The 113196-nt window shown below is 59.4% G+C and carries 110 protein-coding genes and 1 pseudogene (2 of these 111 running past the window's edge); 61 read left to right on the top strand and 50 right to left on the bottom strand.

The annotated features are described in order from the left end of the window. The 3 genes from urtA to QLG03_RS22245 form a co-directional block, all read right to left on the bottom strand. Positions 1–817, bottom strand: the 5' portion of a protein-coding gene (gene urtA / locus QLG03_RS22255) for an urea ABC transporter substrate-binding protein (RefSeq protein ID WP_004205981.1). The gene continues 455 nt to the left of window position 1, outside the view; only the first 817 of its 1272 coding nucleotides appear in the window; the start codon lies at positions 815–817; the stop codon falls past the left edge of the window. A gap of 170 nt (positions 818–987) precedes the next feature. Continuing rightward, on the bottom strand, positions 988–2091 hold the full coding sequence (locus tag QLG03_RS22250; protein ID WP_048334860.1) for a cobalamin-independent methionine synthase II family protein: 1104 nt from the start codon (positions 2089–2091) through the stop codon (positions 988–990). Positions 2092–2239: 148 nt separating this feature from the next. Next, the gene (locus QLG03_RS22245; RefSeq protein ID WP_023289613.1) at positions 2240–2638 is read right to left on the bottom strand and encodes a rhodanese-like domain-containing protein; all 399 of its coding nucleotides are present in this window, start codon (positions 2636–2638) and stop codon (positions 2240–2242) included. Positions 2639–2705: 67 nt separating this feature from the next. Between QLG03_RS22245 and ftrA the strand changes: the two genes are divergently transcribed. Together ftrA and QLG03_RS22235 are read left to right on the top strand one after the other, a co-directional pair. After that, positions 2706–3803, top strand: a complete 1098-nt coding sequence (ftrA, locus tag QLG03_RS22240) for a transcriptional regulator FtrA (RefSeq protein WP_255987497.1) — start codon at positions 2706–2708, stop codon at positions 3801–3803. Continuing rightward, the gene (locus QLG03_RS22235; RefSeq protein ID WP_004205985.1) at positions 3772–3987 is read left to right on the top strand and encodes a DUF4177 domain-containing protein; all 216 of its coding nucleotides are present in this window, start codon (positions 3772–3774) and stop codon (positions 3985–3987) included. The genes ftrA and QLG03_RS22235 overlap by 32 nt, the downstream gene beginning before the upstream one ends. A gap of 53 nt (positions 3988–4040) precedes the next feature. On the opposite strand, the gene QLG03_RS22230 is transcribed toward QLG03_RS22235, so the two are convergent. Together QLG03_RS22230 and QLG03_RS22225 are read right to left on the bottom strand one after the other, a co-directional pair. Then, the gene (locus tag QLG03_RS22230; protein ID WP_023289611.1) at positions 4041–4481 is read right to left on the bottom strand and encodes a GNAT family N-acetyltransferase; all 441 of its coding nucleotides are present in this window, start codon (positions 4479–4481) and stop codon (positions 4041–4043) included. Positions 4482–4746: 265 nt separating this feature from the next. Continuing rightward, positions 4747–5811, bottom strand: a complete 1065-nt coding sequence (locus QLG03_RS22225) for a LacI family DNA-binding transcriptional regulator (RefSeq protein ID WP_065806123.1) — start codon at positions 5809–5811, stop codon at positions 4747–4749. A 195-nt stretch (positions 5812–6006) separates the two neighbouring features. Here QLG03_RS22225 and QLG03_RS22220 point away from each other — a divergent pair, with 195 nt between their 5' ends. Next, complete coding sequence (locus QLG03_RS22220) at positions 6007–9114, top strand: beta-galactosidase (RefSeq protein ID WP_255987495.1); 3108 nt, start codon at positions 6007–6009, stop codon at positions 9112–9114. Between the two features lie 54 nt (positions 9115–9168). Then, on the top strand, positions 9169–10434 hold the full coding sequence (locus tag QLG03_RS22215; protein WP_023289608.1) for an MFS transporter: 1266 nt from the start codon (positions 9169–9171) through the stop codon (positions 10432–10434). Positions 10435–10463: 29 nt separating this feature from the next. Here the strand turns inward: QLG03_RS22215 and QLG03_RS22210 are convergent, their stop codons facing one another. The 3 genes from QLG03_RS22210 to QLG03_RS22200 form a co-directional block, all read right to left on the bottom strand. Beyond that, positions 10464–11552: an AAA family ATPase gene (locus QLG03_RS22210; RefSeq protein ID WP_023289607.1), complete on the bottom strand. Its 1089-nt coding sequence runs from the start codon at positions 11550–11552 to the stop codon at positions 10464–10466. 84 nt (positions 11553–11636) lie between these two features. Continuing rightward, positions 11637–11897 (bottom strand): hypothetical protein, encoded by a 261-nt coding sequence (locus QLG03_RS22205; protein ID WP_004205993.1) that lies wholly within the window; start codon positions 11895–11897, stop codon positions 11637–11639. Continuing rightward, positions 11881–12012 carry a hypothetical protein gene (locus tag QLG03_RS22200; RefSeq protein ID WP_023289606.1) on the bottom strand — a complete coding sequence of 44 codons (132 nt, stop codon included), beginning with the start codon at positions 12010–12012 and terminating at the stop codon, positions 11881–11883. The genes QLG03_RS22205 and QLG03_RS22200 overlap by 17 nt, the downstream gene beginning before the upstream one ends. A 181-nt stretch (positions 12013–12193) precedes the next feature. Between QLG03_RS22200 and blaOKP the strand changes: the two genes are divergently transcribed. After that, positions 12194–13054 carry an OKP family broad-spectrum class A beta-lactamase gene (gene blaOKP / locus QLG03_RS22195; protein ID WP_147733420.1) on the top strand — a complete coding sequence of 287 codons (861 nt, stop codon included), beginning with the start codon at positions 12194–12196 and terminating at the stop codon, positions 13052–13054. Between the two features lie 20 nt (positions 13055–13074). Here the strand turns inward: blaOKP and QLG03_RS22190 are convergent, their stop codons facing one another. Beyond that, entirely contained in the window at positions 13075–13836 is a 762-nt protein-coding gene (locus QLG03_RS22190; RefSeq protein ID WP_023289604.1) for a DeoR/GlpR family DNA-binding transcription regulator, read from the bottom strand. 261 nt (positions 13837–14097) lie between these two features. On the opposite strand from QLG03_RS22190, the gene ltnD reads away from it, so the two are divergent. From ltnD to QLG03_RS22165, 5 genes and pseudogenes are all read left to right on the top strand, one after another. Further along, positions 14098–15000, top strand: coding sequence for an L-threonate dehydrogenase (gene ltnD, locus QLG03_RS22185; protein WP_032452756.1), 903 nt, complete (start codon positions 14098–14100; stop codon positions 14998–15000). Between the two features lie 11 nt (positions 15001–15011). Then, positions 15012–16263: pseudogene (gene otnK / locus QLG03_RS22180) on the top strand (3-oxo-tetronate kinase). Further along, a complete protein-coding gene (locus QLG03_RS22175; RefSeq protein ID WP_023289601.1) occupies positions 16256–16876 on the top strand; it encodes an aldolase in 621 nt (206 codons plus the stop codon). The pseudogene otnK and the gene QLG03_RS22175 overlap by 8 nt, the downstream one beginning before the upstream one ends. A 4-nt stretch (positions 16877–16880) precedes the next feature. After that, the gene (locus tag QLG03_RS22170; RefSeq protein ID WP_032452753.1) at positions 16881–17663 is read left to right on the top strand and encodes an HPr family phosphocarrier protein; all 783 of its coding nucleotides are present in this window, start codon (positions 16881–16883) and stop codon (positions 17661–17663) included. Between the two features lie 56 nt (positions 17664–17719). Beyond that, positions 17720–19084: a GntP family transporter gene (locus QLG03_RS22165; protein WP_023289599.1), complete on the top strand. Its 1365-nt coding sequence runs from the start codon at positions 17720–17722 to the stop codon at positions 19082–19084. A gap of 26 nt (positions 19085–19110) precedes the next feature. On the opposite strand, the gene QLG03_RS22160 is transcribed toward QLG03_RS22165, so the two are convergent. Beyond that, positions 19111–20019, bottom strand: a complete 909-nt coding sequence (locus tag QLG03_RS22160; RefSeq protein ID WP_050534374.1) for a helix-turn-helix domain-containing protein — start codon at positions 20017–20019, stop codon at positions 19111–19113. Positions 20020–20329: 310 nt separating this feature from the next. Between QLG03_RS22160 and kbvR the strand changes: the two genes are divergently transcribed. Then, a complete protein-coding gene (kbvR, locus tag QLG03_RS22155; protein ID WP_023289597.1) occupies positions 20330–20941 on the top strand; it encodes a LuxR family transcriptional regulator KbvR in 612 nt (203 codons plus the stop codon). Positions 20942–20970: 29 nt separating this feature from the next. Here the strand turns inward: kbvR and QLG03_RS22150 are convergent, their stop codons facing one another. Next, positions 20971–21090: a small membrane protein gene (locus QLG03_RS22150; RefSeq protein WP_137910593.1), complete on the bottom strand. Its 120-nt coding sequence runs from the start codon at positions 21088–21090 to the stop codon at positions 20971–20973. 397 nt (positions 21091–21487) lie between these two features. Between QLG03_RS22150 and QLG03_RS22145 the strand changes: the two genes are divergently transcribed. Next, positions 21488–22705 carry a diguanylate phosphodiesterase gene (locus tag QLG03_RS22145; RefSeq protein ID WP_255987493.1) on the top strand — a complete coding sequence of 406 codons (1218 nt, stop codon included), beginning with the start codon at positions 21488–21490 and terminating at the stop codon, positions 22703–22705. Between the two features lie 20 nt (positions 22706–22725). On the opposite strand, the gene QLG03_RS22140 is transcribed toward QLG03_RS22145, so the two are convergent. The 3 genes from QLG03_RS22140 to QLG03_RS22130 all read right to left on the bottom strand — a co-directional run bounded on the left by QLG03_RS22140 (position 22726) and on the right by QLG03_RS22130 (position 24417). Beyond that, entirely contained in the window at positions 22726–23238 is a 513-nt protein-coding gene (locus QLG03_RS22140) for a 2-oxo-tetronate isomerase (RefSeq protein ID WP_023289595.1), read from the bottom strand. A 167-nt stretch (positions 23239–23405) separates the two neighbouring features. Beyond that, on the bottom strand, positions 23406–23879 hold the full coding sequence (locus tag QLG03_RS22135) for an Hsp20 family protein (protein ID WP_023289594.1): 474 nt from the start codon (positions 23877–23879) through the stop codon (positions 23406–23408). A gap of 412 nt (positions 23880–24291) precedes the next feature. Next, positions 24292–24417 carry a hypothetical protein gene (locus QLG03_RS22130; RefSeq protein ID WP_227506967.1) on the bottom strand — a complete coding sequence of 42 codons (126 nt, stop codon included), beginning with the start codon at positions 24415–24417 and terminating at the stop codon, positions 24292–24294. Here QLG03_RS22130 and QLG03_RS22125 point away from each other — a divergent pair. The 3 genes from QLG03_RS22125 to QLG03_RS22115 all read left to right on the top strand — a co-directional run bounded on the left by QLG03_RS22125 (position 24368) and on the right by QLG03_RS22115 (position 26658). Continuing rightward, positions 24368–24472 (top strand): YnaM/YnfT family protein, encoded by a 105-nt coding sequence (locus QLG03_RS22125; RefSeq protein ID WP_022065603.1) that lies wholly within the window; start codon positions 24368–24370, stop codon positions 24470–24472. The two genes, QLG03_RS22130 and QLG03_RS22125, sit on opposite strands and share 50 nt — an antisense overlap. 411 nt (positions 24473–24883) lie before the next feature. After that, positions 24884–25519 (top strand): LuxR C-terminal-related transcriptional regulator, encoded by a 636-nt coding sequence (locus tag QLG03_RS22120; protein WP_180263567.1) that lies wholly within the window; start codon positions 24884–24886, stop codon positions 25517–25519. A gap of 467 nt (positions 25520–25986) precedes the next feature. Then, positions 25987–26658 carry an SOS response-associated peptidase gene (locus tag QLG03_RS22115; protein WP_050534377.1) on the top strand — a complete coding sequence of 224 codons (672 nt, stop codon included), beginning with the start codon at positions 25987–25989 and terminating at the stop codon, positions 26656–26658. Between the two features lie 79 nt (positions 26659–26737). On the opposite strand, the gene QLG03_RS22110 is transcribed toward QLG03_RS22115, so the two are convergent. Next, a complete protein-coding gene (locus QLG03_RS22110) occupies positions 26738–27274 on the bottom strand; it encodes a GNAT family N-acetyltransferase (RefSeq protein WP_117136716.1) in 537 nt (178 codons plus the stop codon). Between the two features lie 206 nt (positions 27275–27480). On the opposite strand from QLG03_RS22110, the gene QLG03_RS22105 reads away from it, so the two are divergent. Continuing rightward, complete coding sequence (locus tag QLG03_RS22105) at positions 27481–28374, top strand: LysR family transcriptional regulator (protein WP_180265964.1); 894 nt, start codon at positions 27481–27483, stop codon at positions 28372–28374. On the opposite strand, the gene QLG03_RS22100 is transcribed toward QLG03_RS22105, so the two are convergent. Continuing rightward, complete coding sequence (locus tag QLG03_RS22100) at positions 28369–28971, bottom strand: LysE family translocator (RefSeq protein WP_178944492.1); 603 nt, start codon at positions 28969–28971, stop codon at positions 28369–28371. The genes QLG03_RS22105 and QLG03_RS22100 overlap by 6 nt on opposite strands. A gap of 30 nt (positions 28972–29001) precedes the next feature. Here QLG03_RS22100 and QLG03_RS22095 point away from each other — a divergent pair, with 30 nt between their 5' ends. After that, positions 29002–29166: a hypothetical protein gene (locus tag QLG03_RS22095; RefSeq protein ID WP_178944491.1), complete on the top strand. Its 165-nt coding sequence runs from the start codon at positions 29002–29004 to the stop codon at positions 29164–29166. 53 nt (positions 29167–29219) lie between these two features. Here QLG03_RS22095 and dcp read toward each other — a convergent pair whose 3' ends face one another. After that, positions 29220–31265 carry a peptidyl-dipeptidase Dcp gene (gene dcp, locus QLG03_RS22090; RefSeq protein WP_255987482.1) on the bottom strand — a complete coding sequence of 682 codons (2046 nt, stop codon included), beginning with the start codon at positions 31263–31265 and terminating at the stop codon, positions 29220–29222. Positions 31266–31395: 130 nt separating this feature from the next. Between dcp and ydfG the strand changes: the two genes are divergently transcribed. Both ydfG and QLG03_RS22080 read left to right on the top strand, forming a co-directional pair. After that, complete coding sequence (ydfG, locus tag QLG03_RS22085) at positions 31396–32145, top strand: bifunctional NADP-dependent 3-hydroxy acid dehydrogenase/3-hydroxypropionate dehydrogenase YdfG (protein ID WP_023289559.1); 750 nt, start codon at positions 31396–31398, stop codon at positions 32143–32145. Between the two features lie 91 nt (positions 32146–32236). After that, a complete protein-coding gene (locus tag QLG03_RS22080) occupies positions 32237–32923 on the top strand; it encodes a GntR family transcriptional regulator (protein WP_004206025.1) in 687 nt (228 codons plus the stop codon). A gap of 51 nt (positions 32924–32974) precedes the next feature. Here the strand turns inward: QLG03_RS22080 and QLG03_RS22075 are convergent, their stop codons facing one another. From QLG03_RS22075 to QLG03_RS22060, 4 genes are all read right to left on the bottom strand, one after another. After that, the gene (locus QLG03_RS22075) at positions 32975–33406 is read right to left on the bottom strand and encodes a universal stress protein (protein WP_048334875.1); all 432 of its coding nucleotides are present in this window, start codon (positions 33404–33406) and stop codon (positions 32975–32977) included. A 268-nt stretch (positions 33407–33674) separates the two neighbouring features. Further along, on the bottom strand, positions 33675–35138 hold the full coding sequence (locus tag QLG03_RS22070) for a fructuronate reductase (protein ID WP_104467046.1): 1464 nt from the start codon (positions 35136–35138) through the stop codon (positions 33675–33677). Positions 35139–35407: 269 nt separating this feature from the next. After that, on the bottom strand, positions 35408–36691 hold the full coding sequence (locus QLG03_RS22065) for an MFS transporter (protein WP_023289556.1): 1284 nt from the start codon (positions 36689–36691) through the stop codon (positions 35408–35410). 114 nt (positions 36692–36805) lie between these two features. Further along, positions 36806–37168 (bottom strand): YnfA family protein, encoded by a 363-nt coding sequence (locus QLG03_RS22060; protein WP_072140454.1) that lies wholly within the window; start codon positions 37166–37168, stop codon positions 36806–36808. Between the two features lie 108 nt (positions 37169–37276). Between QLG03_RS22060 and QLG03_RS22055 the strand changes: the two genes are divergently transcribed. Together QLG03_RS22055 and speG are read left to right on the top strand one after the other, a co-directional pair. Continuing rightward, entirely contained in the window at positions 37277–37618 is a 342-nt protein-coding gene (locus QLG03_RS22055; protein WP_004206035.1) for a DUF1283 family protein, read from the top strand. A 66-nt stretch (positions 37619–37684) separates the two neighbouring features. Beyond that, positions 37685–38245: a spermidine N1-acetyltransferase gene (gene speG, locus QLG03_RS22050; RefSeq protein ID WP_004206037.1), complete on the top strand. Its 561-nt coding sequence runs from the start codon at positions 37685–37687 to the stop codon at positions 38243–38245. Here the strand turns inward: speG and QLG03_RS22045 are convergent. Further along, on the bottom strand, positions 38239–38949 hold the full coding sequence (locus QLG03_RS22045) for a YnfC family lipoprotein (RefSeq protein WP_023289554.1): 711 nt from the start codon (positions 38947–38949) through the stop codon (positions 38239–38241). The genes speG and QLG03_RS22045 overlap by 7 nt on opposite strands. A 101-nt stretch (positions 38950–39050) precedes the next feature. Between QLG03_RS22045 and QLG03_RS22040 the strand changes: the two genes are divergently transcribed. The 6 genes from QLG03_RS22040 (at position 39051) to clcB (ending at position 45470) form a co-directional block, all read left to right on the top strand. After that, the gene (locus tag QLG03_RS22040) at positions 39051–39320 is read left to right on the top strand and encodes a DUF1161 domain-containing protein (RefSeq protein ID WP_255987480.1); all 270 of its coding nucleotides are present in this window, start codon (positions 39051–39053) and stop codon (positions 39318–39320) included. A 150-nt stretch (positions 39321–39470) separates the two neighbouring features. Then, the gene (ynfE, locus tag QLG03_RS22035; RefSeq protein WP_255987478.1) at positions 39471–41906 is read left to right on the top strand and encodes a selenate/tellurate reductase subunit YnfE; all 2436 of its coding nucleotides are present in this window, start codon (positions 39471–39473) and stop codon (positions 41904–41906) included. A 10-nt stretch (positions 41907–41916) separates the two neighbouring features. Next, positions 41917–42534, top strand: a complete 618-nt coding sequence (locus tag QLG03_RS22030) for a DMSO/selenate family reductase complex B subunit (RefSeq protein WP_032452738.1) — start codon at positions 41917–41919, stop codon at positions 42532–42534. 1 nt (position 42535) lies between these two features. Then, on the top strand, positions 42536–43393 hold the full coding sequence (locus QLG03_RS22025) for a DmsC/YnfH family molybdoenzyme membrane anchor subunit (protein ID WP_023289551.1): 858 nt from the start codon (positions 42536–42538) through the stop codon (positions 43391–43393). A gap of 39 nt (positions 43394–43432) precedes the next feature. Continuing rightward, positions 43433–44041, top strand: coding sequence for a Tat proofreading chaperone DmsD (gene dmsD / locus QLG03_RS22020; RefSeq protein ID WP_023289550.1), 609 nt, complete (start codon positions 43433–43435; stop codon positions 44039–44041). Between the two features lie 133 nt (positions 44042–44174). Then, a complete protein-coding gene (clcB, locus tag QLG03_RS22015) occupies positions 44175–45470 on the top strand; it encodes a voltage-gated ClC-type chloride channel ClcB (RefSeq protein ID WP_023289549.1) in 1296 nt (431 codons plus the stop codon). On the opposite strand, the gene bioD is transcribed toward clcB, so the two are convergent. The 3 genes from bioD to QLG03_RS22000 all read right to left on the bottom strand — a co-directional run bounded on the left by bioD (position 45423) and on the right by QLG03_RS22000 (position 48493). Next, complete coding sequence (bioD, locus tag QLG03_RS22010) at positions 45423–46118, bottom strand: dethiobiotin synthase (protein ID WP_023289548.1); 696 nt, start codon at positions 46116–46118, stop codon at positions 45423–45425. The genes clcB and bioD overlap by 48 nt on opposite strands. A gap of 127 nt (positions 46119–46245) precedes the next feature. Further along, positions 46246–47466 (bottom strand): sugar metabolism global transcriptional regulator Mlc, encoded by a 1221-nt coding sequence (gene mlc / locus QLG03_RS22005; RefSeq protein WP_048298665.1) that lies wholly within the window; start codon positions 47464–47466, stop codon positions 46246–46248. A gap of 124 nt (positions 47467–47590) precedes the next feature. Beyond that, entirely contained in the window at positions 47591–48493 is a 903-nt protein-coding gene (locus tag QLG03_RS22000) for a LysR family transcriptional regulator (protein WP_023289546.1), read from the bottom strand. Between the two features lie 130 nt (positions 48494–48623). On the opposite strand from QLG03_RS22000, the gene QLG03_RS21995 reads away from it, so the two are divergent. Beyond that, positions 48624–49874, top strand: a complete 1251-nt coding sequence (locus tag QLG03_RS21995) for an MFS transporter (RefSeq protein ID WP_023289545.1) — start codon at positions 48624–48626, stop codon at positions 49872–49874. Positions 49875–49904: 30 nt separating this feature from the next. Here the strand turns inward: QLG03_RS21995 and QLG03_RS21990 are convergent, their stop codons facing one another. Then, a complete protein-coding gene (locus QLG03_RS21990) occupies positions 49905–49997 on the bottom strand; it encodes a hypothetical protein (protein WP_004206050.1) in 93 nt (30 codons plus the stop codon). Positions 49998–50224: 227 nt separating this feature from the next. Here QLG03_RS21990 and QLG03_RS21985 point away from each other — a divergent pair, with 227 nt between their 5' ends. From QLG03_RS21985 to QLG03_RS21975, 3 genes are all read left to right on the top strand, one after another. Beyond that, positions 50225–51712 carry a carboxypeptidase M32 gene (locus QLG03_RS21985; RefSeq protein ID WP_023289544.1) on the top strand — a complete coding sequence of 496 codons (1488 nt, stop codon included), beginning with the start codon at positions 50225–50227 and terminating at the stop codon, positions 51710–51712. 165 nt (positions 51713–51877) lie between these two features. Further along, entirely contained in the window at positions 51878–52297 is a 420-nt protein-coding gene (gene asr, locus QLG03_RS21980) for an acid resistance repetitive basic protein Asr (protein WP_255987473.1), read from the top strand. 941 nt (positions 52298–53238) lie between these two features. Further along, positions 53239–54051: a serine protease gene (locus QLG03_RS21975; RefSeq protein WP_044522790.1), complete on the top strand. Its 813-nt coding sequence runs from the start codon at positions 53239–53241 to the stop codon at positions 54049–54051. On the opposite strand, the gene QLG03_RS21970 is transcribed toward QLG03_RS21975, so the two are convergent. After that, positions 54052–56208: a bifunctional diguanylate cyclase/phosphodiesterase gene (locus tag QLG03_RS21970; RefSeq protein ID WP_048298664.1), complete on the bottom strand. Its 2157-nt coding sequence runs from the start codon at positions 56206–56208 to the stop codon at positions 54052–54054. On the opposite strand from QLG03_RS21970, the gene QLG03_RS25325 reads away from it, so the two are divergent. Further along, complete coding sequence (locus QLG03_RS25325; protein WP_258315333.1) at positions 56168–56257, top strand: ArsR family transcriptional regulator; 90 nt, start codon at positions 56168–56170, stop codon at positions 56255–56257. The genes QLG03_RS21970 and QLG03_RS25325 overlap by 41 nt on opposite strands. Before the next feature lie 55 nt (positions 56258–56312). On the opposite strand, the gene kpnF is transcribed toward QLG03_RS25325, so the two are convergent. After that, positions 56313–56642 carry a multidrug efflux SMR transporter subunit KpnF gene (gene kpnF, locus QLG03_RS21965; RefSeq protein ID WP_023289540.1) on the bottom strand — a complete coding sequence of 110 codons (330 nt, stop codon included), beginning with the start codon at positions 56640–56642 and terminating at the stop codon, positions 56313–56315. Then, positions 56629–56991 (bottom strand): multidrug efflux SMR transporter subunit KpnE, encoded by a 363-nt coding sequence (gene kpnE / locus QLG03_RS21960; protein ID WP_032452729.1) that lies wholly within the window; start codon positions 56989–56991, stop codon positions 56629–56631. The genes kpnF and kpnE overlap by 14 nt, the downstream gene beginning before the upstream one ends. 442 nt (positions 56992–57433) lie before the next feature. Here kpnE and QLG03_RS21955 point away from each other — a divergent pair, with 442 nt between their 5' ends. From QLG03_RS21955 to mdcH, 9 genes are all read left to right on the top strand, one after another. Next, a complete protein-coding gene (locus QLG03_RS21955; RefSeq protein WP_023289538.1) occupies positions 57434–58468 on the top strand; it encodes an AI-2E family transporter in 1035 nt (344 codons plus the stop codon). Between the two features lie 222 nt (positions 58469–58690). Continuing rightward, positions 58691–60346, top strand: a complete 1656-nt coding sequence (gene mdcA, locus QLG03_RS21950) for a malonate decarboxylase subunit alpha (protein WP_023289537.1) — start codon at positions 58691–58693, stop codon at positions 60344–60346. Beyond that, complete coding sequence (locus QLG03_RS21945; RefSeq protein WP_282473668.1) at positions 60346–61188, top strand: triphosphoribosyl-dephospho-CoA synthase; 843 nt, start codon at positions 60346–60348, stop codon at positions 61186–61188. Before mdcA ends, QLG03_RS21945 begins: the two co-directional genes overlap by 1 nt. Before the next feature lie 17 nt (positions 61189–61205). Next, entirely contained in the window at positions 61206–61505 is a 300-nt protein-coding gene (gene mdcC / locus QLG03_RS21940; protein WP_023289535.1) for a malonate decarboxylase acyl carrier protein, read from the top strand. Next, the gene (locus QLG03_RS21935; protein ID WP_255987467.1) at positions 61498–62331 is read left to right on the top strand and encodes a biotin-independent malonate decarboxylase subunit beta; all 834 of its coding nucleotides are present in this window, start codon (positions 61498–61500) and stop codon (positions 62329–62331) included. The genes mdcC and QLG03_RS21935 overlap by 8 nt, the downstream gene beginning before the upstream one ends. Beyond that, a complete protein-coding gene (mdcE, locus tag QLG03_RS21930; protein ID WP_255987465.1) occupies positions 62331–63131 on the top strand; it encodes a biotin-independent malonate decarboxylase subunit gamma in 801 nt (266 codons plus the stop codon). Before QLG03_RS21935 ends, mdcE begins: the two co-directional genes overlap by 1 nt. 136 nt (positions 63132–63267) lie before the next feature. Continuing rightward, positions 63268–64227 carry an AEC family transporter gene (locus QLG03_RS21925; RefSeq protein ID WP_044522774.1) on the top strand — a complete coding sequence of 320 codons (960 nt, stop codon included), beginning with the start codon at positions 63268–63270 and terminating at the stop codon, positions 64225–64227. 3 nt (positions 64228–64230) lie between these two features. After that, on the top strand, positions 64231–64848 hold the full coding sequence (locus QLG03_RS21920) for a malonate decarboxylase holo-ACP synthase (RefSeq protein WP_060590808.1): 618 nt from the start codon (positions 64231–64233) through the stop codon (positions 64846–64848). Beyond that, positions 64848–65750, top strand: coding sequence for a malonate decarboxylase subunit epsilon (mdcH, locus tag QLG03_RS21915; RefSeq protein WP_255987995.1), 903 nt, complete (start codon positions 64848–64850; stop codon positions 65748–65750). Before QLG03_RS21920 ends, mdcH begins: the two co-directional genes overlap by 1 nt. Here the strand turns inward: mdcH and QLG03_RS21910 are convergent. From QLG03_RS21910 to QLG03_RS21895, 4 genes are all read right to left on the bottom strand, one after another. Beyond that, positions 65740–66666 (bottom strand): LysR substrate-binding domain-containing protein, encoded by a 927-nt coding sequence (locus tag QLG03_RS21910; RefSeq protein ID WP_023289529.1) that lies wholly within the window; start codon positions 66664–66666, stop codon positions 65740–65742. The two genes, mdcH and QLG03_RS21910, sit on opposite strands and share 11 nt — an antisense overlap. A 157-nt stretch (positions 66667–66823) precedes the next feature. Further along, positions 66824–68434 (bottom strand): malate dehydrogenase (quinone), encoded by a 1611-nt coding sequence (mqo, locus tag QLG03_RS21905; RefSeq protein ID WP_255987993.1) that lies wholly within the window; start codon positions 68432–68434, stop codon positions 66824–66826. 307 nt (positions 68435–68741) lie between these two features. Next, complete coding sequence (locus tag QLG03_RS21900) at positions 68742–69662, bottom strand: N-acetylmuramic acid 6-phosphate etherase (RefSeq protein WP_023289527.1); 921 nt, start codon at positions 69660–69662, stop codon at positions 68742–68744. A 199-nt stretch (positions 69663–69861) separates the two neighbouring features. Next, complete coding sequence (locus tag QLG03_RS21895) at positions 69862–70182, bottom strand: hypothetical protein (protein ID WP_255987461.1); 321 nt, start codon at positions 70180–70182, stop codon at positions 69862–69864. Positions 70183–70337: 155 nt separating this feature from the next. Here QLG03_RS21895 and QLG03_RS21890 point away from each other — a divergent pair, with 155 nt between their 5' ends. Continuing rightward, positions 70338–71954, top strand: coding sequence for a sensor histidine kinase (locus QLG03_RS21890; protein ID WP_023289525.1), 1617 nt, complete (start codon positions 70338–70340; stop codon positions 71952–71954). After that, on the top strand, positions 71951–72670 hold the full coding sequence (gene dcuR / locus QLG03_RS21885; RefSeq protein ID WP_023289524.1) for a two-component system response regulator DcuR: 720 nt from the start codon (positions 71951–71953) through the stop codon (positions 72668–72670). Before QLG03_RS21890 ends, dcuR begins: the two co-directional genes overlap by 4 nt. Here dcuR and QLG03_RS21880 read toward each other — a convergent pair. Both QLG03_RS21880 and QLG03_RS21875 read right to left on the bottom strand, forming a co-directional pair. Then, entirely contained in the window at positions 72651–73601 is a 951-nt protein-coding gene (locus tag QLG03_RS21880; RefSeq protein WP_023289523.1) for an FAD:protein FMN transferase, read from the bottom strand. The two genes, dcuR and QLG03_RS21880, sit on opposite strands and share 20 nt — an antisense overlap. 65 nt (positions 73602–73666) lie before the next feature. Further along, positions 73667–76444: a flavocytochrome c gene (locus QLG03_RS21875; RefSeq protein WP_101991920.1), complete on the bottom strand. Its 2778-nt coding sequence runs from the start codon at positions 76442–76444 to the stop codon at positions 73667–73669. Between the two features lie 641 nt (positions 76445–77085). Here QLG03_RS21875 and QLG03_RS21870 point away from each other — a divergent pair. Together QLG03_RS21870 and fumA (QLG03_RS21865) are read left to right on the top strand one after the other, a co-directional pair. After that, positions 77086–78597 (top strand): anion permease, encoded by a 1512-nt coding sequence (locus tag QLG03_RS21870; RefSeq protein ID WP_049092623.1) that lies wholly within the window; start codon positions 77086–77088, stop codon positions 78595–78597. A gap of 53 nt (positions 78598–78650) precedes the next feature. Further along, positions 78651–80303, top strand: a complete 1653-nt coding sequence (gene fumA, locus QLG03_RS21865) for a class I fumarate hydratase FumA (RefSeq protein ID WP_255987457.1) — start codon at positions 78651–78653, stop codon at positions 80301–80303. A 314-nt stretch (positions 80304–80617) separates the two neighbouring features. Here fumA (QLG03_RS21865) and pcaC read toward each other — a convergent pair whose 3' ends face one another. Genes pcaC through QLG03_RS21835 form a run of 6 tightly spaced genes read right to left on the bottom strand, consistent with a single transcriptional unit; the run spans position 80618 to position 85682 of the window. Continuing rightward, a complete protein-coding gene (gene pcaC / locus QLG03_RS21860; RefSeq protein ID WP_023289519.1) occupies positions 80618–81007 on the bottom strand; it encodes a 4-carboxymuconolactone decarboxylase in 390 nt (129 codons plus the stop codon). Continuing rightward, the gene (pcaD, locus tag QLG03_RS21855) at positions 80997–81764 is read right to left on the bottom strand and encodes a 3-oxoadipate enol-lactonase (RefSeq protein WP_032452712.1); all 768 of its coding nucleotides are present in this window, start codon (positions 81762–81764) and stop codon (positions 80997–80999) included. The genes pcaC and pcaD overlap by 11 nt, the downstream gene beginning before the upstream one ends. Then, positions 81754–83106 carry a 3-carboxy-cis,cis-muconate cycloisomerase gene (locus tag QLG03_RS21850; protein ID WP_048334900.1) on the bottom strand — a complete coding sequence of 451 codons (1353 nt, stop codon included), beginning with the start codon at positions 83104–83106 and terminating at the stop codon, positions 81754–81756. Before QLG03_RS21850 ends, pcaD begins: the two co-directional genes overlap by 11 nt. A gap of 9 nt (positions 83107–83115) precedes the next feature. Further along, a complete protein-coding gene (gene pcaF / locus QLG03_RS21845) occupies positions 83116–84318 on the bottom strand; it encodes a 3-oxoadipyl-CoA thiolase (RefSeq protein WP_048297434.1) in 1203 nt (400 codons plus the stop codon). A gap of 10 nt (positions 84319–84328) precedes the next feature. Next, the gene (locus tag QLG03_RS21840) at positions 84329–84985 is read right to left on the bottom strand and encodes a 3-oxoacid CoA-transferase subunit B (RefSeq protein WP_048334901.1); all 657 of its coding nucleotides are present in this window, start codon (positions 84983–84985) and stop codon (positions 84329–84331) included. Between the two features lie 10 nt (positions 84986–84995). After that, a complete protein-coding gene (locus QLG03_RS21835; RefSeq protein ID WP_023289514.1) occupies positions 84996–85682 on the bottom strand; it encodes a 3-oxoacid CoA-transferase subunit A in 687 nt (228 codons plus the stop codon). Positions 85683–85851: 169 nt separating this feature from the next. Between QLG03_RS21835 and QLG03_RS21830 the strand changes: the two genes are divergently transcribed. After that, on the top strand, positions 85852–86658 hold the full coding sequence (locus tag QLG03_RS21830) for an IclR family transcriptional regulator C-terminal domain-containing protein (protein WP_023289513.1): 807 nt from the start codon (positions 85852–85854) through the stop codon (positions 86656–86658). Here the strand turns inward: QLG03_RS21830 and smrA are convergent. Continuing rightward, positions 86655–87218 (bottom strand): DNA endonuclease SmrA, encoded by a 564-nt coding sequence (gene smrA / locus QLG03_RS21825; RefSeq protein WP_072421727.1) that lies wholly within the window; start codon positions 87216–87218, stop codon positions 86655–86657. The genes QLG03_RS21830 and smrA overlap by 4 nt on opposite strands. Before the next feature lie 101 nt (positions 87219–87319). After that, positions 87320–88228 (bottom strand): LysR family transcriptional regulator, encoded by a 909-nt coding sequence (locus QLG03_RS21820; protein ID WP_044522727.1) that lies wholly within the window; start codon positions 88226–88228, stop codon positions 87320–87322. A gap of 166 nt (positions 88229–88394) precedes the next feature. Between QLG03_RS21820 and QLG03_RS21815 the strand changes: the two genes are divergently transcribed. From QLG03_RS21815 to abgT, 3 genes are all read left to right on the top strand, one after another. Next, entirely contained in the window at positions 88395–89705 is a 1311-nt protein-coding gene (locus tag QLG03_RS21815; RefSeq protein WP_255987452.1) for a M20 family metallo-hydrolase, read from the top strand. Beyond that, positions 89705–91150, top strand: coding sequence for a M20 family metallopeptidase (locus QLG03_RS21810; RefSeq protein ID WP_255987451.1), 1446 nt, complete (start codon positions 89705–89707; stop codon positions 91148–91150). Before QLG03_RS21815 ends, QLG03_RS21810 begins: the two co-directional genes overlap by 1 nt. A gap of 123 nt (positions 91151–91273) precedes the next feature. Next, positions 91274–92800 carry a p-aminobenzoyl-glutamate transporter gene (abgT, locus tag QLG03_RS21805; RefSeq protein ID WP_044522707.1) on the top strand — a complete coding sequence of 509 codons (1527 nt, stop codon included), beginning with the start codon at positions 91274–91276 and terminating at the stop codon, positions 92798–92800. A gap of 32 nt (positions 92801–92832) precedes the next feature. Here abgT and QLG03_RS21800 read toward each other — a convergent pair whose 3' ends face one another. After that, positions 92833–92991, bottom strand: a complete 159-nt coding sequence (locus QLG03_RS21800; RefSeq protein WP_023289507.1) for a hypothetical protein — start codon at positions 92989–92991, stop codon at positions 92833–92835. Between the two features lie 267 nt (positions 92992–93258). On the opposite strand from QLG03_RS21800, the gene ogt reads away from it, so the two are divergent. The 3 genes from ogt (at position 93259) to uspE (ending at position 95809) form a co-directional block, all read left to right on the top strand. Further along, positions 93259–93774, top strand: a complete 516-nt coding sequence (ogt, locus tag QLG03_RS21795; RefSeq protein WP_023289506.1) for a methylated-DNA--[protein]-cysteine S-methyltransferase — start codon at positions 93259–93261, stop codon at positions 93772–93774. Between the two features lie 193 nt (positions 93775–93967). Beyond that, positions 93968–94720 carry a fumarate/nitrate reduction transcriptional regulator Fnr gene (gene fnr, locus QLG03_RS21790; RefSeq protein WP_004887031.1) on the top strand — a complete coding sequence of 251 codons (753 nt, stop codon included), beginning with the start codon at positions 93968–93970 and terminating at the stop codon, positions 94718–94720. A gap of 138 nt (positions 94721–94858) precedes the next feature. Next, positions 94859–95809: a universal stress protein UspE gene (uspE, locus tag QLG03_RS21785; RefSeq protein ID WP_004887033.1), complete on the top strand. Its 951-nt coding sequence runs from the start codon at positions 94859–94861 to the stop codon at positions 95807–95809. A 119-nt stretch (positions 95810–95928) separates the two neighbouring features. On the opposite strand, the gene QLG03_RS21780 is transcribed toward uspE, so the two are convergent. From QLG03_RS21780 to pntA, 3 genes are all read right to left on the bottom strand, one after another. Further along, positions 95929–96117: a YdiH family protein gene (locus QLG03_RS21780; protein ID WP_004887037.1), complete on the bottom strand. Its 189-nt coding sequence runs from the start codon at positions 96115–96117 to the stop codon at positions 95929–95931. Between the two features lie 148 nt (positions 96118–96265). After that, positions 96266–97654: a Re/Si-specific NAD(P)(+) transhydrogenase subunit beta gene (gene pntB / locus QLG03_RS21775; protein ID WP_023289505.1), complete on the bottom strand. Its 1389-nt coding sequence runs from the start codon at positions 97652–97654 to the stop codon at positions 96266–96268. Positions 97655–97664: 10 nt separating this feature from the next. Further along, positions 97665–99194: a Re/Si-specific NAD(P)(+) transhydrogenase subunit alpha gene (gene pntA, locus QLG03_RS21770; RefSeq protein WP_048297428.1), complete on the bottom strand. Its 1530-nt coding sequence runs from the start codon at positions 99192–99194 to the stop codon at positions 97665–97667. 521 nt (positions 99195–99715) lie between these two features. Between pntA and ydgH the strand changes: the two genes are divergently transcribed. The 3 genes from ydgH to folM all read left to right on the top strand — a co-directional run bounded on the left by ydgH (position 99716) and on the right by folM (position 102985). Further along, positions 99716–100666, top strand: coding sequence for a DUF1471 family protein YdgH (gene ydgH, locus QLG03_RS21760; protein WP_004887044.1), 951 nt, complete (start codon positions 99716–99718; stop codon positions 100664–100666). A gap of 177 nt (positions 100667–100843) precedes the next feature. Continuing rightward, positions 100844–102226: an amino acid permease gene (locus QLG03_RS21755; protein ID WP_255987450.1), complete on the top strand. Its 1383-nt coding sequence runs from the start codon at positions 100844–100846 to the stop codon at positions 102224–102226. Positions 102227–102262: 36 nt separating this feature from the next. Next, entirely contained in the window at positions 102263–102985 is a 723-nt protein-coding gene (gene folM, locus QLG03_RS21750; RefSeq protein ID WP_048334905.1) for a dihydromonapterin reductase, read from the top strand. Here folM and QLG03_RS21745 read toward each other — a convergent pair. Then, positions 102982–103317, bottom strand: coding sequence for a GlpM family protein (locus tag QLG03_RS21745; protein WP_023289501.1), 336 nt, complete (start codon positions 103315–103317; stop codon positions 102982–102984). The genes folM and QLG03_RS21745 overlap by 4 nt on opposite strands. Before the next feature lie 128 nt (positions 103318–103445). Between QLG03_RS21745 and rstA the strand changes: the two genes are divergently transcribed. The 4 genes from rstA to tus all read left to right on the top strand — a co-directional run bounded on the left by rstA (position 103446) and on the right by tus (position 107329). Continuing rightward, positions 103446–104162, top strand: a complete 717-nt coding sequence (gene rstA, locus QLG03_RS21740) for a two-component system response regulator RstA (RefSeq protein WP_023289500.1) — start codon at positions 103446–103448, stop codon at positions 104160–104162. A gap of 230 nt (positions 104163–104392) precedes the next feature. Then, positions 104393–104755, top strand: coding sequence for a hypothetical protein (locus QLG03_RS21735; protein ID WP_023289499.1), 363 nt, complete (start codon positions 104393–104395; stop codon positions 104753–104755). A 264-nt stretch (positions 104756–105019) separates the two neighbouring features. Then, positions 105020–106321 carry a two-component system sensor histidine kinase RstB gene (gene rstB / locus QLG03_RS21730; RefSeq protein WP_117128759.1) on the top strand — a complete coding sequence of 434 codons (1302 nt, stop codon included), beginning with the start codon at positions 105020–105022 and terminating at the stop codon, positions 106319–106321. Positions 106322–106396: 75 nt separating this feature from the next. Beyond that, positions 106397–107329, top strand: a complete 933-nt coding sequence (gene tus, locus QLG03_RS21725; protein WP_255987449.1) for a DNA replication terminus site-binding protein — start codon at positions 106397–106399, stop codon at positions 107327–107329. Here tus and fumC read toward each other — a convergent pair. Continuing rightward, on the bottom strand, positions 107319–108719 hold the full coding sequence (gene fumC, locus QLG03_RS21720; protein ID WP_023289496.1) for a class II fumarate hydratase: 1401 nt from the start codon (positions 108717–108719) through the stop codon (positions 107319–107321). The genes tus and fumC overlap by 11 nt on opposite strands. A 337-nt stretch (positions 108720–109056) precedes the next feature. Then, a complete protein-coding gene (gene fumA / locus QLG03_RS21715) occupies positions 109057–110703 on the bottom strand; it encodes a class I fumarate hydratase FumA (protein ID WP_255987448.1) in 1647 nt (548 codons plus the stop codon). 201 nt (positions 110704–110904) lie between these two features. Here fumA (QLG03_RS21715) and manA point away from each other — a divergent pair, with 201 nt between their 5' ends. Further along, the gene (manA, locus tag QLG03_RS21710; protein ID WP_023289494.1) at positions 110905–112083 is read left to right on the top strand and encodes a mannose-6-phosphate isomerase; all 1179 of its coding nucleotides are present in this window, start codon (positions 110905–110907) and stop codon (positions 112081–112083) included. Positions 112084–112169: 86 nt separating this feature from the next. Further along, positions 112170–113196 carry the 5' portion of a YdgA family protein gene (locus tag QLG03_RS21705; protein ID WP_023289493.1) on the top strand. It continues 533 nt past the right edge of the window, so 1027 of the gene's 1560 nt are visible here — the first part of the coding sequence; its start codon is at positions 112170–112172; its stop codon lies beyond the right edge, outside the window.

The following is a 113196-nucleotide window of genomic DNA, read 5'->3' as shown; positions in this document are numbered from 1 at the left end:
TATCGATGCCGCGCAGCTCCTCTTCCCCCACCGAGAAGGCCACCACCGGCACGTCGGTCGCTTTCAGACCCTGGTTAGCCAGCTCTTTGTAGAAAGGCACGTTGGAATCGCCGTTGATGGTGGAGACCACCGCCGTTTTGCCGCCGGCGGAGAATTTTTTGATATTGGCGACGATGGTCTGGTAATCGCTATAGCCGAACGGGGTGTAGACTTCTTCGATATCTTTGTCCTGGATCCCTTTGGCATGCAGGAAGGCGCGAAGGATCTTGTTGGTGGTGCGCGGATAGACGTAGTCGGTTCCCAGCAGGAAAAAGCGTTTGGCGCCGCCGCCGTCCTCGCTCAGCAGGTATTCCACCGCCGGGATGGCCTGCTGGTTAGGCGCCGCGCCGGTATAGAAGACGTTGGGGGACATCTCTTCCCCTTCGTACTGTACCGGGTAGAACAGCAGGCCGTTCAGCTCCTCAAACACCGGTAGCACCGATTTACGCGAGACCGAGGTCCAGCAGCCGAACACCACCGCCACCTTGTCCTGGGCCAGCAGCTGGCGCGCCTTCTCGGCGAACAGCGGCCAGTTGGAGGCCGGGTCGACCACTACCGGCTCCAGCTTCTTGCCCAGCACCCCGCCTTTGGCGTTGATGTCGTCGATAGCCATCAGGGCGACGTCCTTCAGCGGCGTTTCGGAAATCGCCATCGTCCCGGAGAGCGAATGCATAATCCCGACTTTAATGGTGTCGGCGGCATAGGCCTGGAATGAGAGACCCATAGCCATTACAGAGGCGGAGAGTGCAAAAGCTTTTAATAACGTTCTTCGTTGCATGATTCACTCCTGAGTAGCGCAAAAATAAAGAATTAACAGCTAACCAGAGGTGATAAGGCAAAAACGGTGCCAGGTTGTGAGAACAGCGGGATGCGGCGCAGGCGGAGGGCGGAGGCGAAGGAGATGGCAGCGTTGCCTCATCACGGTGCAACGCTGCGCTAAGAAAGGCATTACCAGACGTCGGCGGCGATGGCGGTCACCAGACGAACTTTTTGCCACTGCTGGTCTTCGCTGAGGGCGTTACCCTCTTCCGTGGAGGCGAAACCGCACTGCGGACTCAGGCAGATCTGCTCAAGCGGAACATACTGCGCCGCCTCGGCAAGACGCGCTTTGACCCCCTGAGGGTTCTCCAGCTCGCCGTTTTTGGTGGTGATCAACCCGAGGACCACCTGCTGATGGCTGGGACGAATAAAGCGCAGCGGCGCGAAATCCCCGGAGCGGTCGTTGTCATATTCGAGGAAGAAGGCATCGACATTGACGCCGCCAAACAGCACCTCGGCCACCGGCTCGTAACCGCCCTCCGAGATCCAGGTTGAGCGGAAATTACCCCGGCAGACGTGGAGGCCCACCGTCAGATCGGCCGGTTTGCCCTCCAGCGCCTGGTTCAGCACCCGGGCATAAATGCGCGCCAGCGCATCCGGATCGTCGCCGCGCTCGCGTACCTGCTGACGCTGGGCATCGGAGCACAGATAGGCCCAGACGGTATCGTCCAGCTGCAGATAGCGACAGCCGGCGTCATAAAAGGCGCGGATCGCGTCGCGCCAGGTGGTGGCCAGGTCGTCGAAGTAGTCGCTGAGATCCGGGTAAACGGTGGCATCAATATCTTTCCGACCGCCGCGGAAGTGCAGCACGCTCGGGCTGGGAATGGTCATCTTCGGCTGCGCGTCGCCGCTGATGCTTTTCAGATAGCGGAAATCCTCCAGCATCGGGTGGTCGCCGAACGCCAGCTTGCCGGTAACGCGCACGCCGTGGGCTTTGGTCTGCACGCCGTTGAACTGGATCCCCTGCTCGGCATCGTAACGCTCAACGCCCTGCAGACCGTCGAAGAAATCGAAATGCCACCATGCGCGACGAAACTCGCCGTCGGTGACCACGTGCAGGCCGCAGTCGCACTGCTGCTGGACCAGATGACGGATAGCGTTATTCTCAATTTCGCGCAGCTGACCGGCGTCGATCAGCCCCTCCGCCAGCTGCTGACGCGCCTGTTTGATACTGTCCGGACGCAAAAAACTGCCGACGATGTCTGCGCGGAACGGGGCCTGTTGACGTTGCATGCTGTCTCCTTAGCGGTGGGCGCGTTAGTTGCCCACCGTGATAGTTCATTATTTGAATTTTTAGACTTCTGGATGGCTATATGTCCAGATACTGGCATGCAGGCCGACGGGCCGCAAACGAGAATATTTCATGGTACATGAAAAATATTCACTTACCGGCGACAAACGCATAACCTTCATCTTCCCAGCCGGTGATCCCGCCGAGCATCATTTTCACCGGCCGTCCCAGTTCGGCCAGCTTCAGCGCGGCAACGTCGGCACCGTTGCAGTGCGGCCCGGCGCAATAGACCACAAACAGGGTCTCCGCCGGCCAGGCCGCCATTCTCTCGGCGCTGATCTGGCTGTGCGGAAGATGCAGCGCGCCGGGCAGGTGACGCCTGGCGAAGGCCTCCTCGCTGCCGACCACGTGCAGCAGGACAAAGTCGACCTCGCCGGCACGCTGGGCGCTGTGCACATCGGCGCAGTCGGTCTCGAGATGCAGCTTATGGCGGAACCAGCGGATAGCCTCGGCGGAGGTGGCGGGGGTAAATTGGCTTACTACACTCATGGCGTCTTCTCCTTGTCTGTGATAACACTACTTTACTGACGCCCATCACCCTTATCTGCCGGCAACCATGACAGAAAACGCTAACATCCTGACAACCCCTTCGGTGACACTGTCACCTCACCGCGTGGTGGCCCTCGCCTACGATGGCCTGTGCACGTTTGAGTTTGGCGTGACCGTGGAGATCTTCGGCCTGCCGCGCCCGGAAATGGGCGAGCGCTGGTACCAGTTCGCCGTCGCCGCCGTCGATGAAGGGCCTCTGAGAGCCACCGGCGGGTTCCGCCTGATGACCGACGGCGGCCCTGAGCTTCTCGCCCAGGCGCAGACCATCGTGGTCCCGGGCTGGCGCGGCATCGACGCCCCGGTCCCCGAAGCGCTGTGCGCCGCCCTGGCCGCCGCTCACGCCCGCGGATGCCGAATAATCTCCATCTGTTCCGGAGTGTTCGTTCTCGCCGCCGCCGGGCTGCTCAATGGCCGCCAGGCGACAACCCACTGGCGCTACACCGCGGCGCTGCAGTCCCGTTTTCCGCAGATCCAGGTGGTGGAGGATGTCCTTTACGTGGGCGATGATTTGCTGATGACGTCCGCCGGCAGCGCGGCGGGGATCGACCTCTGTCTGCATCTGGTGCGCGAGGATTTCGGCAGCGAGGCAGCGAATGTGGTCGCTCGCCGCCTGGTGGTCTCTCCCCATCGCGATGGCGGTCAGGCGCAGCAGGTCCTGCGTCCGGTAGCCCGCAGCCGGGAGAGTCTGCGCCTTGGCCAGCTGTTTGATTATCTGCACCAGCATCTCGCCGCCAGCCACACCGTCGCCTCCCTCGCGCAGCGCGCCGGCATGGGGACGCGCACCTTTTTGCGCCGCTTTGAAGAGGCCACTGGTAAAACCCCCGCCCGCTGGCTGCTGGAGGAGCGTCTGCTGCGCGCCCGTCAGCACCTGACGGAGAGCACGATGAGCATCGACCAGATCGCTGAGCGCTGCGGATTTGCCAGCGCTGGCACCCTCCGCCACCATTTTCGCCTGCGCTTCGCGCTAAGCCCGCTGCAGTACCGTAAACAGTTTGCTACTTCTCCGATTGCAAAATCCTCGCAGCCACGGACAATAGACAACCACAGTAAACCGGTCGCCAGGATGGTCGATGATGAAGAAAGAGTGTCGGGTAGTGATCTATAAAGAGGGCCTGCTGGGCAGCCTGTTTTTTGGCGAAGCCAAAGCCGACCCTGACAAAATGAGCCAGTTTCTCAGCAGCTATACCCGCGAGGGCTGGGAGGTAAAAACCATGTCGGTGGAGCGCCGCCGTACCGCCCTGTTCTGGTCGCGGGAAGCGTATCTGTTTGTGCTTGAAAGGCCCCTCTGACGGAGCCTGCGCCTGGTTTGCAGCTTAAGCCAGGCGTTGCCCGGCATCCGCGCTCAGGGCTGGCGGATATAGCCCTGCTCGTGCATTTTGCGCATGCCCTCCTCGCCAGCGCAGACCATCCCGGTGGTCAGCATGGCAAAACCAAAACGCTGATAGAACGCGATTTTATCGGCCACCGCATAGATAAAAATTTTGCCAAAGGGCAGCAGCTGCTCCCGGACCGCCAGCATCAGCTGTTGTCCGTAACCCTGCCCCTGTCGGTCGGGGACGATCGCCACATCCGACAAGTAGCTGCTCCAGGTGCAGTCGCTGATGGCGCGCGCCACGGCAATCAGCTGACCGTTCTCATAGCCAAACCAGCAGAAGGTGCTCTGGCGAAACGCCTGCTCCAGCTGCTGAACATCACGTTCATTCAGCCCGGCCTCGGCGACGATGGTCCGCACCCGCCGCCAGTCTACCCGCGCAATTGCCTCTTTGCCCTCAATCACCATCATGACCTTGTCTCCCGCCGTGTTTGGCATCTATCCCGGAAGAAAGATGTAGCATGCCGCCGCCGGGGATGCCAGGCGAAAAAACCAACGGAAGAACGGGGGAAACGGGGGGGAGGCAAAAAAAATACCGCCATGTGACTGGCGGTAAATCAATGCTTGCATGGATAGATTGTTTTTTGCATTTTTCGCAGGCAGAGGATCCTGACCTCTCTACGTTTGATCCCGAGGTTAGCATGGTCAACCTCAATAAATCCTCAACGGCCTGCGGCTAAAGCTTCTCCACCAACGCTTTCAGCTGCGCCAGGGTCTGCTGCCGGTCCTCCGCGGCGGCGAGCGGCCACGCCGACTGGCGCACGATGAGCCGGGTCGGCAGCAGCTCGCGGATCCGCATCTGCGGGGCTGCCATCAGAGCAATCAGCCGCTCCACGGCCCGTTTGCCCAGCAGATCGAAGTCCTGCGCCACCGTGGTGAGCGGCGGCTGAAAGTAGAGACTGTCAGCGGTGTCGTCATAGCCGGTCACCGATACCGCCTGGCTGCCGCTGCGATTGAGCTGGGCCAGCGCGCTGAGTACCCCGAGCGCCATCTGATCGTTGGCCACCACAATGGCGCTGATCCGCGGCTGGAGGTGCAGCAGTTCGAAGGTTTTCTGCCAGCCGCTGGCGGCGCTCCAGTCACCGAACACCGTGGTTGAACGGGCAATGTTCAGGCTGTGCAGCGCCTCGCGCCAGCTGGCGAGACGCAGACGGGCGGAAACCGAACTTTCCGGCCCCGCCAGCAGGCCAAATTCGCGATGCCCGAGCTCCCAAAGATGGCGCACGCAGGCTCCGCAGCCGTCGCGATGGTCGAAGCGCACGCAGCAGACATCGGCCTCCGGGGAGACGTCAAGAAACAGGCAGGCCATATCCGGGTTCTCTTTAACCAGCCGCTCGGCGGTGGCGCTCTCCAGCGGCAGGCTGACGATCACCCCGCGAATATGCTGGGCGCGCAGTTCGTCCAGCCGGGCCTGCAGCGCGGCGAAGTCGGCCTGCGCTGGCATCGCTATCGCCACCTCCAGTTGGTGCAGGCTGGCATGGCTCTTTACCGCGGCGGCGATCTGCGAGGGGGCATGCAGGGTCAGCGAGGCGGTAATCAGCCCAATGGAGGGCGCCGCTTTGCCGGCGAGCAGCTGCGCCGAGCGGTTAGGCACGTAGTGCAGCGTCTGCATCGCGCGGATCACCTGCTCGCGGGTGCGGGCTGACACCACTTCCGGACGGTTCAGAACCCGGGAGACCGTCTGTTGGGAGACGCCCGCCGCGCGGGCGACATCCTCCAGGGTTGCGGTACGACGCGGCATAGTTTCTCCTCATCGACAAAATGTCGTGCGCTAACATTTTATGTTTAACGCACGACAAAAAACAGCGTATTACCCCCGCTTTCGTGATCGTCTGTTAATTTCATTTCCGCCGTCGTTGCTGGAAAAAACAAATTACCCGATAACGTTCTTCATCCTGTTTAGCGATCGACATTTTCTGACTTACCGGGGATTACTATGCCAATAAGCGATACCAGTCGCCGCCACGCGCCTGACTTCCACGCCGTCCTCGCCCGCGAAGACTGGCAGAACCAGACCATTACCCATCTCAACCGCCTGCCGGCCCATCCCGCGTTCGCCAGCTGGCGCGATGAGCTTGCCGCCCGCGATAATCATCCTTCGCCCCATCGTCGTCAGCTGGACGGCGAGTGGCAATTTGCTTACGCCCGCAGCCCGTTTGCCGTCGATGCGCAGTGGCTGACGCAGGACCTGCCGGGCAGCCGCGGCACGCCGGTGCCCTCCAACTGGCAGATGGAGGGCTATGACGCGCCGATCTACACTAACGTCCGCTACCCCATCGACACCACCCCGCCGCGGGTGCCGGAGGATAACCCAACCGGCTGTTACTCCCTGCACGTTGCGATCGATGACGCCTGGCGCGCGGACGGGCAGACGCAGATTATTTTCGACGGCGTTAACTCGGCCTTTCATCTCTGGTGCAACGGCGCCTGGGTCGGTTATTCCCAGGACAGCCGCCTGCCGGCGGCGTTCGATCTCAGCCCTTTTCTGCGTCCGGGCGACAACCGCCTGTGCGTGATGGTCATGCGCTGGAGCGCCGGCAGTTGGCTGGAAGACCAGGATATGTGGCGGATGAGCGGTATTTTCCGCTCGGTGTGGCTGCTGAATAAGCCGCACCAGCGGCTGAGCGACGTCCAGCTGACGCCGACCCTTGACGCCCTCTGCCGCGACGGCACTCTGCAGGTCCAGGCGACCGTAGAGGCGACAGAAGCGGCGCTTGCCGGGCTCAGCGTCGGGGTTAGCCTGTGGCGCGGCGAGCAGCCTGTCGTTGCCCACCGTCAGCCGTTAGGCACCCCGACGGTGGATGAGCGCGGCCGTTACGCCGAACGGGTCGATTTCTCCCTGGCGGTGGCGGCGCCGGCGCACTGGAGCGCGGAAACCCCGGATTGCTACCGGGCGGTGGTCACCCTGTGGCGCGGCGAGGCATTGCTGGAGGCAGAGGCGTGGGATATCGGTTTTCGCCGCATTGAGATCGCCGACGGCCTGCTGCGCCTTAACGGCAAACCGCTGCTGATCCGCGGCGTTAACCGCCATGAACACCACCATTTACGCGGTCAGGTGGTCAGCGAGGCGGATATGGTGCAGGACATTCTGTTGATGAAGCAGAACAACTTTAACGCCGTCCGCTGCTCGCACTACCCCAACGCCCCGCGCTGGTATGAGCTGTGCAACCGCTACGGTCTGTACGTGGTCGATGAAGCCAATATTGAAACCCACGGCATGGTGCCGATGAATCGGCTGTCCGACGATCCGGCGTGGCTGCCAGCCTTCAGCGCCCGCGTCACCCGGATGGTACAGAGCAACCGCAACCATCCGTGCATTATCATCTGGTCGCTGGGCAACGAATCCGGCGGCGGCGGCAACCACGAAGCGCTGTACCACTGGCTGAAGCGTAACGACCCGACCCGTCCGGTGCAGTACGAGGGCGGCGGCGCGGATACCACCGCCACCGATATTATCTGTCCGATGTACGCCCGCGTCGAACGCGACCAGCCGATCCCGGCGGTACCGAAGTGGGGGATCAAAAAATGGATCAGCCTGCCCGGCGAGCAGCGGCCGCTGATCCTCTGCGAGTACGCCCACGCGATGGGCAACAGCCTCGGCAACTTCGCCGATTACTGGCAGGCCTTCCGCGAGTATCCGCGGCTGCAGGGCGGGTTTATCTGGGACTGGGCCGACCAGGCGATCCGCAAAATCTTTGACGACGGCAGCGTCGGCTGGGCCTACGGCGGCGACTTTGGCGATAAGCCGAACGATCGCCAGTTCTGTATGAACGGTCTGGTGTTCCCCGATCGCACGCCGCATCCGTCGCTGGTCGAGGCGAAGCACGCCCAGCAGTATTTCCAGTTCGCCCTGCTGTCAACCTCGCCGCTGCGGGTGCGCATCGCCAGCGAATACCTGTTCCGCCAGACCGATAACGAAGCGCTGCGCTGGCAGGTGCAGGCGGCCGGTGAAACCCTGTACCACGGCAACCTGACGCTGGCGCTCCCGCCTGAGGGCAGCGACGAGATAACGCTGCTCGACAGTCTGATCCTGCCGCCAGGCGCCCGCGCCGTGTGGCTGACGCTGGAGGTGGTCCAGCCCCAGGCGACAGCCTGGTCCCCGGCGGATCATCGCGTCGCCTGGCAGCAATATCCCCTGCCGGCGCCGCTGGCGCTGCCTGCGCCCACGGTGCCAGCCGGCGCCCCGGATCTTATCGTCAGTGATGAGGCCTGGCAGATCCGCGCCGGCACGCAGTGCTGGACCGTCGATCGCCGGACCGGTTTGCTGAGTGGCTGGTCGGTTGGCGGTCAGGAGCAGCTGCTGACCCCCCTGCGGGATCAGTTTGTCCGTGCGCCGCTCGACAACGACATCGGGGTCAGCGAAGTGGAGCGCATCGACCACAACGCCTGGGTGGAGCGCTGGAAAAGCGCCGGCCTGTTCGACCTTGAGGCGCGCTGCGTGCAGTGCGACGCCCAGCGTCTGGCGAATGAGACCCTTGTCGACAGCCGCTGGCACTACCTGCGCGGCGACGAGGTGGTGATTGTCAGCCACTGGCGCCTGCGCTTTACCGCGGACGGAACGGTGCGGCTGGCGGTGGACGGCGAGCGCGCGGAAACGCTGCCGCCGCTGCCGCGGGTCGGGCTGCACTTCCAGGTGGCGGATCAGCAGGCGCCGGTGAGCTGGCTGGGGCTGGGGCCGCATGAGAACTACCCCGACCGGCGGAGCAGCGCCTGCTTCGCCCGCTGGGAGCAGCCGCTGGCGGCGATGACCACCCCCTACATCTTCCCGACGGAAAACGGCCTGCGCTGTGATACTCAGGCGCTGGACTGGGGACGCTGGCACGTCAGCGGTCATTTCCACTTCTCCGTTCAGCCGTGGAGCACCCGTCAGCTGATGGAGACCGACCACTGGCACAAGATGGAGGCCGAAGACGGCGTGTGGATCACCCTTGACGGTCTGCATATGGGGGTGGGAGGCGATGACTCCTGGACCCCAAGCGTGCTGCCGCAGTGGCTCCTGACCCAAACGCGCTGGCAGTACGAGGTCTCATTGCGTTGCCTTTAATCCGTGGGGGCGGCAGCCCCCACCCTACAAACAGAATAACAAGGGATCATGGTGATGAAATTCTCTGAACTGGCGCCGCGAGAACGGCATAATTTTGTCTATTTCCTGCTGTTCTTTTTCTTTTACTATTTCATTATGTCGGCCTATTTCCCGTTTTTCCCGGTGTGGCTGGCGGACGTTAACCATTTAACCAAAACGGAAACCGGGATCGTCTTCTCCTCCATCTCGTTGTTCGCGATTATTTTTCAGCCGGTATTTGGTTTAATGTCGGATAAGCTCGGCCTGCGCAAACATCTGCTGTGGACTATTACGGTGCTGTTAATTCTGTTCGCGCCGTTCTTTATTTTCGTTTTCTCCCCGCTGCTGCAGATGAATATTATCGCCGGTTCGCTGGTGGGCGGGATCTACCTGGGGATTGTTTTCTCCAGCGGCTCCGGGGCGGTGGAAGCCTATATCGAGCGCGTCAGCCGGGCAAACCGCTTTGAATATGGCAAAGTGCGGGTCGCTGGCTGCGTCGGCTGGGCGCTGTGCGCCTCGATAACCGGCGTGCTGTTCGGCATCGACCCCAATATTACCTTCTGGATCGCCTCCGGCTTTGCGCTGGTGCTGGGTCTTCTGCTCTGGCTGTCGCGCCCGGAAAGCAGCAACAGCGCCCAGGTTATCGAGGCGCTCGGGGCCAATCGCCAGGCCTTTTCGCTGCGCACGGCGGCAGAGCTGCTGCGTATGCCGCGCTTCTGGGGCTTTATCGTCTATGTGGTGGGGGTCGCCAGCGTCTACGACGTGTTTGACCAGCAATTTGCTAACTTTTTCAAAAGCTTCTTCGCCAGTCCGCAGCGCGGTACCGAAGTGTTTGGCTTCGTCACCACCGGTGGCGAGCTGCTCAATGCCGTGATCATGTTCTGCGCCCCGGCCATCGTTAACCGTATCGGGGCCAAAAACGCCCTGCTGACCGCGGGGATGATCATGTCGGTGCGTATTCTCGGGTCGTCTTTTGCCTCATCGGCGGTGGAAGTGGTGATCCTCAAGATGCTGCATATGTTTGAGATCCCCTTCCTGCTGGTCGGGACCTTTAAATATATCTCCTCCGCCTTTAACCCGCGGCTCTCAGCCACCCTGTTTCTGATCGGCTTTAACCTGTCGAAACAGCTGTCCGGGGTGGTACTTTCCGCCTGGGTGGGCCGGATGTACGACACCGTCGGCTTCCATCAGGCCTATCTGATCCTCGGCTGCATCACCCTGAGCTTTACCCTGCTCTCGTTCATCACCTTGCGCGGCGGCAAAAGCCTGCTGCCGGCAGCGGAGACGCAGACCCCCGCCTGACCGGGCGCGCCCGTCAGGGATGACGGGGTTCACTCTACAATGCGCGTCTCTCCGCCGCTATTCTCCAGCGCATAGCGCTGGCAGGCAGCCCCGGCGGCGATAAGATCCGCCAGCTCTGCCGAGTGGCTGGTCAGCCAGATCTGGCTGTAGCGGGAGGCCTCGACGATCAGCCTGGCCAGCGCCGGGAGCATGTCGCGATGCAGGCTGTTTTCCGGTTCATTGATCGCCAGAAAGGCCGGCGGGCGCGGGCTGAGCAGCGCGACGGCGAGGCAGAGAAAACGCAGCGTGCCGTCGGACATCTCCGCCGCCAGCAGCGGGCGGCGGATCCCCTCCCGGCGCATTTTCAGCGCGAAACGCGAGTGCTCGTTTTCACAGTAAAACTGGCAGCCGGGAAAGGCGTCGGCGAGGATCTCGTGCAAAATCTCCTCCGCGCCGATCTCGACAATGGTCTGAAAGGCGGCCGCCAGATTATGGCCGTCGCTGTCGAGCACCGGCGAACGGTAGCCGACGGCCGGCTGGCGCAGCGGTGAGTGGCGGCCGATAGCGAATTCATGGTAAAACCGCCAGCGGCGCAGGGTCTCGCGCACCCGCGACACCTCAGGAAAACGGTGCGGCTCGCCAAGCTGACCGAACACCGACTCGTTTTCATAAATACTCTCGGTGAAGGTGCTTTTCTCACCGGCGACATCGACGAGGAACGCCGCCTGATTCTTACGCTGCAGTACGCGGGAGGAAGGCCGACGGGAATAGCCCGCCAGCCAGATGTTCTCTTCTTTGACGATGGGATCGAGCATGAACTGCGTCGGATAGGGCAATTTTTCCGGGAAACCAACCTGCAGTTCATAATCAAAGCTCTCCGTCCGACAGGCGATTTGCAACCGGCGGGGATGGCGATCGAGGGGAGAACGATCTCCGGACCACATCATATTTTCAAGGCCCCCCTCTTCGCTGATAAATCCCGACAGCCTGCCGTCGGCAGCCGCGGTCAACAGATGGATAGCGTTGTAAATATTGGATTTGCCGCAGCCGTTAGGGCCGAAGACAATGTTCAGCGGCCCCAGCTCCAGCGCGATATCCCTGACTGAGCGAAAGTTTTGAATACGGATGTACTGAATCATGATGCGTCCTGGCCCGGAGAGAGAAGGCTGCCACAGTAACAAAGCCGCGGCAGGGATACTATCGCCCCCTCTCTCCGACCGGGTTTAACAGAACATTTTTTTCATTCCGCGGGTCAGCGCCACCCGCGTCAGCTTGTCGCTATCCTGATGGGCGTCACTGAAAACGCCAAAGAAATAGCGTTCATCGTCAATGGTTTGACTCACGATACGATAGCTGAGCGGCTGGCCGGACGGCGCACCGTATTGCGCAGGGGTCACTGAGACCTCGGTCGCATCGTCGGCGACGCTGACCAGCAGTCCATCCGCCTTACCGCCCACCAGCATGACCTTAATTATCGGGTGCACCAGTTCCTCCCGGGATGGCATAGATCATTGGCAAACCGCGCAGCGCGGCGGGCGTATCGTCAGCAAACAGCGGCGCCAGCCAGAGTGCGGTCTTAAGTACTTTCTTATAGTTCATTGCGGCCTTGAGTCAAAAAATAGCGTGCTTAGGCTGAGCTAAATATTGATTATTCGAAATAAAAGATGACAAATGATGAAGGAAAAAAGAGGAATTGTGAATCAGCAAAACGCCAGGTTATTCTATTTTATCACTCCTCTACTCGCCTTTAATGGCCCTGATTCAAGGAAGTATTGCGGTTATGCGTTATGTTCGCCTGTGCCTTATCTCCCTGATTGCCGCCCTGCCACTGGCGGCATTCGCCAGCCCTCCGCCGCTCGAGCAAGTTACACGCAGCGAAAGTCAGCTGGCGGGCCGCGTGGGCTATGTTGAAATGGATCTGGCCAGCGGCCGCACGCTGGCCGCCTGGCGCGCCAGTGAGCGCTTTCCGCTGATGAGCACCTTTAAAGTGCTGCTCTGCGGCGCGGTGCTGGCCCGGGTGGATGCCGGAGACGAACAGCTGGATCGGCGGATCCGCTACCGCCAGCAGGATCTGGTGGACTACTCCCCGGTCAGCGAAAAACACCTTGCCGACGGGATGACCGTTGGCGAACTCTGCGCCGCCGCCATCACCATGAGCGACAACAGCGCCGGCAATCTGCTGTTGAAGAGCGTTGGCGGCCCCGCGGGATTGACCGCTTTTCTGCGCCAGATCGGTGACAACGTCACCCGCCTCGACCGCTGGGAAACGGAGCTCAATGAGGCGCTTCCCGGCGACGTGCGCGACACCACCACCCCAGCCAGCATGGCCGCCACCCTGCGCAAGCTGCTAACCAGCCACGCGCTGAGCGCCCGTTCGCAGCAGCAGCTGCTGCAGTGGATGGTGGACGACCAGGTGGCCGGTCCGCTGATCCGCGCCGTGCTGCCGGCGGGCTGGTTTATCGCCGATAAAACCGGGGCCGGCGAGCGGGGCTCACGTGGCATTGTCGCCCTGCTCGGCCCGAACGGCAAAGCGGAGCGCATCGTGGTGATCTATCTGCGGGATACGCCGGCGACCATGGCCGAGCGTAACCAGCATATCGCCAGAATAGGCGCGGCGCTGATCGAGCACTGGCAGCGCTAGTCCGGCGAAGGTCACGCGCCTTACCCGGCGCGCAGCACCTCGCAAGCGTGCCGGGCGATATGTGTGGCGGCAGCATCGGAGAGATGCCGGTCGGTAATGATGGTGGTAAAGCGGGTCAAGGGTAACGCCATAAACGTGGCCACCTGATTGTATTTCGAACTGTCGCACAGCAGGATGCTTCTGGCGCTGACCTGGCTGACGGTCTCCTTGACGGTGACCTTGTTCTCATCAGGGGTGAAAATCCCGCGGCTGTCCCAGCCGCTGGCGGAGATAAAGGCCGTATCGATAGCCAGGTGGCGCAAGGTCCGCGCCGCCGACTCGCCGACGCAGGAGCGGTTCTCCCGGCACAGGGTGCCGCCGGTGTGGATCACGCCGCACTGGCTGGCATCGATCAGCAGCTGGGTTATCTCAAAATCGTTGGTGACCACCTGCAGGTCGTCCCGGTCGAGGATCGCCCGCGCCAGCGCCAGGGTGGTGGTGCCGGCATCGAGATAGATGCAGCTGTTTTTGGCGATGTGACTGGCCGCCAGCGCGCCGATGGCCTGTTTCTCTTCACTCTGTAGAGTGCTTTTCACCAGATGACTGGGCTCTGCGGCCAGGCGGCTGACGGCGCGCACGCCGCCCGAGACGCTGACCAGCAGCCCCTGTTCTTCCAGCTTACTGACGTCGCGACGGATAGTCATATGGGACACGCCGAGGATCTCCGTCAGCTCATTAATGCTCACCGCCCCACGCTGCTCCACCAGGGCTAAAATACGCTGATGACGTTCTATTGGAATCACCGCTCTCCCCTTACCATTTTTTCACACCAGAGCTTACCACTCACGCCGGGAACCTGAAGATCCCCTGTGCTGTCATCGCTGCTTGACCGCTGTTTTTACGCTATTTTAGGGCAAGAATCGCCGTCGCGCAGCCACTTTCCGTCTGTGAATTTTTTATATTCATGTGGGTTATTCGTGATAACTCTCACATAATTTCACATAGCAACGCTTTATTCTATCATTAAATCACATTAATTAACGAATATTCACAAGGAGACCGTCATGACTGCACACACTAACGTCTGCGTGATTGGACTGGGTTCGATGGGCATGGGCGCCGCCCGCGCCTGCCTGCAGGCGGGCCTGAACACCTGGGGGGTGGACATCAACCCCGACAACTGCCGCGCGCTGCTGGAGGCGGGCGCCAAAGGCGCAGGCCCCAGCGCGGTGCCTTTCGCCGCTGAACTGGATGCGGTCGTGCTGCTGGTGGTCAATGCCGCCCAGGTTCGGGGGATCCTGTTCGGCGAGAGCGGCCTCGCCGGCCATCTGAAGCCGGGTACCGCGGTGATGGTGTCATCAACCATCGCCTCCGCCGATGCCCAGGCGATTGCCGCGGCGCTGGCGGAATATCAGCTATTGATGCTCGACGCGCCGGTATCGGGCGGCGCGGTGAAAGCGGCCGCCGGCGACATGACGGTGATGGCCTCCGGGAGCGATGCCGTCTTCGCCCGCCTCGCGCCAGTGCTGGACGCGGTGGCCGGCAAAGTCTATCGCATCGGGAGCGACATTGGCCTCGGTTCGACGGTAAAAATCATCCATCAGCTGCTGGCCGGGGTGCATATCGCCGTCGCCGCCGAAGCGATGGCCCTCGCCGCCCGCGCCGGCATCCCGCTGGAGACGATGTACGACGTGGTGACCCACGCGGCGGGTAATTCGTGGATGTTTGAGAATCGTATGCAGCACGTTCTGGATGGCGATTACTCGCCAAAATCCGCCGTCGATATTTTTGTCAAAGATCTCGGCCTGGTGAATGACACCGCCCGGGCGCTGACCTTCCCGCTGCCGCTCGCCACCACCGCGCTGAATATGTTCACCTCCGCCAGCAACGCCGGATTCGGCCGGGAAGATGACAGCGCGGTGATCAAGATCTTCAACGGCATTACGCTGCCGGGCCATAAACAGTGAGGAGAGACAAGATGCAGCTTGGTGTCATTGCCGATGACTTTACCGGCGCCACGGATATTGCCAGCTTCCTCGTACGCAATGGCATGCCGACGGTGCAGCTAAACGGCGTACCGCCCCACGAACTGCCGCTAACCAGCGAAGCGGTGGTGATCAGCCTGAAAACGCGCTCCTGCCCGGTGGAAACCGCCGTCAGCCAGTCGCTGGCTGCAGGCCCGGGGCTGTCAGCAATTTTATTTTAAGTATTGTTCCACGTTCGACAGCACCGCGCAGGGCAACATTGGCCCGGTACTGGATGCTCTGCTGGCAGAGCTGGGCGAGACCCGGACGGTGATTTCCCCGGCGCTGCCGGTAAACGGCCGCACGGTCTATCAGGGGTATCTTTTTGTCGGCCAGCAGTTACTCAATGAGTCAGGGATGCGCCACCATCCGGTGACGCCGATGGAGGATGCCCACCTGGGCCGCTTAATCGAGCGCCAGGGCGGCGGAAAAGCGGCGCTGATCGCCTGGCCGATTATCGATCAGGGGCCGGAGGCGGTCGCTGCAGCGCTGGCGGCAATCAGCGACCCGGCGGTGCGCTATGTGGTGCTCGACGCCCTCAGTGAACAGCACTTGCTGACCCAGGGGGCGGCGCTGCGGGAGATGAAGCTGGTCTCCGGCGGCTCTGGTCTCGCCATCGGCCTCGCCCGCGACTGGGCGCAGCGCCACGGAACCCAGGGTGAAGGATCCCAGGCGGGCATGCCGCTGCCCGGCCCGGCGGTAGTGCTCTCGGGCTCCTGTTCGCTGATGACCAACAGCCAGGTGGCGGCCTATCGTGAACAGGCTCCCGCCCGCGCCGTCGACTTAAGCGCCTGCTTTACCGATCTGGAGGGCTATGCCGGGACGCTGGCGGCCTGGGTGGACGCAAACCGCGATTCGCCGCTGGCGCCGATGGTCTATGCCACGACTGAGCCGCAAACGCTGCAGCGGATCCAGGCGCAGTATGGCGACAAGGCCAGCAGCGAACGGATCGAACAGCTGTTCGCCGCCCTCGCCGCCGCGCTGAAGGAGAAAGGATTCACCCGGTTTATTGTGGCCGGAGGGGAAACGTCGAGCATCGTGGCGCAGACGCTGGGGGTCGAGGCGTTCCATATCGGGCCGACGATCTCCCCTGGGGTTCCCTGGGTGCGTGACACCCGCCAGCCGCTCTCCCTGGCGCTGAAGTCAGGTAATTTCGGCGATATCCAGTTCTTTGCCCGTGCCCAGCAGGAGTTTTGTCATGACTGAGCAACAGCTGCGAGATGAGATGGTGCAGATTGGCGCCTCGTTGTTTAACCGCGGTTATGCCACCGGCTCCGCCGGCAATCTGTCGCTCCTGCTGCCGGACGGCAACCTGCTGGCGACGCCGACCGGCTCCTGCCTGGGCGAGCTGCAGGCCCAGCGGTTGTCGGTGGTCACCCTGCAAGGCGAATGGATCGCCGGCGACAAACCGTCGAAAGAGATCGCTTTTCACCGGGCGGTCTATTTGCATAACCCGGCCTGCAAGGCGATCGTCCACTTGCATAGCCACTATCTGACCGCGCTCTCCTGCCTGCAGGGGCTCGATCCGCAGAATTGCATTCGCCCCTTTACTCCCTACGTGGTGATGCGGGTCGGCGACGTCCCAGTGGTTCCCTACTACCGACCGGGCGACGACCGCATTGCCGAGGCGCTGGCCGGCCTGGCGCCGCGCTATAACGCCTTTTTACTGGCCAACCATGGTCCGGTGGTCACTGGCTCATCGCTGCGCGAAGCCACCAATAATACCGAAGAGCTGGAAGAGACCGCGCGGCTGATGTTTACCCTCGGCAATCGCGAGATCCGTTACCTGACCGCTGACGAAGTGGATGAACTGAGATAAAACCATGCCAAAATTCGCTGCAAATTTATCCATGCTGTTTACCGAACTGCCGTTCCTGGACCGCTTTGCCGCCGCCGCCCGCGCCGGTTTCGAAGCCGTGGAGTTTCTGTTCCCCTATGAGTATGCCGCCGGGGAAATTAAACAGCGCCTGCAGGAAAACCAGCTGCAGCTGGTGCTGTTCAATACCCCGCCCGGCGACGTTAACGCCGGGGAATGGGGACTCGCCGCCCTACCGGGCAGGAGCGCCGAGGCCCGGCGTGATATCGAGCTGGCGCTGGAGTACGCCTGCCAACTGGATTGTCCGCAGGTGCATATTATGGCCGGCGTGGTGCAGCCGGGGATGGATCGCGCGGCCTGCGAGGCGGAGCTTTTCGATAACCTGCGCTACGCCGCCGAGCGCTTTGCCCGCCACGGCAAGCGGGCGCTTATTGAAGCCCTGAATCCGCAGACCAAACCGGGCTATTTCTACCACAGTCAATATCAGACGCTTGAGATTGCGCAGCGGGTCGACCGGCCAAACATCGCCGTGCAGTTAGATCTGTTTCATGCGCAGAAAGTGGACGGCAATTTAAGCCATCTTATTACCGAGTATGCCGGTCAGTACCGCCATATTCAGATAGCCTCCCTGCCCGACCGCCATGAACCGGACGAGGGCGAGATTAATTATTCATGGATCTATGCGTTGCTGGATAACGTCGGCTATGACGGTTGGATCGGCTGCGAATATATCCCCAGGGCGGATACCCTTTCCGGACTGGAATGGTTCTCGCCCTACCGGAAAAAATAAAGCGCGGTTCTAAAAATATAACTCTCTGTACACCTGTTAATACCCGAGGCAAAACTATGTCGACATCGGCGCTGTTACTTATTGCGTTAGCCAGCGTAGTGCTGTTGCTCCTGCTGGTGATCAAAGCGAAAGCGCATCCTTTTGTGGCGCTCCTGATCGTCAGCCTGCTGGTGGCGTTCGCCACCGGCATTCCGGCGGATAAAATCATTACCACCATTGAAAAAGGCATGGGCGGCCTGCTCGGCCACATCGCCAGCATAATTATTTTGGGATCAATGCTGGGGGTGCTTATTGAAATATCCGGCGGCGCCGAATCGCTGGCGAAAACGCTGACCGGCGTGCTGGGTTCTAAACGGACTATTGCCGCCTTAACCATCGTGGCTTTTATTCTCGGCACGCCAGTCTTCTTTGAAGTCGGCTTTATTATCATCATTCCATTAATTTACGGCTTCAGTAAAGTCGCCCATCTGTCGCCGCTGAAATTTGGCCTGCCGATGGCCGGAGTGATGTTAACCGTCCATGTGGCGTTGCCAACCCACCCTGGCGCGGCGGCGGCGGCAGGTATTCTGCATAGCGATGTCGGCTGGTTGATGCTGGCGGGAATTGGAGTGTCGATCGTCGTGGGTATCGTGGGCTATTTTGTCGCCCGGTCTATCAATCAGCGCCATTATCATCTGTCGATTAACGTGCTGGAACAGCAGCAAACGGCCGAGGTGCCCGACCTCTCCGTCAACGCCCAGCAGACCCGACTGGCGCCGCCGAATGCGCTGGTTATCGGCGGGCTGATCGTGGTGCCCATCGTGCTGATTGTTTCCGGAACGCTTTGTCAGGCCCTGCTGCTGCCGGATAACGCGATTCGCCAGCTGATGACCGTCATTGGCACCCCGCCCGTCGCCCTGCTGATCTCCCTGGGGCTGGCCAGCTGGACGCTGGGCATCCGGCGGGGGATGAACCTGAAAAAGTTGGGAGAAGTCACCGGCAGCGCGATCCCCTCCTCGGCGGACGTGATCCTCGTCGCCGGCGCCGGCGGCGCCTTTGGCGGGGTGCTGGTCGCCTCCGGCATCGGCAATGCCTTAGCCGAGGCGCTGGAGACGATTCATCTGCCGCTGATGCCCGCCGCTTTCCTGCTGTCGCTGGTGCTTCGGGCCTCGCAGGGCTCGGCCACCGTGGCGATCCTTACCACCTCCGGCCTGTTGTCACAGGCGGTCGTCGGGTTGGAGCCGCTGCAGCTGGTGCTGGTGACGCTGGCGACCTGTTTCGGCTCGCTCGGGTTATCGCACGTTAACGACGCCGGGTTCTGGGTGGTCACGCGCTATCTCGGGCTCTCGGTGCCGGACGGACTCAAAACCTGGACCGTACTGACCACCATCATGGGGGTGACGGGCTTCCTGATCACCTGGCTGCTGTGGTTTGTACTGTAATATTCACCCGGGTGGCTCCGGCCACCTTATCGTGTCCCCTTCGCGGGGACTAACTCATTATCGCTGCCCGGCAGCTGGCCTCCCGCTGACAGCGTCACCGGTATAAAATAGCGTACGTGATAGCGCTTCTCCTCTGCCTCTCCTCCTTCCGCATGACGGGTCATAAAGCATTCAATGTCATGCCCATCCCGACGGCTTACCCCCAGCGTTGGCAACTGTTCCAGATAGAGATCGCTTGACAAACGGGCATAGCGTGACCAGCTGCCGTAGAATTCAACCCCCACATACAGCCCCGACCGGGTGGTCAACGCGGACGACGGCTTTCGCGCCTCGTGACAACCGACAAAGGCGTTAACCTCGACGTTAAGCTCATTTTGACTCGCTGCGGCGTAATCGGAAAGTATGGAAAGCGAACCGCCTCCAGCGGCGAAAAAGCGGTCAACCTTTTGTCTGATAGCCGTCTTGCCGGTACTTTGCAACACCATATCCGACAGGCGCAGTTCATACTTCATCGGGTAGCCATAATAGACCCGCTCCGGCAGGGAACAGATCCGAGCCAAAGGCAGGCTCTCATCATCCGTGGGGAATTTTTTTAACAGTTTTGCCGTGTCCCAGTGCGCCGCGCAGCGGTACTCCCGTGGCGAAAGCGAGAAACGTTTCTTAAACTCCCGGGAGAAGGTCTGCGGCGAATCGTAACTTAACTGCCAGGCTATGGCGGCGATCGGTTGCCGCGTTAAACGCAGACTGACCGCTGCGATGGTCAGCCGCCGCAGGCGAATATACTGCCCGATGGGTATCCGGCCATATTGATAAAACACCTCGTACACAAACCGACGCGAATAGCCCATATACTGCGCCAGGTCATCGATCGCCGGGTTACAGTAGATATTATCCTCCAGCCACGCCAGCATTTTTAAATAGAGCATTTGCTTCATAAGCACCGCATACTTCCTGTAATCTTGTCCTCCGCTAATTTTAACAACAGATACTGGCTACCACTAAGCTTTTTATGCATCGCAAAAATAAAAAATTATTAAAGTGCTTAAAACGGCATCTAATATAGGCTTATCATTTTGTTTATTAGGAACTTTCGCATACCAACACACCGTTATCTCACTTTTCCTGGCAGATATTGCATTAATGAAAAACATCCCTTAGATTACCCCAGCTAAAAAAGACCTGCGCATCACCATTATATTCTTTAATTTATTCTGACACCTTTTTCATACCCCACAGGGAAGTTATATGACGAATTTTTTGATCAATATAAAAAATCACTATTTGCGAGTCGCTATTGCGGAGCTGGTGGATGAGGCGATGAAGACCTACGGGGGATCAGCCTATCAGTTTTCTGAACAATGGGACCTGGAGTCGATAGCGCAATCTCAGGTGTTCTTCACGGAAATGGTGGCGGGAGAATGGTACCTGTGTCATGACCTGTTTCAGCATGCCCCAGAGCAATACACGCTTTTTATTTTCCAGGATAATGAACAAGCTACCGTCGAAGAGGGCTTACCCAACTGTCTGCGGCAGGCGGTGTTTATACCACCCCATGCTCCCGTTCAGCGTCTTAAAGATGAGATAGCCAGCGCGATTCAGCGCCCCTTGCCTCCTCAGCATGACCCGTCCTTCAATCGACTGCGGCGTTGCATCAATTGCGCCTGCAAGTCGGTCAGCGATGCGCAAACCAAAGTCATTTACGCGTTCAGTATTGGTCTGAGTCCGCATGAAGTCGCGGCGGCGCTAAAAATTAGCCACAAAACCATTCACTCGCATAAAAAGAATATTATGAGCAAGTTCAATTTGCACAGCCGCCAGCAATTTAACAACCTCGTAAAACTACTCGCCAGACGTTAATACAATCGTCATTATATTACCTCTGCAGATTATCTTCTGGAACGGAAGACGTAGCGTCTTTTGCGTCTTTCCTGAATATAAGAAAGACCACTCCACAAAGAAATGACGGGACAAAAAATCAAACACAAAATAATAAATAAGTCGCTCATATCAGACCTGAAAAAAGGAATTTAACTTACGTTGATAATATGGATTTGCTTTTAATCAGGCAAGACCAGCATCTCTTTTTGAGAGCGGGCAATATAATGGCAGGATAATTCCTGGTGGCGAATGTTAACCGATAATTTAAGGCGGTGGACCAATACCGCAGGAGGAATGAGCGGCCTGTTTCCCCCTTTTGCATCGTAAATGAGAAAAAGATAGCTAAACCTCAGATTCCCTGTAGAGTGAAGGTAATCACAAAGTGAAGCTCCCGTTCCGCGTAGCGGACATCACGGTTGGTTAAATGTCATAAAAAACAGCCTCCCTTCTCCGAGGGTCTGGCCATACCTCCCTAAATACGCGCTGTGCGGACCATCACGCGCTGCCGCAGCGACCGGAATGATTATGCTAACCACCCTGATATACCGCAGCCAGGTTAATCCTGCCCGCCCGCCCACCGATCTCGACGCTTTAATTCATCGCGCCAGCGGGAAAAACATGCCTCTTGGCATCACCGGTATTCTGCTGTTTAACGGCCTGCAGTTCTTCCAGGTGCTGGAGGGAAGCGAGGAAGATCTTGAGTCGTTATTCCACGAGATACAGAGCGATCCGCGCCATCGCGACGTGGTGGAACTGATGCGCGACTATTCGGCCTACCGTCGTTTTCACGACACCGGGATGCGCCTGCTGGATCTTCGTCTTTTCGAAGCCGACAGCGCGCTGGAGGAGCTCCTGTGCTTTAGCTCGTTTGGGGTCACCGAGCCGGTCAACGACCGGATGTTCCGCCTGATTAGCGCCTTTATCGCCGACGGTGGGCGCTATTGTCTACCCGAGCCGCTGCAGCCTTCTCGCTGGACGATGATGCCTGCCCCGGCCACTGCCACGGCGCGCCACCTGCCCGATCAACCTTGCCAGTTTGCCCTGCAGGCCATCGTCGAGCCGGCCAAAAAGCGGGTCTCTTCTTTTGAAGCGCTGATCCGTAGCCCCACCGGCGGATCTCCTGTAGAGATGTTTGCCGCCATCCCGGCGGAGGATCGCTACCGTTTCGACCTCGAGAGCAAAGCGTATGCCTTCTCTCTCGCCGGTCAGTTACCGCTTGGTAAACACCAGCTGGCCATTAACCTGCTGCCCGGTTCGCTGTATAACCACCCTGACGCCGTAGGCTGGCTGATGAACAGCCTGCTGGCGGCCGGCCTACGGCCGGACCAGGTGCTGATAGAGGTTACCGAAACGGAGGTGATCACCTGCTTTGACCAGTTCCGCAAGGTGCTCAAAGCGCTGCGCGTCGCGGGCATGAAGCTGGCCATCGACGACTTTGGCGCGGGTTACTCCGGCCTGTCGTTACTGACCCGCTTTCAGCCCGATAAAATCAAAGTGGATGCAGAGCTGGTGCGCAATATTCATATCAGCGGCGCCAAGCAGGCGATTGTCGCCTCGGTCGTGCGCTGCTGCGAGGATTTGGGCATCACGGTGGTGGCGGAAGGCGTCGAAACCCTGGAAGAGTGGTGCTGGCTGCAGTCGGTGGGCATTCGCCTGTTTCAGGGGTTCCTTTTCTCCCGACCGTGCCTGAACGGCATCGGGGAAATTTGCTGGCCGATAGCGCGTCAGGCCACGGATCTGTAAGGCCGCGGTAGTCGGCAGCGTCACTGCCAGTGGGGGAGCTTTTCGCCCAGCGCCGCCAGGGCGAAGCGCACCGCTTTCGCCACCACTGTCTCGCAGTCACCGGTAAAGCGCAGCCGTTGAGTTTCGATCTGGCCGCGAAAGTTCCAGGCAAACCATACCGTGCCGGCGGGGGTACCATCCTCTCCCCCCTCCGGTCCCGCATAGCCGCTGATGGCAATGGCGATGTCGGCCCCGGCTATCGCCAGCATACCGCTGGACATCTCCTTCACGCACGCTTCGCTGACAGCGCTGTGTTCCGCCAGGGTTTCCGCGCGCACCTGCAGCACATTGCGCTTGGCTTCATCGCTGAAGGTAACCACGCCGGTATCATAAAAGGCCGCGGTATCAGCCTGAGCGCAGAGCGCTGCCGCCAGATTGCCGCCGGTGCAGGATTCCGCAGTGGTGAGCCGCCAGCCGCGCGCGATAAGCGCGCGGGCCACCTCGGCGGTCAGTTGATGAGTATGTTGTGCGTCTTTATCGATCTCGTCAGCCATTCTGACTCCTCGCCGAATTTGAAAAGTATCACCGCCTCACTGCCCTGTTAACAGGATAGCATAGTGATTTCTCTCGTCGCCTGAAGGCCGCTACGCCACCCTGAGTGAATAAAATAAAGGCCCGCAGCGCGGGCCTTGAAAGGAACTACCTTGGCACAGAAGCGGAATCACACTTTGTGTTCGATCACCCGCCCCTGGTTCTCAATGGCAATTTTGCGCGGTTTTTCGCTCTCGGGGATCTCCTGATGGATAGCGATTTTTAAGATCCCGCTCTCCAGCTGCGCCTGATTAATCTGGGCGTGTTCGGGAAGCGAAAAACTAAGCTGGAAATCAGCCCGGCGAATGCCTTTATAAATCCAGCCCTGGCTGTTTCCGGAATGATTTTCGGTTTGCGCGCGTTTACCGGTAATATGCAGATTACCGCCTACGGTCTCTATTTCCAGTTCATCATCTTTCCAGCCAGGCACGCTGACGCTGAGCAGGAAATTACTGTCATCCACTTTCTGTAAATCGTAGGCTGGTAAGGTCCCCACCGGCGTATCGCCCGTTAACTGGCTGAAAAGACGGTCGATACGGTTAAAACGATCGGCAAAAAGGGAATCAGCAAATACCGGGAGTGCTGACAAGGTTTTGAGTGCCATAATTAACCTCCTGAATATCCATTCAAAAGCTCAACATGAAGGCAAGCATTGCTTGTCCGCTTTATAAAATAATAGCTAAAGCGCGTTTTTCAAGACCTGAAATAAAAAATTTTCTTCGTCAGTCACAGAAAGAAATAACCAGGTCAGGTGGCAAAGTGACCCCCGCCAGACGGCGGGGGCTGGGGTGCTTCTGAGTCCCATAACTGATGCTGTTTAACATTCAATAAACAGAAGCGTCATGTATATATTACTTGTTCAAGGGGATGTCAACGCCCGAATCGCGCCCCCTCACCCGTCGCCCTGCAATAGCGCCACGAGAAACGCGGTTCCCCTGACGATCGTTTCGCCAACAGCGGCGGCCTCGACATCACTTTGGCCTCGCTGGCGCCAGCCGGAAGACCCTGGCGAAAATTTACGCCGTCAGGGAAGGAACCTTTCTCCTCCCTCCGTGCCTAATAATCTGCATACGCACTTTCTGAGGCATCACTATGACCGGCATTTTTATCTCTACCACCCTGTTCGCCCTCTTCGCGTCGATGTTGATCGGTCTGGGGATGGTATGGAAAGGCATCTCCAACAACCCGGATAACTAATCCTTTTTGACGCCGTTGCTCTTCGACTGATGCAGCGGCGTGATAGCGCCCTCTACCGACATCCGGTCAGGACCACTTCTGCTTCCGCTCAGGCATTATTGACAAGAGTATGCTCTAACCGAACCGTTTTTGAATAAATGATTCATGCACTAAATACATCACTTGAATTAATACATTCCAATCCAGAATTAATGTTTGTTATATGTACAATTTAAGCAGTTTGTGCCAAATCACCGGCTACATCAGGGCAAAAGCAAAAATCAAGACCTTGATTTATATGATTTTTCAAGTCTTTCCCAGATAAAGTCTCAAAAATGGATTTATTGATTTTATTAGCTATTAGAAATATCCTAATCCCATATACTGTAAATGCTCTCCCCCTTAAAAAATATTAATATTTTGACGATCGGCATTACTATGACTAATATTTTCATTAATACTGAAAACATATTTCTTAATCGAGGTGTTTGTGAACTTCTTATCGAGGTCGCAAAGGAAGAAAACATCTGTACACCTTTTTCCATTTTGCAATACTCACCAGATACTCTCGGTCAGATAGATATGCTGTTTACGGAAATGACGACCGGTGAACATTATCTATGCCACCCGGTTTTCAAAAAAATCCCCGAACACACATCTATTTTTATTTTCGTTCCCACCGATAGTGCTATGCAAGTTGATCGGATACCGTATTGTCTACGTGATGCTACTTTTATTAGTATCAACACCGGATTGCACCGTATAAAAAATCAGATTGCGAAACATCTGATGGAGTCAACAGCGTCGATTGCTAGTAACCAGGTAAAAGACAGCAGACGCTGTGTAAAATGCCCTCGATTAACATTGACCAAATCACAACTTTATATTATCGATGCGATCAGAACGGGAATGAATAATCAGCAGATAGCGCAAGAACTAGGTATCAGCCATAAAACGGTCTTTTCCCATAAAATCAATATCATGAAAAAATTCCAAATAGCCACCAAACAAGAGTTGACGAAATTCTCATCCGTTGCTCTTGCGCTTTCCTCAGGAAGGATCGGTTAACGTCGAGTTTTGTTAAATCGCATCTTCATTTTTCTTCGATCTTTAACATAGGAGAGACCAAAAAATAATGATGTCAATAATAATACTACCGCCAGGGATAATAATAGCCAGTTACTCATAAACAACCTTTTCAAAGTAAAAGATGATTTTTAAATAATAAGGGGTAAAAGTTTTCAAACACAACCAAACGCCAACCATTTCAGACAAAGGTAAAGCCACATACGATAATTCTGAAAAGCAATAAAAAGAGAAGAAGCCTTCTCTCTAGCCCCGGTTATTAGGGTAATAAAGATTACTCGTAAAGAGAAAAAGCCAGGTACCACACCGAACGGTTATTGCAGAGACGTCTGGCAATATGATGGCCTGAAATTATAGCCTCTCCCTGTGGAATGATTGTGGTTTTTGGTAAGGCGTCCCTTTTTTCTGCTGTTCTATACTTTTAGTCAGACATCTGGCTGGAGGTGGCGATGTGCGGACGTTTTGCGCAAGCACAGACGCGGGAAGCATACCTGGCGTTTCTCGCAGAAGAGGCCGAAAGCGATATCCCCTGGGACCCGGTGCCCATTGGGCGATATAACGTCGCGCCCGGGACAAAAGTGTTACTCCTGAGTGAAAGGAATGAGCAACTCCACCTCGATCCCGTTCACTGGGGCTATGCGCCGGGATGGTGGGATAAATCACCGCTGATTAATGCCCGGGTTGAAACCGCTGCCACCAGCAGGATGTTCAAACCGCTGTGGCAGCACGGGCGGGCGATCTGCTTCGCCGATGGCTGGTTTGAATGGAAAAAGGTCGGAGACAAAAAGCAGCCCTACTTCATTCAGCGAAAGGATGGCCAGCCGATATTTATGGCCGCTATTGGCAGCCCCCCCTTCGAACGCGGGGACAGCGCCGAAGGATTTTTGCTGGTGACCGCTGCCGCCGATCGCGGTCTTGTCGATATACATGACCGCCGGCCGCTGGTCCTGACGCCGGAAGCCGCCCGGGAATGGATGAGGCAGAATCTCACCGGGGCGGATGCGGCGGAGATTGCCAGGGACGGAAGCGTCTCCGCCGACGATTTCACCTGGCACGCGGTATCGCGGGCGATCGGCAATGTGAACAATCAGGGGCCTGCGTTAATTGAGCCAGTAGAGTGAGCGCCTAACTCTGTGGCCGATCCCCCGCCTGATGCGTCGGCTGCGGTGCGATCCAGCCTTGCGAATAAGCCCCCGCGAGTTACCCCGACTGGCTTAACCACTCGCTTAAGGTCAACGAATAAAGCAGACTCGGCGGCGCATTTTCTATATCGGCAATCTCGTTGATGAACCTCAAGCCTGCTTTCTCGAGCACTTTTCGTGAGGCCAGGTGATTCGCCCTCACCACCGCTGAAATCTCCGTGAGTTTGATCGCCTCGAAGCCATATCTTACCGCCGAGGTCGCGAGGTCGGTGGCCAGCCCTTTTCCCCATGCCTCTGTTGCGAATCGATAGCCAAGATTGTTGAGGGTGACATCGTTATAGCGACGAATAGTTAAGCCGCCAAAGCCAATGATTTTTTCCGGAGCATCACGCGCCGATATGGCCCAGTTGCCAAACCCGCGATCGTGCCAGTGGGCAAGCCAGCGCTGGATAACCGTACTGGCATAGTCAATATCCGGGTAGGGTCCTGCGGGGTTAAAGGTATTGGTCGCCGGATCGCCATAAATTCGGTAAAGATCGGCGACATCTTCAGCCATGACAGGGCGAAGCCGCAGGCGATGAGTCTCAATATGCAAACGTATCTCCTTGACGAGTGAGGTGGCCCGCGACGCTTCGCGAACCCTCCCTGCCGTTGTGGATGCCTGGGACTCGTTCAAGCGGACCTGAGAAGCGCGATTAAACAGATACTTCCGGCAATAAAAATAGGATATGGTAATCCGGAAACGGGATCCCCTTTTGTCGGCGCCACGCATATCGTTACCGAGTGAACACAGGACTGTAAATGATCGATGACATCCGCTACCTGATAGTCTTTGCCAAAATTGTCGAGAGCGGTTCTGTTTCAGGCGGCGCCGCGGCGTTAGGGTTGTCGACCGCAACAGCAAGCGCACATTTATCCAGGCTTGAGAAAAACCTTAACAGCGCTTTGCTCTACAGAAATACCCGAAAGCTTTCTCTAACACAAGATGGCGAAAGTGTGCTGGAGACCGCCAGGTCGATGCTCGAGCTTTATGAAAAAGGCGTCATTGAGTTTAAGCAACGTTCTGTATCCACAGCCGGTAAGCTGCGTATTTCCATACCTGCCGTTTTTTTAAACAGCCCATTCACTCACCATCTTGCAAATTTCATTAAAGAGAACCCGGATATTGCTCTGAGCATTTCTTATAGTGACCTGCGCGAGGACATTATTGCCGACAGTATTGATGTCGCCTTTCGCATTGGCGAGCTCCCCGATAGCGCTCTCAAGGCCCGGCACCTGTTTGTTCTGCCGCGAAAGCTGGTGGCAGCAAAGGGCTTTCTCCTGCGCTATCCTCCCGTTGATCATCCCGCTATGCTTGAATTAATGCCGTGGATTGGGCTGACGATGAGGGAGAATGTGCGCGAGTTCAGACATCGCAACGGCGAACGGGCGATAATAAAGTATACACCCGGCGTGTATGTCGATAGTGTTGAGGCCGCCTATGCCCTTGCCAGACAACAAATTGGCCTGGCCGCTCCGCCGCGTTTTCTCTGCGAAGAGGATATCCGCCTCGGCGACATGCAGGAACTACTTCCTGACTGGTCATTAGCCCCGCTAAAAGTGTATGCCCTATGGCCTGGCAATATTTCAGTTAGCGGCGCGGCCTATAAGCTGATTAATTATATCTATAATGCCGTTGAACATCAGCCGCTATGAATAGGTAATATACTGCGAATACAGTATGTAACCCGCAGTCATGCACAATAATCCGCCCATCACCAGATTAAACAGGCGGATCTGTGCTCTGCTTTTGAGAATCGCTGACATTTTATCACCGAATATCGCCCAGGCCGCCAGGGACAGATAGCAGACAAAAAAGTAGATGATAATAAATAGCGATATACTCAGGCGCGACGAGGGTTCAGAAAACAAGGCGACGCCAGAGGCACAGGCAGCCCAGGCTTTAGGATTGAGCCATTGCATTAAAAAACCCTGCGCAAACCCCGGCGCCTGTGCTTTTTTCAGTGACCATTCCGGATGTGAAGTAGCAATTTTATAGCCCTGAAACAAGATAAATAACGAACCAACGATATTCAGATAGCTAAAAAACCAGGGGTGCGTTGCGATGGCCGCGTAGAGTCCAAAACTAATAAAAACCAGTAACAATGTAAAACCAATAGTGGCGCCCGAGACGAAAGCAAATGTTTTTCTGAATCCATGCGCAGCGCCGGAAGAGATAATAACCATATTAACCGGACCAGGCGAAAATGACAGGGCCAGCGCAAACATAAGCATAGTAACGATCAAAACCATTTATTTATCCGTTTTCCAGGGAGAGATATCGTGGCAGGTGGTTTTATTACCACCTGCATGACGTTATTGAAAGACTACCTCGATATCGCAACGGGATTAAGTGGCTTTTCTCTAAATGTGTATTTGATTATTTTCGCGCTATTTCTCCTGACCGGCCCCTGGCGCAATCCCCTGCAATCAAAGCATGGCCAGTGAAAAGCGCCTGATAATGAAAACACCCAATCGATCGCTTCGCACCGCCCGATGGCCTATGCGCTCAACCCGCGATTTTTCAGCATCGGCTCAATCTTTGGATCGTGTCCGCGCCACTGGCGATACAGTTCAGCTAAATCAGCGCTATTGCCGCGAGATAAAATCGCTTCCCGGAAGCGCTGACCGTTCTCACGGGTCAAACCGCCCTGCTCCACGAACCACTGATAGCCATCGTCGGCCAGCATCTGGGTCCACAGATAGGCGTAATAGCCTGCCGCATAGCCGCCGCCGAAGATATGGGAGAAGTAGCTGCTGCGATAGCGCGGGGGAACGGCCGCCAGATCGAGGTGTTCTTCCCGGAGTACCCTCTGCTCAAATGCATCCACCTCGTCCGGAAACGCGGTGGTCGACAGCGTATGCCAGCGCATATCGAGCAGCGCGGCGGCTAGCAGCTCGCTCATGTCGTACCCTTTATTGAAGGTTGCCGCACGCAACATATTGTCGCGCAGCGCCTCCGGCATCGGCTCTCCGGAGCGATAGTGCTTCGCATAGTGGGCGAATACCTGCGGATGGCTGGCCCAGTGTTCGAAGATTTGCGACGGAAACTCGACAAAATCCCGCGGGGTATTGGTCCCGGAGAGGCTGGCATAGCGCTGGCTGGCGAACAGCCCGTGCAGGGCGTGGCCAAACTCATGGAACAGGGTGATCACCTCATCCCATGACAACAGCGCGCTCTGTCCGCTCTGCGGCCGGGCATAATTGCAGACGTTGTAGATAACCGGGCGCTGCTCCCGCAGAGTCGACTGTTCGACAAACACGTCCATCCAGGCGCCGCCGCTCTTTGAATCGCGCGCGAAATAATCACCGTAAAACAGCGCCATCCCTTCGCCATTGTGGTCGAAGATCTCCCAAACCCGCACATCCGGGTGGTACACCGGGATGTCAAAGCGTTCCACGAAGCGGAGCCCAAAGAGCTGCGATGCCGTCCAGAAGACGCCGTCCTGCAGCACGCGCTCGAGGGCAAAATAGGGTTTGAGCTGCGCGTCATCAATGGCATAGGCAGCCCGACGCACCTGCTCGCTGTAGTAAAGCCAGTCCCATGCCTGCGCGCGAAACTCCCCGCCTTCGTTGTCGATCACCTGCTGGATGTCCGCCAGCTCACGTTCCGCCCTCGCCCGCCCCGCCGGCGCAATCTGACGCATAAAGCCCAATGCCTCCGCCGGAGAAGCCGCCATTTGATCGGTCAGCGCCCAGCTGGCGTAATTTGCCGCCCCCAGCAGTTCCGCCTGCTGCGCGCGGATCGCCGCCAGCCGCAGCACCAGACTACGGGTATCATGCTCATCGCCCTGTTGATTGCGCGTCCAGCCGGCGGCGAAGAGATTCTCCCGCGTTTGCCGGTCGCGCAGCGCAAGCAGCTGCGGCTGCTGGGTGGTGTTGGTCAGCGTCAGCAGCCAGCGATCGCCGAGCCCTTTTTCGCGCGCCGCGTCGGCCGCAGCCGCTATCTCCTCATCGGTCAGGCCATCCAGTTGATGCCGGTCATCGACCACCAGGCCACCGCTTTTCGCCGCCCCCAGCAGCCGCTGCTGGAACTGACTTTGCAAAGTGGCCGCTTCGGTGTTCAGGGCGCGCAGCACCGCCTTCTGCGCCGGGGCCAGCGTTGCCCCGGCGTGAACAAAGCGTTGCCATGTCAGGGTCAGAAGACGCCGGGATTCGCCGTCAAGCGAGAGCGTCTCGCGCTGCTCGTAGACGCTGTTCACACGCTGGAATAAAGCCTCGTTGAGCCAGATGTCATTCCCCAGCCCGGCGAGCTCGGCGGAAAATTGTTCATCCAGTGATTGCAGATAAGGGTTGGTATGGGCGCTGGCCATGGCGAAAAAGACCCGCGTCACCCGCGCCAGCAGCTGTCCGCTCTGCTCCAGCGCCTCGAGCGTATTGGCGAAACTGGCCGGCTGCGGATTGTCGATAATGGCGCGGATCTCCTCGCGCTGCTGCCGGACGCCCTCATCAAACGCCGGCCGATAGTGACTGTCTTCAATCAGATCAAACCGCGGCGCCTGGTAAGGCAACAGACTGACGCTAAAAAAGGGGTTTTGTTCGGACATCTTTCTCTCCTGTACAGGCTTATCCTGTAAGATTAGGCTTCTCCTTAAGGGGTCGCAATGATTTCCGTTACCGGTCGCCGCCTGTGCGTGCTATGGTATGAAAACACAAAAAGCGTTGAGGAACAGTAAGATGATTATCATGGTCACCGGCGCCACTGCCGGTTTTGGTGAAAGTATTACTCGCCGTTTTGTCGCCAACGGTCATAAAGTGATTGCGACCGGACGTCGCGAAGAGCGCCTGAAGACGCTGAAAGACGAGCTGGGCGATAATCTTTATATCGCGCAACTGGACGTTCGCAACCGCGCCGCTATTGAGACGCTGATTGCCGACCTGCCCGCCGAGTGGCAGGCAATCGATGTGCTGGTGAACAACGCGGGTCTGGCGCTCGGTCTGGAGCCGGCGCACCGCGCCAGCGTGGAAGACTGGGAAGATATGATCGACACCAATAATAAAGGGCTGGTGTACATGACCCGCGCCGTCCTGCCGGGCATGGTGGCGCGCAATCGCGGCCACATCATCAACATCGGCTCCACGGCAGGCTGCTGGCCTTACGCCGGCGGTAACGTCTATGGGGCGACCAAAGCCTTCGTCCGTCAGTTCAGCCTCAATCTTCGCACCGACCTGCACGGCACCGCGGTGCGCGTCACCGACATCGAGCCGGGCCTGGTGGGCGGCACCGAGTTCTCGAACGTCCGCTTTAAAGGCGATGACGCCAAAGCCGGTAAAACCTACGAGAACACCGAAGCCCTGACGCCGGAAGATGTGACCGAGGCGGTCTGGTGGGTGGCCACCCTGCCGAAACACGTCAACATCAACACCCTGGAGATGATGCCGGTGAGCCAGAGCTTTGCCGGACTCAGCGTTCACCGCCAGGGCTAACCGTCAGCCACCCGGCCTGCTGGCCGGGTATGGGCGGAACCGCAAAAAACGCGTAAAATAGTGCGCATAACCCCATAAAAAGTAACCATCAATGGCCGCAGAATCGCAACTGAATCCGACGCAACCCGTCAATCAGCAAATTTACCGCATCCTCCGCCGGGATATCGTTCACTGCCTGATCCCGCCTGGCACGCCGCTGTCGGAGAAAGAAGTCTCCGTGCGTTTTGCGGTATCTCGTCAGCCGGTGCGCGAGGCCTTTATTAAGCTGGCGGAGAATGGACTTATCCAGATCCGTCCCCAGCGCGGCAGCTACGTCAACAAAATTTCCCTATCTCAGGTGCGCAATGGTTGCTTTGTCCGCCAGGCGATTGAATGCGCGGTGGTCCGCCGTGCCGCTGGTATGATTAACGATGAGCAAGTCTATCAGCTGGAGCAGAATCTTCATCAGCAGCGTATTGCCGTCGACCGTCAGCAGTTAAACGACTTTTTCCTGCTTGATGATGAATTTCACCAGAAGTTGTCAGTTATTGCCGATTGTCAGCTGGCCTGGGATACGGTGGAAAACATCAAAGCCGCTATTGACCGCGTGCGCTACATGAGCCTCGACCATGTCTCCTCCCCGGAGATGCTGCTGCGCCAGCATCATGAAATTTTCACCGCGCTGGAAAAACGCGACGCCGAGGCGGTCGAGAAAGCCATGAGTATTCATTTGCATGAAATCAGCGAATCCGTGCTGTTGATCCGCCAGGAGAATCGCGACTGGTTTAGCGAAGAGTAAGGATCAGACGGCTGCGAAATAAGGCAGACGCAGCCGTCGTAATGGAAAGGATTATCTGACCACCAGCACCGGCGTTTTGGCGTAGCGCAAAATGGATTCGGCGTTGGAGCCCAGCAGATGGGTGGAGATCCCCGGTTTGCGGGAGCCAATCACTATCACATCGAACGCTTCGTTGTTACTGATAGCCAGAATTTCATCGCGCACGTTACCAAAGACGACCCGGGTATGGATCCGCGACATCGGTATGTCGAACAGTCGCGCCACCTCGCGCATCTTTTTCTCCGACTCTTCCTGCATATAGGCTTCGAATTTACGAATATCCGCCGTAAACCCGCGTAATAACGAACGGCTGCTGTTCGGCAGAACGTTGAGCAAGGTGATTTCGCCATTTTCCGCCGACGCGAGAAATTCCGCGTGACGCACTGCCTTATCGCTTAAATCCATTTCAAAAACATCAACAGGCAATAAAATCTTTTTATACATGGCCCGCACTCCTTTTCCAGAGAAAGTGATTTTTCAATAACTTAACTATGCCATTTTTGCGGTGAATGACCAGCCTTTATTCGGAAAAATAACAGCTAATTATCTTTAGTAAATCAGGGAAATATAGAGTTATGTAAGGACATTGCGTTCGATCATATTTTTAGTCTGCTAAAAGCGATCGACAGCAAAAAAAGAAATATCAGCGGAACCGTGCGGAAACAGCAGAAGAGCCGGTGTCGACCTCATGACCGACACCGGGAATAAACGATTATTGCGCCTCAGCCCATGCGGCAACGGTGGCTTTGGCCCCCTGACGCTGCAGCGCAACATAGGCGCGGGTCACCGCCGAAACGAACCGCGCTTCCTGCGGCAGCTCACGGCCGAAGATGGCCTCAATGCCCAACAGCGCTTTGACGCGCGCTTCGCCATCGGCGCTGGCGGCTACCGCCTCCTTGATCACCGGCAGCAGCGGATCGCAAATTTCGATCGCCTGACCGGCGTCGTCAACACCGCCGACATAGCGCATCCAGCCCGCCACGCCCAGCGCCAGCAGCGTGAAGTCATGCTGGTGCGCCAGGTGCCAGCGTACCGAGTCCAGCATGCGCTGCGGCAGCTTCTGGCTACCGTCCATGGCAATCTGCCAGGTACGGTGTTTGAGCGCCGGATTGCAGTAGCGGTCAATCAGCAGACTGGCATAGTGTGACAGATCCACCCCCTGCACTTTTAAGGTCGGAGCCTGCTCGTCCAGCATCAGCGCCAGCGCCGCGCGGCGGTAGTTGTCATCCTGCATACAGTCGTTGATATGCTGATAACCGGCCAGATAGCCGAGATAGGCGAGGAACGAATGGCTGCCGTTGAGCATCCTCAGCTTCATCTCTTCGAAAGGCACCACATCGGCGACCAGCTCCGCCCCCGCTTTCTCCCACTGTGGACGTCCGGCGACAAAGTTATCCTCAATCACCCACTGGCGGAAAGGCTCGCAGGCCACGCCAGCCGGGTCGCGCACGCCGGTCAGCTGTTCAATTTTATCGAGGGTTTCCGCCGTCACCGCCGGGACAATACGGTCCACCATGGTCGACGGAAAGGTGACATTCTGTTCTATCCATGCGGCGAGGTCCGCGTCCAGCGCCCGGGCGTAGGCGCAGACGACGTTGCGCATCACATGACCGTTTTCCGGCATGTTATCGCAGGACATCACGGTAAAGGCCGACAGCCCTGCCTCCCGGCGACGCGCTAAGGCCGCCACCACCACGCCCACTGCCGATTTCGGCTGGCGCGGGTTAGCGAGATCGGCGGCGATCAGCGGGTGATCGAGCTGCAGCTCGCCGCTGGCTGGCGAATGGCAATAGCCTTTCTCGGTAATGGTCAGGGAGACAATGGCCACCTGTGGCTCACACATCGCCGAAAGCACGGCCTCGAGACCATCGACCTGGGCGTGCAGCGCCTGCTTCACCACCCCGACCACGCGCGCGGTCCACGCGTCGGCGGACATTTCTGCCACGGTGTACAGCAGATCCTGCTGCCGGAGATCGGCGATCTGCTGCTCGCCGCCAATCAGGTTGACTTCAGTGTAGCCCCAGTCGCTGCCGTGCTCGCTGGCCAGTATATCGGCGTAGACCGCCTGATGGGCGCGGTGGAACGCGCCAAAACCCAGATGGACGATACGGGGGATCAGCGCACGGCGATCGTAGTCCGGCTGTATGGCGTTAGCGGTTAAGAGGGTGTTTTCCATGATGACTCTCGTTGTTATGTGGCTCATCAACCATTCTCTGGGAGAACTCTCGAGGAGAATGCCTTTGTGCCTCAACCATCTCACGCAATTGGTATAACATCTTTGATTTCTGTCAACTACCATACAAGAAGCTTTTGCCGGGTTGTGGCCGCTGGCGAGCGATCACAAAATCTCTGGGATGGCAGGAGAAAATCCGCCGCGAAGCGGTAAGAGAAGATGGAGCATGGCGCAGGCCGCGCCTCCCTGCGGGCCTGTTGCTTCCTGGTCGGTTAATCGATGCGGGTTTTGACGATAAAGAAGTAGCACAGCGCCCCGGCGAAGGTCACCCCGGCGGCGATCACCAGCGCCAGATTGAAAGAATGGGTGGTATCCACGACCCAGCCGGTGACTATCGGCGCGAAGGAGGCAAACACAAAGCTGCCAAAGTTCTGGATCGCCGCCACCGACGCCACTTTATGCTCCGCCACCAGCACCTGTACCAATCCCCAGGCCGAGGTGCCAGCGAAATGGACGCAGAACAGCGCCATGGAGATAAACGCCACCGCCTGGGTCGGCGTGGACGATTGCACCACCAGCAGCGTTCCCAGCGCCGACAGCACCAGACCGGCAACGATCGCCGTTTTGCGGGTTTTCGCCAGGTCGTAGCCTCTGCGCGCCAGGGCGTCGACCACCAGACCATTGACCCACATCCCCACCGCCGCGGCGAGGAACGGGATCGCCGCCACCCAGCCGGTGCGCGCCAGGCTTAACCCCTGCTGAGCCTGCAAATAGCCGGGCAGCCAGGCGATATACAGCCAGCCGGTATAGTTCACCCCGGAGAAGCCGAGGATCATCCCCCAGGTGGTACGCCGTTTAAACAGCGCCAGCCATTCGCTCAGTTTCAGCGCCGGCCGGGCCGCCTCCTCGCTGGCCAGATAGCGTTGCTCCTCCTCCTGGAGGGTAAATTGCCGCCGGTTACGGTATCCCACATACCAGCACAGGCCGACCAGAATACCGGCCAAACCAATCACCACAAACATTGTCCGCCAGCCCCAGGCCAGCTGCATGATGACCAGGGCCGGCGGGGCAATGGCTTGCCCCAGCACCGTCGAGGAGTTAAATATCCCCACCGCCGTGCCGCGCTCTCTTTGCGCATACCAGTCGTTGATCGATTTCACGCCGGCGGGCATAAACGGCGCTTCACCGATCCCGAGGCCAATGCGCAGCAGAATAAAATGCGAGAATGAATTGACCATCCCGGTCAGGGCCTGCATCGCAGACCAGAATATCAGCCCGGCGCCCAGCACAACCCGCGGTCCGAGGCGATCCAGCAAAATGCCCGAGGGCAGTTGCGCGAAGCCATAGGAGAGCGAAAAAGCGGAGAGCAGCACCCCGAACTCGGTGGCGCTCAGACCCAGATCGGCGCGTATCGCCTCCCCGGCGACGCTCAGGGAAGAGCGGTCAAGAAAGTTAACGATCCCGGCGATAAACAGCAGCGTCAGAGTGATCTTCTGCACCCGACGGATGCGCAGCGGCGTCGCGCCCGCCTGTGGGGCAAATGTCTCAATAGCCATCGTGATTCCTTACAGAGTCATAACCCAATATGATGTCTGATAAGTAAGGCAACAGGTCGACTACCATACAAGAATTAGGGTTTAAAAAAGTGGCAGGGATCACACAAGACGGGCTTACGCTCGTCCCCAGCCCGCCACGATGATCAGCATGCCGCACAGGGCGATGGCCGCGCCCGCCCAGTCATAATGGGTTAATTTGACCCCATCAACGACCCGCAGCCAGAGCAATGCCGTACAAACGTAGACGCCACCGTAGGCGGCATATACCCGCCCGCTGGCGGTCGGATGGAGCGTCAGGAGCCAGACGAACAGACCCAGCGCCAGGCCGGCGGGGATCAGCAGCAGCGGCGTGGCCCCGCGCTTTAACCATAGCCACGGCAGATAGCAGCCGACGATTTCACACAGGGCGGTGGCAAAGAACAGCAGCGTTGTTTTGAGCATTAAAAGATTCGTAAAAGAGACAAAGCGTTGAACTATTCTACGCGATAATAGCCCTTTCCCTACGCTGTTTCGTCGGCTATGCCCGGCAAAAGAGCTGTAGTAAACTTAACCTGAGGGTTAACCCATCACTTAAAGGAAATCGTGATGAACATGACACTGAACAAACGCTGGTGCCTGACCGCCATTCTGGCGTTAAGCGCCGTCGTCTATACCTCCAGCTCGTTCGCGGCCACCGACCGGCTGGTGATTGAGTCCGGCGACAGCGCGCAAAGCCGTCAGCAGGCGTCGATGGAAAAAGAGCAATGGAACGACACCCGCAGCCTGCGCCAGAAGGTGAACAAACGGGCGGAAAAAGAGTGGGACAAAACCGATGTCGCCTTTGACGCGCAGGATAACTGCCAGAAGAGCGCCAACGTCAATGCCTACTGGGAACCAAACACCCTGCGCTGCCTTGACCGCCGCACCGGCCGGGCGATCAATCCCTGAGCACGCTGGCGCCTGCGGGCGCCGCCTTTCAGTCCCCTCTTTTCCGCTTTGACCACAGGAATTCCCATGACCGACGCGCTACACGTCAGACTCCGCCCCCTTGAGCGCGAAGATTTGCGCTTTGTTCACCAGCTCGACAACAACGCCAGCGTGATGCGCTACTGGTTTGAAGAGCCCTATGAAGCCTTCGTTGAGCTTTCCGATCTGTACGACAAGCATATTCACGATCAAAGCGAGCGTCGCTTTGTGATCGAATGCAATGGCGATAAGGCCGGACTGGTGGAGCTGGTGGAAATCAACCATGTGCACCGCCGGGCCGAATTTCAGATCATCATCTCACCCGACTTCCAGGGAAAAGGCCTCGCCACCCGCGCCGCGCGGCTGGCGATGGACTATGGCTTTACCGTGCTCAATCTGTATAAGCTGTATCTGATTGTGGATAAAGAGAATGAAAAAGCGATCCATATTTACCGCAAGCTCGGCTTTATGGTCGAGGGTGAACTGATCCATGAGTTTTTCATTAACGGCGAGTACCGCAACACCATCCGCATGTGTCTGTTTCAGCATCAGTATCTGGCGGAACACAAAACGCCGGGCCCGTCTCTGCTGAAGCCGACGGCTCAGTAATAATCAATGCGGTTTTTAATCGTGTAGTGGCGGGTCAGCGGCGGCTGGACGCTTTCATCGATCACCTGCAGCTCACAGCTCAGCGGATTGTCATGGCGATCGTAGTCGCAGGTCTGGCGCACCGTGCCCAGCGTGCGGTCGTTGAAGGTGCTGATGGCGGTATAGTCCATTTTCTTGCGCGGATCCTTCGACGGCGTGGAGGCGACGGTAAATCGCTCCTCTTTGGCGGTGGTGGTTTTCCCCAGCGGATAGCCATCGCTGTCGTAACGGTAGGTGGCGGTAGTCTCTTTGCCGCGGGCGCTGATAATAAAGCCGTTATCATCCGTTTCCCAGCTCACGCCGGTGGCGGGCATCTCCGCCAGCTGACATTTCCCCTGCAGACGCAGCCGCTTTTCATGGGTGCGGCCATCGACGTAATAGTTGGCGTCCAGCAGCAGCGTGGCGCCGGTGTTATTCTCCACATCCTCCAGCGTCAGCAGATCGAAACATCCCTCTTTTGACAGCTGCGCGCTCACCTTCTTGACCACCACATCGTGTTCGTCCAGTAACGTCTGGCTAAAATCCTTCACCGGACCGCGCAGCGGATCGAACTCAAACTCATTGGAAAAACTCGCCATCTCCGGGGTGAAGGCTTCCGGGGCGCTTTCGCGGTCGCACGCCGTCAGCAGCAGCGCGGTCGGGATTAGCCAATACAGTCTTTTCACAGATGATTCCTTTTGTGTACATCCAATCATATTAGCAAATACAATTGTTTACACCAGTTCTGCTATGCTTAAATCTGGATACCATCGATAAGGAGCGTAAGATGAAACTATCCCTCTGGACAGGCGCCGCGCTGCTGCTGTGCTCCACGACCCTGCTGGCGGCCCCCGACTCCTGTGAACGGGTCAAAAATGATATTCAACAGAAGATCATTAACAATGGCGTACCGGAAACGGCCTTCAGTCTGGCCATCGTGCCAAACGACCAGGCGGACCAGCCCGGCGCTCAGGTGGTGGGTCATTGCGCCAACGACACCTTCAAAATCACCTACACCCGTAACAGCGACAGTCCCGCCGAAAACGACGCTCAGTAAACCCGCCTCGCTTTCAAACGAAAGATCTTATCCCTGTATTGACCAGGGATAAGATCTGCCGGCTACCCATAACGTATTATCGCTCACCCCGGCGTCTGTTAATGACGCGGCGGCCCTTCTCCGCCCAGCATAACTATCATGGAGTGAGCAATGTCGAATCAGGAATCTTCCGGCGGCGTCACCCGACGCGCGCTACTTAAATCCACAGCCCTCGGTTCTCTGGCGCTGGCCGCCGGCGGGCTTCCCCTGCCCTTTACGCTGCGCAGCGCCGCGGCGGCGGTCCAGCAGGCTGCCGGCGACAACACCCGGATTGTCTGGGGCGCCTGTTCGGTCAACTGTGGCAGCCGCTGCGCCCTGCGGCTGCACGTGCGTGATGATGAAGTGGTCTACGTGGAAACGGATAACACCGGCGACGACCGCTACGGCGATCATCAGGTCCGCGCCTGCCTGCGCGGGCGTTCGATTCGCCGGCGCATCAACCACCCGGATCGCCTTAACTATCCTATGAAGCGCGTCGGCAAACGCGGAGAAGGCAAATTTGAGCGTATCAGCTGGCAGGAAGCGCTGGATACCCTTGCTGACCGTCTGAAACGCGTCGTCGCGCAATATGGCAACGAAGCCGTGTACATTAACTACTCATCAGGAATCGTCGGCGGGAACATGACCCGCTCCTCGCCTTCCGCTTCGCCGGTGGCGCGGCTGATGAACTGCTACGGCGGCTCGCTTAACCAGTACGGTACCTACAGCACCGCGCAGATCGCCTGCGCCATGCCCTACACCTACGGCAGTAACGACGGCAACAGCACCTCGGATATTGAAAACAGTAAGCTGGTGGTGATGTTCGGCAACAACCCGGCGGAAACCCGCATGAGCGGCGGCGGCATTACCTGGTATCTGGAACAGGCCCGCGAGCGCTCCAACGCGCGGATGATCGTTATCGATCCGCGCTACACCGATACCGCCGCCGGTCGCGAAGATGAGTGGATCCCCATTCGCCCCGGCACAGACGCCGCGCTGGTCGCCGGTATCGCCTGGGTGTTGATTAACGAAAATCTGGTGGATCAGCCGTTCCTTGATAAATACTGCGTCGGCTACGATGAGAAGACGCTGCCGGCCGGGGCGCCAGCAAATGGCCACTATAAAGCCTATATCCTCGGCGAGGGCGACGACGGCGTCGCCAAAACGCCGCAGTGGGCTTCGCGTATCACCGGCATCCCCGCCGATCGCATCATTAAGCTGGCGCGCGACATCGGCATGAGCAAACCGGCCTACATCTGCCAGGGCTGGGGGCCGCAGCGCCAGGCCAACGGCGAGCTCTCCGCCCGGGCGATCGCCATGCTGCCGATCTTAACCGGCAACGTCGGCATCAACGGCGGCAACAGCGGCGCCCGCGAATCGACCTACACCATCACCATCGAGCGTCTGCCGGTGCTGGAAAACCCGGTGAAAACCGCCATCTCCTGCTTCACCTGGACCGACGCCATCGCTCGAGGCCCGGAGATGACCGCCACCCGCGACGGCGTGCGCGGCAAAGAGAAGCTGGATGTGCCGATCAAGTTCCTGTGGAACTACGCGGGCAATACCCTCATCAACCAGCACTCCGACATCAATAAGACCCACGAGATCCTGCAGGACGAAAGCAAGTGCGAAACCATCGTGGTCATCGACAACTTTATGACCTCGTCGGCGAAATACGCCGACCTGCTGCTGCCCGACCTGATGACCGTTGAGCAGGAAGATATTATTCCCAACGATTACGCCGGCAATATGGGCTATCTGATTTTCATCCAGCCCGCCACCTCGGCGAAATTTGAACGCAAACCGATTTACTGGATCTTAAGCGAAGTGGCGAAACGGCTCGGCGACGATGTCTACCAGCGTTTTACCGAGGGACGCACTCAGGCGCAGTGGCTGCAGCATCTGTACGCCAAAATGGTGGCGAAAGATCCGGCGCTGCCGGCCTACGATGAGCTGAAGCGAATGGGCATCTACAAACGCAAGGACCCGAACGGGCACTTCGTCGGCTATCGCGACTTCCGCCGCGATCCTGAAGCGCATCCGCTCAAAACCCCGTCCGGCAAAATTGAGATCTACTCCAGCCGGCTCGCCGAGATTGCCGCCCGCTGGCAGCTGGAGAAAGACGAAGTCATCAGCCCGCTGCCGGTCTATGCCTCCACATTTGAAGGCTGGGACGATCCGCTGCGCAGCCAGTATCCGCTGCAGCTGTTTGGATTTCACTATAAGGCGCGCACCCATTCCAGCTACGGCAACGTGGACGTGCTGCAGGCCGCCTGCCGTCAGGAAGTGTGGATCAACCCGCTGGACGCGGAAAAACGCGGGATTAAAAACGGCGATCTGGTGCGGGTGTTCAACCAGCGCGGCGAAGTCCGGCTGCCGGCGAAAGTGACGCCACGCATCATGCCGGGCGTGTCGGCGATGGGCCAGGGCGCGTGGCACGACGCCAATATGGCCGGGGACCGGGTTGACCATGGCGCCTGCATGAATACCCTGACCACCCATCGCCCGTCGCCGCTGGCGAAAGGGAATCCGCAGCATACCAACCTGGTCGACATCGAGAAGGTTTAAGGAGTAAACCATGAGCACGCAATATGGATTCTTTATCGACTCCGCTCGCTGTACCGGGTGCAAAACCTGCGAGCTGGCCTGTAAGGACTATAAGAACCTGACTCCGGAAGTCAGCTTCCGTCGCATCTATGAGTACGCCGGCGGCGACTGGCAGGAGGACAACGGCGTCTGGCAGCAGAACGTGTTCGCCTATTACCTCTCCATCGCCTGTAACCACTGCGCCGATCCGGCCTGCACCAAGGTCTGCCCGAGCGGAGCGATGCACAAGCGCGAAGACGGTTTTGTGGTGGTGGATGAAGAGGTGTGCATCGGCTGCCGCTACTGTCATATGGCCTGCCCGTACGGCGCGCCGCAATACAACGCCGACAAAGGCCATATGACCAAGTGCGACGGCTGTTATCAGCGCGTCGCCGAGGGGAAAAAGCCGATCTGCGTCGAGTCCTGCCCGCTGCGGGCGCTCGATTTCGGTCCCATTGCCGAACTGCGCGCTAAGCACGGCCAGCTGGCGGCGGTGGCCCCGCTGCCCTCCGCGCACTTCACTCAGCCGAGCATCGCGATCAAACCTAACCGCAACGCCCGGCCGTGTGGCGATACCACCGGTTATCTGGCAAATCCGAAGGAGGTGTGAGATGGGAAGCGGATGGCAGGAATGGCCGCTGGTGCTGTTTACGGTACTGGGGCAATGCGTGGTCGGCGCGACCCTCATCAGCGGTCTGGTCTGGCTGGCGCTGGCTGACCAGCGCGAAGCGCGGCAGCGGCTGGTGCGCAGCATGTTTTTTATCTGGCTGCTGATGGGGATCGGTTTTCTCGCCTCAGTGATGCATCTCGGTTCGCCGCTGCGGGCGTTTAATTCGCTGAACCGCGTCGGCGCCTCGGCGCTGAGCAACGAAATCGCCAGCGGCGCCTTGTTTTTCGTCGTGGGCGGATTCTGGTGGCTGCTGGCCGTGCTGGAAAAAATGCCGGCGGCGCTGGGGAAAGTCTGGCTGGCGATCGCCCTGCTGTTGGGGCTGGTGTTTGTGCTGGCGATGACCCGGGTTTATCAAATCGATACCGTGCCGACATGGTACACTGGCTACACCACCAGCGCCTTCTTCCTGACGGTACTCCTCAGCGGGCCGCTGTTCGCCGCCCTGCTGCTGCGAATGGCGAAAGTCGACGTTAACGTCTGGTTTATAGCCGGGCTGAGCGTGGCCGCGCTGGTCATCAGCGCCGCGATTATCGTGATGCAAAGCGCCGGGCTCGGCGCCATTCACAGCGCTGTTCAGCAGGCGGCCACCCTGCTGCCGGATTACGGCAGACTGCAGGCCTTACGTCTGATCCTGCTGGCGCTGGGACTTGGCTGCTGGCTGTGTCCGCTGATCCGCCGTCAGCCGCCGCGCGCTGCGGGGCTGTTGGCCGGTCTGTTGCTGGTCCTGATCGCGGAATGTATTGGCCGCGGCCTGTTTTATGGGCTCCATATGACCGTCGGTATGGCGGTTGCCCGTTAATGAGACGGCGCCGGCGCGCGCCGCAGAAAGGAATAAGTGATGATGCCGTTCCCTCACCGCGACGCTGTCGCCTTAAGCGCCCGTACCCTGGGCGCGTTGTTCTCTTATGCGCCGAATAGCCCGCAAATCGCGCCGCTGGTGGCCGCCTTCCAGGACGGCAGCTGGCAGCAACAGTGGCCCTTCCCGGTTGCCGCCCCGCTGGCATCGGGGTTTGCCGCGTCGGTTGAAGAGTCGTTGCCGGAAGCCTGGCAGCGCCTGTTTATCGGACCGTGGGCCCTGCCGGCGCCGCCATGGGGATCCGTCTGGCTGGATAAAGAGTCGGTGCTGTTCGGCGAATCCACACTGGCCCTGCGCGAATGGATGCGCGCGAACGGCATCGCACTGGACGCCGAACGCAACGAGCCGGAAGACCATTTCGGCACCCTGCTGCTGCTGGCGGCGTGGCTGTGCGAAACGGAACAGGAGGCGTTGTTTGCCCAGCTGCTGGCCTGGCATCTGCTGCCGTGGTCCGGGCGCTTCCTGAGCGTCTTTGTCGAACATGCCGCCCACCCCTTCTACCAGGCGCTGGGCCAGCTGGCGCAAGCGACCCTGGCGCAGTGGCAGGCAGGTCTGCCCCTCGCGGTGGCGGAAAAGCCGCTCTATCGCTAATCCCTTTGCCGCGCCGGGAGTCGGCGCGGTTTCCTTGCTGGCTCCCCTCTCCGTAACCCGCACTTATCGCTTTTGCATATAAGTTTATTCCCTATCACAATAAGTCCATGTTTTCCCAATCTCGCTGTGACCGATGCACCGTCTTCATCCCTATCCAGATGTGCAGGTGATGTTTCGTCGCCTGCTGATCGCCACGCTGATTGGCCTTCTCGCCGCCCTGGCGGTGGCCCTGTTTCGCCATGCCATGGTGGTGCTGGAAACGCTGTTTCTCGGTAACGACAGCGGGAGCCTGGTCAACGCCGCGCAGTCGCTGCCGGCGTGGCGACGGCTGATTACCCCGGCGCTGGGGGGACTGGCGGCAGGGGCACTTCTCTGGCTGTGGCAACGACGCCGCGTTGCCCGCCCGCACGCCGCCACCGATTATATGGAAGCCCTGGAGACCGGAGACGGTTGCTTCGATACTCCGGCAAGCCTGGTGAAGTCGCTGGCCTCGCTGCTGGTGGTGGTCACCGGCAGCGCGATTGGCCGGGAAGGCGCCATGATCCTGCTGGCCGCGCTGGCGGCCTCGCTGTTCGCCCGCCGCTTCACGCCGCAGGCCGAATGGAAACTGTGGGTCGCCTGCGGCGCCGCCGCCGGGATGGCCAGCGCCTATCATGCTCCACTGGCCGGCAGCCTGTTTATCGCTGAAATTCTGTTTGGCACGCTGATGCTGGCCTCGCTTGGGCCGGTAGTGATCTCGGCAGTGATCGCCCTGCTGCTGACCCAGTTTCTCAACGGCGGCGCCGCGCCGTTGTACCATGTCGTCCTGCAGCAGGATCTCAGCGCGCTGCACTATGGCCTGATGCTCGCCACCGGACTGCTGGCCGGACTGTGCGGGCCGCTGTTTATCTGGCTGATGGAATACAGCCACCGCGGGTTCGTCAGGCTGAAACTGGCGCCGCCGTGGCAGCTGGCGCTGGGCGGTCTGATCGTCGGCGGCTTATCGCTCATCACGCCGGCGGTGTGGGGCAACGGCTACAGCGTGGTGCAAAGCTATCTGCTGCTGCCGCCGCCCGGCGCGCTGCTGGTGGCGGTATTCCTGTGCAAACTGCTGGCAGTGCTGGCCAGCAGTGGCTCCGGCGCGCCGGGCGGGGTGTTTACCCCCACGCTGTTTGTCGGCCTGGCGATGGGCATGCTATTGGCCCGCTTCAGCGGGCTGTGGCTACCGGGGGGGCAGGAGATGGCTATGATGATGGGACTGACCGGCATGGCGGCGTTTCTTGCCGCCACTACCCATGCGCCAATCATGTCGACTCTGATGATTTGTGAGATGACCGGGCAGTATGTGCTGCTGCCCGGCCTGCTGATCACCTGCGTGGTGGCGTCGGTGCTGTCGCGGACGTTACGCCGGGATTCGATCTATCGCCATCACGTTGCCGAGCATGTCTAAGTCGACGTAGCGGCTTAGCTCACGCTGTTCGGCGCGCGGCAGATACGGTAGCTCGCCAATGAGCGGCGCCGGCAGCTTTTTGCTGAGCACATCGATGATTTCGGCGTAGTGCGCCAGACCGGGGTTGATGCGGTTGGCCACCCAGCCGATCAGCGGCAGCCCGTCATTGGCGATCGCCTGGGCCGTCAGCAGCGCATGGTTGATGCACCCTTCCTGGATCCCCACCACCATCAGCACCGGGAGCTGCTCCTGTACCACCCATTCGGAGAGCGGTCGCAGGTCGTTCATCAGGCTGCGCCAGCCGCCGGTGCCTTCAACCACCACGTGTTCAACTTGCCCGGCCAGCCGCTGCAAACCATCCGACAGCAAACCGTAGTTGATCGGGCAGCTGTGCGCCACGCTGCTTTCGTCTTCGCTTAAGGCGATGGGATTGACAGCCTCATAGGGTAACGCCAGCGTGGAGACGCTCTGCAGCACCAGCGCGTCTTTATTACGCAAACCGTCCGGCGTCTCTTTGCTGCCCTTCGCCACAGGCTTGTACCCGGCCACGCTTTTGCCTCTGGCAGCAAGTGCCTGCAACAGCGCACGGGAAACCACTGTCTTCCCGACAGAGGTGTCTGTACCTGTAATAAAGAAACGCTTAAACATCACTAACCCCACAGTTTTGTCGATGAAATATACGGGAGAGAAATAATCAACAGTGGGCAAAGTCTACGTGAAGCCGCTGGGGGTCAGCTTGAGATAGCGCAATTTTTGGTGTGACTATGAAAAAATGTTAACCCTGTAACAGTCGTATGAGTAAGGATCCGTTATAGAGCGCATCCTTGACCAGCGCCGCGCCAGCCATCGTTCCGCGGTTGGAGAACTGGGTGCTTTCAACTGCGATATGCTGGCTGTAGGCCGGGAGTGATTGTTGCCGAATGCAGCTGGAAATTGCCGGAAAAAGAATGTCTGCCGCCAGGTTAAACGGCGAGCCGATCAGGATTTTCTGCGGGTTAAACAGATTGACCATGATCGCCAGAATGCGACCGACGTGATGACCGACGCCGCTGATAATGTCCCGGGCCAGCAGGTCGCCCTGCAGCGCCGCCTGGCACAGCCACTCCACGCTCAGCGGACGCTGATGCAGCAGCGAGCTCATCGACTGCGCCATCCGCATCTGCGCCAGCTCCAGCACGCTCTCCACGCTGGCGATCGTTTCCAGACAGCCATGGTTGCCGCAGTAGCAGCGTTTGCCATAGGGGTCGACCTGGGTATGACCGATCTCCACGAGGCTGCTGCTGCCGGCGTGCAGCAGACGTCCGTCGGTGATAACCCCGGCGCCGACGTTATGATCGATCACCACCTGGATGACGTCCCGGGCGCCGCGCGAGGCGCCAAACAGCGATTCCGCCATGGTCCAGGCGCTAATGTCATGCTGAATATAGACCGGCACCCCGGTATGGTTGGCCAGCGTTTCGCCCAACGGGACGTCTTTGACCTCTTCATAAAACGGCATGCGATGAATAATGCCGTTTTCGGTATCAATGATACCCGGCATCGTTATGGCGATGGAGGTGAGGCGTTCCAGCTTCTTCTGGTGGCGAATAAAGAAGCGATCGATATGGTCGATAATCCGCGTCAGAAACGGCGTGCTGTCGGTAAGCGCCAGCTCCAGCTGCTCCTCCACCACCAGCTGGCTGCTTAAATCGCGCAGCGAAAGGTGGATCTCGCCGCGGCTGATGCGCACCGCCAGATAGTGCCAGGCCTCGGTTTCCACCATCAGACCCACCGCCGGGCGCCCGCGGCTGCCGGGCTCCTGAATCTCGGTCTCCTGCACCAGATGCGCTTCCAGCATCTCGCGGACAATTTTGGTGATGCTGGCGGGCGCCAGTTGCGCAAATCGGGAGAGGTCGATACGCGATACCGGGCCGAGCTGATCAATCAGGCGATAGACGGCGCCCGCATTGGTCTGCTTAATTTGATCGATATGGCCTGGTTGACTATCCGCTACCACCATTGACTCCCTTTATTTTCGCGCTTCGAAATAAACTTTCGGCTATGGTGAAGCACTTCGATGGTGAACGTCAAATTTTTGCTTAGCCTTGTGATTTACCGCACATTTCCAGCCCCTTTTTGCCTCAATTGCGCTCGTTTTTCCAGGCCAGCAGCGTGTCACGAAAGCGTTTTGCCAGCGCCCCCTGCTCATGGTGTTTCGACCACACCAGCCACATCTCCGACACCGCATCCTGTTCGTCAATTGGCAGCCAGCGCATTTCGCTGAGCTGCACGCGCTGAAAGGAGGCCGGCAGGATCGACACCCCCAGCCCGGCGGCCACCAGGCCAATAATGGTCATCGCCTCCCCCACCTCCTGGGCAATCACCGGCGTATGACCGTAGCGGCGCAGCAGGCCAAGGATATCGTCATACAGGCCGGTACCGACGTGCGGGTCGAAAAAGACGAACGGCTCCCGCGCCAGCGCCGCCAGGCTGACCGAGGGCTGGCGGGCCAGCGGATGGTCCGCCGGGACCATCGCCAGCAGCGGCTCGCGCAGCACTCGCTGCCACGCCAGGGTGTCCGGCAGTTGGGTATTGCGCAACAGGCCGAGGTCGAGGGCTCCCTCGCTCAGCGGGACAATCTGTTCGCGGGTATTGGTCTCGCGGGTGAGAATATGCACATCCGGGTAGCGCTGACGAAACAGGGACAGCGTATCGGATACCGCCTTGATAAAAGGGGCCGAGGAGGTAAAGCCGATACGCAGTTCGCCCGTTTCCCCATGGTGCAGACGGGCGGCGCGGGCGGCCGCGTCCTCCACCTGGGCGAGAATTTGTCGGCTGTCGGCGAGAAACTGTTTCCCCGCCGCCGTCAGGCTGACGCTGCGGTTGGTGCGGGCGAACAGGCGGGCGCCGGTCTGCTGCTCGAGGATCTGAATTTGCTGGCTTAACGGCGGTTGAGAGATGTTCAGTCGCGCCGCGGCGCGGCCAAAATGCAGCTCCTCGGCGACGGCGACAAAGTAGCGCAAATGACGCAACTCGATATTCATATTTAAAACGTCTTATTTGAGATTATTAATATATTAGACAGAATATTTACATTTTCATACCCTAAAAATGTGAGCTGAATGGTCACAACACTCTGTTGGTAAGCAGCAACTTCTACCCAAGGAATTCTCTGTGAGTCGTACAACAACCGTTGACACCGTGCCGGCGGGCGAGGTCAGCGTCGCTGGTGCATCCCGCCCGGATCCGTTTATTAAGCGCGGCACCCCGCAGTTTATGCGCGTCACGCTCGCGCTGTTCTCCGCCGGTCTGGCCACCTTCGCCCTGCTCTACTGCGTGCAGCCGATCCTGCCGGTGCTGTCGAACGAGTTCGGCGTATCGCCGGCCAGCAGCAGTATTTCTCTCTCCATTTCCACGGCGATGCTGGCGGTGGGCCTGCTGTTTACCGGCCCGCTGTCGGACGCCATAGGCCGCAAGCCGGTGATGGTCACCGCGCTGCTGCTGGCCGCCTGCTGCTCGCTGTTGTCGACCATGATGACCAGCTGGCACGGCATCCTGATTATGCGCGCCCTGATTGGCCTGTCGCTGAGCGGCGTGGCGGCGGTCGGTATGACCTACCTGAGCGAGGAGATCCACCCCAGCTTTGTGGCCTTCTCTATGGGACTCTATATCAGCGGCAACTCCATCGGCGGCATGAGCGGCCGCTTGCTCACCGGGGTCTTTACCGATTTTTTCGGCTGGCGCGTGGCGCTGGCGGTGATCAGCGGCTTCGCCCTGGCCGCGGCGATTATGTTCTGGCGAATCCTGCCCGAGTCGCGCCATTTCCGCCCGACCTCGCTGCGGCCAAAAACGCTGCTGATTAATTTCCGCCTGCACTGGCGCGATCGCGGCCTGCCGCTGCTATTCGTCGAGGGTTTCCTGCTGATGGGGGCCTTTGTCACCCTGTTTAACTACATTGGCTACCGTCTGATGATGTCGCCGTGGTCGTTAAGCCAGGCGGTGGTGGGTCTGCTGTCGGTGGCGTATCTCACCGGGACCTGGAGCTCGCCGAAAGCGGGCGCCATGACCGTACGCTATGGCCGCGGTCCGGTGATGCTCGGCTTTACCGGCGTGATGCTCTGCGGCCTGCTGATGACGCTCTTTTCTTCCCTGTGGCTTATTTTCCTCGGCATGCTGCTGTTCTCCGCCGGCTTCTTCGCCGCGCATTCCGTCGCCAGCAGCTGGATTGGCCCGCGCGCGCGCCGCGCGCGCGGTCAGGCGTCATCGCTGTATCTGTTCAGCTATTATCTTGGCTCAAGCCTGGCGGGGACATTAGGCGGGGTGTTCTGGCATCGCTACGGCTGGAACGGCGTCGGTGGATTTATCGCGCTGCTGCTCCTTGCCGCGCTGTTGACCGGCACTTGCCTGTATCGGCGACTCAAATAATCGCGCGTGACGTGGCCTGCGGGCCACGTTTCACCACATGCCCATGATAGATGACAAGCCCATCAGCTCTCTGACGGCATCAACGGACAGTAAGGCAATAAACAGCCAGGTGAACGGATTCATAAACCACCCCCGAACCTCCAGACTTGCGTTATCGATCACAGTTTAGTCACGATGCGTTACCGATTTCTGCAATACTGCTCACAGAGCCACGCTTTTTTTCCTGCTATCACGCGGCAAATGCTTTACCCCGCCCTCTGCGCGCCACGCTCGACCCGCCAGGCGTATCAGGATAGTGTAGAGGCATACCGATAATCTGTTCATTCACCTGTCACGGACCGAACGCTACTATGACTGAAAATACGCCTTATCAGCAGCTTACCCGCACCTTTCAGCGCCTGTCGCGCTTTTCGCATCTCTCCGCCATCGCCGGCTGGGATATGTTCGCCATGATGCCTCCGGGCGGTAGCGCCGCCCGCGGCGAAGCGCTGGCGGAACTCGGCGTGCTACAGCATCAGATCCTGACCGATAAAAAAGTGGGCCAATGGCTGCAGGCGGCCCGCCAGCAGGATCTCAACGACCTCGAACAGGCCAACCTGCGGGAAATGCAGCGCCAGTACGATCAGGCGGCGCTGCTGCCGGAGAGCCTGGTGGAGGCCAAATCGCTGGCCGGTAGCCGTTGCGAACATGCCTGGCGCAGTCAGCGGCCGGCTAATGACTGGGCTGGCTTTGCCGATAATTTGCGCGAGGTGGTCAGGCTGAGCCGCGAGGAAGCGCAGATCCGCGCCGACGCCCGGGGCGGCTCACGCTATGACGCGCTGCTGGATATTTTCGAACCGGATATGACCAGCGCCCGGCTGGACAGCCTGTTTGCCGATCTCAAGTCCTGGCTGCCTTCCCTGCTGCGACAAGCGGTCGATAAGCAGGCGACGCGAACCTTGATCGCCCCGCAGGGGCCGTTCCCGATCCCTGAGCAGCGCGAACTGGGTCTGCAGGCGATGCGCATCCTCGGCTTTGACTTTGACGGCGGGCGTCTGGACATCAGCGCCCACCCGTTTTGCGGCGGCGTCCCTCAGGATGTGCGCATCACCACCCGCTACAACGAAAACGACCTGCTCAGCGCTCTGTTCGGCGTGATCCACGAGACCGGCCACGCCCGCTATGAGCAGAATCTGCCTCGCCCGTGGGTCGACCAGCCGGTAGGACTGGCCCGCTCTACTGCTATCCATGAGTCGCAGAGCCTGTTCTTCGAAATGCAGCTGGGACGCAGCGAGCGCTTCCTGAAACGCCTGCTGCCGGCGGTGCGCGAACGCTTTGGCGATCGGCCGGCCTTTAGCGAGGAGAATTTCATCGCCTGGAACCAGCGGGTGAAACCAGGCTTTATTCGCGTTGATGCCGATGAGGTCAGCTATCCGGCGCATGTGATCCTGCGCTATGAAATTGAACGCGCGCTGATCGACGGCGAGATAGAGGTGGAAGATATTCCGTCGCTGTGGGATGAGAAAATGCAGCACTGGCTGGGACTGTCGACCACCGGCAACTACCGGGACGGCTGTATGCAGGATATTCACTGGACCGACGGCGGCTTCGGCTACTTCCCTTCCTACACGCTGGGGGCGATGTATGCCGCGCAGCTGATGGCCGCCGCCCGTCGCGCGCTGCCGACGTTAGACCGCGATATCGCGGAAGGGGATTTCAGCGCCCTGTTTGACTGGCTGCGGCAGAATATCTGGCAGCATGGCAGCCGCTTCACCACCTCGCAGCTGATCCAGCAGGCCACCGGCGAGGATCTTAACAGCCGCTACTTCCGCGACCACCTTACCGCCCGCTATCTGTGATCGTCCGCGCCGGGCTGCCCGGCGCGTCCTTCCACTCCCCGCCTTGTACATTCGGTTACACGCCGATACCAAACACTCACGGAAAGCCCGAAAAGACAAGCATATAGTGATTTCACCGGCCCCGCAGTGGGGTTGAAATTAAGAAAACTTTTCGAGGATATCAGAATGAAAAAAGTATTAGCTCTGGTCGTTGCCGCTGCTATGGGTCTCTCTTCCGCCGCTTTCGCTGCTGACGCAGTAAGCACCACTCAGGCGCCAGCTGCTACCCACAGCACTGCTGCCAAAACCACCCATCACAAAAAACACCATAAAGCCGCGGCCAAACCAGCTGCAGAGCAGAAAGCTCAGGCTGCCAAAAAACACAAGAAAGCAGAAGCTAAACCAGCCGCTGCCCAGAAAGCCCAGGCCGCTAAAAAACACAAGAAAGCAGAAGCCAAACCCGCCGTTCCGCAGAAAGCCCAGGCCGCGAAAAAGCACCACAAAGCTGCCGCTAAACCGGTAGCCCAGAAAGCTCAGGCAGCGAAAAAACACCACAAAACCACCAAACACCAGGCCGCTAAACCTGCTGCACAGCCGGCAGCCTAAATCCTCCCGGTGAACCAACCTTCTTAAATAATCGGCGCTGCTTCAGCGCCGTTTTTTCTGGAGAGCACTATGCTGCGGCGTTATCGTTTTGAGCTCATCCTGATCCTGTTAATCATTTGCGCAGTGGTTGCGACCCGCTTTTTCCTCTATTAATCATTTCGCCTTTCTCTCCCGTTTTGCCGCCTGGCTCAGACTTCCCGGAAGGTGAAGGTCGCGCGAATATTGTTGCCCACCCTTATCACTCTCTTTACCCTGCCGCTGCCAGCGGCGCAAATCATGCCCGGCGCCCGAAGACGCCAGACACGTTAGCAATAAACCATCGCGCGCCTGGCCCCCACGCGGCGGCCAGACTCATCACAACGCACGTACCGCTTCCATCACCAGATAGCCGGTTGCGCCCCAGATGGCCACCGAGACCAGGGAAACATAGACCAGTGCGCGAATACCTTTTTTAGACATATACCCTCCGAACGCCGGGGAAATAGAATTCAGGCTATCATCGCCGGTATTACCTCTCTATTTACTCAACGGCCGGGTGACGGTAACAACGTTTTCGGTGAGAAAATGTTTCGCATTGAAAATAATTACGTGAGGCGTAAAGAAGTGCGAATTCTGGTGAAGTTCTGGCGGGTAAAAGTATTATTTTTGCGCATTATGCTGCCAAACCAGGAATAACCTCAAAGAGGTATTGCTGCATTATTCGCCAATTTCAGTACGTTCTGATACACGAATGTGCTTGCGCCAGACCGTGCTTTCTGCGGAAATAGCAGCAGAAGGTTAATGGTATTAACCGATTGAAATCAGAAGGTTTTACCCGCGCCAGGGCCCGCCGCGCGCAGATGAGACATGCCGTTTGGCCTGATTAGAATTATTGTTTACTTTCAAAAACTTAAATCTCCTGCTACTGTCAATAGACATCATAGCCTCCCCCAGAGAGTGATATGCGTAGAGACGTTCTGTTATTACTGTGTTCATTTTATCTGTTACCTCTGGGCGCACATGCCGAAGATAGCGGACTGAGCGCCAAAGATATTAAGACGTTGTTTTTCGGCCACGATGAGCGTAAAGCGGTGAGCCGCCCGGAGGAGAGTCCGTGGGACGCGATTGGCCAGCTGGAGACCGCCAGCGGCAATCTGTGCACGGCGACGCTCATCTCCCCCAATCTGGCGCTGACCGCAGGCCACTGCCTGTTAACGCCCCCGCGCGGCAAGCCGGACAAAGCGGTCGCTCTGCGCTTTATTTCCCGCAAGGGTAACTGGGTGTATGAGATCCACGGCATTGACGGACGCGTGGATCCCGGATTAGGCAAGCGTCTGAAAGCCGACGGTGACGGCTGGATCGTTCCCTCCGCCGCGGCGCCCTCGGATTTTGGCCTGATCGTGCTGCGCTATGCTCCCTCGGGCATCACGCCGATCCCGCTCTTCCCCGGCAGTAAGGCCGATTTAACCGCCGCGCTGAAGGCGGCGGACCGGAAAGTGACCCAGTCAGGTTATCCTGAAGATCATCTGGACAATCTTTACAGCCATCAGGATTGCATCGTCACCGGCTGGGCGCAAAACAGCGTCCTGTCGCACCAGTGTGACACCCTGCCCGGCGACAGCGGCTCGCCGCTGCTGCTGAAAACCGCGGACGGCTGGCAAGTGATCGCCGTGCAAAGTTCGGCTCCCGGCCCGCAGGATCGCTGGCGGGCGGACAACCGCGCCATCGCGGTGACCGGCTTTCGCGATAAGCTGGAGGCGCTGGCCGGAGAGTAATTACCCCTGCTGCTGACGCCGCTGCAGCAGGTCGGCGATCGGCATCGGTTTACTGAAGTAAAAGCCCTGTAGCCGGTCGCAGCCGGCCCGCCGCAGCAGCGCCAGCTGTTGCGGATCTTCAACCCCCTCCGCCACGACCGTCATCCCCAGCGCGCGGGCGATGCGCACCGTGCCGCGCACCATCTCCGCCGCCTGCGCATCGCAATCCACCCGCCCGGCGAGGGATTTGTCAATCTTCAGGCTGTCAAAGCGAAAGCGGCGTAAATAGCCGATGCTGGAGTAACCGGTGCCAAAATCGTCCAGCGCCACGGCGATGCCCTGGGCCTTCAGATTCTCCACCACCGCCTGCGAACGTTCCGGATTTTCCAGCACATAACTCTCCGTCACCTCCACCTGCAGGCGCGACGGCGGAAAGCGGCAGGCAGCGACCGTTTCCATCACCCGGCTTTCAAACGCCGGATCGCGAAATTGCGCCGGCGAGATGTTCACCGACAGCAGCAGATCGCCCACCGGCTGCAGGTCGCTGCAGGCGCGTTGCAGGACGAACTGGCCGAGGGTGTCAATCAGGCCGCTACTCTCGGCAATGGCGATAAACGCATCCGGCGCCAGCGCACCCTGCGGGCGACGCGGCCAGCGCAGCAGCGCTTCAACGCCGGTCATCGCCAGCGTATCGGCATCGACCACCGGCTGATACCAGACCTCAAATTCATCCTGCTCCAGCCCCTGACGGATGCCATTCTCAATCATCAGCTGATGACGTCGCACGGCATCCAGCGCGTCGTCATACCAGGCCGTCCGCCCCTTGCCGCTCTTCTTGGCGTGGTACATGGCGATATCCGCCCGGCGAAACAGTTCGGTACTGGAGCATTCCGCCGGAGTACCGCTGGCGATGCCGATGCTGGCGCCGATATAAATTGTGCGTTTGCTCAGCGCCACCGGCGCTTTAAGCAGCTCCAGCGCCGCCCAGGCGAACGCCGCGGCCCGGTCGATCGCCTGTTCGCCGCTCACCGCCATGGCGAACTCATCCCCGCCCATTCTTGCCAGCATGGCCCCCGCCGGCACCCGTTTTTGCAGCGCGCTGGCGATATGGCGGATCAGAGTGTCGCCCACATCGTGGCCATAGTTATCATTCACATCCTTAAAACCGTCCAGATCGATAAACACCACGCACTGCATATCGTGCTTACTCGTGTCGCACACCTGGCTGAGCCGCAGCAGCAGCGCACGCCGGTTGGGCAGGCGGCTGAGCCAGTCAATCAGGGCGATCTCCCGCGCCTGACGTTCGCCGCGGGCCAGCTTATACATGCCGAGGCTGCTGAACAGAATAAACAGCAGGATCAGGCTGGCGGCCACCCCGGCGATGAGCCGCATACTGCCTGACGAGGCCAGGGCCGCTTCGGCGCCGGGCAGACGCGGCTGCCACGCCAGATAGCCCAGAACCTCGCCTCCCTGCGTGCGCAGCGGGATCCGGTGTTCGCCTGGGCCGTCGCTGAGATGCAGATGGCTTATCTGGAAGGTGTCGCCTAAACGCTCCAGCAGCTGAGGGCTGATGTGCCGGGTAATGACCAGATAGCGTCGGGTCTCGTCAGCCACCTGCAGCCGGCCGCTCGTCGGCCGTATCAGGCCGATGCCGACGAAAGCGATCCCGGCCTCGGTACGTGTGATGCCGGCGAAGGCGTTTTTCCCCTCGCGCAGAGCCTGTGCATGATAGCGGATCAGGCTGGTCAGCCCGGCGCCGAGAAATGAGAGGTCTGCCCGGGGCATAACCTGACTCTGAAAGGCGCCCCACAGGATGTGATAATGTTCATCAAGGACAAAGGTGCCGTCATACAGGTTATTGATTTTGAAGCCGGATCCCCAGGAGTCGTACAGCCATTTTTGATCCAGGCTGGGAGCGTAAGTCTGGGTCACCGCATCGTCCCAGATGGCATTGTCCAGCACCAGCGACAGCACCCGGTTGACCGAGGTCTGCACCGCCCCTTCCACCGACAGGACCGAGCGCTGCTGATCAATTTCATTGGATTTGCTGGCAATGAGGTGTTGCGAGAGGTAAAGCAGGGAGATCACCGACGCGGTGAGCCCGAGCCCGGCGAGAAAAATCATTATTGACAACGTCCTGGCGGAAGGAATTTTCCGCCAGCCGAAAGCTGTGAGCATGCGCAGTCCTCATCGTCACCGGGCACAATACCTGCGGGGCCGGTCTTGAGTAAGCATACTACAGCGAACCCGTTTTGCCGCCTGGCTTTGCAGGCGGCGCGACATCAGGCGAGTTTAATTAACACCATGCCGGCAACCAGCAGGATGACTCCCGCCCAGCCTTTGTTATTCAGGCGCTGGCCAAACAGCACCCAGCCGGCGGCGATGGTCGCCGCGATACCGAAGCCGCCCCACAGCGCATAGGCGACCGACAGATCGATGCCTTTCACCGCCTGCGACAGGGCGCTGAACGCGCCCAGCACCGCCGCCAGCGACAGAATGCCATAGACCTTGCGGCGGAAACCGTCGGAAAACTTCAAAAAGACGTTGGCAATAATTTCCAGAACAATGGCGATAGCCAGCCAGATGGCGTGGATCCACTCAAACTGCTGCATGAGCCACCTCCGGCTTCGACGACGCTTTTTTCTGGGTGCCGGACTTAATTAAGACGATCCCCACTACCAGGGTAGTCAGACCGGCTATTTTCAGCAGCGACAGGCTTTCATCAAACAACAGTACGCTGAACAGGGTGATCAGCAAAATACCAATCCCTTCCCATAACGCGTAGGCCACGCCGAGGGCAATTTTTTTAACCGCAAAGGCGAGAAAAATATATGACAGGGCAATCATGGCCAGCATTAAAATAAAGCCGGTATGCCCACCGCTAATGCTTGCCCATTTCATCGACAAGGTGCCGGTAATTTCAGCAATAATCGCTAAAGCTAATAAAATCCAATAAAACATGATCCCTTCTCCTGCTTGAGAATATAATCCATTACCGTTTACGCGACGCGTAAACAGGAAAATTTCTGACGTAGATTTCGCTGTGCGCTTGGCGCCAGCTCAGGCAGAAAGAAGGTGACTATAGCGCCGAATGCCAGTGCTGTTCGCCGGCAAAACGGGAAAAAGTGAGGGTTACTGCGGGGTGATTTAAAATATACATCCTGAACTGATTGTCCATAAAATTACAATTATCCGCGGTGTTGCTTCTCGTCCGGTGCGGATGAAAATTGTCCTCAGTAGTTAAACACAGGTAGATTTGTAGCATAGTGCTACATTTTATTCAAAGACTTTGCAATTCTTTACGACGCGGTTTTGCTGCAATGCGTTTTTTCTGAAAAAAAACGTCATTATGCTAATGTAACGCAACCTGTTAACAGGCAAGGAAGATTGAGGACGGGATCCTATGGCTAAACCTATTATTACACTTAACGGATTAAAGATGGTCATCATGCTGGGCATGCTGGTGATCATCCTGACCGGCATTCGCTTTGCGGCAGACATTATTGTCCCGTTTATACTCGCGCTTTTTCTGGCGGTGATTATTAATCCGCTGGTCCAGCTGCTGGTCCGCTGCCGGGTGCCACGCGTGCTGGCGATCTCATTGCTGATCGGCCTTATCGTCATGTTAGCCGTTGTGCTGCTGGCCTCGCTGGGGACCTCGCTTAACGAGCTGGCGCGCACCCTGCCGCAGTACCGCAACTATCTCTACGAACCGATGCAAACCATCGCTCCCTGGCTGCAGCGCCTGGGCTTTACCGTCTCGGTGGTGGAGCTTAACAAATACATCGACCCCAACGCCGTGATGACCCTGGTCACCGGTCTGCTCACTCAGCTGTCGAACGCCATGTCCTCGATTTTTCTGTTGCTGCTGACGGTGGTGTTTATGCTGCTGGAGGTTCCGCAACTGCCCGCCAAACTGCAGCAGCTGATGTCCCGCCCAGTAGAAGGCATGGGGGCCATTCAGCGCGCCATCGACAGCGTGTCGCATTATCTGGTGCTGAAGACCGCGATTAGCCTGGTCACCGGGCTGGTGGTCTGGGGCATGCTGGTTCTGCTGGACGTGCGTTTCGCCTTTATGTGGGGGCTGCTGGCCTTCGCGCTGAACTATATTCCCAATATTGGCTCCGTGCTGGCGGCCATCCCGCCGATCCTGCAGGTCCTGGTATTCGGCGGTCTGTACGAGGCGCTGGTGGTGCTGGCCGGCTATCTGATCGTTAACCTGGTGTTCGGCAATATTCTCGAACCGCGGATCATGGGGCGCGGCCTGGGACTCTCCACCCTGGTGGTATTCCTGTCGTTGATCTTCTGGGGCTGGCTGCTGGGTCCGGTCGGTATGCTCCTGTCGGTGCCGTTGACGATCATCGTCAAAATCGCCCTCGAGCAGACCAGCGGCGGCCAGAGCATCGCATTCTTATTAAGTGATGTGAGCAAAGAGTAACCCTTCCCCGGGCCGGCGACTGGCCGGCCCCCCCTCTCCCTGACACCTGTGGTAGACCACTACGCCTTTCGTATTATTGATCCTCATCACAAAGGGCCAATCACAATTGTTACTCTCAGGCTAACGATTGGCCGCCGTGCTTAATTGATGCTCCGCGCCTCGCATCGCACACTAACCTCCACCAGGACAAACAAAACGATTTGTCGAATCAGGAGGTTAATAATGAATGCCGAACAAACGACGGGGCGGGTCTGGAACCGTCGCCGGACGGAAAAGCAGCGGCGGCTGGCCGAGGCCAACATCCCGGGCAAAGTCATCCCCACTGACCAGCTGGTCAGCGTACTGGAAAACCTGATCGCCCCCGGCGACCGGGTGGTGCTGGAAGGCAACAACCAGAAGCAGGCCGATTTCCTCTCCCGCATGCTGGCGGAAGTCAATCCGCAGAAAATCCACGATCTGCATATGATCATGCCGAGCGTCGGGCGCAGCGAGCATCTGGACCTGTTTGAAAAAGGTATCGCCCGCAAACTCGATTTCTCCTTCTCCGGTACCCAAAGCCTGCGCATTTCGCAGCTGCTGGAAGATGGCTTGCTGGAAATCGGCGCCATTCATACCTATATCGAACTCTACTCCCGCCTGTACGTCGATCTGTCGCCCAACGTCGCGCTGATCGCCGGCTACAAAGCCGACCGTAAAGGCAACCTGTATACCGGGCCGAGTACCGAAGATACCCCGGCACTGGTGGAAGCCGCCGCCTTCCACGACGGTATTGTTATCGCCCAGGTTAACGAACTGGTGGACGACGAGTGCGATCTGCCCCGCGTCGATATTCCCGGCTCGTGGATTGATTACGTGGTGGTCGCCGACAAGCCGTTCTTTATTGAACCGCTGTTCACCCGCGACCCGCGCCTGATTAAGCAAGAACACATTCTGATGGCGATGATGGCGATCAAGGGCATCTACGCCGAGCATCAGGTGCAGTCCCTCAACCACGGGATCGGCTTCAACACCGCCGCCATCGAACTGCTGCTGCCGACTTACGGCGAACAGCTCGGTCTGAAAGGCAAAATCTGTAAACACTGGACCCTGAACCCGCATCCGACGCTGATCCCGGCGATCGAGAGCGGCTGGGTGGAGAGCGTGCACTGCTTCGGCGGCGAGCTGGGGATGGAAGAGTACATCCGCGCCCGTCCGGATATCTTCTTTACCGGCCCGGACGGCTCCATGCGCTCCAACCGCGCCTTCTGCCAGCTGGCGGGGCAGTACGCGGTGGATATGTTTATCGGTTCGACCCTGCAGGTTGATGGTCTGGCTAACTCCTCGACCGTCACCCGCGGCCGCCTTTCCGGCTTCGGCGGCGCGCCGAACATGGGCCACGATCCGCACGGCCGCCGCCACGCCACCCCTGCCTGGCTCAATATGATCACCGAGCCAGACCCAATGCAGCGCGGTAAAAAACTGGTGGTGCAGATGGTCGAAACCTTTCAGGCCGGGGTGAAGCCGACCTTTGTTGAGACCCTCGACGCGGTCGACGTCGCCAAAACCTCCGGCATGCCGCTGGCGCCGGTGATGATTTACGGCGATGACGTCACCCACGTGCTGACCGAAGAGGGTATCGCCTACCTGTATCGTGCGGAAAGCCTGGAAGAGCGCCGGGCGATGGTCGCCGCCGTGGCCGGGATCACCGACATTGGCCTCGGAGTGGACGCGAAACGCGTGGCTGCCCTGCGTCAGAGCGGCAAAGTGGTCTACCCGGAAGATCTCGGCATTCGCCGCAGCGAGGCCACCCGTTCGCTGCTGGCCGCCGGCAGCGTCGCCGACCTGGTGGAATGGTCCGACGGACTGTACAACCCACCGGCAAAATTCCGGAGCTGGTAATGAAAATTCTCTCCCCCCTGCACGCAGAAAGCCGCGTCAGCTGGCTGGCGGATACCGCCAGCGCCTGTCTGATTGACGAAGCCCGTCTGAGCCCGAAACCGGGTCTGGTCGACAGCCGCGGTAGCGGCGCGCATCAGGACCTCACGCTGGCGCTGATGGAACGCTCCGCCCGCAGCCTGCAGCCGACCTTCCACGCGCTGGCCCAGCAAAGCTGGCGCCGCCCGGCGGATATCGCGCTGCGCGAAACCGTCGGCCGCCTCGGCCGGGAAGGCGAAGCGCAGATGATGCAGGCCACCGGCGGGGTCAACACCCACCGCGGCGCCATCTGGGCGCTGGGGCTGCTGGTCAGCGCGGTAGCGATGTTGGGGGGAGTGGGTCATTCACAGGCGATCGCCGACACCGCCGCCGCCCTCGCCCGTCTGCCCGACGGCCTGGCGCCGAAAAGCTTCAGTAAAGGGCTACGCGCCAGCCGCCGCTGGCAGGTGCCGGGCGCGCGCGAAGAGGCGCAGCGCGGTTTCCCGCATATCACCGCCCTGGCGCTGCCGCAGTTACAGCAAAGCCGCGCCCGGGGCGCCAGCGAGCCGCAGGCGCGACTTGACGCGCTGATGGCCATCATGACCTCGCTGAGCGATACCTGCGTGCTGTCGCGCGCCGGCATGACCGGCCTGCAGACCATGCAGCAGGGCGCCCGCGCGGTGCTGGCGGCCGGCGGGTGCGCCAGCGTCGCCGGACGCGCCCCCCAGGCGCGGCGTGACGCGCAGATGCTGGCGCACAACGCCTCGCCGGGCGGCGCCGCCGATCTCCTTGCCGCCACCCTGTTTCTCGACCGGGTTGCCGGCTAACACATTCAGAGGATGTTATGGAACAGATTACATTGTCATTTCCTGCCAGCCGCGCCCTCCGCGGCCGAGCGCTGGCAGGGGTTGTAGGTTCAGGCGATATGGAAGTGCTCTATACCGCCGCCGGAAGCGATACGCTCAGCGTGCAAATTACCACCTCGGTGGATAACAGTCAGGCGCGCTGGCAGGCGCTGTTCGACCGGCTGAGCCTGATCAACGGCCTACCCGCCGGGCAGTTGGTTATTCACGACTTCGGCGCCACGCCGGGCGTCGCCCGTATTCGTATCGAACAAGTCTTTGAGGAGGCCGCTCATGCGTAACGATCGCAGCTTTATCGAACTGCGCGCTCGCGAACGCGCCCACGCACTGCTGGACGACGGCAGCTACCGCGAACTACTGGATCCGTTTGACGGCATTATGTCGCCGTGGCTCGGCGCGCAGGGCATTGTCCCACAGTCCGACGACGGTATGGTGGTCGCCAAAGGCACTATCAACGGCCAGCCGGCGGTGGTGATTGCCATCGAAGGCACCTTCCAGGGCGGCAGTATGGGCGAAGTCTCCGGCGCCAAAATGGCCGCCGCGCTGGAGCTGGCGGCGGAGGATAACCGCAACGGTATTCCGACGCAGGCGGTCCTGTGCCTGGAAACCGGCGGCGTCCGGCTGCAGGAGGCCAACCTTGGCCTGGCCGCCATCGCCGATATTCACGCCGCGATTGTCGATCTGCGCCGCTACACCCCGGTAGTCGGCATCATCGCTGGCACCGTCGGCTGCTTCGGCGGCATGTCCATCGCCGCCGCGCTGTGCAGCTATCTCATCGTCACCCGAGAAGCCCGTCTCGGCCTCAACGGCCCGCAGGTTATCGAGCAGGAAGCCGGCATTGAAGAGTACGACTCGCGTAACCGGCCGTTTATCTGGAGCATGACCGGCGGCGAAATTCGCGCCGCCAGCGGCCTGGTCGACGCGCTGGTTAACGATGGCGTCAAGGCCGTCAAAACCGCGATGAACGCGGCGATCGCCAAAGGCGTACCGGCGCAGCACCGCAGCGACAAGTATGACGACTATCTGCGCCGTTTAAGCCAGTTCGACACCCGCCTGCAGGCGGATACCGCGCAGATTAAACAGCTTTTTGCCCGGGAGGAAAAATAATGAGTCAGTTCCCAAACCGCGCCGCGCTATGGCTGAACAAACTGGCGCCCGAGGCGCCGCTGATGAGCGGCCTGTGCCCTTCCGTGCAGGTGGTAGACGGCCAGCTTAATGGCGAAAAGGTGCGTTTTATCGCCGTAGTGCCTGACGCCAATAACCACTACCCGCGCGCCGCCGGTGGCGAAGTCGGTCTGCTGGAAGGCTGGACGCTGGCAAAAGTGGTCAACGAAACCCTCGACGCCGATGCCGATAAAACGGTAAAGCGCCCGATTATCGCGGTTATCGATGTCCCCAGCCAGGCCTATGGCCGTCGCGAAGAAGCCTTTGGTATTCACCAGGCGCTGGCCGGAGCGGCAGGCGCCTACGCCAAAGCCCGTCTGGCCGGCCACCCGGTGATTGGCCTGATCGTCGGCAAAGCGATGTCCGGGGCGTTTCTGGCCCACGGCTACCAGGCCAACCGTCTGATCGCCTTTAACGACAGCGGCGTACTGGTCCACGCGATGGGTAAAGCGTCGGCCGCGCGCATTACCCTGCGCAGCGTGGAGGCGCTGGAGAAACTGGCGGCGACCATCCCGCCGATGGCCTATGACGTCAGCAACTACGCCACGCTCGGCCTGCTCTCCGCTCTGCTTGACATCAGCCATCCGGACGCCCCTGACGACCACGATCTGGCGCTGGTCAGCCACACCCTGCGCGACGCCATCGCTGACGCGCGCCAGGATCCCTCGCTGAAGTGCCGCCTGGGTGCGGAAAACCGCCGCTGCTCGCAGCGGGTCCGCGACCTGATGCGCGCCAGCTGGTAACACGTTCGTACGTAAGTAGTAGAAGAAAACCTGCCGGAAGCCGTCCCCCGGAGCGCGTCATAACCGCGCCGGGTAGGGACGGCTTTTAGAAAAAATAACAATCGCGCCAGTACTCTATTTTATTTACAGGTGATTTATGACTTATGTGATTATTCATGCTCTTGCCCCGATTTTCGTCATTATGCTGCTGGGCTTCTGGGCCGGTAAGGCCGGGATGGTAGATAACAAAAATGTCTCCCTGCTCAATATCTTTGTAATGGATTTTGCCTTACCCGCTACGCTGTTCAGCGCCACGGTGCAAACGCCGTGGGCCGGTATCGTCGCCCAGTCGCCGCTGGTGCTGGTGCTCACTGGCGCGATGTGGATCACCTACGCCGGGATTTACTTCCTCGCCACCAGCGTCTTCAAACGCACCCCGCAGGATGCCGCGGTGCTGACCCTCACCGTCGCCCTGCCGAACTATGCCGCGCTGGGCCTGCCGATCCTCGGCAGCGTGCTCGGCGAAGGCGCATCGACTTCGCTGTCGGTGGCGGTCTCTATCGCCTGCGGTTCGGTACTGATGACCCCCTTCTGCCTGCTGATTCTGGAACGTGAAAAAGCCCGCGCCGCGGGGGAAACCACCGGTTCTACGCTGGCGATGCTGCCGGTGCTGATGTGGCGTTCGGTGAAAAAGCCGATCGTCTGGGGCCCGCTGCTCGGGGTGGTGCTTTCCGCTATCGGCATTAAAATGCCGGACCTGCTGCTGGCCGCCATCAAACCGCTGGGCCTGGCCGCCACCGCCGCGGCGCTGTTCCTCACCGGGGTGATCCTCTCGGCGCGTAAACTGCAGCTCAATGCGCTGATCGCCACCTCCACCATCGTGAAACTGCTGGTGCAGCCGTTTATTGCCTGGGGTCTGGTGATGCTGCTGGGTCTGCACGGCGCTATCGCCATTACCGCGATCCTGATGATTGCCCTGGCCGCCGGCTTCTTCGGCGTGGTCTTCGGCAACCGCTTCGGCGTGCAGTCCCCGGATGCTGAAGCCGTGCTGCTGTTGAGCTCGGTTCTGTGTATCCTGTCGCTACCGCTATTTATCTCTTTGACTTCAGGACTGTAAACCATGTCATCAACGCCGCGTCCCCACGATTTAGTGTGGTTAAACCACGCCAGCGCCCTGGAAGATATAGCCGAGCCGTGGGTGGCTCAGCAGTGGCGAGTCGCGCTGCCGGTGGTGGTGAGGCGCGATGTTGACGGCCAGGCCCGCATCCCGGTTGGGGTGCGGGGCATGAAGCGCGAACAGCGCGCCGCCGGCTGGGTACAGGCGCACAATATCGTTCGCAGCGTCACCCCGGAGATGCTGGTGGAGCGCGAGCGCCTGCTGGGCTCCCCTTTTGTTTCGCAGCCGCCGGTCCAGGCGGCCATCGCCCTGACGCTGGGCGACTGGCCCTGGCGCTGGGGCGTCACCGGCAGCACCGGCTACGCGCTGGCGACCGAAATCCCGGTACTCCATGCGGCAAGCGATCTGGATCTCCTGATCCGCGCCCCGCAGCCGCTGGCCCGCGAGGCGCTGCTGGAATGGCAGTCCCGGGTGGCCCAGCTCCCGTGCCGCGCCGATACCCAGGTCGAAACGCCATACGGCGCCTTCGCCCTCAATGAGTGGCTACGCGATGGGCGGGCGCTGCTGAAAACGTCCCGCGGCGCGCGCTTAACCGCTGCGCCGTGGCGCAGGGAGGAATGATGAAGATTTTATTTACTTTTCCCGGACAGGGTGCCCAGCGTCCCGGCATGCTGGCGGCTATCCCCGACCGCGAAGCGATCCTCAGCCAGGCGCGCGCCGTGCTGGGGAATGAAGTCGAGGCCCTCGATAGCGCCGGATCGCTAAAACATACCCGTGCGGTCCAGCTCTGCCTGCTGATCGCCGGGGTAGCCTGGGCGCGCGAGCTACAGCGCCAGGGCGTCAATCCGCAGATTGTCAGCGGCCTGTCCATCGGCGCCTTTCCCGCATCGGTGATTGCCGGCGCGCTCGATTTCGCCAGCGCGCTGCGCCTGGTGGCCCTGCGCGGCGATCTTATGGAGCAGGCCTATCCCGAAGGTTACGGGCTGACGGCGATCATGGGCCTGACCCGCCCGCGGGTTGAGGCGCTGATGCAGGGCCACGAGGTCTATCTTGCCAACCTGAACGCCGAAACGCAGATCGTGATCGCCGGACGCGATGAAGCCATGGCCGAGGTGGCGCAGCTGGCGCTGCAGGCGGGCGCCAGTAAGGCGCAGCGGCTGGCGGTCAGCGTCCCGTCGCACTGCGCGCTGCTGGATAAACCCGCCGCCGCGCTGGCAACAGCCTTTGCCGACGTGACCTTAACGCGCCCGCAGTGCGCCTATTTAAGCGGCTCGACGGCGCGCGTGCTGTGGGATCCGCAGCGGATCGCCGACGATCTGGCGATGAACATGGCGCGCACCGTCCACTGGCAGGAGGCGATGATCGCCGCCGATGAGCGCGACGCGCGCTTAGCCATTGAGATGCCCCCCGGCGGGGTATTGACCTGCCTGACCCGCCAGGCGGGCTGGCGCGGGGAGACCCTTTCGCTGGAACGCAGCGGCGTGGATGTCGCCCGCCATCTGGCGCAGCGGCTTAGCGATTAAGGCTCCGGGCGTACATTCTTCCTTCCGCCGCCAGCGCCAGCAGGTCGGCATCGCGTTCGCGATGGTGTGAATAGACAATCGAGATCAGCTGGCGCATCTGGTACGGTTCCGCCAGCTTTAACAGCTGTACATCTTTTTCATAGACTTTTTTCATCCGCCCCGGCAGCAGCGCAAACCCGACGCCCGCCTGCACCAGGCTAATCATCGAAAAGATGTCATTCACCCGGGTGACGATCGTCGGCTCGAAGCCAGCGATATGAAACGCTTCCCGGAACCCGGCATAGGTGGCGAACCCCTCCGCCAGCGAGACGAATTTCCGGTCGGCGTAATCGCGCAGGTCAGCAAGCTGTGTGCTATCCAGCTGCGCCGTCGCCGGGGCGGCGAGAAAGATATCGTCCTCAAACAGCGGCACCACGTCGAAAGCGGTATTGTTGAACTCCCCTTCATTGGTGGCGATCAGGATAGCGTCGAGGGCGTCGTCTTCCAGCATATCCAGCAGCATCTGGTTAGAGCCCATGGTGAGATCCAGCTCCAGCTCCGGGCGACGCAGCTTCATACCCATGATAATGCGCGGGACGGTTTCCAGGGTCAGGGAATAGAGGGTGCCGATGCGCAGCCGCCCCTGGCCGACGCCGGCGACTTTGCGCGTCGCCTCAAGGCCGCGGCTCATCAGACTCATCACATCCTGACAATATTCCAGCAGCGTCCACGCCGCCTGCAGCGGCAGCAGATTGCGCCCTTTATGGACAAACAGCGGGCAGCCCACCCCCTCTTCCAGGGTATGCAGCGCGCGGTGAACGCTGACGCTGCTAAGCTTCATCGCTTCGGCGGTTCTGGCGATATTGCCCTTCGCCATAAACATCATAAAGACCGACAGCTTGCGGAAGGTGATCTCCTGGTTGATATCGTCTTGCATAGCCCTTCCACGCTCCTGATTTGCTTTTCTTTTTTCAATTCAAATCAGTATATCGTTTATGACGGCAAAGTTGCAGGCAGAGAGCGGCTTAGGCCGGCAAGGAACGCAAAAAAGGGAAGACCGTGGTCTTCCCTTTTGTTCTCTATCGAGTTTGCTTTTACAGCGCCATATCGTGCTGCGGCGAGGCGTCGCGCCGCGGCTCCGCCGGCTTCGCGGTCGCGGTGGGCGCAGCCGCTGGCATCTGGATCACCGGCGGTTTCGTCAGCTGCAGGGTCGCGGCGGTATCATCCCAAACCTGCTGGGTCAGCGCCACGTTACCGTTCAGCTTCTGACCGTAGCTCGGCACGATCTGGTGGATACGGGTCTGCCACTCCGGCGAGTTAAACTGCGTCGGGAACATCTGCTTGAGCACATTGAGGGTGATCGGCGCGGCGGTGGAAGCCCCCGGCGACGCGCCGAGCAGCGCGGAAATGGTTTTCTGCTGATCGACCACCACTTCGGTGCCCAGTTTCAGCACGCCGCCCTTCTCTGCGTCTTTCTTAATGATCTGCACGCGCTGGCCGGCCTGGATCAGCTTCCAGTCCTCTTTACGCGCGTCCGGGTAGTACTCTTTCAGCGCGGCGAAGCGGTCATCATCGCTGAGCATCACCTGGCTGACGAGATATTTCACCAGGTCGAAGTTATCGAGTCCGACATGGGTCATCGGCAGCACGTTGTCAGTGGTGGTGGTGCTCAACAGGTCGAAGAAGGAACCGTTTTTCAGGAACTTGGTCGAGAAGGTGGCGAACGGCCCAAACAGCACCACGCGCTTGCCATCCAGGTAGCGGGCGTCAAGGTGCGGTACCGACATCGGCGGCGCGCCGACCGAAGCCTGGCCATACACTTTCTCGAGGTGCTGCGCGGTGACCGCCGGATTCTCGGTCATCAGGAACGAACCGCCCACCGGGAAGCCAGCATAGTTGTCCGCTTCCGGAATACCGGTTTTCTGCAGCAGCTTCAGCGCGCCGCCGCCGGCGCCGATAAAGACGTATTTCGCGTCAATAGTCTGCGCTTCCCCGCTCTGCACGTTCTTAATGGTCACGTGCCAGGAGTTATCGGCATTGCGTTTGAAATCGGTGACCTCAGAGGAGGTTTGCAGGGTGAAATGGCTGTTTTTCTTCAGGCTGCCGATCAGCTGCCGGGTGATTTCGCCATAGTTAACGTCGGTACCTACCGGCGTCCAGGTGGCAGCGACTTTCTGCTGCGGATCGCGGCCTTCCATCACCAGCGGCGCCCACTGTTTAATTTGCGCGTGGTCGGTGGAGAATTTCATCCCCTGGAATAAGGTGGTCTGCTGCAGTGCGGTATAACGCTTCTGTAGATAGTCGACATTATCGCCCCAGACGAAACTCATATGCGGCGTGGAATTAATAAAGGAGTGCGGATCGTGCAAAATACCGCGCTTGACCTGTGCCGACCAGAACTGACGGGAGATCATAAACTGTTCGTTAATATCCAGCGCTTTGCTGACGTCAATCGATCCGTCCGCCCGCTCCGGCGTATAGTTCAGCTCCATATTCGCCGAGTGACCGGTACCGGCGTTATTCCAGCCGTTGGAAGATTCCAGGGCCACGCCGTCCAGTTTCTCCACCATCGTCAGGTCCCAGTCCGGCTGCAGCGCCTGCAGCCAGGTGCCAAGCGAGGCGCTCATGATCCCGCCGCCAATCAGCAGGAAGTCAGTTTTTTTAGAGGTATCCGCTTCAGCATGCGTCGCCGCGCTGACGAACATCGCTAATGCGGTAAAGGAAATAATCGTTTTTTTCATTGCAGGCATAATAGAATTATCACGTAGCACACGGTAATAAGAGGCAGCATATTAACGCACTTTTACTTTATTTTAAAATATCATTTACACTCTCGCATTTTTAATCAAATAATTATTTAACTTAAAAAATCAGAACGACGCAAAAAATAAAAGTCGCCGTAAAATTATGGCTGAAAATTCAGCGCGATTGCCGGGGAAAATAGAAAAGAGGGATTTCTTTAGTTAATAAAGTCCAGACGCGCACACCGTTGGTGCGCGCCTGGCGACAGGCTTAATGGGCGGGAGTGACAGCGCTGCGCTGGGCTTCGCGCAGGGCAAGACGCAGATGATCGTGATGTTTGGTCAGCAGCTCCCGCGCGTGCCAGGCGTCCAGCCCGCTGAGCAGCATCAGGATCGCGGTGCGGCAATGGTGGTGGCAGCTGGTCAGCGCGGCTTTTGCTTCGCTGCGCGTGCAGTCGGTGGCCGCCATGACAATCGCCACCTGCCGCTCCGCCCAGTGCGGAGTGTCAGCCTGCAGATCCACCCGCAGGTTGCTGTACACCCGGCCGTCACGGATAGCGAGGCCCGTCGACACCATGTTAAGGATCTGCCGCTGGGCCAGCCGGGCCTTCGGATTGGTCAAACCCGCCACCGCTTCCGGCCCGGTCTGCGGAGCAATAACAATATCCGCCAGCTGCGCCGCCTCGCTGGCCGCCTGCTGGGTCACCACCGCGATCGGGGCCCCCAGCGACCAGGCGTGGCGCATCGCCCCCCAGACCCACGGGGTCTTGCCGCTAACGGTCAGCGCCAGCAGCATATCGTGGCTGGAAAAGTCCAGCGACTGCAGCTCGAAGGCGCCAAGATCGTAATTATTCGCCGCCGTCTCCCGCTCGGCCATCGCCGCCGTCTGGCCACCGGCAATCAGCCCCACCAGCGCGTGTTTGCCTTCCGGAGAGTAGTCGCTGACCGCCTGGACTGCCGTGCGGCCTGATTCCCCGGCGCCGATAATGACCAGACGCCCTCCCCGGCTCATTGTCGCGGTGGCGATATCAATCAACCGGGCTATATCCGGCAGACAGGCGCCGACCGCCTCCGATATCTGCTTATCATCCTGATGCAGCATCGCCAGCATGTCGGCGGTGGCGAGGCGATCGATGTGGGTGGTATCCGGGTGACGACGTGCCTGCATTGACGCGGTTAGCGAACTGCTCATAACAACCTCCATTTACGACAGAAAAAGCGCATCTCGGCGAAATCAGCGGCCTGATGCATATCCTTATATTCATCAGGACTATTTAACCTCTGTCGCCACTATAAGGGGAATCTTCCGCGCTTTACCGCCGTCGGGGTCACAGTTTACCGTCCCGATCGCCCGTTCACGGGCAATTGCCGATTATCTGAGCAATCTTGTCTCAGGTCTTATCTTCGCCTTCCGCCTGCATGGCCAGCCAGAAGGTTTGCTGACAGAGGTTATAAAATTGTTTGCGCATTGGCTTCACCTCCAGGCCGGCGCTATCGATAACCTGCCAGTCGATCCAGCAGTCCGGGCAGGAGGCGGCATCCTGTTGCGGAAGCTCGAGCTCGTAGCGGTGCTGGATCACCACCCCGCTGCGATGCCGCCAGCGCGCGATCTCCCACTCTGCTTCCGCTTCACGGTCCTGTTCACGATGCTGCGTCAGTCGTTCAACGTGCTGTTGCCGGAGGATATCCCGGACCAGAGATGCCAGTTCCATCATGTCTGCCTTAAGCCTGTGGCGAAAAGCGACAGTTTATCGTGGTCGGGCCGAGGCTACCGTAGCAAAAGCGGCCTTTTGCTTTGATTACACGGCTTTATGAATGCCGCGCTATCAGCGATAATAATCGTTCACTGAATCTATCCGGGATCGTCATGAAGGCATCAGAGCACCCGCCTCGCGTTCGTCAACGCGCCTTACCGCTAAAGCTGAGCACCGCCGTCTCCTTGATGATTGGCAGCGTGATCGGCGCCGTGCTGCTGCTGGTCTATGCCCTGTGGTATATGCAGATCAGCAATGCCACCCGCGACGGCCTGAAAGAGACCGCGCTGGCGGTGGCGCGTACCATGGCAGATATGCCGCAGGTGAAGCGCGGACTGGCGGCGCCGCCGCAGCAGCAGATTATTCAGCCGCTGGCGCAGGCCATCACCCGGCGCAACGACCTGCTGTACGCTATCGTCACCGATATGCACGGTATTCGCTATTCGCATCCGGACAGCTCAATTATTGGCAAACCCTTCATCGGCCACGATATCCAGCCGACGCTGCAGGGAAAAGAGAACGTGGCCATTAACCACGGGGTGCTGGCCCCGGCGCTGCGGGTGTTTACCCCGGTGTTCAACGACCAGCATCAGCAGATTGGCGTGGTGGTGGTCGGCATTTCGCTGAGTAAAGTGGACGAGCAGATCGCCAATAGCCGCTGGGACGTGTTGCTGACCATCCTGTTCAGCGCGCTGGTCTGTGCCATCGGCACCTGGAGCCTGGTGCGCGGCCTGAAGCGCGTCCTGCTGGGGCTGGAGCCGCACGAAATCTCCACTCAGTTTCAGCAGCGTCAGGCCATGCTTCACGCCCTCAAGGAGGGGGTGGTGGCGGTCGATGCCCATGGTGAGGTTAACCTGATCAACCCGGCGGCGCGCGAGATTCTCTTTTCCGGGCCGGACAAGACCCTCGCGCATACCCCGCTGCTGGCCGACCTGCAGACGGTTTTGCACAGCGGCGAGCCGATGTACGACCGCGAGCTGGGGTGTAATGGCCTGTTGCTCATCAGCAACACGGTGCCTATCCGCAGCCAGGAGGCGGTGGTCGGCGCCATCTGTACCTTCCGCGATAAGACCGAAGTCAGCCAGCTGCTGCAGCGGCTGGACGGCATGATGAGCTATGTGGATGCCCTGCGCACCACCTCACATGAGTTTATGAACAAACTGCACGTGATCCTCGGCCTGCTGAATATGAAAAGCTATGGCAAACTCGAGGAGTACGTGCTGCAGACCGCCCACCGCTACCAGGCGGACATCGGCGATATTCAGCACCGCATTAAATCCCCGGTGGTGGCCGGCTTTCTGATAAGTAAAATGCAGCGCGCCACCGAGTGCGGCTTTACCCTTAAGCTGGCGGAAGAGAGCCTGGTGCCGGATTGCCCGAATGAGAAGCAGGTCACCGTGCTGGTGACGGTGCTGGGCAACCTTATCGAGAACGCGCTGGACGCCATGAGCGGTCAGGCGGAGGGCGAAATCGGCCTGCTGCTGCACTATCAGGACGGCTGGCTAAGCGGTGAAGTGAGCGACGACGGGCCGGGGATCCCGGAAAACAACATCGACGCTATCTTTAACAAAGGCTTCTCCACCAAAGGCGAGAATCGCGGCGTCGGGCTGTTTCTCGCCAACCAGCAATTACGCGAGCTGGGCGGCACCCTCGCCGTCGAGTCGGAACCCGGCGTATTTACCCAATTTTTTGTTCATCTCCCCTGGGATAGTAAAAGGAAACGTGCGTGATAAATGTGTTGATTGTTGACGATGATGCCATGGTGGCCGAACTGAATCGCCTGTACGTGGCAAGGGTTCCCGGCTTTCGTTGCAGCGGGAGCGCCTCGACGCTCAGTCAAGCCCGGGAGATGATTAACGATCCGCAGCTGGAGATCGATCTGGTGCTGCTGGATGTCTATATGCAGCAGGACAGCGGGCTCGATCTGCTGCCGACTATCCGTAAATCGGGGCGCGCCATCGACGTCATCATGATCACCTCGGCGGCGGATGCCGCCACGGTGCAGACCGCCATGCATTACGGAGTGGTCGATTACTTGATCAAACCTTTCCAGTTTCCCCGTTTTGAAGAGGCGCTCACCACCTGGCGGGAGAAGCGCAAGCTGATAACCGGTCAACCCTATTACGAGCAGGCCGACGTTGACCGCCTGCTGCACGGCGGCGCGCCGGAGGCCAGCGACGCGCGCAAGCTGCCCAAGGGGCTCACCGCGCAAACCCTGCGCACCCTGTGCCAGTGGATTGACGCTCACCCGGACGTTGAATTCTCTACCGATGAGCTGGCGGCGGCGGTGAATATCTCCCGCGTTTCCTGCCGCAAGTATCTGATCTGGCTGGCGCAGATAAATATTCTCTATACCACTATCCACTACGGCGCCACCGGGCGGCCGGTCTATCGCTACCGCCTGGTGGCCGAACAGTACAGTTTGCTTAAGCAGTACAGTCAGTAACGCGGTAGCCGCTGTCCAGCGACGCAAAGCGCAAGCGCTGCGGCGATGACAGTATAATGTCGCGATTTTTGGTGACGAAAATCGCGTCGATATCCTGCCGCTGACGCAACGCTGCGCAGCCTTTCTCGACGCCGAGGCCGAACAGCAGCGTGGTCCAGATATCGCCGTCTAAAGAATCGCTGGAAATCACCGTGACGCTGTCGAGTTCGTTGTCCAGCGGGTAACCGCTGCGCGGGTCGAGAATATGGTGCCAGCGCTTGCCGTCCTGCTCGAAATAACGTTCGTAGGTGCCCGAGGTGACTACCGACTGTCCGTTGACCGTCAGGGAGCCGATCAGCGCCTGCGCATCGGCAAACGGTTTTTTCAGGCCAATAGCCCATTCGCCGAGGGTATGCACATTGCCGCCGAGGTTGATCAGCGCCCTTTCCACCTGCTGCTGACGCAGATAATCACGCACCCGGTCAGCGATATAGCCTTTGGCGATCGCCCCAAGATCCAGCTCCATCCCCGGCTGCTGAAGAAACACGCTGCAGGTTGCCTCATCAAGGATCACCTCCTGCGGGCGGGTCAGCGCCAGCCGGGCCCTGATTTCGCCGGCGTCAGGCACGCTGTGTCCCTGAAAGCCAATCCGCCACAGCTTCACCAGCGGCCCAATCGCGAGGTTAAAGGCGCTGTCGCGCACCATGCTGGCGGCTTTGGCGCACTGAATGAGCTGAAAGACCGGGCGGCTGACGGTCACCGGGTGACGTCCGGCGGCGTGGTTGATATCCATCACCTGGGACTCGGCGCGGTTAACGGTAAGCAGATCTTCGTAGCGCTTGATTAACTGAAATACGCGGGAGGCCAGCGCCTCATCATGGGAGCAGAGTTTGAGCAGGATGGGAGAACCCATCAGAACGGCGGAGTAGCTATAGACGCGGTTATCAGACATCGGGCTCTCCTTAGTAGGGGTAAGCCGGGCGGCGACAGCGCCGGCCCGGCATCAACAATGGCGTGTTATCCTCTGGCGCGTTTCGCCGCCTGGTGGCCCGCGAGGGTGCCGAAGATGATGATATCCGCCACCGCGTTACCCCCGATACGGTTGCCGCCGTGGATCCCGCCAACCACCTCACCGGCGGCGTAGGCGCCGCGGATCGGCTGCCGGGCAACGTTCAGCACTTCGCCATCGGTGTTAATGGTCACGCCGCCCATGGTGTGGTGCACCCCCGGGGCGATACGAATGGCGTGGAACGGACCTTCGTTAATCGGCGCGCGCAGCGCGGTGGTACGGCCAAACTGTTCATCATGCTGTTTTTCCACCGCCCCGTTGTAGCACTCGAGGGTGGCGAGGAAGGCATGGTAATCCATCCCCAGTTTCTCCGCCAGTTCACGCGGCGAGCTGGCGCTGGTGACGAAGCCTTTGGCGATGTACTCATCGGCGGCTTTGTTTTTCGCCCGTACATGTTCGTCAAAGACGATGTACGCATAGTGTTCCGGCAGGGCGATAATCGCCGCGGAGACTTTATCGCGGGTCTCCATTTCGTTGAAGAAGCGGTTACCCTGCTGGTTGACGAGGATCGCCCCACCGCCGCGAATCGACTCGGAAATCAGATAGGAGGTCTGCTGTTCAACGGTCGGGTGAATTTGAATTTCGCCCATATCCACCGTGTCGGCGCCGATACGCTCCAGCAGCGCGATACCGCTCCCGGTGGCCCCTTTGTGGTTGGTGGTGACGAACCCTTCGAGGTCAGGACGATACTTCACCACCATCGCGCTGTTGGCGCTGAAGCCGCCGGTGGCCACCACAATGCTTTTGCTCTGGACTTCAATGATCTCGTTTTCGTCGTTGATCAGACGCACGCCGCTGACTTCATCGCCGCTCATCAGGATCTCCTCCACCGAGGTATCCAGCAGGACGTCGATGCCGCGTTTGGTGATGTTGCGCACCAGGCCGCTAATCAGATAGCCGCCGACCGCTGACCCGTCGCGCGGACGGTGGGTGCGGTCAATGCTCATCCCGCCGGTGGTGGTGATATCGTTGAGCATAATGCCGCGGTCAGCCAGCCATTCAATGGCTTGCGGGGCATTCTCCACGAAGCGGCGCAGCAGCTGCGGGTTGTTTTTATTGTGCCCGCCTTTCAGGGTTTCCTGATAGAACAGCTCTTTGCTGTCCTGAATGCCTTTCACGCGCTGGAAGCGGGTCTCCGCCGCGTTCATCCCGGCGGAAGCCTTGATGGTGTTCCCGCCAATGGTCGGCATTTTCTCGACGATCAGCACGCTGGCGCCTTCGTCGTGAGCCTGAATGGCGGCCGCCAGACCGGCGCCGCCGCTGCCGACCACCACCACATCATAGCTTTTCGGCGCGGCGTCATTGCCGCCCTCTTCCGCCGCCAGCGCTTTGCTCGATTTCAGCATCGCTTTGGCGACCGCTTTTTTCACCGCCTCGCTCTGGCTGGTGGCCCCGGAAATAGCGTCCACGTGCGGGGTATTGGCGGTCAGAATACGTTCGCGGATCTCTTCGAAGCTGGTGGTGAACTCCACGGTCTGCACCGGGCTCGCCGCCAGTTCGATATCGGCGATATGGTCATTTTCGAGGCTGACGTTGATCACCAGCTCATTGGCGTCATCCTGAACGGTTTCAACAAACATCCCCGGCTTAAATTTGGCGTCGCCCATGCTCATGTCGCGGATCATCGCTTCCACCAGCGAGAAGCGCCACAGCGGTTCCGGAATGTGCAGCGCCTCGCGCTGGGTGCTGTCGATAAACAGCTCCAGCTCTTCACCCGCGGCGATACGAGCCGCCCAGTCCGGATAGGCGATGCAGGCGCGGCCCACGGCGATCAGGTCATAGCCGTGATCGAGGCCCAGCTCGGCATCGGCGACGTTAACCACCCCGCCGACGCCCATCACCGGCACCTGAGCCAGAGTGTCAGAGCGCATGGCGCAGTATTTCTCAATCAGCGGCGTTGGGTCGCAGGTATCAACGATAGAGGGACGCAGAGTCGCGCCCACCGAGAAGTGCAGATAATCGACGCCGCGAGCGGCCAGTTTTTCCAGCAGATACATGGTGTCGTCGAAGCGGATCCCCGGGACCTCCATCTCTTCCGGCGAGAAGCGGTAACCGATGATAAAGGCATCGTCAGCGTACTGGCGGGCCATTTTATGGGTGATGTCGAGCACCGCCAGCGGGAAACGAGCACGATTGTCGCGGCTACCGCCCCACTCATCGTCGCGCTGGTTGGAGTTCGGCGAATAGAACTGCTGAATGAGATAGGTGTTAGCCCCGTGAATTTCGACTCCGTCGAAACCGGCGAGGATAGCGCGACGGACCCCATCGCCAAACTTGGCGATCATGCCTTCCACTTCGTCTCCGCTCAGCGCCCGCGGCATCGCGGCGCCCTCACGCGGGGCGGCGATAGCGCTCGGCGCCACCGGCTGGCGACCGCCGATCAGCTGCGGGTCGACCATGCGGCCGCCGTGATAGATCTGCAGAATCGCTTTCGAACCTTTCCCTTTAATCGCTTCGGCGATTTTCGCCAGGCCGGCGATTTTTTCATCGTTATCGATACCGATAGCACCCGGGAAGGCCAGGCCGTAGTCATCAATAAAGCAGCACTCGACAATAATGGTGCCGATGCTGCCGGCGCGAGCGCGATAGTACTCCACCAGCTCGCTGGTGACAGTCCCATCGAAATAACCGGTGCAGGTGGTCATCGGCGCCATGAGCAAACGGTTTTTCAGCTCCGTACCATTTGGTAAAGTAAATGGCTGCAGAATTCGTTCGTTACTGGTCATAAGTTACGCTCCAGATTTTAAAATATTAAAAATTCAGAATGGGGTGACGGAATCATTAATGGTTGTGGTTTTTTAATTCCTGTTGTCATGCCAATAATATAACGGGTTTTTTAGTTACTAAATCAATTACGTTAGTTATAAAACTATTTAACCCCAGCAATAACATCGCTACCTCTATTGTATTATTAAAATAATAAATAGCATTTACATAATACAAATGAACGATAACATTTCAGATACTTACGTTAACATTCACAACGACCAAACTCGCGCACATTACAGTTATTATTCAGCAACTTACGAAACACATGGAAAAAATTAGCATTAATTGCTTATTTTTATTTTAACATTTACCGATATTTTCGCCAAAATAACACCTCATCACATAGGGTTATACTGATAATAAAAAAATAGTGAAATCACCTGCTTTTCTTGATCTTGATCAATTGCAACGGCCATTGAAAGCGCAATATATAAATAACCAATAAATTTAATTTAACGCCCATCAAATCGCGTTAAATAATCGCCCCAACGATACTCAGAAACGCAAAATAAAAACTAAAGAAACTTTTGTAATTAAAGAAACCACTGAGCGCATCGCTGGCGTAAACGTTATTTTCAACAACTTGCAGATACTCATTATGAAAGAGAAAAAGACAACCATACCGCCTGCCGGTGCAGTCAATCCAACGACTGCGAATAAAAAACGTCTCCTGATGATGGCGCTGCCGATTATCGTTGCCGTGCTGTTACTCTTCGTCCCGGTCCCGGACGGCCTGCCGCCGTACGCCTGGCACTACTTCGCTATCTTCGTCGGGGTGATCGTCGGGTTGATTTTTGAACCACTGCCTGGCGCCGTTATCGGCATCACCGGCGTGGTGGTCATCGCCCTGTGCAGTCAGTGGCTGCTGTTCAGCCCGGAACAGATGGCCGCACCTGGCTTCAAAATGGCCGGCGCCTCCTTTAAGTGGGCGGTGAGCGGCTTCGGCAACTCCACCGTGTGGCTTATCTTCGGCGCCTTTATGTTCGCCGCCGGCTACGATAAAACCCAGTTCGGCCGCCGCCTGGCGCTGATTCTGGTGAAATATCTCGGCCGTCGCAGCCTGACGCTGGGCTACGCCATCACCTTCGCGGATCTGCTGCTGGCGCCGTTTACGCCGTCGAATACCGCGCGCAGCGGGGGCACCATCTACCCGATTATCGCCAACCTGCCGCCGCTGTACGGTTCAAAACCGAACGATCCGAGCGCGCGTAAAATCGGTTCCTATCTGATGTGGGTAGCGATCACTGCCGCCTGTATCACCAGCTCGATGTTCCTGTCGGCACTGGCGCCGAACCTGCTGGCGCTGGCGCTGGTAAAAAGCATCGTCGGTATCAACATCTCCTGGGGCACCTGGTTCATCGCCTTCCTGCCGCTTGGCGTACTGCTGATCCTGACCATGCCGCTGCTGGCCTACTGGTTCTACCCGCCGGAAGTGAAAGTCAATAACGAAGTGCCGCTGTGGGCCGCTCGTGAACTGGAAAAACTGGGCAAACTGTCGCGCAATGAGATCCTGCTGCTGGTGTTCGTCTGCTTCGCGCTGATGATGTGGATCTTCGCCGCCGACTGGATTGAACCGGCTCTGGCCGCCCTGCTGGTTATCGTGCTGATGCTGTGGACCGGCGTGCTCTCCTGGAGCGATATCACCAACAACAAAGCGGCGTGGAACACCTTTGTCTGGTTCGCCACCCTGGTGGCGCTGGCCGACGGCCTCTCCTCTACCGGCTTTATCGCCTGGCTGGGTAAAGAGGGCGGCGCGCTGATGAGCGGTATCTCCCCGGGGATGGCGACCATCGTCCTGCTGCTGGCGTTCTACCTGCTGCACTATCTGTTTGCCAGCACCACCGCGCACACTACCGCGCTGCTGCCGGCCATGCTGACCATCGCCGCCACCATTCCGGGGATGAATATGGAAGTGTTCGTTTTGCTGATGGTGACCTCGCTGGGCGTGATGGGGATCATCACCCCGTACGGTACCGGCCCAAGCCCGATCTACTACGGCAGCGGCTATCTGCCGACCAAAGATTACTGGCGCCTCGGCACCATCTTTGGCGCCATCTTCCTGGCCGCCCTGCTGCTGATTGGCTATCCGTGGATGTCCATGATGTTCTGATTCATAACCGCCGGGACCACCCCGGCGGTTTTATCTTTATGGAGTAAGTGATTATGTCGACTAAACCGTTTGTTTATCAGGATCCGTTCCCGCTGGCGCACGACGATACCGAATACTATCTGCTCAGCAAAGCGCACGTCTCCGTCGCCGAATTTGACGGCCAGGAAGTGCTGAAAGTGGAACCGCAGGCGCTGACCCTGCTGGCGCAGCAGGCCTTCCACGACGCCGCCTTTATGCTGCGCGTCTCCCATCAGCAGCAGGTCGCGTCGATTCTGCTCGACCCGGAGGCCAGCGATAACGATAAATATGTCGCCCTGCAGTTCCTGCGCAACTCGGAAATCGCCGCCAAAGGCGTCCTGCCCACCTGTCAGGACACCGGCACCGCCATCATCATGGGTAAAAAAGGTCAGCGCGTCTGGACCGGCGGCGGCGACGAAGCCGCCCTGGCGCAGGGCGTGTACAACACCTATACCGAAGATAACCTGCGTTACTCGCAGAACGCCCCGCTGGATATGTATAGAGAGGTCAACACCGGCACCAACCTGCCGGCGCAGATCGATCTCTACAGCGTCGACGGCGACGAATATAAATTCCTGTGCATGGCGAAAGGCGGCGGTTCCGCCAATAAAACCTATCTCTATCAGGAAACCAAAGCGCTGATCACCCCGGCGAAGCTGAAAAACTATCTGGTGGAGAAGATGCGTACCCTTGGTACCGCTGCCTGCCCGCCGTACCATATCGCCTTTGTCATCGGCGGCACCTCGGCGGAAGCGACGCTGAAAACCGTCAAGCTGGCCTCCACCCGCTACTACGACGGTCTGCCAACCGAAGGCAACGAGCACGGTCAGGCGTTCCGCGATGTGCAGCTTGAGCAGGAACTGCTGCAGGAAGCGCAAAACCTCGGCCTCGGCGCGCAGTTCGGCGGCAAATACTTCGCCCACGATATCCGGGTGATCCGCCTGCCGCGCCACGGCGCCTCCTGTCCGATCGGCATGGGCGTCTCCTGCTCCGCCGACCGCAACATCAAAGCCAAAATCAACCGCGACGGTATCTGGATTGAGAAACTGGAGAGCAATCCAGGAAAATATATCCCTGAACATCTGCGTCAGCAGGGCGAAGGCAAGGTGGTCAGCATCAACCTGAATCAGCCGATGAGCGAGATCCTGGCGCAACTGTCCGCCCATCCGGTTTCCACCCGCCTGAGTCTCAACGGCACTATTATCGTCGCTCGCGATATCGCCCACGCCAAGCTGAAAGAGCTTATCGATAATGGCGAGGAACTGCCGCAGTACGTGAAAGATCACCCGATCTACTACGCCGGCCCGGCCAAAACGCCTGCCGGTTACGCCTCCGGCTCCCTCGGCCCGACCACCGCTGGCCGCATGGACTCTTACGTCGATCTGCTGCAGTCCCATGGCGCGAGCATGGTGATGCTGGCGAAAGGCAACCGCAGCCAGCAGGTCACCGACGCCTGCCACAAACACGGCGGCTTCTACCTCGGCAGCATCGGCGGCCCGGCGGCGGTGCTGGCGCAACAGAGCATCCGCAGCCTTGAGTGCGTGGCGTATCCGGAACTGGGGATGGAGGCGATCTGGAAAATCGAAGTGGAAGATTTCCCGGCGTTTATTCTCGTCGATGATAAAGGCAACGATTTCTTCCAGCAGATCCAGAACAAGCAGTGCGCCGGCTGTAAACAGCACGGCTAACGCCCCCCTCTGGCGCTAACAGCAGGCCGTCGCCGTTCAGGTGACGGCTTTTTTTTTAGCCCGCGCCGCGCCAGCTTGAATTCACTTCCTGCCCGGCTATGCTCAACGACAAGTCGTCCCTTGAATGCTGAAAAATAACAATAATTCCCTTTCCCGGGTTGATGCTGACCCTCGGGTCGACCGGGACGATGCCCCAGCCGTCGCGCCGCAGGAGGGTGAGAAATAAGGGATAACGTAGCGGCATTTCCGCCGGGTGGCGGCTGCGCCTTACCCGGCCGACAACGACTGCCGGGCAATCCGACCTGGACGACGACTCAACCCTGCGCGGCGTCAATGTCGTCAAACACCTGCTGCGCCAGATGCATCGTGGCATTGGCCGCCGGCAGTCCGCAGTACAGCGCAGAGTGCATGATCAACTCTTTCAGCTCATCGCGGGTCACCCCGTTGTTAAACGACGCGCGCAGATGCATCTTCAGCTCCGCCTCGCGATTGAGGGCAATCAGCATGGCAATGGTGATCATACTGCGGGTGTGGTGGTCGAGCCCCGGACGGGTCCAGGTCTCACCCCAGGCGTAGCGGGTGATAAAGTCCTGAAACTCTTCGTTCAACGGCGTCAGATGCTGCAGCGTACGGTCGACGTGGGCGTCGCCCAGTACTTTGCGCCGCACCGCCAACCCGTCCTGATAGCGCTGTTTATCCTCCATGGCGTTCTCCCTGGAAAAAGCTCAGCAGCGCTGAAGTAAAGCTTTTCGCCGCCTCAATGTTTGACAGATGCGATGCCGGCAGAACTACCACCTGGGAGGCGGGGATCTGCTGCTGCAGGAAATTAGCGTCACCGACCGTGGTGACAGGGTCACTTTCCCCGGCAATGATTAACGTCGGCAGCGGGATCTGCCCTACTTCGCCCCGCAGGTCGGCGGCGGCCAGCGCCTCACAGCAGGCGGCATAGCCTTCGGCGTCGGTATGGGTCAGCTGGTGACACAGGGCCTCCACCACCTCAGGCGCCTTCTGGCGAAACGCGTGGGTGAACCAGCGATCCGCCGCCCCGGCGGCCACCACCGCCATTCCCTCCTGGCGTACCGCCCGCGCCCGCGACAGCCAGCTGGCCTGATCGCCGATGCGCGCCGCGGTGTTCGCGACGGCCAGACCATAAAAACGCTCTGGCGCAAAGCGGCCCAGCCACAGACCGGTCAGACCGCCCATCGAGATCCCGCAGAACCAGGCGCGGTCGATATTCAGATGATCGAGCAGCGCAATCACATCTTCCCCCAGCTGGGCGAGGGTCACTTTGCCATTTTTCGTCGTTTTACCGTGGCCGTGGGTGTCGTAGCGCAGCACCCGGAAATGGGCGGTTAACGCCTCTGTCTGCGGCTGCCACATCGCCCGGGTGGTACCCAGCGAGTTGGAGAGAACGATAACCGGCGCACCTTCCGGTCCATCGAGTTGATAATCAAGATTCATCATGTTGCTCCTGATAACGCGCCAGCACCTGGCGCACAAAGCGTTCGGCGCTGCCGGTCGCCGTTGCCGGGTCCAGCAGCGTGGTTAAGCGTTCGCGGGAGAGATACTGACTAACCTGCGGGTCTGCCGCGAGCAGATCGACCAGCGGGCAGTGGCGGTCCAGCGCCTGACGGCACAGCGCCTCAATATGATGATGCGCCTCAGCTTTGCCGATGCATTCCGCCAGCGCCAGGGTCACCGCCTCAGCCATGATCAGCCCGTGGGTGATATCGAGGTCGGCGCGCATCTTTTGCGGGAAGACCTGCATGTCGCGCACCAGCGCCTCGCTTTGCGCCAGCGCCCCGCCCACCAGGGTAATCAGCTCCGGCAGGGTCTCCCACTCCGCCTGCCAGCCGCCCAGCGCCCGCTCGTGCTGCTGAATCTGGCAGGCGTAGAGGGTGGCCATCAGACCCGGGGTGCGCTGGGCGGCGGTCAGGATCGCCGCGCAGGCCACCGGATTGCGCTTATGCGGCATCGTCGACGAGCCGCCGCGCCCTTCCGCTACTGGCTCGCCCACCTCCGCCACTTCGGTCTGCATCAGCAGGGAGAAGTCGTTAGCGAATTTCCCCAGGGTGCCGCAGACGCCAGCGAACCAGGCGCCTGCCTCCAGCAGCCGATCGCGCTGGCTGTGCCACGGAGTATCCGGCAGCGACAGACCGAGGTTCTGCGCCAGCGCCTGGCCAACCGTCGGTCCTTGCGCTTTCAGCGCGTCCAGGGTCCCCGCGGCGCCGCCGAACTGCAGCACCAGCAGACGCGGACGCATCTCCCGCAGCCGCTGCTGCCAGCGCAGCAGCGCGTCGAGAGTGCCCGCCAGCTTCAGACCAAAGGTCACCGGCAGCGCATGCTGCATCCAGGTCCGGCCCGGCATCACGCTGTGGCAATGACGGTCGGCCTGCCCGGCGAGGGCCGCCAACAGTCGCTCAAGCAGTTGCTCGGCGGCATCCAGCGCCCCGCGCAGCTGGAGCACCAGCCCGGTGTCGATAGCATCCTGACTGGTGGCGCCCCAGTGAACGTAGCGCGCGGCGTTTGGATCCCGCGCTTTTACCTGGGCCGTCAGCTGTTTCACCAGCGGGATCGCCAGATTACCCGCCCCCACAGCCGCCTCGCCCAGGGCGGTAAAATCGATCGCCTCGTGGCGGCAGGCCGCGACAATCGGCCCGACCGCCGCTGCCGGCACCATCCCGCAGGCGGCCTGCGCCTGGGCCAGCGCCGCTTCAAAATCCAGCATGCCCTGCACCCGCTGCGCGTCGCTGAACCAGTCGGTGAGCGGACTGCTGCGCAGCATCGGGGTCAACAAACTCATTCTGGCTCCTTAAACACGTTCAATAATCAGGGCGATCCCCTGCCCGACGCCGATGCACATGGTGCACAGCGCGTAGCGGCCGCCGGTCCGTTTCAGCTGGTAAGCCGCGGTCATCGCCAGGCGGCCGCCGGAGGCGCCGAGCGGATGCCCCAGGGCGATCGCCCCGCCGTTGGGGTTCACATGGGCGGCATCGTCCGGTAAGCCCAAATCGCGGGTCACCGCCAGCGCCTGGGCGGCGAAGGCTTCATTCAGTTCGATCACATCCATCTGGGCTAACGTCAGACCGGTCTGCGCCAGCACCTTCCGCACCGCCGGCGCCGGGCCAAAGCCCATAATGCGCGGCGCCACCCCGGCCGTCGCCACGCCGACCACCCGGGCCAGCGGCTGAAGATCGTTGGCCGCCAGCGCGGTTTCGCTGGCCAGCAGCAGGGCGCAGGCGCCATCGTTAACGCCTGAGGCGTTGCCGGCGGTGACGCTGCCGTCGGCGCGCACCACGCCGCGCAGTTTCGCCAACGCCTCCAGCGAGGTGCTGCGCGGGTGTTCATCGCGGCTAAACCGCAGCGGCTCGCCTTTACGCTGCGGCACCTGGACGGCGATCAGCTCATCGGCAAAACGCCCAGCCTCCTGGGCCGCGGCGGTACGCAGTTGACTGCGTAAGGCGAACGCATCCTGATCGGCGCGGGAAATGGCAAACTCATCGGCGACATTTTCCGCCGTCTCCGGCATGGAATGCACGCCGTACAGGGCTTTCATCTGCGGGTTAATAAAGCGCCAGCCGATGGTGGTATCCTCCATCTGCATGCTGCGGCTAAAGGCGCTCTCCGCTTTCCCCATCACAAACGGCGCCCGGGACATGCTCTCCACGCCGCCGGCGATCATCAGCTGCGTCTCCCCGCTTTTAATCGCCCGCGCCGCGACGCCGATCGCATCGAGGCTGGAGCCGCACAGGCGGTTGATGGTGCTGCCGGGCACGCTCTCCGGCAACCCGGCCAGCAGCAGCGCCATCCGCGCCACGTTGCGGTTGTCTTCCCCGGCCTGGTTGGCGCAGCCAAAGATCACATCGTCAATGCGCGAAGGATCCAGTCCCGGGTTACGCTCCAGCAGCGCTTTCAGCGGCAGCGCCGCCAGGTCGTCAGCGCGCATCGTCGCCAGGGTACCACCAAAACGGCCAAAGGGTGTACGCACCGCATCACAGATAAATGCCTGATTCATCATAGGTTCCTTACGCGCTTTCCGCCAGTTGTTCAAAGGTCAGCGTCACCGGAGTGATGCGCTGCAGCTCTTCAAAAGAGAGACCGTTAAAGATTTCCCGCACCACCGGGCCGCGGTCGGTAATGTCGATCACCGCCAGGTCGGTATAGATCCGGCTCACGCAGCCGACGCCGGTCAGAGGGTAGCTGCACTGTTCCACCAGCTTGCACTCGCCATCGCGGGTCAGATGGTCCATCATCACAAACACCTGGCGAGCGCCGATGGCCAGATCCATCGCCCCGCCGACCGCCGGGATGGCGTCCGGCGCGCCGGTGCTCCAGTTGGCGAGATCGCCGCTGGCGGAGACCTGATAGGCCCCCAGCACGCAGATATCGAGATGGCCGCCGCGCATCATGGCGAAGGAGTCGCCATGGTGGAAATAGCAGCCGCCCTGCAGGAGGGTAACGTGCTCTTTACCGGCATTGATCAGCTCGGGATCTTCTTCTCCGGGCTGCGGCTTCGGCCCCATGCCCAGCAGGCCGTTCTCGCTGTGCAGGAACACCTCTTTGTCGGCAGGCAGGTAGTTGGCAATCCGGGTCGGCAGGCCAATGCCAAGGTTAACGTAAGCGCCTTCGGGGATATCGCGGGCCACGCGCTGGGCCATTTCGTCACGGGTCAGTTTTTGCATCTCGGGCTCCTCAGGCGCGTTGTGCGGCAGTCAGGTTTTCCAGCGAGAACACGCGCTGGACGAAAATGCCGGGGGTGATGATGTGTTCCGGGTCGAGGTCGCCCAGCGACACCAGCTGCGAGACTTCAACGATGGTGGTTTTCGCCGCCGTCGCCATAATCGGGCCAAAGTTGCGCGCTGCTTTGCGATACACCAGGTTGCCCCAGCGGTCGCCCTGGTGGGCTTTAATCAGCGCGAAATCGGCTTTGATCGGATACTCCAGCACATAGTGGCGGCCGTCGATTTCCCGTGTCTCCTTGCCTTCCGCCAGCGGCGTGCCGTAGCCGGTGGGGGTAAACACCGCGCCCAGCCCGGCGCCGGCGGCCTGGATCCGCGCCGCGAGGTTGCCCTGCGGCACCAGCTCCAGCTCCACTTTGCCGCGGCGATAGAGGTCATCGAAAATCTGGGAATCGACCTGGCGCGGGAAGGAGCAGATCATTTTGCGCACCCGGCCAGCCTTAAGCAGCGCCGCGAGCCCCACTTCGCCGTTGCCGGCGTTGTTGTTAATGATGGTCAGGTCGCGGGCGCCCTGGTCAATCAGGGCGTCAATCAGAAAGGTCGGCTGGCCGGCGGGACCAAAGCCGCCGATCATAATAGTCGCCCCGTCGTGGATCCCGGCGATGGCCTCGCTCAGCGTCGATACGCTTTTATCAATCATCAGGTCGCTCCATTGATGTGCGGTAATCGCACTTTTATTCGTTGTTCGCACAAAATGTGACCCGCTTAACGATGTCGGTCAAGGGCGATAATCGAAATATGGTGCGATAATCGAACATCGGTTATCTTTAGCGAAAGAATGTGATCGATGGCAAATATGGGGAACAGAAATGGACAAGCATCCAGACGATTTACTGACCGGCGACGGCGATCCGTTTAAGGGCGATCCTAACTTCATGGCCTCGCTGGCGCGCGGCCTGGAGGTGATTCAGGCATTCACGCCGCAGCGGCCCCTGCTGTCTATCTCACAGATCAGTCAGAAGACCGGCATTCCGCGCGCAGCGGTGCGCCGCTGCCTGTATACCCTGAGCAAGCTGGGGTTCGTTTATGCCGAAGACGGTAAGCATTTTCAGCTGCGGCCGCGGATCCTGGCCCTGGGGCACGCCTGGCTGGCCTCAACGCCGCTGGCGCGTTCGGCGCAGCCGGTGCTGCGGCATCTGAGCGAAATGCTCAATGAATCCTGCTCCATCGCCACCCTCGACGGGGACGATATCCTGTATATCGCCCGCGCTTCCAGCTCGCGGATCATGACCATCGACCTCGATATCGGCAGCCGCCTTCCGGCGTGGGCGACCTCGATGGGTCGGGTGCTGCTCAGCCATCAGCCGGAGGAGAAGCTCAACGACATGCTGGCCCGGGTAACCATGATCCGCTATACCCCGCAGACGGTGGATTCGGTGGCGAAGCTGCGCGCCGAGCTGAAACGGGTGCATCAGCAGGGGTATGCCCTCAACGATCAGGAGCTGGAGATGGGCCTGCGCTCCCTCGCGGTACCACTGTTTAACGCCCAGGGGCAGGCGCAGGCGGCGCTGAACGTCGGGGTGCATGCGGGCCAGATGTCGGCCCGCGAGATGATCGACCGCGTGCTGCCGGAGCTGCAAAAAGCCGCTCGCGAGCTGACGCTGCTGCTGCGCTAACGGCTGCGCTTGGCGTGCCGCTCCCAGGTCTCCTGCTTCGCTTCGGCCGATTTACGCAGCGCGACATAGCAGGCGCCGCTACCGCCATGATGTGGTAGCGCGGCGCAGAAGGCCTGCACCTCCGGCAGCTCTTCCAGCCAGCGCGCCAGATAGCTGCGGATGATATTGGCATGGGACTGGTCGTCGCGGCCTTTGCCGTGAACGATCAGCACATTGCGTAACCCCTCTTTCTGCGCCTGCACCATAAAGGCGAAGAGCATCTGCCGGCACTGTTCCACCGGCTGGCGCAGCAGGGAGAGGCTCGCCTGCTGGCTGTATTTCCCCCGCCGTAGCTTATCCAGCACACCGCTCTGCAGCCCTTCGCGCTTAAACGCCAGCGGCGTGACGAGAGGTACGATATCGAGATAGCCGGTAGTGAGAAAATTATCCAGTTGCAGGGTGTCGACGCGCTGCGGGGCGCGACTGTTGCGCCCGGGATGCCAGTGCACGTCATTGTTACGTTTTAGGGGCTGGACATCTTCCATGGCGTCAAGAAACAGGGATTTGTCATCAAGGTTCATGGTCTCTCCTCCAGCGGCTGTCGCCAGCTACTATAGCCGCCTCGCGCTCCCCCCTCAACGCGTTTAGCCCCGTCTGCTGGCAAAGTGAGCGCGACGGGCGGTTAAGGAAACAATTGTCGACTCTGGCGGCGAAACAGGGTGATTAATGACGCCGTTAGCGGCGTCTGCCGGGTGTCGCGCCGCTGGATCAGAAAATAGGCCGCCGTCGGCAACGCTTCGCGGACGGGGATCATCATCAGCTTGTCCGCCATCATCGGATCGTTGCCGAGCTCCACCGGCAGGATACTGAGAAAATCGCTTTTCACCACCAGGCTGATGCACGACGAGAAGGTCTCGCACACAATATCCACCTTGGGCGCCAGTCCGGCCTGATTAAACCGGTCCTGCAGCTGTTTAAAGTAGCTGCCGCGCGGCGTCGGCATGGTCCAGTGGTGATCCATCAGCTCCACCAGCGAGGTGGCCTGCGCCGCCGGATGCCCCGCGCGGGCGAAGACCGCGAACGGTTTCTCAAACAGTTTTTCAAAGCTGAACTCATGGTCGTACGGCCCGGGATAGTAGGTGTTGATGGTGAAATCCAGCTCCCCCTGGCGCAGCTCATTGATCATCGCCAGCAGCTGGCCCTCCATGATCCGCACCTTCACCTGCGGATGCTGCTGATGAAAGCGGCAGATCACCGACGGCATCAGCGACCGGGCGACGCTGGCGCCAAGGCCAATATTGATCTGCCCGGCCTGCTCTCCCTGGCGCTGCAGCAGTTCATCCTGCGCCGCCCGCAGCTCCTCGAGGATCAGGCTCGCATGTTGATAAAAACTTTCGCCATCGTCAGTCAGCGCCACCCCCTGGCGGCGGCGGACGAACAGCTGAGCGGAAAGCCCCTCCTCCAGCTCTTTAATCGCTTTGGTCAGGGCCGGCTGCGAGACCGCCAGCGAGCGGCTGGCGCCGCGAATACTCCCTTCCCGGGCCACCTCGACGAAGGCGCGAATTTGATGAAATTTAATCTGAAATGCCATGCTTTTGGTGATAACCGTTGTTTATCAGACGGAAGAAAATGACATCTACTGTAATCCATCAGGCTGTGGCAGGTTAAGAGCGTTAAGGCCTGTAGCGCGTCAGTGATAAACAAAAGCTATCACATCGTGAACGCCGTCACATTTTTTACTTATGACAGGATAAGCTATGCCGCAACTTGATGAATACCTGCGCCAGCTGGCGCCAGCCATGACCCAATGGCGCCGCGATTTTCACCTGCACGCTGAATCCGGCTGGCTGGAGTTTCGCACCGCCAGCAAGGTGGCGGAGATCCTCGACGGACTCGGCTACCAGCTGGCGCTGGGGCGTGACGTCATCGATGCCGACAGCCGGATGGGGCTGCCGGATGAGGAGACCCTGACCCAGGCTTTCGAGCGCGCCCGCGAGCAAGGGGCGCCGGAACGCTGGTTGCCGGCGTTTGAAGGCGGGTTCGCCGGCGTGGTGGCGACGCTCGACACCGGACGTCCCGGCCCAACCCTGGCCTTTCGCGTCGACATGGACGCCCTCGACCTCAATGAGCAGCACGATGACAGCCACCGCCCCCATCGCGACCATTTCGCCTCCTGCAACGCCGGCATGATGCACGCCTGCGGCCACGATGGACATACCGCCATCGGGCTGGGTCTGGCGCATGTGCTCAAGCAGTATGCCGCCCAGCTCAACGGGGTCATTAAACTGATTTTCCAGCCTGCTGAAGAGGGTACCCGCGGCGCCCGCGCGATGGTGGCCGCCGGCGTGGTGGACGAGGTGGACTATTTCACCGCCATCCATATCGGCACCGGCGTTCCGGTCGGCACCGTGGTGTGCGGTGGGGACAACTTTATGGCCACCACCAAATTCGATGTGCATTTTAGCGGCGTGGCCGCCCATGCCGGCGGTAAGCCTGAAGATGGGCGCAACGCGCTGCTCGCCGCCGCCCAGGCCGCCCTTGCTCTGCACGCCATCCCACCGCACAGCGCCGGCGCGTCGCGGGTCAACGTTGGGGTGATGCAGGCCGGCACCGGACGCAACGTGGTGCCCTCTTCGGCCCTGTTAAAAGTGGAAACCCGCGGCGAAAGCGAAGCCATCAATCAGTATGTTTTTGACCGGGCGCAGCACGTCATCGCCGGGGCCGCGGCGATGCATCAAGCCGGGTACGAGTTACGCATGATGGGCGCGGCCACCGCCAGCGCCCCGTCGCCGGCGTGGGTGGCGTACCTGCGCGAACAGGCCGCCCTTGTGCCCGGCGTGCAGCAGGCGGTGGATCGCATCGCCGCCCCGGCGGGATCGGAAGACGCCACCCTGATGATGGCCCGGGTCCAGGCGCGCGGCGGCCTCGCCTCGTACATGATATTCGGCACCGAACTGAGCGCCGGTCACCACAACGAGAAGTTTGACTTCGACGAGAGCGTAATGACGGTCGCGGTCGACACCCTGGCGCGCGTCGCGCTTAACTTTCCCTGGCTGCGGGGGGTGTGATGGAACCCATCTTTCAGTTTGTGGACGAGGTGATTGAGGCAAGCCGCGAGAGGTATTGCGCTATCGCCGATGACATCTGGGATCACCCGGAGACGCGCTTTGAGGAGTTCTGGTCCGCCCGCCGGCTGGCGGACGCCCTGGAAGCGGAAGGTTTTCAGCTTACCCGGGATGCCGGCGGGATCCCCAATGCTTTTATCGCCAGCGTCGGCGAGGGCCAACCGGTTATTGCCCTGCTGGGCGAGTTTGACGCCCTGGCGGGTCTTAGCCAGCAGGCCCACAGCGCGGAGCCGACATCGTCGACGCCGGGGGACAACGGTCACGGCTGCGGGCACAATCTGCTCGGGACGGCGGCTTTCGCCGCGGCGGTGGCCGCTAAAAAATGGCTGCAGCAGCACGGCGGTGCAGGCACCCTGCGCTTCTACGGTTGCCCGGGGGAAGAAGGCGGCTCGGGCAAAACCTTTATGGTGCGCGAAGGGCTGTTTGATGACGTCGATGCGGCCCTCACCTGGCATCCGGAGGCCTGGGCCGGGATGTTCAGCACCCGCACCCTCGCCAACATTCAGGCGGCGTGGCGCTTTACCGGCACCGCCGCCCACGCCGCCAATTCGCCGCACCTGGGGCGAAGCGCCCTGGACGCGGTCACCCTGATGACCACCGGCAGCAACTTCCTGAATGAACATATTATCGAGAAGGCGCGGGTTCATTACGCCATTACCGATACCGGCGGCGTCTCGCCCAACGTCGTCCAGGCCCAGGCGGAAGTGCTGTATCTGATCCGCGCGCCGGAGATGGCCGACGTGGAACAGATTTTCGCCCGCATTGAGAAGATTGCCCAGGGGGCCGCGCTGATGACCGAGACCCACGTCAGCTGCCGCTTTGAAAAAGCCTGCTCGGGCTATCTGCCCAACCGCACGCTCGAAGCGGCGATGTACCAGGCGGTATGCCATTACGGCACGCCGGCATGGAGCGACGACGAGCGCGCCTTTGCCGCAGCGATCCGCGCCACGCTCAGCGACAACGATATCAACAACAGCCTGAACAATATCGCCGGCACCGGCGGCGAGGCGGGAAAAACCTTCGCACGTCGCCACCGCGACACCCTGCTGATTGAGGAGGTGGCGCCGTGGGCGGCCACGGATACGCTCCTCGCCGGCTCCACCGACGTCGGCGACGTCAGCTGGAAAGCGCCGGTGGCCCAGTGCTTCAGCCCCTGCTTCGCGGTGGGTACCCCGTTGCACAGCTGGCAGCTGGTGAGCCAGGGACGCACCGCCATCGCCCATAAAGGGATGCTGCTGGCGGGGAAAGTCCTCGCGGCGACGGCGATCCGCTTATTCAGCGACCGCGCGCTGCTGGAGGCCAGCCAGCGAGAGCTCAGGCAAGCGCTGGCAGAACATCCCTACCGCTGCCCGATCCCGGCTGAGGTGAGTCCGTCGGTTTTACGCTAACCATACAGACCAGACCGCTCCTGACAGACGCTGACCGGCATCGCGGCACGCACCGACCATAATAACCGCCGGCAGTACGGGAGCAGGCCTGCCTAACACAACAACGACAACAGAGGAACGCCCATGAGTATGTCATCCATACCGTCGCCTTCCCCCGCCGGAAAGCGCTATGGCTGGGTAGAGAAGATCGGTAATAAGGTCCCGCACCCGTTTTTGCTGTTTATCTATCTTATCGTGGCGCTGATCGCCGCCACGGCGATACTCTCCGCCTTCAACGTCGGGGTCCAAAACCCTGCGGACGGGTCGCGGGTGGTGGTCAAAAACCTGCTCAGCGTGGAAGGGTTGCACTGGTTTCTACCGAACGTGATTAAAAACTTCAGCGGTTTCGCGCCGCTGGGGGCGATCCTCGCCCTGGTGCTGGGCGCCGGCTTTGCCGAGCGGGTGGGCCTGTTGCCCGCGCTGATGGTGAAGATGGCCTCCCACGTTAGCGCCCGTTATGCCAGCTATATGGTGCTGTTTATCGCCTTTTTCAGCCATATCTCTTCGGACGCCGCGCTGGTGATCATGCCGCCGCTGGGGGCGCTGATGTTTCTCGCCGTCGGTCGGCATCCGGTCGCCGGCCTGCTTGCAGCCATTGCCGGCGTGGGCTGCGGCTTTACCGCCAATTTACTGATCGTCACCACCGACGTGCTGCTCTCCGGGATCAGCACCGAGGCGGCCAAATCCATCGATGCCTCTCTGCACGTCAGCGTGATCGACAACTGGTACTTTATGGCAACCTCGGTGATCCTCCTGACCCTCGTCGGCGGTTTGATCACTGACAAGCTGGTGGAGCCGCGGCTGGGCCAATGGCAAGGCAGTCGTGATGACAAGCTGCAGACCCTGACCGCCGAGGAGCGTTTCGGCCTGCGCATCGCCGGCGTGGCGACGCTGGCGTTCGTGGCGGTCATCGCCCTGATGGTGGTCCCCGAAAACGGCATTCTTCGCGACCCGGTTCAACACACGGTCATGCCCTCGCCGTTTATCAAAGGCATCGTGCCGCTGATCATCTTTTTCTTCTTTGTCGTGTCGCTGGCTTACGGCATCGCCACCGGCAAAATTCGCCGCCAGGCCGATCTGCCGCAGCTGATGATTGAGCCGATGAAAGAGATGGCCGGATTTATCGTGATGGTCTTCCCGCTGGCGCAGTTCGTGGCGATGTTCAACTGGAGCAATATGGGTAAGTTTATGGCCGTTGGCCTGACGGACCTGCTGGAGAGCGCCGGCATGAACGGCGTCCCGGCGTTTGTCGGTCTGGCGCTGCTGTCGGCTTTTCTGTGTATGTTTATCGCCAGCGGCTCGGCCATCTGGTCGATTCTGGCGCCGATCTTCGTGCCGATGTTTATGCTGCTGGGCTTCCACCCGGCGTTTGCGCAGATCCTGTTTCGCATCGCCGATTCATCGGTGCTGCCGCTGGCGCCGGTTTCACCGTTTGTGCCGCTGTTTCTCGGTTTTTTACAGCGCTACCGACCGGACGCCCGCCTCGGGACATACTATTCGCTGGTGCTCCCTTACCCGCTGATTTTTCTCGCCGTCTGGCTGCTGTTACTGGTGGGCTGGTATCTGGCAGGACTGCCCATCGGCCCTGGCATCTATCCGCGGCTTCCTTAAGCCGTTGAAGCGCCAGGGACGGCGGCTTACGCTTAACGCGGCACCTTCACTTTGACCTTGCGGGGGAGATCCGCGGCTCCGGCGAAGATGCCGAAAAGCGCGCGATACCCGCGTTCGAGCAACAGCGTGAGACCATGGATAACCAGGCCGCTGAAGATCAATACGATTACGCCAGTCAGTATATATTGCATAGCCCCACCTCTGAGTTATTAACCACGCCGCGCCGACGCGGCGGCACCTTCCCGGGCGCGCAAAGCTGCGCGGAGGACCGGCGTCGTCAGCTTAAAAGTAGCAAAAACCATGCCCGATAACCCGCCAGGATCGATCCAAAAATAAATCAACGTAACGGCCGCTGGCTGCCGGTCGATGATGCGGGTTTATCTTTTGGGAGTATAGTTGACCGCCGCCGGCGCGTGGTATCGTGTGGCCCACGTGTACGATGGTGGATGACCGAAACGATGTTGACCTTGCTGCAGGATAAAATGGATACCCCGCTGGGGGCGCTGTGGGTGCTCTGCGACGAACAGTTTAATTTGCGCGCCGTCGAGTGGGACGAGCACCGCGATCGGATGGAAACCCTGCTCGATGTACACTATCGCCGGGAAGGCTATCAGCGCGTCGACTGCCGCAATCCAGGCGGTCTCAGCAGTAAGCTGAACGACTATTTTGCCGGCGACCTGGCCGTTATCGAGACCCTGCCTACCGCCACCGCCGGCACCCCTTTCCAGCGCCAGGTCTGGCGGGCGTTACGCGAAATCCCCTGCGGCCAGGTGATGCACTATGGTCAGCTGGCCGAGGCGCTCGGTCGTCCCGGCGCGGCGCGCGCCGTGGGGGCCGCCAATGGCGCCAACCCGGTGAGTATTGTGGTGCCCTGCCATCGGGTCATCGGGCGTAACGGCACGATGACCGGCTATGCCGGCGGCGTGCAGCGTAAAGAGTGGCTTCTGCGCCACGAGGGCTATCTGTTGCTTTGACTGAAAATGCGTTTTCGGAATTTTCAGGTAATTTTACAATCTAATGTGGCTGAATAATCTATTTTTAATCAAGCAGATATCAGCCTGTGTTGATTTACCCTGCTGATATTACGTGTTTCAGAGCCTGAAGACTTACCTGCTCATCAAAAAGATGTTAAAATTGACCAATATCAATTAAGGCCTGAGCAGACATATGATCCCTGAGAAGCGAATTATTCGACGCATTCAGTCTGGCGGTTGTGCTATCCATTGTCAGGATTGCAGTATCAGCCAGCTCTGCATCCCCTTTACTCTGAACGAGCATGAGCTTGATCAGCTGGATAATATTATCGAGCGGAAAAAGCCCATCCAGAAAGGTCAAACCTTGTTCAAAGCGGGTGATGAGCTGAAATCGTTGTACGCCATTCGCTCCGGGACCATCAAAAGCTACACCATCACCGAGCAAGGCGATGAGCAGATTACCGGCTTCCATCTGGCGGGCGATCTGGTGGGCTTCGACGCCATCGGCACCGGCCTGCACCCGAGCTTCGCCCAGGCGCTGGAAACCTCAATGGTGTGCGAGATCCCCTTTGAAACCCTCGACGATCTTTCCGGAAAAATGCCGAATCTGCGTCAGCAGATGATGCGCCTGATGAGCGGTGAGATCAAAGGCGACCAGGATATGATCCTGCTGCTTTCCAAAAAGAACGCCGAAGAGCGCCTGGCCGCGTTTATCTATAACCTGTCCCGCCGTTTCGCGCAGCGCGGTTTCTCTCCCCGCGAGTTCCGACTGACCATGACCCGCGGCGACATTGGCAACTATCTCGGCCTCACCGTCGAAACCATCAGCCGTCTGCTGGGGCGTTTCCAGAAGAGCGGCATGCTGGCGGTGAAAGGCAAATACATCACGATTGAAAACGGCGACCTGCTGGCCCAGCTGGCCGGTCAGGCGCGCAACGTCGCTTAATCTCCGCGCAACACCTGGTCAGGATCGGCATTTTTTTCAGATTTGTTGATCTGACCAGGCTCCTCCCCTGTTTCAATTCATCCATATAGGTTATCTTTTTAATAACTGACGGTAGCTGCAGTTGTAAGGAGACCCTGTATGGCGAAGTATCAGAGCATGCTGGTAGTAATCGATCCTAACCAGGACGACCAGCCGGCGCTAAGGCGAGCGGTGTACCTGCACCAACGGATTGGTGGACGCATCAAAGCCTTTTTGCCGATCTATGATTTTTCTTATGAAATGACCACCCTGCTGTCGCCGGACGAACGGACGGCGATGCGTCAGGGCGTCATTGCCCAACGAACGGCCTGGATCCGCGAGCAGGCGAAATTCTATCTTGAATCCGGTGTGCCGATTGACGTGAAAGTGGTGTGGCACAACCGCCCCTTCGAAGCCATTATTCAGGAAGTGATCAGTGAGAAACACGACCTGCTGCTGAAGATGGCCCACCAGCACGACAAGCTGGAAGCGGTGATCTTCACCCCGACCGACTGGCATCTGCTGCGTAAGTGCCCCTGCCCGGTCTGGATGGTGAAAGATCAGCCGTGGCCGGAAGGCGGTAAAGCGCTAGTCGCCGTCAATCTGGCCAGCGAAGAGAATTATCACAACACCCTCAACGAGAAGCTGGTTCGCGAGACGCTGTCGCTGGCGGAAGAAGTCAACCACACAGAAGTGCACCTTATCGGCGCCTATCCGGTCACCCCGATCAATATCGCGATTGAGCTGCCGGATTTCGATCCCAGCGTCTACAACGACGCCATTCGCGGTCAGCATCTGCTGGCGATGAAAGCGCTGCGGCAGAAGTTTGGCATTGACGAGAAATTCACCCATGTGGAAAAAGGGTTGCCTGAGGAGGTGATCCCGGATCTCGCCGAGCATCTGCAGGCGGGGATCGTGGTGCTGGGTACGGTCGGACGCACCGGCCTCTCCGCGGCGTTCCTTGGCAATACCGCGGAGCAGGTAGTCGACCACCTGCGCTGCGATCTGCTGGTGCTTAAACCAGAGGCCTATCAGACGCCGGTGGAACTGGACGACGACGACGACGATTAACCTTCCCTCCCGGAACGTTCACCTTCCCCCGCCTCGCGGGGGATTTTTTTGCCCGCTTTCCCTCAGGCACAAAAAAGGGCCGCTTGCGGCCCCGTCATTGCATGGCGATCATGAACGACTCAGTGGATACCCAGACGCCAGGCCAGATCGATCTCTTCTTTCAGCTCCAGCGAGGAGAGCGCCATCAGGTCAGCAAACTCCAGCTCCAGCAGTTTAAGTTTTTTCAGATACTGCGCTGGGGTCATGACGGTGGTGTCGCGGCGTAAGAATTCGATGGCCATCTGCGTTGGGGTTAACTCGGTATCCATAATATCCTCTGTCTGATGTAAGAACCGGAACATTATATCACCTCTCTCCGCTTATTTTATGAACAATTCCTGGCATCCTTCTGCATATAAAAAAGCCGTCTCACAGGAGACGGCTTATAAACAAACGTTGTAAAACAATAATGTTACATTACAGCGCTTTCAGGATCGCATCGACGCTGGCTTTGGCATCGCCAAACAGCATATGGGTGTTCTCTTTAAAGAACAGCGGGTTCTGTACGCCGGCGTAACCGGTGTTCATCGAACGCTTAAAGACCACCACGTTCTGCGCTTTCCACACCTCAAGCACCGGCATGCCAGCAATCGGGCTCTTCGGATCGTCCTGCGCCGCCGGGTTGACGGTATCGTTAGCGCCAATGACCAGCACGGTGTCGGTGTCGCTGAAATCATCGTTGATCTCATCCATCTCCAGCACGATGTCGTAAGGCACCTTGGCCTCCGCCAGCAGGACGTTCATATGCCCCGGCAGACGGCCGGCGACCGGGTGAATGCCAAAGCGCACCTTAATGCCGCGCGCCCGCAGCTTCTCGGTGATCTCGGCCACCGGATACTGCGCCTGGGCCACCGCCATACCATAGCCCGGGGTGATGATGACCGAGTGCGAATTTTTCAGCATCTCCGCCGTCTCTTCGGCGCTAATTTCGCGGTGCTCGCCCACTTCTTCATCGCCGCCGCTGGAGGAACCATCGGTGCCGAAGCCGCCGGCAATCACGCTGATAAAGGAGCGGTTCATCGCCTTACACATAATGTAAGAGAGGATGGCGCCGGAAGAGCCCACCAGCGCGCCGGTGACGATCAGCAGGTCATTGCTCAGCATAAAGCCCGCCGCCGCCGCCGCCCAGCCCGAGTAGGAGTTGAGCATAGAGACCACCACCGGCATGTCCGCGCCGCCGATAGAGGCCACCAGGTGCCAGCCGAAGGCCAGCGCGATCGCGGTCATCACCAGCAGGCACAGGACCTGGGTGCCGGTGCTGTCGGAGCGCACGAAAATCACCATCAGTACGAAGGAGACCACCAGCGCCGCCAGGTTCAGCTTATGGCGATTAGGCAGCATCAGCGGTTTGGAGGAGATCTTGCCGCGCAGTTTACCAAACGCCACCACCGAACCGGTGAAGGTCACCGCGCCGATGAAGATGCCGAGGAACACTTCGGTCAAATGGATATTGACCAGAATCTGCTCCATACCGGTTTCATGCTGCAGGTAGCTGTTAAACCCTACCAGCACCGCCGCCAGGCCCACGAAGCTGTGCAGGATGGCCACCAGCTCCGGCATCTCGGTCATTTCGACCTTCTTCGCCAGACGAATACCGATGGCCCCGCCGATCACCATCGCGAGGATAATCCAGCCGACGTTGCCGGCGTCCGGCCCCAGAATGGTGGCGATCAGAGCGATGGCCATCCCGGCGATGCCGAAATAGTTGCCCTGCTGCGAGGTTTCGTGTTTCGACAGACCCGCCAGGCTGAAAATAAACAGGATTGCAGCAACAATGTATGCAGCTGTAACTAATCCACCAGACATGTGCTACCCCTTATCCTTTGCGAAACATTTTTAGCATGCGCTGAGTCACGGTAAAACCACCGAAAATATTAATGCTGGCGATCAGTACCGCGATAAAGCTCAGGAAGCTGACCCAGCCGCCGTGGCCTATCTGCAACAATGCGCCAACCACGATAATGCCCGAAATGGCGTTCGTCACCGACATCAGCGGCGTATGCAGGGCATGGGAGACATTCCATACCACGTAGTAACCCACCACGCAGGCCAGCGCGAAGACGGTGAAATGGCCGAGGAACTCTTTAGGCGCCACGTTGGCCAGCCAGCCGAAGAGGATAATCGCCAGCGCGATCAGCGCATATTTGCGCCACGGCGACGCCGGTTTGACCTCTTCTTTCGGCGCTTCCACTTTTTTCGCCGCGGCCTGCGGCTGAGCGGAGACCTGAATCGGCGGCGCCGGCCAGGTGATTTCGCCTTCGCGCACCACGGTCACGCCGCGCACCACCACGTCATCGAAATCGATAACGATATTGCCGTCTTTCTCTTTGCACAGCAGCTTCAGCAGGTTCACCAGGTTAGTGCCGTAGAGCTGGGAGGACTGGGTCGGCAGACGGCCTGGGAGGTCGGTATAACCGATAATTTTCACGCCGTTGGCGGTGGTCACCACTTCGCCCGGCACGGTGTACTCGCAGTTGCCGCCGTTTTGCGAGGCGAGATCGACCACCACGCTGCCCGACTTCATTGAGTCAACCATTTCCCGGGTGATCAGCTTCGGCGCCGGTTTGCCCGGTATTAACGCCGTGGTGACGATAATATCGACCTCTTTCGCCTGGGCGGCGAACAGCGCCATTTCGGCTTTGATAAAGGCTTCGGACATCACCTTGGCATAGCCGTCGCCGCTGCCCGCTTCCTCTTTAAAATCCAGCTCGAGGAACTCGGCGCCCATACTCTGCACCTGCTCCTTCACTTCCGGGCGGGTATCGAAGGCGCGGACAATCGCGCCCAGGCTGTTGGCGGCGCCAATCGCCGCCAGTCCGGCCACCCCGGCGCCGATAACCATCACCTTGGCGGGCGGAACTTTGCCTGCCGCCGTGATCTGCCCGGTAAAGAAACGACCGAATTCATGGGCCGCTTCAACGATAGCGCGGTACCCGGCGATATTGGCCATTGAGCTGAGCGCATCCAGCGACTGGGCGCGTGAGATACGCGGCACCGAATCCATCGCCATCACGTTGATATTACGGGCCGCCAGTTTTTCCATCAGCTGCGGGTTTTGCGCCGGCCAGATAAAGCTAATCAGCGTGGTTCCTGGGTTTAGCAGGGCAATTTCATCGTCATTCGGGGCATTGACCTTGAGGATGACATCAGACTGCCACACCTCGTCGCCGGTCACGATTTCAGCCCCTGCCTGGGCAAAGGCCTCATCGTCAAAGCTGGCCAGCTTCCCGGCGCCGCTTTCTACCGCGACGCTAAAGCCGAGTTTGAGCAACTGCTCAACGGTCTTCGGCGTGGCGGCGGCCCGGGTCTCCTGGGCGAGCCTTTCTTGTGGTACACCAATACGCATAGTTTTCCCTTCCATCGGTTTTTGATGATGGTTTACTTTTCTGACCAACAGCGACAGGACGGCAAAATCATCCTCGCCATCTTTCGCTGTCTGCAAAATGAAACAGTAACAAACTTTTTATAACCTACTGAAAATAGCGATTGTGATCTACAGCGATAAAACAGAAATTTTGATTTTATTGCTTATTGTCAGCACAGATGGTTCCGGGCAGCAATATTTACCTGAATTTGCCTCTCAGGCCTGATAATCCGCTTATCCAGTGGTATAAAACGCCATTTATCGCCATTGAGATCATTGTATTAACATTACATTAACTAATAAAAGTGGTATCGATTATCGTTTTTGCTGGTCAAGCGGCTGTTTTTTCAACATATCGAAAAATGTTATCTTTCCGTAGTATACGATTCGGGCGGCACGCAAAAAATGACGCAGACAGTCACAGCGATTAAATGCAATAATCAAACGTTTTCAGTCAACAACAACACCAGTATATGGTTTGCGCAAGGCAAAGGATTATTTTTATGAAGCTTAAAAACACCCTCCTGGCGTCTGCTCTCCTGACAACCGCCACGTTGTCTGCCCACGCAGCGACCGAGTTGACCCCGGAGCAGGCGGCTGCGCTGAAGCCCTACGATCGCGTTGTCGTCACCGGCCGGTTTAATGCCATTGGCGACGCGGTGCAAGCGGTATCGCGCAAAGCTGACAAAGACGGCGCGGCCTCATTCTATGTTGTCGACACGTCGGATTACGGCAATGGCGGCAACTGGCGCGTCACGGCTGACCTCTATAAAGACGACGCGCCGAAAGCGGATGCGCCGAAAAATCGCATCATCAATGGCGTGATGGAGCTGCCGAAAGATCAGGCCGTTGAGCTGATGCCTTACGACACCGTCACCGTCCAGGGCTTCTATCGCAGCCAGCCGGAAGTGAACGACGCCATCACCAAAGCGGCGAAAGCGAAAGGCGCCTATGCGTTCTTCATCGTCCGCCAGGTGGACGCCAACCAGGGCGGCAACCAGCGCATTACCGCCTATATCTACAAAAAAGATGCGGAGAAACGCGTTCTGCAGAGCCCGGACGCTATCCCGGCTGATTCTGAAGCCGGCCGCGCGGCGCTGGCCAAAGGCGGCGAAGCGGCGAAAAACGTCGAAATCCCGGGCGTCGCCACCACCGCGGCGGTTGGCTCCGGCACCGGCGTAGGTCGTTTCTTCGAGACCCAGTCGTCAAAAGGCGGACGTTACACTGTCACGCTGCCGGACGGCACCAAAGTTGAAGAAGTGAACAAAGTGACTGCGGCGCAAATGGTGCCGTTCGATAACATCAAGTTCACCGGCAACTACGGCAACATGACCGAGATCTCCTATCAGACGGCAAAACGCGCGGCGAAGAAAGGGGCGAAGTACTATCACATTACCCGCCAGTGGCAGGAACGCGGCGGCAACATCACCATCAGCGCCGATTTGTACAAATAATCGCTGCTGACTGGCTAAAAAGGCGGCGCATTGCCGCCTTTTCATTTTTTTTCATCCCCCGCCATTGCATGGCCCCCGGACACTCCGTAAAATCCCGCGCCTTAGCGCAATCCTCCATTTTTATGCGATTTCGCAAAATAAATATTCTGGAACAGCCATTTTCACCTCGGGAATGCAATGGAAAAGAAACTGGGCCTGAGCGCCCTGACCGCCCTGGTCCTCAGCTCAATGCTCGGCGCTGGCGTATTCAGTTTGCCGCAAAATATGGCGGCCGTGGCCAGCCCTTCCGCTCTGCTCATCGGCTGGGCGATTACCGGCGTCGGGATCCTGTTCCTCGCCTTCGCGATGCTGCTGTTGACCCGTATTCGTCCCGACCTCGACGGCGGGATCTTCACCTACGCCCGCGAAGGCTTCGGCGAGCTGATCGGCTTCTGTTCCGCCTGGGGCTACTGGCTGTGCGCGGTGATCGCCAATGTCTCCTATCTGGTGATCGTCTTTTCGGCGCTCAGTTTCTTCACCGATACCCCTGAGCTGCGCCTGTTTGGCGATGGCAACACCTGGCAGTCTATCGTTGGCGCTTCAGTTCTGCTGTGGGTGGTCCACTTCCTGGTCCTGCGTGGCGTGCAGACGGCGGCGGGGATTAACCTGGTCGCCACCCTCGCCAAGCTGTTGCCGCTGGGGGCGTTTGTCGCCCTCGCCGCCCTGGCCTTTCAGCTGGATACGTTCCGCCTCGATTTCAGCGGCCTGGCGCTGGGCGTACCGGTGTGGGAGCAGGTTAAAAACACGATGCTGATCACTCTGTGGGTGTTTATCGGCGTCGAGGGCGCGGTGGTGGTCTCCGCCCGCGCGCGACACAAGCGGGACGTTGGCCGCGCGACGCTGCTGGCGGTGCTTTCGGCCCTCGCGGTGTATCTGCTGGTCACCCTGCTGTCGCTGGGCGTGGTGCCGCGTAGCGAACTGGCCGAAATGCGCAACCCGTCGATGGCGGGACTGATGGTCAGACTGATGGGCTCGTGGGGTGAAATTGTGATTGCCGCCGGGCTTATCGTGTCGGTGTGTGGCGCCTATCTCAGCTGGACGATCATGGCCGCCGAAGTGCCTTACCTCGCCGCCACTCACAAAGCCTTCCCGCGCCTGTTCGCCCGCCAGAACCGCAACAACGCCCCCTCCGCTTCGCTGTGGCTGACCAATATCAGCGTTCAGGCGTCGCTGGTCCTCATCTGGCTGACCGGTTCGGACTACGGCACCCTGCTGACCATCGCCTCAGAGATGATCCTCGTGCCCTATCTGCTGGTCGGCGCCTTTTTGCTCAAAATCGCCCCCCGTCCGCTGCATAAAGCGGTGGGTATCGGCGCCTGCATTTATGGCTTATGGTTATTATACGCGTCGGGACCTGTGCATTTGCTGTTGTCGGTGGTACTTTACGCTCCGGGTCTTCTGGTCTTTTTGTACGCCCGACGTACGCACCAGCACGATCGTTCGCTCAAACGCCGTGAATTGGCGCTAATTGGTTTATTGCTGGTTGCCGCTGTGCCGGCAACGTGGATGCTGGTGGGGTAAGCGGTCGCCCTGCCGCAGAAATCAAAGGAGATACCCATGGCTGAACAACAGCCCCGCCCGGTTCTGATCACAGGAGGAGGCCGCCGCATCGGCCTCGCGCTGGCGCACCATTTTCTGCAGCAACACCAGCCGGTGATCGTCAGCTATCGCACGCCCTATCCGGCGATCGAAGACCTGCGCGAAGCGGGCGCCCTCTGTCTGCAGGCCGACTTCAGCAGCGATGACGGCATTCTGACCTTTGCCGAAGCGGTTAAATCGCATACCAGCGGCCTGCGGGCCATCATCCACAACGCCAGCGACTGGATGGCGGAGAAGCCGGGCGTACCGCTCAGCACGGTGATCAACCGCATGATGCAGATCCACGTCCATGCCCCCTATCTGCTCAACCACGCGCTGGAGGAGCTCCTGCGCGGCCACGGCCATGCCGCCAGCGACATTATCCATATCACCGATTACGTGGTGGAGCGTGGGAGCGATAAACATATCGCCTACGCCGCCAGCAAGGCCGCGCTGGACAACATGACCCGCTCCTTTGCCCGCAAGCTGGCCCCGGAGATCAAAGTCAACGCCATTGCGCCGTCGCTGATCATCTTCAATGAAGGTGACGACGAGGCTTATCGTCAGCAGGCGCTGGATAAGTCGCTGATGAAAATCGCCCCGGGCGAGAAAGAGATCAGCGACCTTATCGACTATCTGTTTACCAGCCGCTACGTGACCGGCCGGTCATTCGCCGTCGACGGCGGTCGCCCTCTGCGTTAGTGGAAGCGGCTCCAGCCAACAATCAACAGCCACGCGCACAGCCCCCAGCAACCTACTGCGCCTGCCAGCGCCAACGGCAGGCGCATGATCCCGGTGAAGTACCACAGCGACAGCAGATAGATAAAATAGGGAACGATCGACCACATGCCGAACACGATAGTGGTGCGCAGGGCTTCAATACCGCGCTCGCTGGCGACAATATAGTGGGCGATGAGCGCAAAGGTGGGAAACAGCGGAACAAGTCCGGCGATGGCGTAGTTTTTGGTTTTCGCCAGCACGCCAATCAGCACCACCACCAGCGCGCCCAGCAGCCCTTTGATTAACAGCCCCATGTCCTTATGCCTTAACAATGAATCAACAAGTTAGCGCAGCATAGCGGAATTAGCGCTGTTTATAAAAGAGGAATGGCGGGTAAAATAGGCGCGGTGTATGTTACTTCTTTTACTGATGTGCAATAGACATGAATAAAATCGTTTTTGTTGAGGATGACCCTGAGGTAGGGGCGCTGATCGCCGCCTATCTCGGCAAGCATGATATGGATGTGGTGGTCGAGCCTCGCGGCGACCGCGCAGAGGAAGTGATCGCGCGGGAGAAACCGGACCTCGTGCTCCTGGACATTATGCTGCCCGGCAAGGACGGAATGACGCTCTGTCGCGATCTGCGTGGGCAATGGCAAGGGCCGATTGTCCTGCTGACCTCGCTCGACAGCGATATGAACCATATCCTCTCCCTGGAGATGGGCGCCAGCGATTATATCCTGAAAACCACCCCGCCGGCGGTGCTGCTGGCGCGACTGCGTCTGCATTTGCGCCAGCATATCGCCCCGGCGGGAGCAGGCGCGCCTGCGACGCTCACCCCGCACAAGACCATCTCCTTTGGCTCACTGACCATTGACCCGGTCAACCGCCAGGTGCTGCTCGGCGGAGAAAGCGTCGCCCTGTCTACCGCCGATTTCGACCTGCTGTGGGAGCTGGCTACCCACGCCGGGCAGATTATGGACCGCGACGCCCTGCTGAAAAATTTACGCGGCGTCACCTACGACGGGATGGATCGCAGCGTCGACGTCGCCATCTCGCGCCTGCGCAAAAAACTGCTCGATAACGCCACAGAACCCTACCGGATTAAGACGGTACGCAATAAAGGCTACCTCTTCGCCCCCCACGCCTGGGACAACTGAGCGGTCCTTCTGCGGCCCTGAAAGGGGCCCGTTTACCGCCTGTTCCCCGGCGGCATGCGCATCGCATTTTCCGCCGCCTTCGCGCTGGCGGGCCGCCGCCAGTTTGTCATATTGAGTAAATCAATATGTTTCGCCGTACAGAAGCCCATCACATAACCCCTCAATATGATTGTGCTCAAGGACTTACCGTTATCAGAATGGCATAAAGCCTGAAAACACAGGACTTTTGCATGATGAAATACGTTGTACTTTTGGCACTGACCCTCTTCACGTCACTCTCTGGCTGGGCTTTTTCCCTCGACAACGCCGATATCCGGCTCCTCTGTCCACAGCGCGGGCAAATTAAGGTGCTCCTCCACCGCTATCAACATACCCAGCAATCCTGGGGAGATCACCATTTCGAAACCGGCGGCGGATACGTGCGCCAGGGGCCGCTGCTGGTGATCCCGTTTGCTAACCTTGATCAGATGATTTACCACCAGACCACCGGCGAATTTGCTTACTGGTATGCCGAAGCAAAACAGCTGGTGCGCTGTCGACTGCTGAGCCTGGCCACCCTCTATCCGGTGGATATCCCCTACTATCGCGAGTAGCGCCCAGCGGCGCGCAGATGACACTGGACATAATCCTTGCCTAATGCAGAGGTAAGCTCGCAATAAGTGACACTGTCACATTTTCAACGACGTCGCTCCCCCCGGCTGGCTATTGTCAGGGGGCATAAACCCTGCTTTGATAGCGTATCGGTTACTCCCGCGCGGGCCTCGGCTCGCCCCGGTAAACCCGAGACGTTTCCGCCTCGCCGGGCAGATGGTCCTGAGGCGCCGGCAGGTTTCTCTTTTTGACTATGCGGTAATGTAATGAAAAAGCTGTTCGTGCAGTTCTACCTTCTGCTCTTCGTCTGCTTTCTGGTGATGACCATGCTGGTGGGCCTGGTCTATAAATTTACCGCTGAACGCGCCGGCCGGCAGTCGCTTGACGATCTGATGAAAAGCTCACTGTATCTGATGCGCAGCGAGCTGCGGGAAATTCCGCCTCGCGACTGGAGCAAAACGCTGAAAGAACTGGACCTAAATCTGTCGTTCGACCTGCACATCGAGCCGATGAGCAAATTCAAATTGTCGGAAAGCTCGATGCAGCACCTGCGCGCCGGGGATATCGTCGCGCTCGACGACCAGTACACCTTTATCCAGCGCATCCCCCGCAGCCACTATGTGTTATCCGTGGGCCCGGTGCCCTATCTCTATTTTCTGCATGAAATGCGTCTCCTGGACGTAGCGCTGATGGCGTTTATCGCTATCTCGCTGGCCTTCCCGGTGTTTATCTGGATGCGTCCGCACTGGCAGGACATGCTGCGCATTGAGACCGCCGCCCAGCGCTTTGGCGAAGGCCACCTCAGCGAGCGTATTCATTTTGACAGCATGTCCAGCTTTGAGCGGCTCGGGGTGGCCTTCAACCAGATGGCCGACAACATTAACGCCCTCATTGCCAGTAAAAAGCAGCTGATTGACGGCATCGCCCATGAGCTCAGGACGCCGCTGGTGCGCCTGCGCTACCGTCTGGAGATGAGCGAAAACCTCACCGAGGCGGAATCGCAGGCGCTGAACCGCGATATCGGCCAGCTGGAGGCGCTCATAGAAGAGCTCCTGACCTACGCCCGTCTCGACCGCCCGCAGACGGAGCTCAGCCTGACCACCCCCGATTTCCCCGCCTGGATCAGCGACCACGTCGAGGATATCCAGATGGTCAACCCGCAGCGCGAAGTCGGCCTGGCGACGCTGACCCGCGGCAACTATGGCGCGCTGGATATGCGGTTGATGGAGCGGGTGCTGGATAATCTGGTGAACAACGCCCTGCGCTACAGCGGTCAGCGGGTGGCGGTCAGCCTGACCCTGCAGGGTTCCCGCGCGTCGTTGCAGGTCGACGATGACGGCCCGGGCATTGCCCCCGAGGAACGCGAGCGGGTGTTCGAACCTTTTGTTCGTCTTGACCCCAGCCGCGATCGGGCGACCGGAGGGTGCGGCCTCGGCCTGGCCATTGTCCACAGTATCGCCCAGGCGATGGGGGGCGACGTTTGCTGCGAGGCCAGTCCACTCGGCGGCGCCCGCTTCTGCTTTAGCTGGCCGGTCTATCATCAGTTGCCCGATTTTACCTCTGCCTGAATAAAACTTGCGCAGAGGCCGCGGGCTGGCTATGCTGGAAAAATCGAATAGCATGTTGTAACTAAGGTGAAGGCGATGGCCAGCTACGACCTCGTTGAACGTCTGAATGATACCTTTCGCCAGATCGAGCTGGAGCTGCAGGCGCTGCGCCAGGCGTTAGCGACCTGCCGGCTGCTGGCGGGCCGGGTGTTTGAGCTGCCGGCGATCAGTAAGGATGCCGAGCACGACCCGCTGGCGAACATTACGGTCGTCCAGCACACCGGCGAGGCGGCGCTGGATCTCGCCCTGCGCCACTACGGCCATCTGTTTATCCAGCAGCAGTCGGAAACCCGCAGCAGCAAAGCCGCCGTCCGCCTGCCGGGCGCTATCTGTCTCCAGGTCTCCGCCGCGGAACAGCAGACGCTGCTGGCGCGCATTCAGCAGATTAACGCCCTGAAGGCCACCTTCGAGAAAATCGTCACTGTCGACGCTGGCCTGCCCCCCACCGCCCGCTTTGAGTGGGTGCATCGCCATCTGCCTGGGTTAATCACCCTCAGCGCCTATCGCACGCTAACGCCCCTCCTCGACCCGAGCACTATCCGCTTCGGCTGGGCCAATAAGCACGTGATCAAAAATCTGACCCGCGACCAGGTGTTGATGATGCTGGAAAAAAGCCTGCAATCGCCGCGGGCGGTGCCGCCCTGGACCCGCGAGCAGTGGCAGAGCAAACTGGAAAGGGAGTATCAGGATATCGCCGCCCTGCCGCAGCGGGCGCGGCTAAAAATCAAACGGCCAGTGAAAGTGCAGCCGATTGCCCGCGTCTGGTATGCCAGCGAGCAGAAACAGGTGCAGTACGCCTGCCCCAGCCCGCTGATCGCCCTGATGTCCGGCAGCCAGGGGGTCAGCGTGCCGGATATTGGCGAATTGCTCAACTACGATGCCGACAATGTGCAATACCGCTACAAACCGGAGGCGCAGGCGCTGAGATTACTGATCCCTCGTCTGCACCTCTGGCTGGCTAGCGAGTAGCCAGGCTGCCGACCATCTGTTCCGGGCGCACCCAGCTATCGAATTCGGCTTCCGTCAGGTAGCCCAGCGCCAGCGCCGAAGCCTTCAGGGTCAGCCCCTCATGGTGCGCTTTTTTGGCGATCTCCGCCGCTTTATCATAGCCGATATGGGTATTCAGCGCGGTCACCAGCATCAGCGACTCGTTGAGCAGCTGGGTGATCCGCTCACGATTCGGCTCAATCCCCACCGCACAGTGCTCGTTAAAGCTCGCCATGCCGTCCGCCAGCAGACGCACCGACTGCAGGAAGTTGTGAATGACCATCGGCCGATAGACGTTGAGCTCAAAGTTACCCGAGGCGCCGCCGATATTCACCGCCACGTCGTTACCCATCACCTGGCAGCAGACCATGGTCAGGGCCTCGCACTGCGTCGGGTTGACCTTACCGGGCATAATCGATGACCCTGGCTCGTTTTCCGGGATGGCGATTTCGCCAATCCCGCAGCGCGGCCCGGAGGCCAGCCAGCGGACATCGTTAGCGATTTTCATCAGCGAGGCCGCCAGACCTTTAAGCGCGCCGTGGGCATGGACCAGGGCATCGACAGTGGCCAGCGCTTCGAATTTATTCGGCGCGGTGACAAACGGCTGTCCGCTGAGCGAGGCCAGCTCGGCCGCCACCCGCACGGCATATTCCGGATGCGTATTCAGCCCGGTCCCCACCGCCGTCCCGCCCAGCGCCAGCTCGGCAAGGTGCGGCTGGCTGGCTTCAAGATGCTTCAGGCTATGGTCCAGCATCGCCACCCAGCCGGAGATTTCCTGGCCTAAGGTGAGCGGCGTGGCGTCCTGCAGATGGGTGCGACCGATCTTCACGATATCCCTGAAGGCCACCGCTTTTTCGTTGAGCGTGGCCCGCAGCGCCTGCAGCGACGGGAGCAATTTTTCCCGCAGGGCGACCAGCGCCGCGACATGCATGGCGGTGGGGAATACATCGTTCGAGCTCTGGCTTTTATTGACATCGTCATTGGGGTGGATTTTTCGCGCCATCCCCCGCTCACCGCCGAGCAGTTCACTGGCGCGGTTAGCCAGCACCTCGTTCATATTCATATTGCTCTGGGTGCCGGAACCGGTCTGCCAGATAGCCAGCGGGAACTCCTGGGGGTGTTTTCCGGCCAGCACTTCGTCAGCGGCGGCGACGATCGCCCCGGCTTTCTCCGCCGTCAGCAGGCCAAGATCCTGATTGACCTTCGCCGCCGCCCGCTTGGTCAGCGCGAGTGCATATATCAGTTCCCCGGGCATTTTTTCGGTCGAGATGCGGAAATGCTCCAGCGAACGCTGGGTCTGGGCGCCCCAGAGTTTATCGGCCGGGACGTCGATGGCGCCCATCGAGTCTTTTTCACTGCGATGCGTTGTCATTACTTTCTCCTTGGATGAAAAGTGCGTCATAGCGACAAAGCTCACCTGCTTAAAAGAGTAAGTATTGGCCAGATTGATAAGTTGTTTTGGTGGTTCGTGCCGCAAAGCGGCATAAAAAAGCCGCCCCGAAGGGCGGCCCGGACGGCTGACAACGTGCCATCTTCAGGAATTGCCCGGCGGCGCTGCGGTTGCGCGGGCCGACAGGGAATGGCATACCCGGTTGATATTGCTGTTTTCGTAGGCCGGGTAAGGCGAAAGCCGCCACCCGGCAGAAGGCGCGCACGATAACGAAAACAGGTTTGTCATCGGCCAGAGCCGCCCAGAAGGGCGGCCAGGTTTATTTCACGCAGCGGGCGCACTGCGACGTCTGGATCTGCTGGAAGAAGTCGTTGCCTTTATCATCGACGAGGATAAACGCCGGGAAGTCTTCCACTTCGATTTTCCAGATCGCCTCCATCCCCAGCTCCGGATACGCCACGCACTCCAGGCTGCGGATGCTCTGCTGAGCCAGTACCGCCGCCGGGCCGCCGATGCTGCCGAGGTAGAAACCGCCGTGCTTGTGGCAGGCGTCGGTGACCTGCTGGCTGCGGTTGCCTTTCGCCAGCATGATCTTACTCGCGCCGTGAGACTGCAGCAGATCGACGTAAGAGTCCATGCGGCCTGCGGTGGTCGGGCCGAGGGAGCCGGAGGCGTAACCGTCCGGCGTCTTGGCTGGGCCGGCGTAGTAGATCGGGTGATCTTTCACGTACTGCGGCAGTTCCTCGCCGTTATCGATAAGCTCTTTCAGCTTGGCGTGGGCGATGTCGCGGGCGACGATAATGGTGCCGCTCAGCGACAGACGGGTGGAGACCGGGTACTGCGACAGCAGCGCCAGGATCTCGCTCATCGGCTGGTTAAGATTCACCTTCACCGCTTCGCCTTCGCCGGCCTGGCGCAAATGCTCAGGGATATATTTCCCCGGATTGCTCTCCAGCTTCTCGATCCAGATGCCGTCGCGGTTGATTTTGGCTTTGATGTTGCGGTCGGCGGAACAGGAGACGCCCATCCCTACCGGACAGGAGGCGCCGTGGCGCGGCAGGCGGATCACCCGGATATCGTGGGCGAAGTATTTGCCGCCGAACTGCGCGCCGAGGCCGAGATTTTGCGCCTCCACCAGCAGCTCCTGCTCCAGCTGAATGTCGCGGAACGCCTGGCCATGCTCATTACCTTCGGTCGGCAGACCGTCGTAGTATTTGGTGGACGCCAGCTTGACGGTCTTCAGCGTCGCTTCCGCCGAGGTACCGCCGATGACAAAGGCGATGTGGTACGGCGGGCAGGCAGCGGTACCAAGGGTACGCATCTTCTCCACCAGATAGTTTTTCAGCTTCGCCGGGGTGATCAGCGCTTTGGTTTCCTGGTAGAGATAGGTTTTGTTCGCCGAGCCGCCGCCTTTGGCGATACAGAGGAATTTGTACTCATCGCCATCGGTAGCATAGAGGTCGATCTGCGCCGGCAGGTTGGTGCCGGTGTTGACCTCTTTATACATATCCAGCGGGGCGTTCTGCGAATAGCGCAGGTTGTCCTGGATGTAGGTGTTGTATACCCCCTGCGCCAGCGCGGCTTCGTCGCCGCCGCCGGTCCAGACGCGCTGGCCTTTTTTACCCATGATGATGGCGGTGCCGGTGTCCTGGCAGGTAGGCAGAATGCCTTTGGCGGCGATATCGGAGTTGCGCAGGAACTGCAGGGCGACGTATTTGTCGTTTTCGCTGGCTTCCGGGTCGTTAAGGATATCCGCTACCTGCTGCTGATGGGCCGGGCGAAGCATAAAGGAGGCGTCGTGGAAGGCATGTTGCGCCAGAAGGGTCAGCGCCTGAGGGTCAACTTTTAGCACTTCCTTGCCGGCAAATTCGGCGACGGAGACGTAATCACTGCTGAGGAGATAATACTCGGTGTCATCCTTTTTGAGGGGAAAAGGATCCTGGTAAACAAACGGTTTATTCGACATTGTACTCTCACTTACTGCTTTGGCTGATTATGTTTCAGGCAGGGACTCCATGTGCCTGTAGAAAAGCGAGTCGATCAATTTTACACAAATTTTTAACAAAAACTGAGACAGGGACGACTTTTTCTTTCAGCAGTTGCTTCTCCAGCGTTTGCTGGTTTAATAGGGCGATAAATTTTACTTTGATTGAAACAGGGATTGAGAATGCAAAAGCTGATTAACGCCGTGCAGAACTATGCATGGGGAAGCCACACCGCCTTAACTGAACTGTATGGCATCGCCAACCCGGACAACCTGCCGATGGCAGAGCTGTGGATGGGGGCGCATCCGAAGAGCAGCTCGCAGATCCTGGCGGCAGACGGCCAGCCGCGTTCGCTGCGCGAAGTGATTGATGCGGACAAAGCCGCCCTGCTCGGCGACAAAGTGGCGCAGCGCTTCGGTGAACTGCCGTTCCTGTTTAAAGTGCTGTGCGCCGCGCAGCCCCTCTCCATTCAGGTCCATCCTAACAAGCAGGCCTCCGAAGAGGGTTTCGCCCGCGAGAACGCCGCCGGCATCCCCCTCTCCGCCGCCGAACGTAACTACAAAGATCCGAACCACAAGCCGGAGCTGGTCTTCGCCCTGACCCCGTTCCTGGCGATGAACGCGTTTCGCGAGTTCAGCGAGATTGTCAGCCTGCTGCAGCCGGTGGCTAACGCGCACCCGGCGATCGGCGCCTTCCTGCAGCAGCCGGACGCGGCTCGCCTGAGCCAGCTGTTTGCCAGTCTGCTGAATATGCAGGGCGAGGAAAAAGCGCAGGCGCTGCAGGCGCTGCGCGAGGTGCTGGACCGCGAACAGGGCGAACCGTGGCAGACCATCCGCCTGATCGCCGAATTTTATCCCGACGACAGCGGCCTTTTCTCCCCGCTGCTGCTGAACGTGGTGAAGCTGAATCCGGGCGAAGCGATGTTCCTGTTTGCCGAAACGCCGCACGCGTATCTGCAGGGGGTGGCGCTGGAGGTGATGGCCAACTCGGATAACGTGCTGCGCGCCGGCCTGACGCCGAAGTACATTGATATCCCTGAGCTGGTGGCCAACGTCAAGTTCGAGGCCAAACCGGCGGGTGAGCTGCTGACCCAGCCGCAGCGGCACGGCGCGGAGCTGGACTTCCCGATCCCGGTGGAAGATTTTGCCTTCTCGCTGCACGATCTCTCCGCCGAGGCCAGCGATCTGGCCCAGGCGAGCGCGGCGATCGTTTTCTGCGTCGACGGCGAAGCCCTGCTGCGCAAAGGCGACCAGAGCCTGACCCTCAAGCCGGGCGAATCGGCCTTTGTGGCCGCCAATGAATCGCCGGTGCAGGTCAGCGGCCATGGCCGCGTGGCGCGCGTGTTCAATAAGCTCCAGTAAACGACAGACCTTTCAGGTCGCGCTTACTGATTATGACAACTCAGCCAGGCGGTCTCTCCGCCTGGCTTCATTTATGGACAAATGCTATGAAAAAATCGCTGGTCGCAGCAGGAATCATCGTGGCGCTGGGCGTGGTATGGACAGGCGGCGCCTGGTACACCGGCAAACAGCTGGAAGGCCGGATTGCCGATATGGTGCAGCAGGCTAACGCGCAGTTACGCAGCAGCGCGCCGGAGTCAGGTCTGGAGCTGAGCTATCAGGACTACCAGCGCGGGCTGTTCAGCAGCCATCTGCAGCTGGTGGTGAAGCCGATCGCCGGTCAGGCTAACGGCTGGCTGGCCGCCGGGCAGAGCGTGGTGCTTGACGAGGTGGTCGATCACGGCCCCTTCCCGCTGGCCTCGTTAAAAACCTTTAATCTGGCCCCGGCGATGGCCTCGGTCCACACCACGCTGGTGAAAAACGACGCCAGCCAGGCGCTGTTCGAAATAGCCAAAGGCAATACCCCCTTTACCGTCGATACGCGCATCGCCTACAGCGGCGACAGCCAGTCGGCGATCGTCCTCAATGCCCTCGACTACGCCAAAGGGGATGAGAAAGTCACCTTCAGCGGCGGCGAGTTCCAGCTCGACGCCGACCGCGACGGCAAAAACATCAGCCTGAAGGGCCAGGCCGGCAGCGGCCAGATCGATGCTCTCAACGAATATAACCAGAAGGTGCAGCTGCGCTTCGTCAACCTGACCACCGACGGCGCCACCGAGCTGGCCAGCTTCAACGAGCGTATCGGCCAGCAAAAAATGACCCTCGATAAACTGGCCATCAGCGTCGAAGGCAAAGAGCTGGCGCTGGTTGAAGGCATGGCGCTGGACGGCGGCTCCACACTGACCAAGGACGGCAAAGGCGTGAACAGCCAGGTGAACTACACCGTCAACAGCCTGAAGCTGCAGGGTCAGGATATGGGTAGCGGCAAACTGACGCTGAAAGTGGATAACGTCGACGGTCAGGCGTGGCACCAGTTCAGCCAGCAGTACAGCGCGCAGTCTCAGGCGCTGCTGGCGAAACCAGAGCTGGCGCAGAACCCGGAGCTGTACCAGCAGGCGCTTACCGAAACCCTGT

This window comes from Klebsiella sp. V115_8 (assembly GCF_029967715.1).
Classification (GTDB): domain Bacteria; phylum Pseudomonadota; class Gammaproteobacteria; order Enterobacterales; family Enterobacteriaceae; genus Klebsiella; species Klebsiella quasipneumoniae.
The sequence above is the reverse complement of the archived record's forward strand: the minus strand, read 5'-3'. Positions and strand labels throughout refer to the sequence as shown.

Bases quoted from the DNA above. Each gene is read 5' to 3' on its own strand.
- QLG03_RS22250 (WP_048334860.1), bottom strand. From the start codon at position 2,091: ATGCAACGTCAACAGGCCCCGTTCCGCGCAGACATCGTCGGCAGTTTT.
- QLG03_RS22245 (WP_023289613.1), bottom strand. From the start codon at position 2,638: ATGAGTGTAGTAAGCCAATTTACCCCCGCCACCTCCGCCGAGGCTATC.
- ftrA (WP_255987497.1), top strand. From the start codon at position 2,706: ATGACAGAAAACGCTAACATCCTGACAACCCCTTCGGTGACACTGTCA.
- QLG03_RS22235 (WP_004205985.1), top strand. From the start codon at position 3,772: ATGAAGAAAGAGTGTCGGGTAGTGATCTATAAAGAGGGCCTGCTGGGC.
- QLG03_RS22230 (WP_023289611.1), bottom strand. From the start codon at position 4,481: ATGATGGTGATTGAGGGCAAAGAGGCAATTGCGCGGGTAGACTGGCGG.
- QLG03_RS22225 (WP_065806123.1), bottom strand. From the start codon at position 5,811: ATGCCGCGTCGTACCGCAACCCTGGAGGATGTCGCCCGCGCGGCGGGC.
- QLG03_RS22220 (WP_255987495.1), top strand. From the start codon at position 6,007: ATGCCAATAAGCGATACCAGTCGCCGCCACGCGCCTGACTTCCACGCC.
- QLG03_RS22215 (WP_023289608.1), top strand. From the start codon at position 9,169: ATGAAATTCTCTGAACTGGCGCCGCGAGAACGGCATAATTTTGTCTAT.
- QLG03_RS22210 (WP_023289607.1), bottom strand. From the start codon at position 11,552: ATGATTCAGTACATCCGTATTCAAAACTTTCGCTCAGTCAGGGATATC.
- QLG03_RS22200 (WP_023289606.1), bottom strand. From the start codon at position 12,012: ATGAACTATAAGAAAGTACTTAAGACCGCACTCTGGCTGGCGCCGCTG.
- blaOKP (WP_147733420.1), top strand. From the start codon at position 12,194: ATGCGTTATGTTCGCCTGTGCCTTATCTCCCTGATTGCCGCCCTGCCA.
- ltnD (WP_032452756.1), top strand. From the start codon at position 14,098: ATGACTGCACACACTAACGTCTGCGTGATTGGACTGGGTTCGATGGGC.
- QLG03_RS22175 (WP_023289601.1), top strand. From the start codon at position 16,256: ATGACTGAGCAACAGCTGCGAGATGAGATGGTGCAGATTGGCGCCTCG.
- QLG03_RS22170 (WP_032452753.1), top strand. From the start codon at position 16,881: ATGCCAAAATTCGCTGCAAATTTATCCATGCTGTTTACCGAACTGCCG.
- QLG03_RS22165 (WP_023289599.1), top strand. From the start codon at position 17,720: ATGTCGACATCGGCGCTGTTACTTATTGCGTTAGCCAGCGTAGTGCTG.
- QLG03_RS22160 (WP_050534374.1), bottom strand. From the start codon at position 20,019: ATGAAGCAAATGCTCTATTTAAAAATGCTGGCGTGGCTGGAGGATAAT.
- kbvR (WP_023289597.1), top strand. From the start codon at position 20,330: ATGACGAATTTTTTGATCAATATAAAAAATCACTATTTGCGAGTCGCT.
- QLG03_RS22150 (WP_137910593.1), bottom strand. From the start codon at position 21,090: ATGAGCGACTTATTTATTATTTTGTGTTTGATTTTTTGTCCCGTCATT.
- QLG03_RS22145 (WP_255987493.1), top strand. From the start codon at position 21,488: ATGCTAACCACCCTGATATACCGCAGCCAGGTTAATCCTGCCCGCCCG.
- QLG03_RS22140 (WP_023289595.1), bottom strand. From the start codon at position 23,238: ATGGCTGACGAGATCGATAAAGACGCACAACATACTCATCAACTGACC.
- QLG03_RS22135 (WP_023289594.1), bottom strand. From the start codon at position 23,879: ATGGCACTCAAAACCTTGTCAGCACTCCCGGTATTTGCTGATTCCCTT.
- QLG03_RS22125 (WP_022065603.1), top strand. From the start codon at position 24,368: ATGACCGGCATTTTTATCTCTACCACCCTGTTCGCCCTCTTCGCGTCG.
- QLG03_RS22115 (WP_050534377.1), top strand. From the start codon at position 25,987: ATGTGCGGACGTTTTGCGCAAGCACAGACGCGGGAAGCATACCTGGCG.
- QLG03_RS22105 (WP_180265964.1), top strand. From the start codon at position 27,481: ATGATCGATGACATCCGCTACCTGATAGTCTTTGCCAAAATTGTCGAG.
- QLG03_RS22100 (WP_178944492.1), bottom strand. From the start codon at position 28,971: ATGGTTTTGATCGTTACTATGCTTATGTTTGCGCTGGCCCTGTCATTT.
- dcp (WP_255987482.1), bottom strand. From the start codon at position 31,265: ATGTCCGAACAAAACCCCTTTTTTAGCGTCAGTCTGTTGCCTTACCAG.
- ydfG (WP_023289559.1), top strand. From the start codon at position 31,396: ATGATTATCATGGTCACCGGCGCCACTGCCGGTTTTGGTGAAAGTATT.
- QLG03_RS22080 (WP_004206025.1), top strand. From the start codon at position 32,237: ATGGCCGCAGAATCGCAACTGAATCCGACGCAACCCGTCAATCAGCAA.
- QLG03_RS22075 (WP_048334875.1), bottom strand. From the start codon at position 33,406: ATGTATAAAAAGATTTTATTGCCTGTTGATGTTTTTGAAATGGATTTA.
- QLG03_RS22070 (WP_104467046.1), bottom strand. From the start codon at position 35,138: ATGGAAAACACCCTCTTAACCGCTAACGCCATACAGCCGGACTACGAT.
- QLG03_RS22065 (WP_023289556.1), bottom strand. From the start codon at position 36,691: ATGGCTATTGAGACATTTGCCCCACAGGCGGGCGCGACGCCGCTGCGC.
- QLG03_RS22055 (WP_004206035.1), top strand. From the start codon at position 37,277: ATGAACATGACACTGAACAAACGCTGGTGCCTGACCGCCATTCTGGCG.
- speG (WP_004206037.1), top strand. From the start codon at position 37,685: ATGACCGACGCGCTACACGTCAGACTCCGCCCCCTTGAGCGCGAAGAT.
- QLG03_RS22040 (WP_255987480.1), top strand. From the start codon at position 39,051: ATGAAACTATCCCTCTGGACAGGCGCCGCGCTGCTGCTGTGCTCCACG.
- ynfE (WP_255987478.1), top strand. From the start codon at position 39,471: ATGTCGAATCAGGAATCTTCCGGCGGCGTCACCCGACGCGCGCTACTT.
- QLG03_RS22030 (WP_032452738.1), top strand. From the start codon at position 41,917: ATGAGCACGCAATATGGATTCTTTATCGACTCCGCTCGCTGTACCGGG.
- QLG03_RS22025 (WP_023289551.1), top strand. From the start codon at position 42,536: ATGGGAAGCGGATGGCAGGAATGGCCGCTGGTGCTGTTTACGGTACTG.
- dmsD (WP_023289550.1), top strand. From the start codon at position 43,433: ATGATGCCGTTCCCTCACCGCGACGCTGTCGCCTTAAGCGCCCGTACC.
- clcB (WP_023289549.1), top strand. From the start codon at position 44,175: ATGCACCGTCTTCATCCCTATCCAGATGTGCAGGTGATGTTTCGTCGC.
- bioD (WP_023289548.1), bottom strand. From the start codon at position 46,118: ATGTTTAAGCGTTTCTTTATTACAGGTACAGACACCTCTGTCGGGAAG.
- QLG03_RS22000 (WP_023289546.1), bottom strand. From the start codon at position 48,493: ATGAATATCGAGTTGCGTCATTTGCGCTACTTTGTCGCCGTCGCCGAG.
- QLG03_RS21990 (WP_004206050.1), bottom strand. From the start codon at position 49,997: ATGAATCCGTTCACCTGGCTGTTTATTGCCTTACTGTCCGTTGATGCC.
- QLG03_RS21985 (WP_023289544.1), top strand. From the start codon at position 50,225: ATGACTGAAAATACGCCTTATCAGCAGCTTACCCGCACCTTTCAGCGC.
- asr (WP_255987473.1), top strand. From the start codon at position 51,878: ATGAAAAAAGTATTAGCTCTGGTCGTTGCCGCTGCTATGGGTCTCTCT.
- QLG03_RS21975 (WP_044522790.1), top strand. From the start codon at position 53,239: ATGCGTAGAGACGTTCTGTTATTACTGTGTTCATTTTATCTGTTACCT.
- QLG03_RS21970 (WP_048298664.1), bottom strand. From the start codon at position 56,208: ATGCTCACAGCTTTCGGCTGGCGGAAAATTCCTTCCGCCAGGACGTTG.
- kpnF (WP_023289540.1), bottom strand. From the start codon at position 56,642: ATGCAGCAGTTTGAGTGGATCCACGCCATCTGGCTGGCTATCGCCATT.
- kpnE (WP_032452729.1), bottom strand. From the start codon at position 56,991: ATGTTTTATTGGATTTTATTAGCTTTAGCGATTATTGCTGAAATTACC.
- QLG03_RS21955 (WP_023289538.1), top strand. From the start codon at position 57,434: ATGGCTAAACCTATTATTACACTTAACGGATTAAAGATGGTCATCATG.
- mdcA (WP_023289537.1), top strand. From the start codon at position 58,691: ATGAATGCCGAACAAACGACGGGGCGGGTCTGGAACCGTCGCCGGACG.
- QLG03_RS21945 (WP_282473668.1), top strand. From the start codon at position 60,346: ATGAAAATTCTCTCCCCCCTGCACGCAGAAAGCCGCGTCAGCTGGCTG.
- mdcC (WP_023289535.1), top strand. From the start codon at position 61,206: ATGGAACAGATTACATTGTCATTTCCTGCCAGCCGCGCCCTCCGCGGC.
- QLG03_RS21935 (WP_255987467.1), top strand. From the start codon at position 61,498: ATGCGTAACGATCGCAGCTTTATCGAACTGCGCGCTCGCGAACGCGCC.
- mdcE (WP_255987465.1), top strand. From the start codon at position 62,331: ATGAGTCAGTTCCCAAACCGCGCCGCGCTATGGCTGAACAAACTGGCG.
- QLG03_RS21925 (WP_044522774.1), top strand. From the start codon at position 63,268: ATGACTTATGTGATTATTCATGCTCTTGCCCCGATTTTCGTCATTATG.
- QLG03_RS21920 (WP_060590808.1), top strand. From the start codon at position 64,231: ATGTCATCAACGCCGCGTCCCCACGATTTAGTGTGGTTAAACCACGCC.
- mdcH (WP_255987995.1), top strand. From the start codon at position 64,848: ATGAAGATTTTATTTACTTTTCCCGGACAGGGTGCCCAGCGTCCCGGC.
- QLG03_RS21910 (WP_023289529.1), bottom strand. From the start codon at position 66,666: ATGCAAGACGATATCAACCAGGAGATCACCTTCCGCAAGCTGTCGGTC.
- mqo (WP_255987993.1), bottom strand. From the start codon at position 68,434: ATGTTCGTCAGCGCGGCGACGCATGCTGAAGCGGATACCTCTAAAAAA.
- QLG03_RS21900 (WP_023289527.1), bottom strand. From the start codon at position 69,662: ATGAGCAGTTCGCTAACCGCGTCAATGCAGGCACGTCGTCACCCGGAT.
- QLG03_RS21895 (WP_255987461.1), bottom strand. From the start codon at position 70,182: ATGGAACTGGCATCTCTGGTCCGGGATATCCTCCGGCAACAGCACGTT.
- QLG03_RS21890 (WP_023289525.1), top strand. From the start codon at position 70,338: ATGAAGGCATCAGAGCACCCGCCTCGCGTTCGTCAACGCGCCTTACCG.
- QLG03_RS21880 (WP_023289523.1), bottom strand. From the start codon at position 73,601: ATGTCTGATAACCGCGTCTATAGCTACTCCGCCGTTCTGATGGGTTCT.
- QLG03_RS21875 (WP_101991920.1), bottom strand. From the start codon at position 76,444: ATGACCAGTAACGAACGAATTCTGCAGCCATTTACTTTACCAAATGGT.
- QLG03_RS21870 (WP_049092623.1), top strand. From the start codon at position 77,086: ATGAAAGAGAAAAAGACAACCATACCGCCTGCCGGTGCAGTCAATCCA.
- fumA (WP_255987457.1), top strand. From the start codon at position 78,651: ATGTCGACTAAACCGTTTGTTTATCAGGATCCGTTCCCGCTGGCGCAC.
- pcaC (WP_023289519.1), bottom strand. From the start codon at position 81,007: ATGGAGGATAAACAGCGCTATCAGGACGGGTTGGCGGTGCGGCGCAAA.
- pcaD (WP_032452712.1), bottom strand. From the start codon at position 81,764: ATGAATCTTGATTATCAACTCGATGGACCGGAAGGTGCGCCGGTTATC.
- QLG03_RS21850 (WP_048334900.1), bottom strand. From the start codon at position 83,106: ATGAGTTTGTTGACCCCGATGCTGCGCAGCAGTCCGCTCACCGACTGG.
- pcaF (WP_048297434.1), bottom strand. From the start codon at position 84,318: ATGAATCAGGCATTTATCTGTGATGCGGTGCGTACACCCTTTGGCCGT.
- QLG03_RS21840 (WP_048334901.1), bottom strand. From the start codon at position 84,985: ATGCAAAAACTGACCCGTGACGAAATGGCCCAGCGCGTGGCCCGCGAT.
- QLG03_RS21835 (WP_023289514.1), bottom strand. From the start codon at position 85,682: ATGATTGATAAAAGCGTATCGACGCTGAGCGAGGCCATCGCCGGGATC.
- QLG03_RS21830 (WP_023289513.1), top strand. From the start codon at position 85,852: ATGGACAAGCATCCAGACGATTTACTGACCGGCGACGGCGATCCGTTT.
- smrA (WP_072421727.1), bottom strand. From the start codon at position 87,218: ATGAACCTTGATGACAAATCCCTGTTTCTTGACGCCATGGAAGATGTC.
- QLG03_RS21820 (WP_044522727.1), bottom strand. From the start codon at position 88,228: ATGGCATTTCAGATTAAATTTCATCAAATTCGCGCCTTCGTCGAGGTG.
- QLG03_RS21815 (WP_255987452.1), top strand. From the start codon at position 88,395: ATGCCGCAACTTGATGAATACCTGCGCCAGCTGGCGCCAGCCATGACC.
- QLG03_RS21810 (WP_255987451.1), top strand. From the start codon at position 89,705: ATGGAACCCATCTTTCAGTTTGTGGACGAGGTGATTGAGGCAAGCCGC.
- abgT (WP_044522707.1), top strand. From the start codon at position 91,274: ATGAGTATGTCATCCATACCGTCGCCTTCCCCCGCCGGAAAGCGCTAT.
- QLG03_RS21800 (WP_023289507.1), bottom strand. From the start codon at position 92,991: ATGCAATATATACTGACTGGCGTAATCGTATTGATCTTCAGCGGCCTG.
- ogt (WP_023289506.1), top strand. From the start codon at position 93,259: ATGTTGACCTTGCTGCAGGATAAAATGGATACCCCGCTGGGGGCGCTG.
- fnr (WP_004887031.1), top strand. From the start codon at position 93,968: ATGATCCCTGAGAAGCGAATTATTCGACGCATTCAGTCTGGCGGTTGT.
- uspE (WP_004887033.1), top strand. From the start codon at position 94,859: ATGGCGAAGTATCAGAGCATGCTGGTAGTAATCGATCCTAACCAGGAC.
- QLG03_RS21780 (WP_004887037.1), bottom strand. From the start codon at position 96,117: ATGGATACCGAGTTAACCCCAACGCAGATGGCCATCGAATTCTTACGC.
- pntB (WP_023289505.1), bottom strand. From the start codon at position 97,654: ATGTCTGGTGGATTAGTTACAGCTGCATACATTGTTGCTGCAATCCTG.
- pntA (WP_048297428.1), bottom strand. From the start codon at position 99,194: ATGCGTATTGGTGTACCACAAGAAAGGCTCGCCCAGGAGACCCGGGCC.
- ydgH (WP_004887044.1), top strand. From the start codon at position 99,716: ATGAAGCTTAAAAACACCCTCCTGGCGTCTGCTCTCCTGACAACCGCC.
- QLG03_RS21755 (WP_255987450.1), top strand. From the start codon at position 100,844: ATGGAAAAGAAACTGGGCCTGAGCGCCCTGACCGCCCTGGTCCTCAGC.
- folM (WP_048334905.1), top strand. From the start codon at position 102,263: ATGGCTGAACAACAGCCCCGCCCGGTTCTGATCACAGGAGGAGGCCGC.
- QLG03_RS21745 (WP_023289501.1), bottom strand. From the start codon at position 103,317: ATGGGGCTGTTAATCAAAGGGCTGCTGGGCGCGCTGGTGGTGGTGCTG.
- rstA (WP_023289500.1), top strand. From the start codon at position 103,446: ATGAATAAAATCGTTTTTGTTGAGGATGACCCTGAGGTAGGGGCGCTG.
- QLG03_RS21735 (WP_023289499.1), top strand. From the start codon at position 104,393: ATGATGAAATACGTTGTACTTTTGGCACTGACCCTCTTCACGTCACTC.
- rstB (WP_117128759.1), top strand. From the start codon at position 105,020: ATGAAAAAGCTGTTCGTGCAGTTCTACCTTCTGCTCTTCGTCTGCTTT.
- tus (WP_255987449.1), top strand. From the start codon at position 106,397: ATGGCCAGCTACGACCTCGTTGAACGTCTGAATGATACCTTTCGCCAG.
- fumC (WP_023289496.1), bottom strand. From the start codon at position 108,719: ATGACAACGCATCGCAGTGAAAAAGACTCGATGGGCGCCATCGACGTC.
- fumA (WP_255987448.1), bottom strand. From the start codon at position 110,703: ATGTCGAATAAACCGTTTGTTTACCAGGATCCTTTTCCCCTCAAAAAG.
- manA (WP_023289494.1), top strand. From the start codon at position 110,905: ATGCAAAAGCTGATTAACGCCGTGCAGAACTATGCATGGGGAAGCCAC.